The organism is Brachybacterium alimentarium, assembly GCF_002332425.1.
Taxonomy (GTDB): Bacteria; Actinomycetota; Actinomycetes; order Actinomycetales; family Dermabacteraceae; genus Brachybacterium; species Brachybacterium alimentarium.
In genome coordinates this window covers 56434-171776 of the sequence record NZ_NRGS01000014.1, presented here as the reverse complement: position 1 = coordinate 171776, position 115343 = coordinate 56434, and the positions used below count along the sequence as shown (strand labels likewise).

At 70.1% G+C, this 115343-nt stretch carries 98 protein-coding genes and 1 tRNA gene (1 of these 99 running past the window's edge); 44 read left to right on the top strand and 55 right to left on the bottom strand.

Annotated elements, in window-relative coordinates:
• Nucleotides 1-556: 556 nt before the first annotated feature.
• The 6 genes from CIK71_RS09930 to CIK71_RS09905 form a co-directional block, all read right to left on the bottom strand.
• Nucleotides 557-2764, bottom strand: a complete 2208-nt coding sequence (locus CIK71_RS09930; RefSeq protein WP_176485605.1) for an outer membrane protein assembly factor BamB family protein — start codon at nt 2762-2764, stop codon at nt 557-559.
• 188 nt (nt 2765-2952) lie between these two features.
• Nucleotides 2953-3822 (bottom strand): alkaline phosphatase family protein, encoded by an 870-nt coding sequence (locus CIK71_RS09925; RefSeq protein ID WP_176485604.1) that lies wholly within the window; start codon nt 3820-3822, stop codon nt 2953-2955.
• A gap of 2 nt (nt 3823-3824) precedes the next feature.
• The gene (locus CIK71_RS09920; RefSeq protein ID WP_217990163.1) at nt 3825-4649 is read right to left on the bottom strand and encodes a carbohydrate ABC transporter permease; all 825 of its coding nucleotides are present in this window, start codon (nt 4647-4649) and stop codon (nt 3825-3827) included.
• A complete protein-coding gene (locus tag CIK71_RS09915; RefSeq protein WP_217990162.1) occupies nt 4646-5503 on the bottom strand; it encodes a carbohydrate ABC transporter permease in 858 nt (285 codons plus the stop codon). Before CIK71_RS09915 ends, CIK71_RS09920 begins: the two co-directional genes overlap by 4 nt.
• A gap of 37 nt (nt 5504-5540) precedes the next feature.
• On the bottom strand, nt 5541-6863 hold the full coding sequence (locus tag CIK71_RS09910; RefSeq protein ID WP_096165353.1) for an ABC transporter substrate-binding protein: 1323 nt from the start codon (nt 6861-6863) through the stop codon (nt 5541-5543).
• Nucleotides 6864-6904: 41 nt separating this feature from the next.
• Nucleotides 6905-8308, bottom strand: a complete 1404-nt coding sequence (locus CIK71_RS09905; protein WP_096165427.1) for an FAD-dependent oxidoreductase — start codon at nt 8306-8308, stop codon at nt 6905-6907.
• A gap of 319 nt (nt 8309-8627) precedes the next feature.
• On the opposite strand from CIK71_RS09905, the gene CIK71_RS09900 reads away from it, so the two are divergent.
• Entirely contained in the window at nt 8628-9635 is a 1008-nt protein-coding gene (locus CIK71_RS09900) for a sugar-binding transcriptional regulator (RefSeq protein ID WP_176485603.1), read from the top strand.
• A 46-nt stretch (nt 9636-9681) separates the two neighbouring features.
• Here CIK71_RS09900 and CIK71_RS09895 read toward each other — a convergent pair whose 3' ends face one another.
• The 3 genes from CIK71_RS09895 to CIK71_RS09885 form a co-directional block, all read right to left on the bottom strand.
• Nucleotides 9682-10572, bottom strand: a complete 891-nt coding sequence (locus CIK71_RS09895) for a carbohydrate ABC transporter permease (RefSeq protein WP_096165349.1) — start codon at nt 10570-10572, stop codon at nt 9682-9684.
• On the bottom strand, nt 10569-11471 hold the full coding sequence (locus CIK71_RS09890) for a carbohydrate ABC transporter permease (RefSeq protein ID WP_096165348.1): 903 nt from the start codon (nt 11469-11471) through the stop codon (nt 10569-10571). Before CIK71_RS09890 ends, CIK71_RS09895 begins: the two co-directional genes overlap by 4 nt.
• A gap of 91 nt (nt 11472-11562) precedes the next feature.
• Complete coding sequence (locus CIK71_RS09885; protein ID WP_096165346.1) at nt 11563-12849, bottom strand: ABC transporter substrate-binding protein; 1287 nt, start codon at nt 12847-12849, stop codon at nt 11563-11565.
• A 185-nt stretch (nt 12850-13034) separates the two neighbouring features.
• On the opposite strand from CIK71_RS09885, the gene CIK71_RS09880 reads away from it, so the two are divergent.
• Complete coding sequence (locus CIK71_RS09880) at nt 13035-14573, top strand: DUF3375 domain-containing protein (protein WP_096165426.1); 1539 nt, start codon at nt 13035-13037, stop codon at nt 14571-14573.
• A 158-nt stretch (nt 14574-14731) separates the two neighbouring features.
• Here the strand turns inward: CIK71_RS09880 and CIK71_RS09875 are convergent, their stop codons facing one another.
• Complete coding sequence (locus CIK71_RS09875) at nt 14732-15079, bottom strand: MGMT family protein (RefSeq protein ID WP_096165345.1); 348 nt, start codon at nt 15077-15079, stop codon at nt 14732-14734.
• 265 nt (nt 15080-15344) lie between these two features.
• On the opposite strand from CIK71_RS09875, the gene CIK71_RS09870 reads away from it, so the two are divergent.
• Nucleotides 15345-16424 carry a YeeE/YedE family protein gene (locus CIK71_RS09870; RefSeq protein WP_096165343.1) on the top strand — a complete coding sequence of 360 codons (1080 nt, stop codon included), beginning with the start codon at nt 15345-15347 and terminating at the stop codon, nt 16422-16424.
• Between the two features lie 74 nt (nt 16425-16498).
• On the top strand, nt 16499-16729 hold the full coding sequence (locus tag CIK71_RS09865) for a sulfurtransferase TusA family protein (protein WP_096165342.1): 231 nt from the start codon (nt 16499-16501) through the stop codon (nt 16727-16729).
• A 105-nt stretch (nt 16730-16834) separates the two neighbouring features.
• Here CIK71_RS09865 and CIK71_RS17725 read toward each other — a convergent pair whose 3' ends face one another.
• Nucleotides 16835-18508, bottom strand: coding sequence for a hypothetical protein (locus CIK71_RS17725; RefSeq protein WP_096165340.1), 1674 nt, complete (start codon nt 18506-18508; stop codon nt 16835-16837).
• A 179-nt stretch (nt 18509-18687) separates the two neighbouring features.
• On the opposite strand from CIK71_RS17725, the gene CIK71_RS09855 reads away from it, so the two are divergent.
• Nucleotides 18688-19386 (top strand): DUF4194 domain-containing protein, encoded by a 699-nt coding sequence (locus tag CIK71_RS09855; protein WP_096165337.1) that lies wholly within the window; start codon nt 18688-18690, stop codon nt 19384-19386.
• A gap of 211 nt (nt 19387-19597) precedes the next feature.
• Here the strand turns inward: CIK71_RS09855 and CIK71_RS09850 are convergent, their stop codons facing one another.
• Complete coding sequence (locus CIK71_RS09850; RefSeq protein WP_096165334.1) at nt 19598-21475, bottom strand: CDP-glycerol glycerophosphotransferase family protein; 1878 nt, start codon at nt 21473-21475, stop codon at nt 19598-19600.
• 174 nt (nt 21476-21649) lie between these two features.
• Here CIK71_RS09850 and CIK71_RS09845 point away from each other — a divergent pair, with 174 nt between their 5' ends.
• From CIK71_RS09845 to CIK71_RS09830, 4 genes are all read left to right on the top strand, one after another.
• Complete coding sequence (locus CIK71_RS09845; RefSeq protein ID WP_096165332.1) at nt 21650-23647, top strand: glycosyltransferase family 2 protein; 1998 nt, start codon at nt 21650-21652, stop codon at nt 23645-23647.
• 162 nt (nt 23648-23809) lie between these two features.
• On the top strand, nt 23810-24757 hold the full coding sequence (locus CIK71_RS09840) for an ABC transporter permease (protein WP_245857451.1): 948 nt from the start codon (nt 23810-23812) through the stop codon (nt 24755-24757).
• Nucleotides 24750-25619 (top strand): ABC transporter ATP-binding protein, encoded by an 870-nt coding sequence (locus tag CIK71_RS09835; RefSeq protein ID WP_096165330.1) that lies wholly within the window; start codon nt 24750-24752, stop codon nt 25617-25619. The genes CIK71_RS09840 and CIK71_RS09835 overlap by 8 nt, the downstream gene beginning before the upstream one ends.
• A 147-nt stretch (nt 25620-25766) precedes the next feature.
• Entirely contained in the window at nt 25767-26969 is a 1203-nt protein-coding gene (locus CIK71_RS09830) for an acyltransferase family protein (protein ID WP_096165329.1), read from the top strand.
• 130 nt (nt 26970-27099) lie between these two features.
• On the opposite strand, the gene CIK71_RS09825 is transcribed toward CIK71_RS09830, so the two are convergent.
• Together CIK71_RS09825 and CIK71_RS09820 are read right to left on the bottom strand one after the other, a co-directional pair.
• Nucleotides 27100-27807, bottom strand: coding sequence for an SDR family NAD(P)-dependent oxidoreductase (locus CIK71_RS09825; protein ID WP_096165327.1), 708 nt, complete (start codon nt 27805-27807; stop codon nt 27100-27102).
• Entirely contained in the window at nt 27800-28486 is a 687-nt protein-coding gene (locus tag CIK71_RS09820; RefSeq protein WP_096165325.1) for an IspD/TarI family cytidylyltransferase, read from the bottom strand. Before CIK71_RS09820 ends, CIK71_RS09825 begins: the two co-directional genes overlap by 8 nt.
• 623 nt (nt 28487-29109) lie before the next feature.
• On the opposite strand from CIK71_RS09820, the gene CIK71_RS09815 reads away from it, so the two are divergent.
• Entirely contained in the window at nt 29110-30966 is a 1857-nt protein-coding gene (locus CIK71_RS09815) for an SIP domain-containing protein (RefSeq protein ID WP_096165323.1), read from the top strand.
• A 31-nt stretch (nt 30967-30997) separates the two neighbouring features.
• Here CIK71_RS09815 and CIK71_RS09810 read toward each other — a convergent pair whose 3' ends face one another.
• Entirely contained in the window at nt 30998-32257 is a 1260-nt protein-coding gene (locus tag CIK71_RS09810) for a CDP-glycerol glycerophosphotransferase family protein (protein ID WP_096165322.1), read from the bottom strand.
• Nucleotides 32257-34026, bottom strand: a complete 1770-nt coding sequence (locus CIK71_RS09805) for a glycosyltransferase (protein ID WP_176485601.1) — start codon at nt 34024-34026, stop codon at nt 32257-32259. Before CIK71_RS09805 ends, CIK71_RS09810 begins: the two co-directional genes overlap by 1 nt.
• 212 nt (nt 34027-34238) lie before the next feature.
• On the opposite strand from CIK71_RS09805, the gene CIK71_RS09800 reads away from it, so the two are divergent.
• Genes CIK71_RS09800 through CIK71_RS09790 form a run of 3 tightly spaced genes read left to right on the top strand, consistent with a single transcriptional unit; the run spans nt 34239 to nt 41166 of the window.
• The gene (locus CIK71_RS09800) at nt 34239-35792 is read left to right on the top strand and encodes a stealth family protein (protein ID WP_096165320.1); all 1554 of its coding nucleotides are present in this window, start codon (nt 34239-34241) and stop codon (nt 35790-35792) included.
• A gap of 32 nt (nt 35793-35824) precedes the next feature.
• Entirely contained in the window at nt 35825-39175 is a 3351-nt protein-coding gene (locus tag CIK71_RS09795; protein WP_096165420.1) for an ATP-binding protein, read from the top strand.
• 26 nt (nt 39176-39201) lie between these two features.
• Entirely contained in the window at nt 39202-41166 is a 1965-nt protein-coding gene (locus CIK71_RS09790; protein ID WP_245857449.1) for an Ig-like domain-containing protein, read from the top strand.
• Nucleotides 41167-41323: 157 nt separating this feature from the next.
• On the opposite strand, the gene CIK71_RS09785 is transcribed toward CIK71_RS09790, so the two are convergent.
• The 6 genes from CIK71_RS09785 to CIK71_RS09760 all read right to left on the bottom strand — a co-directional run bounded on the left by CIK71_RS09785 (nt 41324) and on the right by CIK71_RS09760 (nt 48678).
• Nucleotides 41324-41944, bottom strand: a complete 621-nt coding sequence (locus CIK71_RS09785) for a LytR C-terminal domain-containing protein (protein ID WP_096165318.1) — start codon at nt 41942-41944, stop codon at nt 41324-41326.
• A 2-nt stretch (nt 41945-41946) separates the two neighbouring features.
• Nucleotides 41947-43356, bottom strand: a complete 1410-nt coding sequence (locus CIK71_RS09780) for a beta-N-acetylhexosaminidase (RefSeq protein WP_096165316.1) — start codon at nt 43354-43356, stop codon at nt 41947-41949.
• 234 nt (nt 43357-43590) lie between these two features.
• Nucleotides 43591-44661, bottom strand: a complete 1071-nt coding sequence (locus CIK71_RS09775; RefSeq protein WP_096165314.1) for a C40 family peptidase — start codon at nt 44659-44661, stop codon at nt 43591-43593.
• 546 nt (nt 44662-45207) lie between these two features.
• A tRNA-Pro gene (locus CIK71_RS09770) sits at nt 45208-45281 on the bottom strand.
• Between the two features lie 57 nt (nt 45282-45338).
• The gene (locus CIK71_RS09765) at nt 45339-46277 is read right to left on the bottom strand and encodes a metallophosphoesterase (RefSeq protein ID WP_096165312.1); all 939 of its coding nucleotides are present in this window, start codon (nt 46275-46277) and stop codon (nt 45339-45341) included.
• Nucleotide 46278: 1 nt separating this feature from the next.
• Nucleotides 46279-48678 (bottom strand): transglycosylase domain-containing protein, encoded by a 2400-nt coding sequence (locus CIK71_RS09760; RefSeq protein ID WP_158542066.1) that lies wholly within the window; start codon nt 48676-48678, stop codon nt 46279-46281.
• 210 nt (nt 48679-48888) lie between these two features.
• Between CIK71_RS09760 and CIK71_RS09755 the strand changes: the two genes are divergently transcribed.
• The 4 genes from CIK71_RS09755 to CIK71_RS09740 are packed head-to-tail and all read left to right on the top strand — an operon-like array spanning nt 48889 to nt 50832.
• On the top strand, nt 48889-49191 hold the full coding sequence (locus CIK71_RS09755; RefSeq protein WP_096165309.1) for a WhiB family transcriptional regulator: 303 nt from the start codon (nt 48889-48891) through the stop codon (nt 49189-49191).
• 52 nt (nt 49192-49243) lie between these two features.
• On the top strand, nt 49244-49414 hold the full coding sequence (locus tag CIK71_RS09750) for a Sp36 family protein (protein WP_096165307.1): 171 nt from the start codon (nt 49244-49246) through the stop codon (nt 49412-49414).
• Between the two features lie 4 nt (nt 49415-49418).
• Nucleotides 49419-50000, top strand: coding sequence for a RidA family protein (locus CIK71_RS09745; RefSeq protein ID WP_096165306.1), 582 nt, complete (start codon nt 49419-49421; stop codon nt 49998-50000).
• A gap of 10 nt (nt 50001-50010) precedes the next feature.
• On the top strand, nt 50011-50832 hold the full coding sequence (locus CIK71_RS09740; protein WP_096165304.1) for an MBL fold metallo-hydrolase: 822 nt from the start codon (nt 50011-50013) through the stop codon (nt 50830-50832).
• 247 nt (nt 50833-51079) lie between these two features.
• On the opposite strand, the gene CIK71_RS09735 is transcribed toward CIK71_RS09740, so the two are convergent.
• Complete coding sequence (locus CIK71_RS09735) at nt 51080-51757, bottom strand: Crp/Fnr family transcriptional regulator (protein WP_076808401.1); 678 nt, start codon at nt 51755-51757, stop codon at nt 51080-51082.
• Nucleotides 51758-51913: 156 nt separating this feature from the next.
• Between CIK71_RS09735 and CIK71_RS09730 the strand changes: the two genes are divergently transcribed.
• From CIK71_RS09730 to CIK71_RS18030, 4 genes are all read left to right on the top strand, one after another.
• A complete protein-coding gene (locus CIK71_RS09730; protein ID WP_096165302.1) occupies nt 51914-52606 on the top strand; it encodes an endonuclease III domain-containing protein in 693 nt (230 codons plus the stop codon).
• Between the two features lie 45 nt (nt 52607-52651).
• Nucleotides 52652-53392 (top strand): NUDIX hydrolase, encoded by a 741-nt coding sequence (locus CIK71_RS09725; RefSeq protein ID WP_241964208.1) that lies wholly within the window; start codon nt 52652-52654, stop codon nt 53390-53392.
• Nucleotides 53393-53612: 220 nt separating this feature from the next.
• Nucleotides 53613-53999 (top strand): cold-shock protein, encoded by a 387-nt coding sequence (locus CIK71_RS09720; RefSeq protein ID WP_096165300.1) that lies wholly within the window; start codon nt 53613-53615, stop codon nt 53997-53999.
• Nucleotides 54000-54003: 4 nt separating this feature from the next.
• Nucleotides 54004-55437 carry a DUF3027 domain-containing protein gene (locus tag CIK71_RS18030; RefSeq protein WP_245857447.1) on the top strand — a complete coding sequence of 478 codons (1434 nt, stop codon included), beginning with the start codon at nt 54004-54006 and terminating at the stop codon, nt 55435-55437.
• Between the two features lie 69 nt (nt 55438-55506).
• Here CIK71_RS18030 and CIK71_RS09710 read toward each other — a convergent pair whose 3' ends face one another.
• From CIK71_RS09710 to CIK71_RS09670, 9 genes are all read right to left on the bottom strand, one after another.
• A complete protein-coding gene (locus CIK71_RS09710; RefSeq protein WP_176485608.1) occupies nt 55507-56670 on the bottom strand; it encodes a DNA polymerase III subunit delta' in 1164 nt (387 codons plus the stop codon).
• Between the two features lie 56 nt (nt 56671-56726).
• A complete protein-coding gene (gene tmk / locus CIK71_RS09705) occupies nt 56727-57458 on the bottom strand; it encodes a dTMP kinase (protein ID WP_096165297.1) in 732 nt (243 codons plus the stop codon).
• Entirely contained in the window at nt 57455-58531 is a 1077-nt protein-coding gene (locus CIK71_RS09700; protein WP_096165295.1) for a Gfo/Idh/MocA family protein, read from the bottom strand. The genes tmk and CIK71_RS09700 overlap by 4 nt, the downstream gene beginning before the upstream one ends.
• Before the next feature lie 105 nt (nt 58532-58636).
• The gene (locus CIK71_RS09695; protein ID WP_096165293.1) at nt 58637-59491 is read right to left on the bottom strand and encodes a carbohydrate ABC transporter permease; all 855 of its coding nucleotides are present in this window, start codon (nt 59489-59491) and stop codon (nt 58637-58639) included.
• Nucleotides 59488-60651, bottom strand: a complete 1164-nt coding sequence (locus CIK71_RS09690) for a carbohydrate ABC transporter permease (RefSeq protein ID WP_338022870.1) — start codon at nt 60649-60651, stop codon at nt 59488-59490. The genes CIK71_RS09695 and CIK71_RS09690 overlap by 4 nt, the downstream gene beginning before the upstream one ends.
• The gene (locus CIK71_RS09685; RefSeq protein WP_096165291.1) at nt 60648-61994 is read right to left on the bottom strand and encodes an ABC transporter substrate-binding protein; all 1347 of its coding nucleotides are present in this window, start codon (nt 61992-61994) and stop codon (nt 60648-60650) included. The genes CIK71_RS09690 and CIK71_RS09685 overlap by 4 nt, the downstream gene beginning before the upstream one ends.
• A 207-nt stretch (nt 61995-62201) precedes the next feature.
• Nucleotides 62202-64940 carry a type I DNA topoisomerase gene (topA, locus tag CIK71_RS09680; RefSeq protein WP_096165289.1) on the bottom strand — a complete coding sequence of 913 codons (2739 nt, stop codon included), beginning with the start codon at nt 64938-64940 and terminating at the stop codon, nt 62202-62204.
• 103 nt (nt 64941-65043) lie between these two features.
• A complete protein-coding gene (locus CIK71_RS09675; RefSeq protein ID WP_245857445.1) occupies nt 65044-66207 on the bottom strand; it encodes a phosphatase PAP2 family protein in 1164 nt (387 codons plus the stop codon).
• Nucleotides 66204-67904 carry a DUF7059 domain-containing protein gene (locus CIK71_RS09670; protein ID WP_096165288.1) on the bottom strand — a complete coding sequence of 567 codons (1701 nt, stop codon included), beginning with the start codon at nt 67902-67904 and terminating at the stop codon, nt 66204-66206. Before CIK71_RS09670 ends, CIK71_RS09675 begins: the two co-directional genes overlap by 4 nt.
• A gap of 76 nt (nt 67905-67980) precedes the next feature.
• On the opposite strand from CIK71_RS09670, the gene CIK71_RS09665 reads away from it, so the two are divergent.
• The gene (locus CIK71_RS09665) at nt 67981-70497 is read left to right on the top strand and encodes a DEAD/DEAH box helicase (RefSeq protein ID WP_096165286.1); all 2517 of its coding nucleotides are present in this window, start codon (nt 67981-67983) and stop codon (nt 70495-70497) included.
• A gap of 2 nt (nt 70498-70499) precedes the next feature.
• On the opposite strand, the gene CIK71_RS09660 is transcribed toward CIK71_RS09665, so the two are convergent.
• The 7 genes from CIK71_RS09660 to CIK71_RS09630 all read right to left on the bottom strand — a co-directional run bounded on the left by CIK71_RS09660 (nt 70500) and on the right by CIK71_RS09630 (nt 76465).
• Entirely contained in the window at nt 70500-70844 is a 345-nt protein-coding gene (locus CIK71_RS09660; RefSeq protein ID WP_096165285.1) for an Rv3654c family TadE-like protein, read from the bottom strand.
• On the bottom strand, nt 70841-71236 hold the full coding sequence (locus CIK71_RS09655; RefSeq protein WP_096165282.1) for a TadE family type IV pilus minor pilin: 396 nt from the start codon (nt 71234-71236) through the stop codon (nt 70841-70843). The genes CIK71_RS09660 and CIK71_RS09655 overlap by 4 nt, the downstream gene beginning before the upstream one ends.
• Nucleotides 71236-71436: a DUF4244 domain-containing protein gene (locus CIK71_RS09650; RefSeq protein ID WP_096165281.1), complete on the bottom strand. Its 201-nt coding sequence runs from the start codon at nt 71434-71436 to the stop codon at nt 71236-71238. The genes CIK71_RS09655 and CIK71_RS09650 overlap by 1 nt, the downstream gene beginning before the upstream one ends.
• 241 nt (nt 71437-71677) lie before the next feature.
• A complete protein-coding gene (locus CIK71_RS09645; RefSeq protein WP_096165279.1) occupies nt 71678-72775 on the bottom strand; it encodes a type II secretion system F family protein in 1098 nt (365 codons plus the stop codon).
• On the bottom strand, nt 72772-74004 hold the full coding sequence (locus tag CIK71_RS09640) for a TadA family conjugal transfer-associated ATPase (RefSeq protein ID WP_096165278.1): 1233 nt from the start codon (nt 74002-74004) through the stop codon (nt 72772-72774). Before CIK71_RS09640 ends, CIK71_RS09645 begins: the two co-directional genes overlap by 4 nt.
• Nucleotides 74001-75158 (bottom strand): septum site-determining protein Ssd, encoded by a 1158-nt coding sequence (gene ssd / locus CIK71_RS09635; protein ID WP_141393711.1) that lies wholly within the window; start codon nt 75156-75158, stop codon nt 74001-74003. The genes CIK71_RS09640 and ssd overlap by 4 nt, the downstream gene beginning before the upstream one ends.
• Before the next feature lie 506 nt (nt 75159-75664).
• Nucleotides 75665-76465 carry an exodeoxyribonuclease III gene (locus tag CIK71_RS09630; RefSeq protein WP_096165275.1) on the bottom strand — a complete coding sequence of 267 codons (801 nt, stop codon included), beginning with the start codon at nt 76463-76465 and terminating at the stop codon, nt 75665-75667.
• Between the two features lie 75 nt (nt 76466-76540).
• Here CIK71_RS09630 and CIK71_RS09625 point away from each other — a divergent pair, with 75 nt between their 5' ends.
• Complete coding sequence (locus CIK71_RS09625) at nt 76541-77386, top strand: SDR family NAD(P)-dependent oxidoreductase (protein WP_096165273.1); 846 nt, start codon at nt 76541-76543, stop codon at nt 77384-77386.
• Nucleotides 77387-77625: 239 nt separating this feature from the next.
• Nucleotides 77626-78225 carry an orotate phosphoribosyltransferase gene (locus CIK71_RS09620; protein ID WP_096165271.1) on the top strand — a complete coding sequence of 200 codons (600 nt, stop codon included), beginning with the start codon at nt 77626-77628 and terminating at the stop codon, nt 78223-78225.
• Between the two features lie 231 nt (nt 78226-78456).
• On the opposite strand, the gene ypfJ is transcribed toward CIK71_RS09620, so the two are convergent.
• The gene (gene ypfJ, locus CIK71_RS09615; protein WP_096165270.1) at nt 78457-79380 is read right to left on the bottom strand and encodes a KPN_02809 family neutral zinc metallopeptidase; all 924 of its coding nucleotides are present in this window, start codon (nt 79378-79380) and stop codon (nt 78457-78459) included.
• A 254-nt stretch (nt 79381-79634) separates the two neighbouring features.
• Here ypfJ and CIK71_RS09610 point away from each other — a divergent pair, with 254 nt between their 5' ends.
• The 3 genes from CIK71_RS09610 to fbaA all read left to right on the top strand — a co-directional run bounded on the left by CIK71_RS09610 (nt 79635) and on the right by fbaA (nt 82331).
• Nucleotides 79635-80414 (top strand): DedA family protein, encoded by a 780-nt coding sequence (locus tag CIK71_RS09610; protein ID WP_096165268.1) that lies wholly within the window; start codon nt 79635-79637, stop codon nt 80412-80414.
• Nucleotides 80411-81157 carry a TrmH family RNA methyltransferase gene (locus tag CIK71_RS09605; protein ID WP_096165266.1) on the top strand — a complete coding sequence of 249 codons (747 nt, stop codon included), beginning with the start codon at nt 80411-80413 and terminating at the stop codon, nt 81155-81157. Before CIK71_RS09610 ends, CIK71_RS09605 begins: the two co-directional genes overlap by 4 nt.
• A gap of 148 nt (nt 81158-81305) precedes the next feature.
• Nucleotides 81306-82331 carry a class II fructose-bisphosphate aldolase gene (gene fbaA, locus CIK71_RS09600; protein ID WP_096165264.1) on the top strand — a complete coding sequence of 342 codons (1026 nt, stop codon included), beginning with the start codon at nt 81306-81308 and terminating at the stop codon, nt 82329-82331.
• 559 nt (nt 82332-82890) lie between these two features.
• On the opposite strand, the gene CIK71_RS09595 is transcribed toward fbaA, so the two are convergent.
• The 7 genes from CIK71_RS09595 to CIK71_RS09560 all read right to left on the bottom strand — a co-directional run bounded on the left by CIK71_RS09595 (nt 82891) and on the right by CIK71_RS09560 (nt 88634).
• On the bottom strand, nt 82891-83262 hold the full coding sequence (locus CIK71_RS09595; RefSeq protein WP_096165263.1) for a VOC family protein: 372 nt from the start codon (nt 83260-83262) through the stop codon (nt 82891-82893).
• Between the two features lie 204 nt (nt 83263-83466).
• Nucleotides 83467-83787: a DUF2516 family protein gene (locus CIK71_RS09590; protein WP_096165261.1), complete on the bottom strand. Its 321-nt coding sequence runs from the start codon at nt 83785-83787 to the stop codon at nt 83467-83469.
• Nucleotides 83788-83830: 43 nt separating this feature from the next.
• Complete coding sequence (locus tag CIK71_RS09585; protein WP_096165257.1) at nt 83831-85123, bottom strand: FUSC family protein; 1293 nt, start codon at nt 85121-85123, stop codon at nt 83831-83833.
• Complete coding sequence (locus tag CIK71_RS09580) at nt 85120-85554, bottom strand: hypothetical protein (protein WP_096165410.1); 435 nt, start codon at nt 85552-85554, stop codon at nt 85120-85122. Before CIK71_RS09580 ends, CIK71_RS09585 begins: the two co-directional genes overlap by 4 nt.
• A 314-nt stretch (nt 85555-85868) precedes the next feature.
• Entirely contained in the window at nt 85869-86990 is a 1122-nt protein-coding gene (gene ygfZ, locus CIK71_RS09575) for a CAF17-like 4Fe-4S cluster assembly/insertion protein YgfZ (RefSeq protein WP_245857443.1), read from the bottom strand.
• Nucleotides 86983-87633 carry a heme-binding beta-barrel domain-containing protein gene (locus CIK71_RS09570; protein WP_096165253.1) on the bottom strand — a complete coding sequence of 217 codons (651 nt, stop codon included), beginning with the start codon at nt 87631-87633 and terminating at the stop codon, nt 86983-86985. Before CIK71_RS09570 ends, ygfZ begins: the two co-directional genes overlap by 8 nt.
• Nucleotides 87634-87884: 251 nt before the next feature.
• Nucleotides 87885-88634 (bottom strand): hypothetical protein, encoded by a 750-nt coding sequence (locus CIK71_RS09560; protein ID WP_096165250.1) that lies wholly within the window; start codon nt 88632-88634, stop codon nt 87885-87887.
• Nucleotides 88635-88772: 138 nt separating this feature from the next.
• On the opposite strand from CIK71_RS09560, the gene mshD reads away from it, so the two are divergent.
• The 10 genes from mshD to CIK71_RS09510 all read left to right on the top strand — a co-directional run bounded on the left by mshD (nt 88773) and on the right by CIK71_RS09510 (nt 99585).
• Entirely contained in the window at nt 88773-89810 is a 1038-nt protein-coding gene (gene mshD / locus CIK71_RS09555) for a mycothiol synthase (protein WP_096165249.1), read from the top strand.
• Nucleotides 89811-89813: 3 nt separating this feature from the next.
• The gene (locus CIK71_RS09550; RefSeq protein ID WP_096165247.1) at nt 89814-90758 is read left to right on the top strand and encodes an NUDIX hydrolase; all 945 of its coding nucleotides are present in this window, start codon (nt 89814-89816) and stop codon (nt 90756-90758) included.
• Between the two features lie 211 nt (nt 90759-90969).
• Nucleotides 90970-91833 (top strand): DUF4190 domain-containing protein, encoded by an 864-nt coding sequence (locus CIK71_RS09545; protein WP_096165246.1) that lies wholly within the window; start codon nt 90970-90972, stop codon nt 91831-91833.
• 370 nt (nt 91834-92203) lie between these two features.
• Nucleotides 92204-93334, top strand: coding sequence for a phosphate ABC transporter substrate-binding protein PstS (gene pstS / locus CIK71_RS09540; protein ID WP_096165244.1), 1131 nt, complete (start codon nt 92204-92206; stop codon nt 93332-93334).
• Between the two features lie 100 nt (nt 93335-93434).
• A complete protein-coding gene (gene pstC, locus CIK71_RS09535; RefSeq protein ID WP_096165242.1) occupies nt 93435-94448 on the top strand; it encodes a phosphate ABC transporter permease subunit PstC in 1014 nt (337 codons plus the stop codon).
• 7 nt (nt 94449-94455) lie between these two features.
• Nucleotides 94456-95619, top strand: coding sequence for a phosphate ABC transporter permease PstA (pstA, locus tag CIK71_RS09530; RefSeq protein ID WP_096165241.1), 1164 nt, complete (start codon nt 94456-94458; stop codon nt 95617-95619).
• A gap of 28 nt (nt 95620-95647) precedes the next feature.
• Nucleotides 95648-96433 (top strand): phosphate ABC transporter ATP-binding protein PstB, encoded by a 786-nt coding sequence (gene pstB, locus CIK71_RS09525; RefSeq protein WP_096165239.1) that lies wholly within the window; start codon nt 95648-95650, stop codon nt 96431-96433.
• Between the two features lie 283 nt (nt 96434-96716).
• A complete protein-coding gene (locus tag CIK71_RS09520; protein WP_420807328.1) occupies nt 96717-97670 on the top strand; it encodes an ABC transporter ATP-binding protein in 954 nt (317 codons plus the stop codon).
• Nucleotides 97667-99016, top strand: a complete 1350-nt coding sequence (locus CIK71_RS09515) for an FtsX-like permease family protein (protein ID WP_096165235.1) — start codon at nt 97667-97669, stop codon at nt 99014-99016. The genes CIK71_RS09520 and CIK71_RS09515 overlap by 4 nt, the downstream gene beginning before the upstream one ends.
• A gap of 242 nt (nt 99017-99258) precedes the next feature.
• Nucleotides 99259-99585, top strand: coding sequence for a rhodanese-like domain-containing protein (locus tag CIK71_RS09510; RefSeq protein WP_096165233.1), 327 nt, complete (start codon nt 99259-99261; stop codon nt 99583-99585).
• A gap of 61 nt (nt 99586-99646) precedes the next feature.
• On the opposite strand, the gene CIK71_RS09505 is transcribed toward CIK71_RS09510, so the two are convergent.
• Nucleotides 99647-100408 (bottom strand): CPBP family intramembrane glutamic endopeptidase, encoded by a 762-nt coding sequence (locus CIK71_RS09505; RefSeq protein ID WP_096165231.1) that lies wholly within the window; start codon nt 100406-100408, stop codon nt 99647-99649.
• 96 nt (nt 100409-100504) lie between these two features.
• Here CIK71_RS09505 and CIK71_RS09500 point away from each other — a divergent pair, with 96 nt between their 5' ends.
• A complete protein-coding gene (locus CIK71_RS09500; protein WP_096165230.1) occupies nt 100505-101230 on the top strand; it encodes an SDR family oxidoreductase in 726 nt (241 codons plus the stop codon).
• Between the two features lie 70 nt (nt 101231-101300).
• Here CIK71_RS09500 and CIK71_RS09495 read toward each other — a convergent pair whose 3' ends face one another.
• The 4 genes from CIK71_RS09495 to CIK71_RS09480 form a co-directional block, all read right to left on the bottom strand.
• A complete protein-coding gene (locus CIK71_RS09495; RefSeq protein WP_096165229.1) occupies nt 101301-101978 on the bottom strand; it encodes a DNA-3-methyladenine glycosylase in 678 nt (225 codons plus the stop codon).
• Nucleotides 101975-102394, bottom strand: a complete 420-nt coding sequence (locus tag CIK71_RS18170) for a metal-sensitive transcriptional regulator (RefSeq protein ID WP_096165227.1) — start codon at nt 102392-102394, stop codon at nt 101975-101977. Before CIK71_RS18170 ends, CIK71_RS09495 begins: the two co-directional genes overlap by 4 nt.
• Complete coding sequence (gene purB / locus CIK71_RS09485) at nt 102394-103833, bottom strand: adenylosuccinate lyase (protein ID WP_096165225.1); 1440 nt, start codon at nt 103831-103833, stop codon at nt 102394-102396. Before purB ends, CIK71_RS18170 begins: the two co-directional genes overlap by 1 nt.
• A 73-nt stretch (nt 103834-103906) precedes the next feature.
• On the bottom strand, nt 103907-104305 hold the full coding sequence (locus CIK71_RS09480; protein WP_096165222.1) for a phage holin family protein: 399 nt from the start codon (nt 104303-104305) through the stop codon (nt 103907-103909).
• A 138-nt stretch (nt 104306-104443) separates the two neighbouring features.
• Here CIK71_RS09480 and CIK71_RS09475 point away from each other — a divergent pair, with 138 nt between their 5' ends.
• A complete protein-coding gene (locus CIK71_RS09475) occupies nt 104444-105568 on the top strand; it encodes a histidinol-phosphate transaminase (protein ID WP_096165220.1) in 1125 nt (374 codons plus the stop codon).
• On the opposite strand, the gene CIK71_RS09470 is transcribed toward CIK71_RS09475, so the two are convergent.
• Together CIK71_RS09470 and trpB are read right to left on the bottom strand one after the other, a co-directional pair.
• Nucleotides 105525-105830, bottom strand: a complete 306-nt coding sequence (locus tag CIK71_RS09470; protein ID WP_096165217.1) for an RDD family protein — start codon at nt 105828-105830, stop codon at nt 105525-105527. The genes CIK71_RS09475 and CIK71_RS09470 overlap by 44 nt on opposite strands.
• A gap of 39 nt (nt 105831-105869) precedes the next feature.
• Nucleotides 105870-107192, bottom strand: a complete 1323-nt coding sequence (trpB, locus tag CIK71_RS09465; protein ID WP_096165215.1) for a tryptophan synthase subunit beta — start codon at nt 107190-107192, stop codon at nt 105870-105872.
• Nucleotides 107193-107511: 319 nt separating this feature from the next.
• On the opposite strand from trpB, the gene CIK71_RS09460 reads away from it, so the two are divergent.
• Nucleotides 107512-108840, top strand: coding sequence for an MFS transporter (locus tag CIK71_RS09460; protein ID WP_096165213.1), 1329 nt, complete (start codon nt 107512-107514; stop codon nt 108838-108840).
• Between the two features lie 68 nt (nt 108841-108908).
• A complete protein-coding gene (locus CIK71_RS09455) occupies nt 108909-110201 on the top strand; it encodes a Gfo/Idh/MocA family protein (protein ID WP_096165211.1) in 1293 nt (430 codons plus the stop codon).
• A 160-nt stretch (nt 110202-110361) separates the two neighbouring features.
• Here the strand turns inward: CIK71_RS09455 and CIK71_RS09450 are convergent, their stop codons facing one another.
• Nucleotides 110362-111570, bottom strand: coding sequence for a CPBP family intramembrane glutamic endopeptidase (locus tag CIK71_RS09450; protein WP_096165208.1), 1209 nt, complete (start codon nt 111568-111570; stop codon nt 110362-110364).
• Nucleotides 111571-111863: 293 nt separating this feature from the next.
• On the opposite strand from CIK71_RS09450, the gene CIK71_RS09440 reads away from it, so the two are divergent.
• The 3 genes from CIK71_RS09440 to CIK71_RS09430 form a co-directional block, all read left to right on the top strand.
• Nucleotides 111864-113402: a glycoside hydrolase family 3 N-terminal domain-containing protein gene (locus CIK71_RS09440; protein ID WP_096165205.1), complete on the top strand. Its 1539-nt coding sequence runs from the start codon at nt 111864-111866 to the stop codon at nt 113400-113402.
• Nucleotides 113403-113413: 11 nt separating this feature from the next.
• Nucleotides 113414-114631, top strand: a complete 1218-nt coding sequence (locus CIK71_RS09435) for an anhydro-N-acetylmuramic acid kinase (RefSeq protein ID WP_245857441.1) — start codon at nt 113414-113416, stop codon at nt 114629-114631.
• A 94-nt stretch (nt 114632-114725) separates the two neighbouring features.
• Nucleotides 114726-115343, top strand: partial view of a thiamine pyrophosphate-dependent dehydrogenase E1 component subunit alpha gene (locus CIK71_RS09430; protein ID WP_096165197.1) — the 5' portion only. The gene runs 522 nt beyond the window's last position; the window shows 618 of its 1140 coding nt (coding positions 1-618); the start codon lies at nt 114726-114728; its stop codon lies beyond the right edge, outside the window.

Genomic DNA, 115343 nt, shown 5'->3' with positions numbered 1-115343 from the left:
TGCGGGCCATTACGCCGTTCGGCCCAGAGGCCTGAGCGGCCGGCGTCCTGGTGCGGAACTCCACGGTCCTCCCGGTCACCTTCCAGATCGTCGCCCAGAAGGCACAAGTCTCACGCTCCTGGCTCTACACGCAGGAGGACATCTGCGCCGAAATCCGACGGCTGCGCGACCTCCGACGAGGCAGATCCGGCGCACAGGTGCCTGCGTCCCAACGTTCGACCGATGCATCCTTGCTACGCCGCCTCGAGGTCGCCACCGCGCGCGTCCGCGACCTTACCGCCGAGAACCAGCGACTCCGGAAGCACCTGGAACACGCCCTCGGTCGGCTACGGGCATCGAACTCGGATCGATGACGGGCCGGCACCGAGCCGCCTGATGGACAGCCCAAGGTAACCATGTCCACCAGGAACACTCCCGATGCCCGGCAGCCTCGTGCTGGGCGTCACGGTCACCCCGCATCGCACCCCAGATGACGATCTTCTCCGGACGCTGAGCTTGCGTCATACTCGACCGGTTCGTTGCCCCTCGGATCGAGATGCAGATGCTCTCCCTGAGGTCACGGCAGCGGATAGCTGCGCAGCTCGCCGCCCATCGTGGCCGCGATGTAGTGACTCTGGTCTGGCGACAGCACTGGTGTGGAGAACACATAGTCGGGAGCCATCTGACCAACAGTCTCACTGGCCCCGTCATTCAGGTCGACCGTGGCCACCAGCCCGCCGACGCTGGTGATGATGACAGTGGTGTCTCGGATCAGGAAGTCGGCATTCTTGATGTATGGGACCGTCTCCACCTCGAGATCCGCGTCGCCAGTAGCGGGGTCGAGCAACAGCACGGTGCCGTTGTTGCTGACGGACAGCACCTGATCGCCCCACATCCGGGCTCCAGGGCAGACGCTGAAAGAACCCTCGCGCTCCCAGAGCAACTCACCGTTACTGCGTTTGACTGCCCGCATCGAATCAAAGCTATAGGCCAGGAGCGCGTCGTCGGGGAGCAGCAGACGACGCGCCTGCCAGGGCCCGTAGAGAATCCTGTGGTATTTGCTGGTCTCGCCGCCGGCCTGCTCGATGCTCCACCCTGGTTCGCCGGTGCGTACGTCGAAGGCCCAGGTATGGCCGTCGGCGAGGCCGAGGTAGATCTGCTCACCGTCGCACGTGGCGGGACCGCGACTGAATCCGGCCAGCTGCTGCTGCCACCGGAGGGAGCCGTCATCGGCGTTCAGGCAGTACAGCGAGTCGATAGCGACCGCCAGAATGATCTGGCCGTCGTCGGTCGAGGCCGTTGCCAGGTCCGACATCACCGGCGCGCCCAGATCGGTCTGCCACAGGCGCTCACCAGTGGTGGAGTCCAGCGCATAGACGTGGTGGTCCGAGGAGGGCAGAAAGATCTGGTGCCGGTCGGCGATGGCGACCGGGTCGTTGTGGACGGGGCCGATGTGGGTCCGCCAGACGGGTCGGACGCGGCGACCTTCGTTGCGCAGCGCCCAGATGTGGCCAGCAGTGGTGGCAGTGATCACCAGCTCCTCGTCTGCGATGAGCGCGGCGGTGGTCGTACCGCGAAGCGTGAACGTCCAGTCCGGGATGAACCCCTCCAGCTCGAAGTGGAGGGTGGTGCGCCACAAGTTCCCGCCTATGGGCCCGGCCCCACCGGGAGCGGAGACCCGGATCAACGCGCGATTCTCCCCTGCCGGAACATCGGTCAGGTCGAGAATGCCTGTCCACGTGTTCCCGTCGGAAGTCAGCGGCTGGTAGTCGTCGATGTTGCCGCTATCCAGTTCCGGCCCCATCACGGCAGCCTCGACCTTCTCAACCTGGGCATCGGGTCCCAGGTCTACCTCGATCTTCAGCCCCTCCGCCGTGACACGAGCCTCGGCCCGCCCGGGCCGGAGCCGATTACGGTCGGTCGGCGCCAGGTCGATTGCAGGAAGTGAATGGCGGCCGGGCTCGGCCTCGGGCTTGGTGGGGTCCGCGATGTCGACGCGTTCCACCTCGAACACGTCGCTCTCCTCGGTGGTGTGCCGAGTCAGCTGGTAGTAGCCAGGGTCGGCGCCATTGGAGACGCCGGTAAGCTCGGTCAGCCCGTTGACCACGTTGGAGCGTTCGCTGTGGATATGTCCGCACAGGTAGGCCCCGGCCCCGGCCTCGGTGAGAACGTCGAGCACCTTGTCGCCATTGCGGATCTGGTTCGGTGTCAGCGCCAGGATGTGGTGGGAGACCACCAGAATGGGCCGTCCGGCTGCCTTGGCCAGGTCACGGCGCAGCCAGGCTACCTTTTGGTCGTCGTAGTCGGCGATACTCTGCCCGGGGATGGAGTCGTCGTTGAGGACAATGTGGATGTCGTCGAGGTCGATCGAGTACTGCCTCGGTCCGATCTCGGACTCGTAGGCCTCGTACGCGTCGTTGGTCCAGGCGGCTTCGTGGTTGCCCGGGACATGGTGGATCCGGTCGCGGAACGACGCCGGGAACATCTCCATCCAGGTACGCAGTGCCAGGGTAGTGCCGTGATCGGTGAGGTCTCCGCCGTGGAGGACCAGATCCGGATCGAGCTCGACCAGAGCATCGGCGCATGCTTGGGCACGCGCGGTCTTCACCTCCTCTTCGGGGTTGAGGTGCACATCGGTGACGAAGGCGATGACCTGCCCTCCACCTGGAGTTGTTTCGGCCGCCTGCGCTGGCAGAGCCGACGGGCCTGGGAGAGCGGCCGCCAGGGGCAGCGGTGTCAGTGCGAGGAGTCGTCGGCGATTGAAAGTGACGGCATTGTCGGCCATTGGAGTGTCCTTGCGATCAGTGTTGGACGGGCTCGGAGCGACAACAACATCGGGCTGGAGCGCTCCACGAGCGATTGTTCGAACAACGGGCCCCGTGCGGGTCCCTCGGCGGCATCGGTGTCGTCCCCGGGGGGTCTTGGTCGCCCGGCGAGTGAGGCGCCACCGGCAGCTCCGCTGGTGCGGGCCGATCAGCTGCACAGTGTGGTGCCGGGATAGCCCCATGCTGGATCGACCGGGACCGCTAGATGGTCCATGAGGGTCGGGGCGAGGTCCACCGGCTCTGCCTCCTCACGCCATTTCGCATCGGTCGTGCCGCTCAGAAGTCCGGCGATGATGAACGATTGGCGTTCCTGCCAGGACCCGCCGCCGTGTCCACCCTCGTCGAGATGCCCGTGATCGGTGCTGAGCATGACCAGCCACTCCTCCCGGTCGTATGTCGGCCGCCTGCGCACGGCCTCGAGAAGCCGCCCCAGATAGTCATCCAGCACGCCGATCACCTCGCGGTACTCATCGCCCACGCCATGCTCATGACCCACCTTGTCGGCCTGTCCGAAGTAGACGAAGGACAGGTCATGCTCCCCGGTGCGAAGCTCCCGGACGGCCTCGTCGAGCACCAGGGGATCGGTGTCCGAGAATCCCTCGCGGTAGTCGCGGCGATCGAAGAACGAGAGCTTGTTGACCCCGGGACCCAGGATCGGGCCGGGCCCGTAGTGGGTGCCGAAGATGAGCGCCGATGCTGCTGCGTAGGTGCGGATCTCGCGGTCTGCGCTGTACGCGCGGGTGAGCACGGACGGATAGCGGTGCAGCAGGTGGAACTCGTCCTCGTTCCCGGAGACCTTGTGCGTCGAAGGCCAGACCCCGGTGAGAAGAGTCGACCAGCCAACCGCGGTGACCGTCGGTGCGACGTCGACGTCTGGCAAGGTCGTCGTCCACCAGCGGCCGTGGGAGGCCAGATCCTGGACCGCAGGCGGGGCGAGCGCTCGCAGGACGTCGTCGCGGACTCCGTCGAAGCCGACGAAGAGTGCTTTGCGCCGCTTGCCATCGTGGGTGTATCTCATGGTCATCCTTTCAATGCTCCTGACATCAGGCCTCGTTGCAGACTTCGAACTCCGACCAGCAGCACCACCACGGTCGGCACGATCGCCATCACCACGGCTGCCATCACCACCGGCCAAGCGGTCATCTCCTCGCCCTGCATCATCTTCAGCCCGATCTGTACGGTGCGCACGCTGTCATCGCTGGTCACCAGCAGCGGCCACAGATACTTGTTCCAGGTGGTCAGGAATCCGTACACGGCTAGCGTGGCGAGCATCGGCCGCGACAGGGGCAGCACCATGGTCACGAAGAAGCGCCGGCGAGGGCAGCCGTCGATCCGTGCCGCGTCGTAAAGATCGTTCGGGAGGGTGAGGAAGGACTGTCGCAGCAGGAAGATGCCGAAGGCGGTGGCGAACGACGGGACGGACAGACCTGCGAAGGTATTGAGCCAATCGAGGTCCCGCACGGTCTGGAAGTTCACGATGATCGTCGCTTCCCAGGGGATCATCATCGTGCTGATGATCACCGCGAAGAAGAAGCTGCGCCCGCGGAACTTTACGAAGGTGAATGCGAAAGCCGCCGTCGAACTGGTGACGAGCAGCGCCATCGTTACCAGCAGCGACATGACCATGGAGTTCAGAAGGTACTTCAGTAGCGGGAAGCTCTCCGTCGCGCGGGCATAGTTCTCGGGCGTGAACTCGGTGGGGAAGAAGGCACCTGCATTGAAGTCCTCCTGCGACATCAGGCTCACCGAGAGGGCGTAGAGCACCGGGAAAGCTGTCATCAGTGCGAGCGCGACGAGCACTGTGTAGGTGATGACCTTGGACCACCGGCCGGTCACGGGCGTCACTGGTAATGCACCTTCTTCTCGGAGAACTTGAACTGGAGAGCCGTCAGCACGAGGACGATCACGAAGAGGACGACGGCCTGGGCACTGGCGAACCCGACCTGGTTCCGGGGGAAGGCGTTCTGGTAGATCTCGTACACGATCAGGTTCGTCGCCCCGGCGGGCCCGCCCTGGGTGAGGATGTCGATCTGCCCGAAGGACTGGAACGAATCGATCACCAGCACGATCCCGACGAACAGCAGCACTGGTGAGAGCAGGGGGATCGTGACGTTCACCAGTCGGCGCCAGCTCCCCGCTCCGTCGATCATGGCGGATTCGTAGAGCTCGTCGGGAATGGACTGCAGACCGCCTAGCAGCACGAGGAAGTTGAACCCCAGGCTCATCCAGATGGTTGTGAGGGCCACGGAGATCAGCGCAACGGCGGGGTCCGTCAGCCAGCCGACACCGGGCAGGCCCACCAGATCGAGAATCTTGTTGAACGCTCCGGAGCTGGGGTGGAACAGGGCGCGGAACATCACCGCGGCCGCCGCCGCGGAAACGGCCATGGTGGAGGCATAGGTCGTGCGGAACACCGTGATGCCGCGCAGCCGTCGGTTGGTCATCACGGCCAGCAGCAACGCGATGACGATGGTGCACGGCACCGTCATGAGGGTGAACAGGAGTGTGACGCGCATCGAGGGCAGGAAGGTCGACGAGGTGAAGACGTTCCAGTAGTTCTCCAGGCCCGCCAGGTTCACTGCATCGCCACGCACGTTCGTGACGAAGGCGCTGAGGTACCCGGTCTTGACCAACGGGTAGAAGAGGAACACCCCCAGGATCAGCAACGCGGGGGAGAGATACCCGATGCCGCTGGCCACCTCCACCCAGGAGCGCCGGCGACGCTTTCTCCCCCGCTCAGTCGTTGGCATCGTTGTAGGACTCAAGAGCGCCCGTGACCTCCTTGGCGGCGGCATCCAGCTCATCCTTCGGATCCGCTCCGTCGTAAATCTGCTCCCAGGCGTCCGCGACGTACTCCGACGGCGTGACACCGGCGATGATCCCCAGCGACGCCGGGGTAGTCTCGGTATCCCCGACCTGTTCATTGGCGACCCGGATCGATTCGATCTCCTCCATCGCGGTCGTCAAAGCGGGTTCGTCGTAGGACGCGGTGGTGATCGGGTAATACCCGGTGCCGGCTGCCCACCGCGCCTGTACGTCAGGGGACAGCAGATGATCGACGAACTCGAATGCCGCTGTCTGCGTCTCCTCCGGGGAGTCGGCGAAGATCCAGAGATCGGCGCCCCCAATCGTCGGCCCCTGCGGGTCGACACCGTCGGGGACCGGGACGTATCCGGCACCGACCTCGAAGTCGGTCTCCCCGTCATGAATGATGGAGGCAGCGCTGGTGTCGAGGATCATCGCCACATCTCCGGTGTACCACGGAGGGCGGAGGTCGTCGTAGGAGCGGCCGAAGTTCGCTAGCAACCGGTCCTCGTGGAGATCCCGGATCCACGTCATCGTTTCGACGCCAGCATGGGAGTTGAAGATAGCCGTGGTGGGCTTCCCGGATCTGCCGTTGTCGTGGTCGTACAGGAGCTCGCCCTGGTTGGCCATCAGGTCGGTGAACGGGCCACCGTCCGTGAGCATCGCGATGCCATGGTCGACGAGTCCGGAGTCGACCAGCGCCTGCGAGGCATCCCGGATCTCGGAGTACGTTTGGGGTGGATCGTCAGGATCCAACCCCCCTTTCTCGAACAGCTCGCGGTTGAAGAACAGCACAGTGGCTGAAGTTGCCTGTGGCATCGAATGGAGCATCTCGTCGACTTGCCGGGACTGCAGGATGCTCGGCTGGATCGTCGAGGTATCGAAACCGGCGGCGTCGACCAGCTCCTGCATCGGTCTCGCGATGCCGCTGTCGATGATCTCCCGCTTCGCCCCAGACCCCAGCTGCATCAGATCGGGGGCGTCTTTCGTGCCGGCGAGTTGCATCAGCTTCGTCTGCGCCTCGTCGTACATGCCCTGGAACGAAGCGTCGATACGGACATCGTCCTGGGAGTCATTGAATTCCTGCACAAACCCCTCGAGCTGTTCGGCGTTGTTCCCCCGCATCGAGTGCCAGAAGGTCACGATGATTTCGTCGTTCGGCCCGCGTTCGGCGCTGCTCGATCCATTGCAGGAGGACAGGGTGAGGCCGGCGGCCGTTGCCGCTGCGGCGAAAGAAAATGTACGGCGTCTCATGGTTGAGTCTCCTTTGACTGACTGTGCGGCTGCGGATGGGCTCAGGAGTTCGACGTGATCATGAGGTCGGGTATGTCCATGCGAGCGCCGAGGTAAGCACCAGAGTTGAGCAGTCGTGTCTGAAGGTCGGCGACGTCGACCTCGCGCGGCTCGAGGTGGGTGAAGACGGCGCGGGCTGCGGCGACCCCGGCAGCTTCGCCGATAGCGAAGGCGGGCGGCATGACACGGATTGCGGCGAGTGCTTCATGGCTGCCGGAGATGCACCGGCCTGCCATGATCAGGCCATCCAGCTGTGCCGGAACAAGTGCGCGGTATGGGATCTCGTACACATTCGCCGTCGGCGGGACACCATCGTCGAAAGGACCGTTGATCGAAGTAGGACTGTGGATGTCGACCGGATACCCCGCCACAGCGATGACATCGTCGAAAGCGCGGCCCGCGACGAGGTCGTCGAGCGTGATCGAGTAGATGCCGACGATGCGGCGGGTCTCTCTCACCCCGATGGTGCTGGCGGTGTCGAGCAGGCGACAGGAGCCCATACCGGGCAACTCGTGATGGAAGAACTCCAGCAGCTGTACTACTTGCTGGCGGGCGGCCACCTCTGCCGTGGTGAGGTCATGGACGTTCGTGCCGTTGACCCCGGTGACCCTGGTGGTGTTGACCCGCCATACCCCGGATTCCAGGGTCTTGAACAGCTGCACCCCGCGACGGGGCAAAGAATACGTCCCCGCCTCGTGTGCTCGCTCCACGATGGACTGGAAGGGGAAACGCTCATCCGGGTGCTCTGCCTGGTAGGCGCTGACCGCCTCGTCATCAACGTCGCGCACCCGGAAGAACAAGGTCATCGGCTGTACGCCGCCGTCGGAGTCGCGGCCATAGTCGAAGGCGGCGCCGCCTCGGGCGGCGACGTCGCCGTCCCCGCTGGCATCAATGGTTACGGTGGCCGGGACGAACGACATGCCTCCCTTGTGCGCGATAACTATTCCGGTGACCGTTCCATCCTCCACCACGGTATCCACGACCATGGAGTGAAGCAGGAGCTCGACGCCGGCCTCGAGAGCCATCTCCATCGATACCCGCTTGGCAACCTCTGGATCGAACGGGGTGACGGCCTCATGACCGAAAGTCATGAATCCGGAATACGGGCTGCCCGACACTGTCTGTGAAGGATGGACGGCCCCGCCCAACGACTCCATCCTCCGCACGAACTCATCGAAGATCCCCCGGATGAGTTGAGTCTTTCCGTCCAGTGAGAACGAGGTCATGCAGGGTCCGACGAGCCCGCCGGTCAGGTTCCCTCCGAGGAATCCGTACCGCTCGACCAGTCGGACCGATGCGCCGCCGCGTGCTGCTGCGATCGCCGCGGCCAGGCCTGCTGGGCCGCTGCCGACGACCACGACATCGGTGGCCTTCTCGATGGTGAGGCTCCTGGTGTATTCCCGCATCGTCACGCGCCCTTCTCGACGGGAGGTTTTGTGTGCTCAGTCAGAGCGTGCAGAGTGACTCCGGGGCGCACAAGGGCGATGAACGGATGTTCGTCGATGGTGATGAGGGTGCGCGGCGTCACGTGCGTGTTTGCGGTGGCGTGAACGGATGCGCACTCCACGATGTCGTCGCTTGGCGACCCTGCCAGGGAATTCTCGGGCGGTGGACCGGCCTCTCCGATCAACCGGCCGGTGGCCGTATCGTGAGCAACGGATGAACGGTGGTGCACCGAAGAGCGGAGCAGCGGCGAACTCGGGCCGGCTCTGGCAGGATCCGGGCATGCACAGCTCTGAGGAACGATCGCCCGTCGAGGGTCCGGAGATCACGTCCGATCAGGACGGACGCGCGGTGCGTGCGGCGGTCGCGTACTACGTGGAGAAGAAGACGATGGATGCGGTGGCGCGGGAGCTGGAGACCTCTCGCGCCACGGTCTCCCGCCTGCTGGCGCGTGCCCGTGAGGAGGGCATCGTGGAGATCAAGGTGTTCCAACCCGGTGCGCTGGCGTCACGACTCGCGGAGCGCCTGGCGAGCAGGTACGGGGTGCGTCCGCTCGTCGTCCCCGTCGCCGAGGAGGCCCCGGCCGAGGAGAAGCACGCGCGGACGGCGGAGGTCGCAGCCCGTCTGCTGCGCGACGTCGTGACCTCTGATGTGGTGCTCGCCGTGGCGTGGGGGACCATGGCCAATGCCGTCAGCATCAGGCTGCGGCCCAAGGCGGTCACGAACTGCCGTGTCGTCCAGGTCAACGGGATGGGGAATGGTACGGCCGTCGGTGTGCACTATGCCCACGCGATGATGGATCGGTATGGGCACGCCTTCGGGGCGAACGTGCTGCAGCGTCCGCTGCCGCTGTTCTTCGATACCCCGGGTCTCGCGGGAGCTCTGGGGCGTGATCGTCTGATCCTGCAGACGACGCAGCTCACCCAGAACGCCGATGTCTTCCTGTTCAACGTGGGCACGGTGTCCGCCGGACTGCCCAGCGCGCCTCACCTGTACGGGAGCTTCCTGGATGACTCGGACTTCCGGCTGCTCGAGGAGGACGGGGCCGTCGGCGACATCGCGACGTCCTTCTTCGATGCCGCCGGGGACAGTGCGCCCGTGCGCCTGAACGCGCGCACCAGCGGGCCGGACCTCGATGCCCTGCGGTCCATACCGCGACGGATCTGCGCGGTCTCGGGGATCCACAAGATCGGCGCTCTCCATGCGGCACTCGTCGGCGGGCACATCTCGGACCTGGTGATCGATGAGCGGACCGCGGATGCCCTGATCGACGCATATCCCACCGCGTGACCGTCAGCGCGTCCGCGTGAGGGTCGGCGCCCCTTCCCGCCCTCGCTCAGCCCTTCACGGAGCCCTGCATCAGCCCGGCCAGGAAGTACTTGCTGAGCAGGATGTACACCACCAGCGTGGGCAGTGAGGCGAGCAGGGCGCCCGCCATCGAGATCCCGTAGTTGGTCAGCAGAGCGCCGTTGGCCAGGTTGTTCAGCGCCAACGTCACCGGGCCGTTGGCTGGGGAGGAGAAGAAGACGGCGAACAGGAAGTCGTTCCACGCGTTGGTGAACTGCCAGATCAGCACCACCACGAAGCCCGGCACCGCGAGCGGCAGCCCGATGTGCCAGAAGGTGCGGAACATGCCCGCGCCGTCGACCTTCGCGGACTCGATGAGCTCGTGCGGGACGGACTCGAAGTAGTTGCGGAAGATCAGCGTGGTGATCGGGATGCCGAACACCACGTGCAGCAGGATCAGCGAGGGCACGCCGTTGGGGACGCCCGCCCACAGCAGCATCTGCATCAGGGGGATCATCACCGCCTGGTACGGCAGGAACATGCCGAACAGGATCAGTGTGAAGACGATGTCCGCTCCGGGGAATCGCCAGCGCGAGAGCACGAAACCGTTCATGCAGCCCAGCACGGCGGAGATGATCGTCGAGGGGATCACCATCTGCAGGCTGCGCAGGATCGACGGCGCGAGGGTGTCCCAGGCCTGCGTCCAGTTCTCGGTGGTCCAGGTGGTCGGCAGCGCCCAGGCCCGGGACGGGGTGGCGTCCCCGATGCCCTTGAAGCTCGTGATGACCAGGATGTAGACGGGGATCAGCACCACGACCACCCCGGCCAGGACCACGAGATAGCGCAGCAGCCGTGCCCAGCGGAATCCGGTGCCGGGGCGCTGGGAGGAGGGTGTCGGCGCGGGGGCGGCGACGGACGTGGTGGAGGCGGAGGTGCTCATCGGGTGCGGCTCCGATGCTGCTGGACGAGATACGGGATGATCAGGAACGCGATGATGATCAGCAGGAAGGCGCCGACCGCCGCGGAATTGGCGTAGTCGAAGCTCGACTTGAACACGAACATGTCCACCGCGGGGACCTTGGTCTGGTATGCCGACGGGGAGGAGATCGACATGATCAGGTCGAAGGACTTCAGCGACATGTGGGCGATGATCACCACCGCGCTCATCAGCACCGGGGTCAGCTGCGGGAAGATCACCAGGCGGTAGACCTGCCATTCGGAGGCGCCGTCCATGCGTGCGGCCTCGCGCAGCTCCTCGGGGACCCCGCGGAAGCCGGCCAGGAACAGGGCCATCACGTAGCCGGAGAGCTGCCAGATCGCGGGCAGCGCGATCGCCGTGATCCCGAAGGTGACGTTGTTCCACCAGGGGTTCTGCAGGGAGTCCAGGCCGATCATCTGGAACAGCCGGTTCAGGCCGCTCGCGCTCTCGCCCTGGTTGGAGTTCAGCAGCCAGCGCCACACCACGCCGGAGGCGACGAAGCTGATGGCCATCGGGAACAGGTAGACGGTCTGGAAGGCGCGGCCGCCCACGATGGGGCGCTCCAGCAGCCAGGCCCAGACGAAGCCGACCACCAGGGCGCCCACCAGGAAGGTGACGGTGAACAGCACCAGGTTCACCAGCGAGTGGCGGAAGTCCTCGGTGGCGAGCAGGTCGAGGTAGTTGGACAGTCCCACGAAGACGACGGGCTTGCGGCCGGAGGCCTGCCCCGCCGTGTGGTTGTCGGTCATCGACGTCCAGAAGTTCGCGCCCAGCAGGCCGTACACGAAGACACCGATGAGGAGGATCGACGGCAGGATCATCAAGAGCGGGGCGCCGTAGCGCCCGAGGAGGCCCTTCACATCCGCTCCTTGCTCCCGGCGCAGCCGGGACTCAGGACGCGAGCGCGCCGTGGCCGGTGCCGGGGCGCGCTCGCGTCGGGATGGTCAGTGATCAGGCCGAGGTGTTCGACTCGGCGATCGTGGCGAGCTCCTCCTGGTAGCCGGCCACATCGCTCGCGCCGGTGGTGAACTTGCTCGTGGCGTCCGAGATCTGGTTGAGCCAGGCGACCGGGGTCGCCGCGCCATGGGCGAGCGAGGAGCAGATTGTGTCCGCCGCATAGGACTCGATGGCCGTCTGCTGGTAGGCGGGGAAGTCGGCGGTGTCGACATCGGTGCGTGCAGGGATCGATCCCTTGGCCAGCGAGAAGGCGAGCTGACCCTCCTGCGAGCTGATCGTGTCCAGCCAGGCCTTGGCGCCGTCGGGATTCGGGGCGCCGACGGGCAGGGTGAACGAGTCCGCCAGGAAGCCGAAGATCTTCTCGTCGCCCCCGGCGAGCGGGTAGTAGCCGAAGTCCTCGCCGTCGGCCCATTCCGCCTGCTGGAAGGAGGCCACCGCCCAGTCGCCCATGACGTTGTAGGCGGCCGTGCCGTCGATCTGCTGCTGGGTGGCATCGGTCCAGTCCAGGCCGTCGCGATCGGAGTTGGTGAGCTCCATCAGCGCCGAGAAGTGCTCGAGCGCCGTGGTGACGTCCTTGCCGGACCAGTCCGTCCCGCCGTCCCACAGGCCGTTGTAGCCGGCGCTGCCGAGGTCGGCCATGAGGATCGCCTCGAGCAGGTTGACCTGCGTCCAGGTGGTGCCGACGGACAGTCCCGTCACACCCGAGGCGGCGGCCTTCTCGACGTCGGCGATGAAGGCGTCCACGTCGGCCGGGACGGCGGACGGGTCGATCCCGGCGGCCTCCAGCAGCGCGGTGTTCGTCCACACCACGTTCGAGCGGTGGATGTTCGAGGGCACCGAGTAGATCTCGTCCTCGACGGTCAGCAGCTGGACCAGATCATCGGGGAAGGCCTCCGTGAGCCCGTACTCCTCGTAGAGGGAGGAGACGTCCTCGAGCTGGCCCGCATCGATGTAGTCGGCGAGCTCGAGGCCCGCGTGCGCCTGGAAGGTGTCCGGCGGATCGCCCGCCTGCAGGCGGGACTGCAGCATGTCCTTGGCAGCGCTGCCGGCGCCGCCGGCGACCGAGCCGTTGACGAAGGTGAGGTCCGGATAGTCCTTCTCGAACTGCTCCATCAGGGCATCCAGGCCGGCCTTCTCGGAACCCTGCGCCCACCAGGTGAAGACCTCGACGTCCGATCCACCGCCGCCGTCGGACCCTGATCCGCCGCTGCTGCCGCAGGCGGCGAGACCGGTCGCGGCGAGGCCGGTGCCGGAGAGGAGGAGGAAGTTTCTGCGACGCATGGGAGTTCTCCTTTGAACATGCCGATGACTGGGAGGATGCCTGCGCGTCAGTGCGACCGGCAGAGCCCCATCACCGTTCGACATTACCGGAGGAAATGTCCGGATCGGGGGTCCTGCAGGGCACAGCTCGGCAACGAACGGTGCCCGGCCACCCCGTCCGGCCTGCGCCGGTAGACTCCCTCCTCGTGACCACGACCGAGCCGAACCGGTGGACCGACCGCCGCAGCGACGCCGTCTCCGCGCGCAAGGAGACGTACGAGCAGCTGCGTCGGGCCAGCACCTGGCGCCTGCTCGCCGCGACCAAGGCGCCCGCCGTCCTCGCGATCCTGCAGTCCGTGTTCCCCGGCGGCGACCGTCGGCTGCCGCGCAGCGAGCTCATCGCACGCGTGGGCGCGCACCTGTCGCTGCTGCACGACGACGAGTCCGTCTCCGAGGCCCGCGAGGCCGACGGCGAGGCGGCACCCGCCGGGGGCCGCACCGCGGCCGAGTACGTCGACGGCTGGGTGCGCGAGGGGTACCTGACCCGGCGCGATGATCCCCAGCGCACCGAGACCACCTTCGAACCGTCCCCGGCCACGATCGACGCGATCCAGTTCATCGCCTCGCTCGAGGAGCACCGGCCCACCACCACCGAATCGCGCCTGACCCTCGTGGTCCAGCAGTTCGAGCGCCTCGCCGAGGAGACGGAAGCGGACCGCGACGTGCGCCTGGCCGATCTCCAGCGGCGCCGTGAACGGATCGAGGCCGAGATCCGGGAGCTGTCCGAGGGCGAGCTGCTGCTGCCCAGCCCCGAGGCCTCCACCGACCGCCTGCGCGACATCCTCCAGATCGCCTCGGAGCTCTCCGGCGACTTCCTCCAGTACCGCGAGGACCTGCGCGCCGTGGATCTGCACCTGCGCGAGCAGATCCTCTCCCCGGAGACCTCGCGCGGCGAGATCCTCGAGCAGCTGCTCGCCGGCGACGACCTGCTGGGGCAGTCCACCGTGGGCCGCACCTTCACCGCGTTCTTCCGGATGCTCAACGACCCGGCGCAGACCCGCGCCACCCAGGAGGTGGTGGACCGACTGCTCGAGCGCGACTTCGCTCGCACCCTGCAGCGCAGCGAGCGGGAGCGCCTGGCCAACGTGTTCAGCGACCTCTACGAGCCTGCGCAGGAGGTGCTGGACGTCAAGACGGAGCTGTACCGCTCGCTCGCCCGTTTCGTGCGCTCCCAGGACTTCCGCCAGCACCGCGTGCTGCTCGAGGCGCTGCAGGAGGCGCAGGGACTGGCCCTGTCCCAGAAGGACGAGGTCACCACGCGCACCCCGTTCCCGATGGAGCTGGACCTTTCGCGCGTGCAGCTGTCGTCGGTGGCGCAGCACCGGTTGAAGGACCCCACCGATCCCGGGGCGCCCGCCGAGGCCGAGGTGCACGACGCCACGGCGCTGAGCATCGAGGTGCTGCAGGATCTGGTGCGCACCAATGACATCGACATCGTGGGTCTCACCGGCCATGTGAACGAGGTGCGCGGCCTCAGCGGCCAGGCCTCGATCGGTGACGTGCTGCGCGCCCGGCCCGCCGAGCAGGGGCTGGCCAGCGTGATCGGGCTGATGTTCCTGGCCACGAACTACGCGCAGGAGCGCGAGGGCTCCACCGAGATCGTCGGCTGGCAGGAGCTGGACGGCAACCAGTACGCCGCGAAGGTGCCCTCGTTCTACTTCCTGGACGACGTCCCGGTGGAGTGACGTCCTGGTGGCGTGACTCTCCCGTGGCGTGACGTTCCGGTGGTGTGACGTCCCCGTGGCGTGGCGTGGCGTGGCGTGGCGTGACGTGCCGTAGGGAGTCAGCGGCGTCAGTCCTGCGCGCGGTGCGACCCCGTGGGATCTGCGCTGAGATCTGCCGGTTATTCCAGATCTGCCAGATCTGCCAGGTCTGCGCAGGCGCGCTCGGCCGCTTCGGCCAGGAGGTCGAGGTCCGCGCCGAACTCCGCCATCCGGCAGCCGCGCCCGTTGGGCTTCACCACGATGCCTTCCGCCTCCCAATGGGGGAGGGCGCGCGCCAGCAGGGGGTGGTCGCCTGCGGCGTTGGTGACGCGCCACCACGGCACCCCCGAGCCCCAGGTGCGCATGATGCGGCCGACGAGCCGCGGGCCGACGCCCACGATCGCTCCCACCTCGCCATAGGCCGCGACCCGGCCAGGCGGGATCGCCTCGACCACGCGCAGCACCCGCTCGACGGTGACGTCGTCCATGCGGGCGCGAGGGCGAGGCTGATGCGGCTGATCCAGCTGATCCGGCTGATCCGGCTGATCCGGCTGATTCGGGGGCATGGGCCAAGTCTGGCACTGGGATGCGAGCGAGTCGCCCCGGTTGCCCGTCCCTACCCCGCCTCCCGTCCGCCGAGCGTGCCGACTCCCGGCTCCTCGCCGTCCCCGCATCGGCTCCGCAGCGCAGCCAGTCGGTCATGAACCGTGACATGGGTTCCGCTTATGTCATCCCTTAGCTACCGTTGGGCGAATGATTCTCACCGGCCTCCTCATCGGCGCTGCGCTCGGCTACGTGCTGCAGCGCTCCCGCTTCTGCGTCACCGGCGCCTTCCGCGACATCTACCTCTCCCGCTCCACCCGCTACTTCACCCCGTTCGTGCTGGCGATCGCCATCCAGGCCGTCGGGGTCGCCGCGCTCACCAGCGCGGGCGTGCTCTCTCCCGAGGCCGCGTCCTTCGCACCGCTGGCCGTGATCGGCGGCGGGCTGATCTTCGGCGTGGGCATCATCCTCGCCGGCGGCTGCGCCACCGGCACGTACTACCGCGCCGGCGAGGGACTGATCGGTTCATGGGTGGCGCTGATCTTCTACGCCCTGTTCGCCGCGGTCATGAAGTTCGGCCCGCTGGGAGGCTTCACGGAGGCCGCCCGCGCACGTACCGTCGGCTCCGCCACGATCCAGGAGACCCTCGGCGTGAGCGTCTGGGTGCCGACGGTCGTCTTCGCCGGGCTCGTCGCCGCGCTCGTGGTGTGGCAGGTGCGCCGCAACGCCGCACGCTCGGCGGGCCGGCCCGCCGTCTCCCTGCCGGCGCGTCGCACCGGGATCGGCCACTACCTCGCCGACATCCCCTGGAGCCCGTGGGTGGGCGGTGTGCTGCTGGGCCTGATCGCGATCCTCGCCTGGGTGGCCTCCACCGCCGCCGGCCGCAACGGCGGCCTCGGCATCACCACGCCGTCGGCCAAGATCGTCACCTTCCTGTCCACCGGCGACGTGACCCTCGTGGACTGGTCCGTGATGCTCGTGCTCGGCATCCTGGTCGGGTCGTTCATCGCCGCGAAGCTCGCCGGTGAGTTCCGCTGGCGCGTGCCGGACGCATCGACCATCCTGCGCAGCGCGGGAGGCGGTGTCGCGATGGGTGTCGGTGCGGCGCTGGCCGGCGGCTGCACCATCGGCAACTCCCTCGTGGAGACGAGCCTGTTCAGCTACCAGGGCTGGGTGTCGCTGATCGCGATCATCCTCGGCACCTGGGGCGCTGCCTGGTTCCTGCTGGTGCGCCCGCAGCGGGCCGCCGCCTCGAACCGTCCCGCCCCCGTGCTCACCCCCGCGGCTTGACCCGCGCCCCGCGTATCGAGCCCGTCGAACTTCCCGATCCCACGACTACTGCCACTGCACTCCAGGAGGACCCCATGGCCGCTTACACCCTCGAGACCAACGGCGCCGTCTGCCCGTTCCCGCTGATCGACGCGAAGAACGCGATGGAGCAGCTGACCACCGGCGATGACCTGATCATCGGATTCGACTGCACGCAGGCGACGGACTCGCTGCCGCAGTGGGCCGCTGAGGCGGGCCACGACGTGGTCGCCTTCGACCGCGCGGGCGAGGCCGGCTGGACGATCACCGTCCGCAAGGGCGCCTGACGCGTCGCGGACTCACGCCTCACACGCGACTCACGCCTCACACGCACTGCGGGCCGGGAACCTCGGAAGGTTCCCGGCCCGCAGTGTGTGGAGCAGTGGAGGAAGTCAGCCGCGGAGGTCCGGGCCGTCCTCGTCCAGACGCTCGCCGTCGTCCAGGCGCTCGCCCTCGATTCCCTGGCCGCCGGCGTGACGGCCCCGCTGCGGATTCTCCTCACGGGGGTCACGGAACTCCGGGGCGCTCGGCGGGACATTCCCGTCGGCGTCCTCGAAGCGCGGCTCCGTCTGGCCGCCGTCGTCCCGGGTGAGGGGCCGGCCCTGGTGCGGCTGTCCGGAATCGTCCGGGTTCACGGTCCGGATGTGCTCGTCGTAGCCGTCCTGCTGGAACTCGGCCGGCTCCGCCCCGTACTGACCCGCCCCGTAGGGCGAGGCCTGTCCGGGCTGCTCGCCGAAGCGTGCGGCCTCGGCGTCCTCCCGCGAGGTGGGCTGCGCCGCGGCGCCGGCACCGGCTCCGGCTGCGCCACCGGCCGCCGCGCCGCCGGCATGGGCACCGGTCGGCGGAGCACCGGCATCGTTCGGCGCAGAGCGCTGCACCGGATGATCGGCCGGCTGTGCGGGGGCACTGCCGCCGCGGCCCTCGACGCTCCCGCGCTCCGCAGTCTCGGCGCGGCCCTGGGCGCTGGCCGCGTCGTCGTCGCGGTGGACGCGATCGCGGAGGGTCTCGTCATCCAGCGGCTCTCCCTGACGGGGTCCGTCGCCGGCAGGAGCCTGCTCGGCGCGGGCGTCCCGGCCGATCGACTCATCGCGCGGGGGCGCACCTGCGGTCCCGGCACCGGCGGCACCGACTCCCGCAGCACCGGCAGCGCCGGCACCGGGATGGCCTGAGCGGTCACGCTCGATCGGCTCGCCGCGGTCCTCGCGGGGAGCGAGCGGTTCCTGTGCACCGCGGCCCTCGCGGGACGCGGCAGCATCGCGGGTCTCGCGGGTCTCACGGGTGTCGTGCGTTCCGCGGCCGTATGCGTCCCGATCCTCCGCACCGGGGGCAGCGGCAGCTCCGGCGCCGGCCGCGCCGGCTCCGCCGACAGCTCCGGCACCGGCGTCGCGGTGATCGGGGGAGCGGAGCGCATCCTCGTCGCGCTCCGGGGCACGCCGCTCAGGGGCCGCCCCTCGCTCGGGAGCGGGCTGATCGGCACGGTGCGCGCCGGGGTCGGCTCCGGCGGGGCCAGCGGCCTCACGCACCGGCTCACCACGACCTGCCTCGTCACGGACGGGGCCGTCGGCCTTGCGGCGACCGCCCTCGTGCGCGGCGGCACCGGCAGCGGTGCCACCGGCCACTGCGCCGCCTGCTGCGGCGCCACCGGCCGCGGCCCGACGGCCATCGGCGGGGGTATCGGGATCGAGCCGATCCGCCTCGGCGAGCTGCTCATCCACGGAGCTGCGCTCCTGCTCGACCGACGCACGCTGCTGATCGGCCTCCTGGCGGCGACGCTCGGCGGCCACCTGCTCCTGCTCGGCCGCCTTCGCCTTCTTCTGCGCGTCCAGACGGGCACGGTCGGCCTCGAGCTCGGACTCCTTCGCCGTCAGGTCGCGCTCCTGGACGGCTCTGTCCTTCGCCTGCGCTTCCTGCCGGAGCTCGTCGGCGCGCCGACGGTCTTCTTCCTGCTGCTGGGCCTTGCGGCGCTTCGAGGACTGCGCGCCCACCACGATCAGAATGACCAGGAGGACGAGCACTACCACGATGATTCCGATGAGGACGGGCAATGAGATGGGGAGGTCGTTCATCGTCGGCTCCTTGCTATCGGCTCCTCCGCTCGATCGAGCGAAGGGAATCCTGCTCTCGACACGATTGCACCAGATCTGCCGCCCGAACGCACGAAGTTCGCCTCCACGGGTCTCGTCATGGCCCCGTTCACGTCCGTGATATCGCCGCCGCCGCGGGGTCGCCGGTAAGGTGAGTCCCTGTGACCAGCTCAGCGTTCCGCACCGCAGCCGACGACGCCCCGGACCCCGGCGAGGAGTCGCCGTCCCTGCCCGGCTCCGCGCTCGTGGACGAGTCCCGACGGGTGCTCGTGCACCTCATGCAGGGCCCGTTCCTCGACGGCCGGCGGGACCCCGCCCGCTACGCGCAGCTCCTGCGCGACCGCGCGGCGATCGAGACCCGTCTGGCCGATATCTTCCTCGAGCTGGTGGTGGACGACGACGCCCAGGTCGCCTTCGTGCGCCAGAGCGAGGCCGACGCCGACGCTCCGAAACTGCTGCGCCGCCTGACCGGCCTGAACCGTCTGGACTCGGTGCTCCTGCTGGTCCTGCGGCAAATGCTGCTCACCCAGTCCTCCCGCGGCCAGCGCACCGTGGTCTCCGAGGCGGAGGTCCAGCAGGCGCTGGCCGCCTATCGCCGCACCACCTCCACCGACGAGGCCGGCTTCGCCAAGGAGGTGCGTGCGTCGATCGCCAAGATCCAGCGTGCGGGCCTGCTGGACGAGCAGGGCGACGACTACGAGGTCTCCCCGGTGCTGCGGCTCATGATCGGCCCGGACACCGCCCGCGAGTTCATCGCGCTGTACCGGGAGGCCGGCGTGGGCGGGCTCGAGGATCCGGCCGACGAGACTCAGGACGACGACGAGTCACCGACTCCCGCTGCGGGTTCCGACGACGTCTGAGCGCGACATGCGGCGAGCGTTCGACCGGATGGTCAGGGCGCGCTGACGCCAAGACGTGACGCCGGACCGGAAGCCGACGCAGCTGACATTCCGGACGAGGACAGCGACACCAGGCATATAGCGCTGAGGCCCGGATCCACATGGATCCGGGCCTCAGTGTCTTGTGTCAGAGCTTCGACGGGGTGACCGCCGAGCGATCAGCTGAACAGGATCAGTTCTCGCTCTCCTGATCCTGTCCGTCGTCCTCACCGACATCCTCCTGGCCGCTGCTGATGGCGTTCGGGGAGTCCTGGCCCTCGGAAGTCTGCTCCTCGGAGCCTCCCTCCTCACGCTCGGTGGGAGCGTTCTGCGCGGCAATCGACTTGCGCTCATGGAGCACGACGTGTCGCGCGGCATCGACGAAGGCATCGGCATAGTTCTCGGACGGGAACGGGCCGAGGTAATGATCGCGGGTGGCCTTGCGCTGATCCGCCTTGGAATCGTGCACCAGCAGCTCGTCGAGAGCGTCGCCGAGGCTCGTCAGCTCGCGATCGATGACATAGGCGGAGCGCGCGAGCGGGAACGCCTGCTCGAACTCCTCGATCGTCGAGGTCATTGTGACCAGTCCGTACGGCTTGCCCGAGTACAGGAAGTCCGGGACCACCGAGGAGACGTCCGAGATCATGGCGTCGGCCGCGTTGAAGCAGCCGAAGGCGTCGAGGTCCTTCTCGGCCGGGCGGCCGAACAAGTGCTCACGGCCCGTTGCCTCCGCGTCCGCGGTCAGAATCTGTCGAATCTCTCGGATGCGCTGTGCAGCCTCGGGATTGCGGTAGCTGAAGGGATGCGGGCGGAAGATGACCGTCCGCTCCCGAGCCACCAGCTCGCGGATGATCTCCGGCCCCACCGGCAGCGAGCCGTAGTTCGTATCTGCGTAGTGCCCCTCCCAGGTGGGGGCGTAGAGCACTGTCTGGACAGGGATGTTCTCGGGCCCCTGCTGCTCTACGGTCTCGACCTGCGGGCGACCCACGATCGTGAACTTCTCCTTCGGGATGTTCACGCCGTTGTCCTCGTAGCGGTCGATCGCGGCCTGGCCGGCTACGAAGACCTTGTCGTAGAGCGCGGTGACGGGGTTGAAGCTCGAAGCCTTGTCACTGTCGCCGTGCAACAGCTGGACATGGATCATGTGCGGGTAGCGGACCAGGTGAACGTTCGGGGCGGAGTTGTTCACGTAGAACGCAGCGGTCATGTTCGGCGTGATCACATCGTCGAGCTGCCAGATGTTCGTACGCACCACCACGGGCGCATCGGTGAGGTTCGCGATCTCGCGGAAGGCGGAGGTTCGGCGAAGCACGACGATGAACTTCTCGCCGATGCGCTCGAGGTACTCGATCCACATCCCGACCTGGTACGACGAGCCCGAGGGGACGCCGTAGTACAGCACGAACCGGGGGTCGTAGGCCTCGACGGCCGCATAGAGGTCGTTGTCCGCGTGCACCGACTCGCGGATGCGCTGGAACGAGTCCAGTGCGGAGAACCCAGCCAGGCCCAGCGCGATGATCGGCAGAGGGAGGAGCGCACCCGCCGGGACGTGGACCAGCAGCAGAATGCTCGCGAGGGCCGTGAGCGACAGGTCCGTGACGAGGATGAGGTTCACGGGCAGGCGCGGAGGCCGCGTGTCGGTGATGCCGGGAAGGTTCTCAACGCGGAGCTTGCGCCCTGGGGCGACCCGGGCGACGACCGGCTCGGCCAGGGGCACCAGTGTGAAGAGGCTGAGTGCCACCCAGCCGACAGGCCCAGCGGCGCCCATGCTCCAGGCGATGCCGAGCGGGAGGAGGGCGAGCGCGAGGCGGATCCCGTGCTCACCCGACAATGCGGTGCGTGACACACGCTTGCGCAGACGGCGGTACCCGCGGCGGATCAGGATGAAGAACGGATAGACAGCTGGGATGGCGGCGATTGCGGGGTGCACCCCGATCGCGAGCAGGACCAGCGGGGCGAGCGCGAACACCGTCTGGGTCAGTCGCCTGCGGAGACCCGCCATGCGGGCCCAGGGGATCCTCATCCGGCGTCCGGGGGCAGCTTCGCTGCCTGGGCTTTCGTTCTGAGTCATCGCCGAGAGGCTCCTTGGTGGGCGGATCGTACGGACGTCGGGACTTCTGCCTCCTATAGTGAGGGCTTGCCTCCGACAATCTGGCACGCCGAGGATACCGGCTTCGACGTGCCCGTTCGGAACTCCAGCCGGACCATCCCGCCACACGAACGCGAACTGAGGGAGCTTCCCCCCATGACGACTGCTGCAGAACCGACGACGCCTCTCGTCTCGATGGTGGTGCCGGTCTACAACTCGATCACCTACCTCGCGGAGACGCTTGACTCCCTGCTGGTTCAGGATGTCTCGGAAGAAGAGCTCGAAGTCGTCATCGTCGACGACGGATCCGATGACGGGTCAGAGAAGATGGTGGACGAGTACGCCGCGCGCCACCCGAACTTCCGAGTGATCCACCAGGAACAGTCCGGAAGCCCCGCTTCTCCGTGCAATGAGGGTGTCTGGGCATCGCGCGGCAAGTACTTCTTCATCCTTGGCTCCGACGACGTCATGGCCCCAGGCGCCCTGCGCGAACTCGTCGACGTCGCCGAACGGGAGCACTCCGACGTGGTCCTGGCGAAGCTCGGGAGCCTCGGTGGCAGGCGCACTCCCGGTAGCGTGTACAAGAAGACCGTGTACGACGCCGACCTGGTGGAGCACAAGATCTTCAACACGCTCGCCGCGGTGAAGCTCTTCCGGCGCGACCTCGTGGACATCACCGGCGCGTTCCATCCGCCGCACCTGCGTGTGGGATCTGATCAGCCGTTCGTCGCCGCGCTCTTCCTCGCCGCGAAAAAATTCAGTATTTGCGCCGACCGCGAGTACGTCCTCATCCGGAGGCGGGACGACGGCTCGAACATCACCCGGACGTTCCGCTCGCCGATCGAGTACGTCGACCTCTCTAGCGCCGTGCTCGGCGCCATCGTCAAGGGGACCGAGCCGGGTCCGCTGCGCGACGGGGTGGTCCGACGGACGTTCCGGCGTGAGATCCCACAGATCGTGGGCCGCTCGTTCCTGGATCTCTCGGAGGGCGAGCAGCGCACCCAGATGGGCCGGGTCCGGGAGATGCTCGCCCCGGTGTACAACGATGCCACCGCCGTGCATTTCGATCCCCGTACTCGCACGAAGATCGACCTCATGATCGACGGCGACCTGGACGCGCTGCGTGAATTCATCACTTGGGAGCATTCGAACACCGATGCCCCAGTGGTGCACGACGGCACAACGTTCCGATACTCGGTCCCCGCAGATCTGGCAGCGCAGATCGGCCCGCACCGGCTGCACGCTCCGACCGTGAAGGCCGAGACCAAGCTGACCGCGGTCTCGGTCACGGGGACGGTTCTCGAGATCAGTGCCTTGGCGATCGCGTTGGAGAGCGGGACCGCTTCTTCCGAGACCTTCTTGCGACTGCGTGACCGCTCGACAGCCGATGAGGTCGACGTCCCGTCCGAGACGGTGACGGAGCTGACCCGGTCCTCGGGCAGCGGCCATGAGATCCGGGCGCGGGTGGACCTAGGCGGATACTCGATAGGAGTCTGGGACGCCTACATCGTCCAGCGCTTCGGCGAGGACGAGATCGTCAGTCGCTTCGGCGCGCAGAAGGCCAAGGACGTCCCCACGAACGCGACCTATCTCTTTTCCAGCGGAGAGGAGCCGCACGCAGTAGGAAAGCTCTACTACACACGCGGTCCCGGGAACCTTTCTGTCGATCTCGGGTTCACCCTCACGAAGAATGAGCTGCCTGAAGTGACCATCCGCGGTGTTGTCCAGCAGCGCGGGGGAGGCGAGCTCGCCGTGGCTCGCGTGCTCAGCGACGGCGCAGTCGAGTTCCTGTCGTCGTCGTCCGACGGCTCGTGGGCCACGGTGCCGTATGCCTCGTTGACGGGTGATCTGTATGTCGTCGAGTTGCCATCCAGTCTGCCGCGAGGCGGAGACAGCCGTCGGCTTCTGGTCCGCAGCGGCGGCGAGGAGCGGAAGGTTCCGCTGGGAGAGTCTTCGCCTCTCAGCGAGGCAGGAACGTGCGACATGGCCGAAGCAGATCCGGTACGACATGAGGGAGAGCACACCGTTGACATCTTCCGTGGCGCGGTCGGGGACCTTCGCATTGTGGGTCGCCGGTCCGCTCGGCGTGCTGGGCGAGAGGTGAAGTCCCTGGTCCGGCGACTGCGCGGGGCCCGTGGACGCGACCACAGGTGAGGACCGCCAGCGGACGGAGAGGACAGCGGCATGGTCGCCGAGTGTCGACGTGAGGTCCGTCGCGTGAACGGGCAGGTAGCGTCGCCCTCGCTATGATGAACGGCAGTCCGATGGCCCCTGCATGCGCAGAGGAACAGCTCTCGGTGAGATTGGAGCAAGGCCTTGACCGTTGGCGAGGAAGTGCGTGGCGAGGCACCGCTGGTGCCGCCGCCGCTGGAACGCACCTTCGACCAGGCAGAGGTGGACTCCGCTGCCCGGGAGAACGGACTGGAGCCGATCGGGGTGCGCCCGCATCTGGGTGCCTACCTGAAGGATCTGTGGTCGCGCCGCTCCTTCATCAAGGTGATGGCCATCTCCAAGGCCTACGCGGAGAACCAGAACACCTACCTCGGGCAGCTGTGGACGCTGTTCTCTCCGATGATGAACGCCGCTGTCTACGTGGTCATCTTCGGGTTCATCCTGCAGGTGGGCCGCGCGGGCATCGAGAACACGATCGCCTTCATCGTGTGCGGCGTGTTCATGTTCCGCTTCTTCGAGCGCTCCGTGATGGCAGGCGCCCACTCGATCAACAAGAACCTCAATCTGGTGCGGTCGGTGAAGTTCCCTCGAGCCGTGCTGCCGATCGCCGGGGTGCTCTCCGAACTCGCCATCCTCGGGCCTGCCGTAGTGGTCATGGCCGTCATTTCGTACGTCTCGGGCTTCCTGCCCTTTGCCGGCAAGGTCACCATCGACTGGTACTGGCTGCTGACGATCCCCGCGATCGGCTTGCTCTGGATCTTCTCCACCGGCTGCGCCTTCCTCATGGCGCGCTGGGTCGCGATCACGCCGGACCTCGACAACCTCATCCCGCACGTGATGCGCGTGATGATGTACGCCTCCGGCGTGATCTTCTCGATCGACCGTTACCTCGGCCAGTTCAGCTGGGGCTGGATCGCCCAGTACCAGCCGGTCGCCGTCTACCTGTACTTGGTGCGCTCCTGCCTGCTGAACGAGCCCGCATACCCGCAGTCGCTGTTCATGTGGCTGCTCGGCATCGGCTGGGCGATCGTCTTCGCGGTCGTAGGCTTCCTCGTGTTCTGGCGGGGAGAGGAGCGGTACGGACGTGACTGAAGCTGAAGAAGTCGATTTCGAGATCGATCCGGAGGACCTCGAGGGCGGGCCGGTCGTTGCCGCCCCGTCCGACCACCTCTCCCTGCTCGTCAACGACCTGCACGTCACCTACCGAGTCTTCGGTGCGAAGAAGGTGGGGCACGGCCCTGGCGACAAGCAGGGGCCCTTGCAGAAGCTGCTGCGGCGCGGTGCCCGCCAGCCTCCCGTGCGCGAGGTCAAGGCGGTCCGTGGCATCACCTTCGCCGCCAAGCATGGTGAGTCCATCGGGATCATCGGGGTGAACGGCTCTGGCAAGTCCACCCTGCTGCGTGCGATCGCCGGACTCATCCCGCCGGCCGCCGGCACCGTGCACGTGGCCAGCAGCCCCTCCTTGCTGGGCGTGAACGCCGTGCTCATGAAGGACCTCACGGGCGAGCGCAACATCATGATCGGCGCGCTCGCGCTCGGCCTGACCACCAAGGAAGTCGAAGAGCGCTATCAGGAGATCGTGGACTTCGCCGACCTCGGTGAATTCGTGAACCTGCCGATGAAGGCCTACTCCTCCGGCATGGGTGCGCGCCTGCGCTTCGCCATCTCCGCCTCTGCTGTTCCGGACATCCTCATGATCGACGAAGCTCTCGCCACGGGCGACGCCGCTTTCCGGGCCAAGAGCAAGGCGAAGATGGACTCGGTGCGTGAATCCGCCGGCACCGTGTTCCTGGTCAGCCACTCGCTCGGCACCATCCAGAACATGTGCAGCCGTGTGCTGTGGGTCCACGAGGGCAAGCTCGTGATGGATGGTGACCCCGAAGAGGTCTGCGGCCGGTACAAGCAGTTCGTGGCCGAGTCGAAAGAGCATGCCAAAGCGAAGGCGAAGGGGTGACCTTTTCGCCGGTAGACATGTAACAGCAGGCCGAACGTTCCCCGCCATGCCTCCTGATGGAGGGCGTCGCATGGGTTATGTTCACCGAGCGTGCGCTGCTCAGGATCATCGCTGACGGGCGACAAGTAGAGTCAGGAAGAAGGCGTCATGGTCGAGAAGTCGGCGCCGTCTCGTCAGCGGGTCGAGATCGTGGACCAACTGCGTCTCCTCGCCGCAGTCTCGGTCGTGGCGTTCCATTACTTGTACAACGGGATCAAGAACGGCAAGGTCGACAGTATCGACCATGAGCCCATCGCGGCGGTGGCTCAGTACGGATACCTCGGCGTGAACTTCTTCTTCATGATAAGCGGGTACGTCATCTTCGCCTCGGCGCGGGGGAAGTCCGCACGCCAGTTCGCCGTTGGTCGTGCCCTGCGGCTCTACCCTGCATTCTGGGTCGCACTGATCGTGACCACAGCCTTCTCACTCTTTCTCGGCGGGGACCAGATGGGCGTGACTTTCCCGCAATTCCTCACGAACCTCACGATCGTCCCGAATCTGCTCGATCAGCCGCTCGTGGACGGGGTGTACTGGACGCTGCTGTACGAGGTGCAGTTTTACTTCTTGGTGTTCCTGCTCATCCTCTTCGGACAGGGGAAGCGGCTCGAAGTCCTCATACCAGCCTGGGCGATTCTCATGTTCTACCTGACTATGGCAGCGCCTGAGATGACGAGCAGCGCTCCCTACCTCGGCGGGTACTTCATCTGGTTCGCAGCCGGTGCGATCATCGCGTCCATCGTTGAATCCGGGTGGTCAACCTACAAGGTAGTCGGGCTCCTCGCGGCTTACCTGCCGATCAGCCATTTCGAGCTGACGCTCTTGACTGGCCTCAAGACTCTGATCTTCGTGGTCCTGCTCGTTACGCTCAGCCCGAGAGTTCGTAGTCTGAGGTTGCCGGGGTCCAAGACCGCCGGAGCCCTGACGTACCCTCTGTACCTCCTTCACGCCCATATCGGCTATATGCTCCTGGACCGGTTCGCGACGGAGGAGAACAAGTGGGTCGCCTATCCGGTGATCCTTGCATTCGTGGTCGCCCTAGCCTTCACTCTCCATCGGCTCGTCGAACAGAACCAGGCCTCCCGGCGCTTCTGGTCCTGGCTGTTCTCCAATGCCCTCGGCAGTGTCGTCGACGTGCTCCAGCGCATTGTCGACCTGATGCTGCCTGCCGGGGCGAAAACGGAATCGGGTGCGATTCCCGGCTCGAGCCTCGCAGACTCCACGACATCGATAATGCCGGCTGAGCCTTCCAACGTCTCTGCCGAAGGGCGTTCCAGCCTGTCGCCTGAGCTCGTGAAGGCCCCAGAGAGCTGAGTGCCGTATCGGCCCACAGTTCGCGCGCACTTCCCGGGTGCACACAGAGGTGTGCCCCCGCTCAGGGAGCGGGGGCACACCTTCCGTCGATCACGGCCCCGTCGGCCGGGAGCGACTCACGCGTAGAGGCTCATTGCCGCACGACGATGTTCTCCGAGTCGATGAACTTGCCGACGGAGGACGACAGCGTGCTGATCACCTGAGCGACGTGCTCGGGCTGCATGATCGTCGTCGGATCCTCGTCAGGTGCGAGGGTCTTGCGCAGAGCAGTCGCGGTGCGGCCGGGGGAGAGGCACACCACGCGGGTGCCGTAGATCGACAGCTCCTCGCGCATCACCTGGCTCATGTTGATCACTGCGGCCTTGGAGGCCGAGTAGGTCAGCCAGCCGGACCGGCCGTTGATGCCGGCGGTCGAAGCGATGTTGACGATGAGATCGAACGTGTTGCCGCGGTTCAGCAGCGCCTTGATGATCGTGAACGGCGCGTAGACGTTCACCTCCATCGTCTTCTCGAAGTCGGCCATCTTGACCTGCTGGAGCGGCACCGGATTGGTGTAGCCGGCGTTGTTGACGAGGATGTCGATGTTGCCGACCTCGTCATAGGCGCGCTTCACGGCCTTCTTCAGTGCGGCGCGGTCACCCACGTCGACCTTGTACGGCACGAGCTTGCGGCCGATCGGCAGCTCCTTCTCGAGCTCCGCGACGTTGGTGTCGAAGTCCTCCGAATCACGGGCGAACATGACCACGGTGGTGATGTCGTCGTGGTTGAGGATGAACCGGCGGGTGGTCTCGAGGCCGATGCCACGCGACGCTCCGGTCACGAGTGCGGTCTTACTCATTGTCGTCCTCCTCCGGGCGCAGGAGGAACCCTGCCATCTTGAGATCCGTGTTCGTGGTGACCTTGAAGTTCTCGTCCGACCCGTCGATGAAGTGGACGGGGAAGCCGCTGTCTGCCACGAGGGTGGCGTCCTCGGTGAACTCGATGTCCTCGCGCACTGCGCGCTCGTGGGACGCCTCGAGATCGGCCTTGGAGAACTTCTGGGGGAGCTGGACGTTGCGCAGCCGCGCGCGGTCCAGCGAACCGGTCACCTCGGAGGTCTCCGGGTCCACCGGAGCCACCGTGAAGGAGATCTCGGACATCAGCGAGACGTTCTTGTGCTTGGACTCGATCAGTCCGCGGAAGTCGCTCTCGCGCACCAGGGGGCGAGCGGACTCGTGGATGATCACGTCGTCGTTGGTGCAGTGCGGCAGCATCGCGGCCACCGAGGCGTGGCGGGAGTGGCCGGCCTCGACCAGTGTGACGGGAGTCGAGATCGCGTAGGCCTGGAGGACCTCTTCGATCTGCTCACGCCACTCGGGCGGGTAGTTCACCACAATCTGGGAGATCTTCTCGACGCGGTCGGCGCTGACGAGCGCGTAGACGAGGATCGGGATTCCGCGGAGCTTCAGGAGCTGCTTGGGCTGACTTGCACCCGTGCGACTGCCTATTCCGCCATTGAGGAGGATGAGTGAGTACATATAGACGTTCCTTCGTGCGGGTCGGCGGCGCTGCCGGGTGACGTGGAGCCACACCTGCAGTGACCGCATCCGTCGAGTTCACCGGGTCGCTACGGGAGAGACCCTCTGCGGTCACCCTACGATGCCACGCCCCGACAAATGTGCGGCGCGCGGAGAGCTGAGCGTGTTGAGCGTGTTGCCTCGTCGAGCCGGCCCCGGAGCCCGCTCGGATCGATCGTGAAAAGATCCGGCCAGCGTTCGAGGAGGGTGTGGCCCGGCGCTGTGCGCTGGGGGACCGGGCTCTGCGCAGAGTCTGTCGGCCAGTGCGCACGCCGTCCGCGCGGTGTGTGTGCCCGCGGACGGCGGAGCATCGGACCGGGCGGGGCGCCCGGGCGACGGAATGATCTGTGTCACCGAGGCGAGGGCTGCGAGCCTGCGGCGTGCAGTGATGCGCGCCCGGTCGGGCCGCGACGGTGGACGGCAATTGCGCGCCGAGCGGCTTGCGGAATAAGGTCAGGCATGCCTAATCGCAGTGCGCAGGGCCGTTCTCGGCCCGGCGCGGCGAGGGCATCTCGTCGGTGGCGCTGCCGGCCTGCTGAGGCCGATGGACCACCCGACCCCTGCGACCGGAAGGTGACCTGCTGATGGCACTGATCGAGGCTCGCAATCTGCACCTGGCCTACGACCGTCACGAGGTCGTCCGCGATCTTGATCTGACGCTCCCCGAGGGGCTCATCACGATCATCGTCGGCGCCAACGGCTGCGGGAAGTCCACGGTGCTGCGTGGCCTCTCGCGCCTGATGACGCCCCGCGGCGGGTCCGTGGTCCTCGACGGCAAGGAGCTGCAGGCTTTCGGCGGCAAGGACCTCGCCCGGCGCCTCGGGCTGCTGCCGCAGTCCCCGCTCGCTCCCGACGGAGTCACCGTGCGCGAACTCATCGCCCGCGGCCGCTTCCCCCACCAGGGACTGTTCCCGCAATGGCGCGACGACGACGAGCGCGCCGTGCAGGAGGCGCTGGAGGCCACCAGCACCGTCCCCCTGCAGGACCGACCGGTGGCCGAGCTCTCCGGCGGCCAGCGCCAACGGGTCTGGATCGCGATGGCCCTCGCCCAGCAGACCGACGTGCTCCTGCTGGACGAGCCCACCACGTTCCTCGACCTCACCCACCAGCTCGACGTGCTCGACGTGGTGCGCGACCTCAACCGCGAGCGCGGCACCACCATCGGCATCGTCCTGCACGACCTCAACCTCGCGGCCCGCTACGCCGATCACCTGATCGCCGTGAAGGACGGCCGCATCCACACCGAGGGACCTCCCCGCGACGTGATCACCGCGCAGATGGTGCACGACGTCTTCGCCCTCGACGCCCGCATCGTTCCCGACTCCCTCACGGGCACCCCCATGGTGCTGCCGCACGGGCGCGGGAACGCACACCACGACGCCTCCGAGGAGGACGCCATGACCACACTGATCACCGACCCGGCAGCATCCGTCTCCGAGCAGCTGCCCGCCCTCGAGAACAGCTCGATGCTCGCCTTCGACCTCACCGTCGCCGCGCGCAAGCCGCTGGGATCCACCCTGGTGCGCTTCACCTTCACCAGCCCTGACCTGGTGCACTTCGGCACCAACTCCCATCCACTGGACATGCGCATCAAGATGGTCATCCCCGGCCCCGAGGCGAGCGCGGACCACTTCGCCGGCGTGCGCCCCGGAGCGATGGCGGATCCCACGTTCTTCGCCGAGTGGTACCGCCAGTGGCTGCAGATCGATCCTCGCGACCGCGGCTGGATGCGCACCTACACGGTGCGGGACTTCCGCGCCGCCGGGCACCCCGGCAACGTCAGCGAGCACCCGGAGATCGACGTCGACTTCGTGCTCCACCTCGAGCCCGAGCAGGCCTTCGGCAGCGGGGTCGCCGCGCACTGGGCCCACGGCGCCGAGGTCGGCGACACGGTCTCCATGCTGGGCCCGAACAAGCACCTCGTCGGCCCGGACTACGGCGGCATCGAGTTCCGTCCCGGCACGGCCCGCACCGTGCTGCTGGTGGGCGACGAGACCGCCCTGCCCGCGATCGGCTCGATCCTGGAGTCGCTGCCCGCCTCGATCACCGGCCATGCGCTGGTGGAGATCCCCGATGCGTCCGACGAGCAGCACATGCTCACGCGTTCCGGTGTGCAGGTGCGCTGGCTGCCTCGCGAGGGCCGCCCGCACGGCGAGCTGCTGAGCGCCGAGGTGAAGCGCCTGATGAGCGAGGACGCCCAGGCGTTCCACGCCGAATGCCCCGACGGCGACGAGAGCCCTGTCGCGGAGCTCGAGGACGTCGACGTGGACTCCTCGATCCTCTGGGAGACCTCCACCGGTCACGGCGCCTTCTACGCGTGGCTGGCCGGCGAGGCCGGCGTGATCAAGTCCCTGCGCCGGCACCTGGTCAGCGAGCTCGGCCTGGACCGCAAGCAGGTCTCGTTCATGGGCTATTGGCGCACGGGTCGGCCCGAGCACTGAGCACGCCGAGCCTGCGACTCGGTGCGGAGGCTCAGTCCACGCGGGGCAGGTGGCCCATGCCGTCGGACCCCTCGATCCGCGACCACAGCGCGTCGCGCTGGGCGCTGAGATCGCGGCAGGCGGCCAGGAACCGCTCGAGCGAGGCACCGGGCGTGGTGTCGCCCAGGTAGTACTCGGTGAGCAGCCGACGCTCCTCGCGGTGAGGATCCACCTCGAGCTGCTCGGCCACCAGCTCCGCAGTCGTCTCGGCGTTCGCCGCGTCCAGGCGCGGCAGCACCTCGAGCATCCGCGTGGCCGCATCCTGCGCCTCGAGCCCCGCCGAGCGCGTCACGATCGCCGGCTTGCCGGTGGCCAACCAGTCGTTCGCGACAGCGGAGACATCGCAGATCAGCAGATCGGACTCGACGAAGTCCAGCTGCAGGGGCCGGTTGTCGGAGATCGTGTGCCAGCCGCCTTCTAGCAGATCCCGCACGGCGCGATCCGCTTCCCCGAACTCCGGCACGCGCACGCCCGTGAGCGGATGGGGGCGATAGATCACCCGATATCCGGCCGCGAGCAGCGAGCGCAGCATCGGATCGGCGTGGGTGCGCAGCGAGCTGTAGGCGACGCTCGCCTGCCCGCCCTCCCAGGTCGGCGCGTACAGCACCACGGGCTGGTCACCGCGCTGTGAGGAGGAGCTGACCTGCGCCCGGTCGGTGTCCAGCGCGGGCCGTCCCACCGCGATGCAGCGCGACGCGGCATCGAACAGCGAGGTGTAACGGGCGAAGCGATCGATCGCCGCCTGCCCGGCCACGAAGGAGTAGTCGTAGGCCTTGACCTGATTGGAGACGGAGACGCCCTTGTCGGAATCGCCGTGCAGCAGCGAGACGTGCAGGGCCGAGCGCGCCCGCAGCGGTGCCATGTTGAGCGGGTTGTAGTTCACGTACAGGATCAGTTTCGTGCCGCTGTTGCTGATGAGCGCATCGAGCGTCGCATCCTGCGCGACCGTCACCACCGGCACGTCGATCTCCCCGCGGATCGTCGCGGCGACGCGGGAGTCCATGCAGATGATGGTGAGGCCCTGGGCGCGGTGCAGCTCGCGCAGCGGCCCGTACCAGCCGCGCAGCTGATAGAGGCTGTCCGCGGTGTCCGGGAAGTACAGGATCACGTCGCCCGAGAGCGTGGTCCCGCGCAGCGACTCGTCGTCCCCGAGGCCGTCCGGCATGCCGCCGGGAAGCATCCCGAAACGGCGCAGGAACTTGCCGCCGGCGCTGCGGATCCGACGGTTCAGCGTGTTCTCCCGCGGCTGCATCACCGGCCCCCTTCCGCTTCGGGCGGCGAACCGGCGCGGTCGAACAGCGCGGACCAGGCCTGCTCCGTCGTGGCGCGCGGCAGGTCGCGCTCGTAGCGGCGGTGCAGCGAGGACCAGCGCAGCGCCATGCGCAGATGACGGCGCAGCGTGCCCAGGAGCAGGCTGCGCGCGGTGGACCCCTGCACGAGATGCGCTGTGCCGTCCGGGACGCCCGCGCCGGTGACCACGAACGCATCGGCGCCCATGGTGGTGTGCCAGTGCAGCTCCTCGGCGGTGACCTCGACGACCACGCGTGGGGCGCGGTCCGGGGTCACCAGGCGGAGCGCGGCGCGCAGCACAGCGGGCACGAAGGGCAGCGGGGCGCGGCGCGCGGGCGGCAGCTCGGAGGCGGCGACGGGATGGTCCTCGTGCCAGCGGGTGACGATCTCCTGGCCCTCGGCCCGGGCCCGCTCGAGGTCATGACCCAGCCAGGCCGACGGGCCTGCGAGGAAGCCCTCGATGCCGTCGTCCCACAGGGCAGCGGTGAGGTGATGGCCGGAGAGGATGTGCTTGCACTGGTGCACCAGCGAGGAGAGGATCACGCCCCGGCGCGGGCTGTAGGCGGCCGCGGTGGCCAGGCGATTGCGGTGCAGGACGCGCGAGGTCCACGACATCTGGGTGCGATAGGCGTCCCACGGCGGATGGTGCACGCTGGTGCCCGGCAGCACCACATGACGGTAGCCGCGCCGGGTGGCACGCAGCCCGTACTCGGCGTCGTCCCACTTCAGGAAGAACGGGGCGGGCAGGCCCAGTTCTGCGACGGTGCCGGGCGGGAACAGGGTCGCCCACCAACCGGTGTAGTTCGCCTCCCCACGGGGACGCAGGAAGTCCCAGTCCTCCGGGGACGTGCCGGTGAGGTCGACCGGGGCGCGCACACCGTCGGCGGCATGCCATTGGAAGTCGTTCGCGCGCACCGCCTCGGACAGGGCGATCAGGCGCAGCGGCTCCTGCGCGGAGAACAGCGGAGTGCCGAGGATCGTGGGCTGCGCGGCGAGGGCCTGATACGTGGCCATGCGCAGCAGCGACTCCTCGCTGATCACGGCGTCGTCGTCGGACAGCAGCACGGAGTCCTCCGGGAACTCCTGGGAGCAGAGCATCCCGCGGGCGTAGCCGCCGGACCCTCCGAGATTGGGCTGGGAGATCAGGCGCACACCGGGGGCGGACTCCTGGAGTGCGAGGAAACCGGGATGCTCGGCGAGGGAACCGCCCTGATCCACCACGATCACCTGGTGCACGCACTCCATCCGCGCGAAGCGTCCCGCCTGCGCGACCGCGTCCTCCTCGCGGCGGAAGGTGGGCATCACGACCGTGACGGGCGCGAGCTCGACGGACCGTTCGACCGTCCAGGCCACGGTGCGCACGTCGCCGTCGATCCACAGCCAGTCGTGCTCTTCACGGGCGAGGCAGATCTCGTGGGAGCCGGCGGTGAGCGGGCGGAGCGCTTCGCGTCGACCATCACGGGATCCCATGAGCACGAGCGCCGCACCATCAGCACTGCCCGTGCTGCCCGTGCTGTCCGTGCTGCCAGCGCTGCCCTCACCGTCAGTGGCGTCAGTGGCGTCAGTGCTGCCCGTGCTGCCGGAGCCGGAGTTCACGTGGACGGTCACCGTGCCCGCACCGAGCACCGTGCGCCAGGCCGCGACCGGGAACGCCTGCTCCCAGAGCGACGCGCGCTCACCGGCGGAGAAGGTCGCCAGGGTGAGCGTGGGGGCATGGGGGCCGGAGCTCATGCGATGACGGCCCTCCCTCGAGTGCTGGAACGGGGCTCGCGCGCGATCCCGAGGAGGATGCAGCGAGCCGGATGCTGGTGCCGCGCACAGGAGATCGCCAGGAGCGAGACCGTCCGGAGCGTGCGGAACTCGGACTATAGCAACGTGAACTGGCCCGGAACACGAGGCACCCTGTGGCGGGCCCGCCTCCCGCGGACCGTAGACTGCGCTGTGTGAGCACGACCCGGCGTATCGCAGCGAAACTGCACAGGGGAGATGCGGCCCGTCGGCTGAGCCTGTCGGGTCGCGCCCTCCTGCCTGCGGCGGACCCCGGAAACGTCTGGACCGGACTGCGACCGCGACTCCAGCAGGCCCGCTCCCTCGAGGCCCCCGATCTGCATGCCGAACGTGAGCAGAGCCTCGAGACGGTGCTCCAGGCGCTCGCCCCGTACCAGCCGATCCTCACCGCGCCCGTCGAACGTCGGCCGTGGCGGCTGGCCGTGCGCGCCGACGAGATCACGGCGGTGCGTCGCCGGCTCGGCGGCCTCCCCGCCCACTGGGAGATCCGCGAGGAGCCCCGCGACCAGCAGATCATCGCCCGCCCGCACCTGGCCGTCGCAGACCGACCCTTCGAGCCCATTGCGGGCCTCGACGTGATGATCGACGTGCTGGAGCGCGAGCAGGGCCGTTACGTCGGCCGTTCCCAGGGCGCGCTGCGCCACGTGCCCGCCGAGGACTGGGCGGCGCTGTCCGAGCAGAGCCTGAGGGGCGACGCCCGTCGGCCCTGCGCCCCGGAGCCGGCCGTGCCGATCGACCTGGTCTACACCTGGGTGGACGGATCCGATCCGGCCTGGCGGGAGCGCCGTGACGCGGCACTGCACGCGCGCGGCGAGGGCCTGCCTGCGCGCCATGACTCCGCCGTCGATGCGAGTCGCTTCCTGAACTCCGACGAGCTGCGGTTCTCGCTGCGGTCGGTGCACCGCTACGTGAACTGGGTGCGACGCATCTACATCGTCACGGACCAGCAGGTGCCGTCGTGGCTGATGCGGGAGGACCCCCGGATCCGGATCGTGGACCACCGCGACCTGCTGGGCGGCAGCCGCTTCAACTCCCATGCGATCGAATCCGCGCTGCACCGCATCCCGGGCCTCGCCGAGCACTACCTCTATCTCAACGACGACGTGCTGTTCGGGCGCATCGCCTACCCGAGCGACTTCTTCGCCGCCGAGGGCATCGCGAAGTTCTTCCCCTCGGACCTGCCGATCGACCCCGGCCCCGTGACCGGCGGGGACCTGCCGATCATGGCGGCGGCCAAGAACGGTCGCGACCTGCTGGCCTCCCGCTTCGGCCTCGCCGTGCGCACGAAGATCCGTCACACCGTGCATCCGCAGCTGCGCACCATCGGCGAGCAGATCGATCGGGAGAACCCCGAGGCGGTGGCCCGCACCCGCAGCGCCCTGTTCCGCTCGCCGACCGACCTCTCCCTCGCCTCGTCGCTGCACCACTGGTACGCCTATGCCCAGGGCCGGGCCGTCCCCGCCCAGCCCAACTACCTGTACGTCGATCTCGCGGCACCCGGACTGGGGCAGCGGCTCGACGCCCTGGACTCGCTGCGCCGCTACGACACCTTCTGCCTGAACCAGGAGGAAGGCGCGGCGACGGACGACGTCCGGCGCGAGCTGAGCGCGTTCCTGAACAGCTACCTGCCGTATCCCGCGCCGTGGGAGCGCTCGGCGCCGGCGTCGGCACCACGCAGGCCCGTGGAACTCGGTACCCTGCAGGAGTGAATTCCGCAGCCGAGACCCTCGATCTCCCGGGCATGCCCGAGACCGACGCGCCCACCGACCAGGTGGGCACCGACCCCGAGCATCCGCATCCGGGTCAGTGGCGCCTGGTCGCTGTGCAGATCTCGAACTGGGGGACCTTCCACGGCACCCATGACCTGACGATCTCGCCCAAGGGCTTCTTCCTCACCGGCGGGCCCGGCACCGGGAAGTCCACGCTGCTGGACGCCATCAGCGCACTGTTGACGCCGCCGCGCACGCTGCAGTTCAATGCCGCCGCCTCCGATGCGGGCCCGGCCCGCTCGAAGTACCGCCGCACCGTGGCCAGCTACGTGCGCGGGGCCTGGGCGATGCACTACGACCAGGCCACCGGCGAGTTCAGCCAGGAGGTGCTGCGCGACAAGACCACGCTGTCGGTGCTCACGCTGCGCTACGGCGACGGGATGGGCGGCACCGTCCAGCTCTCCCGCCTGCTCCTGCTCCATGCGGGCCACAGCGCCGACTCCGACGTGAAGAGCCTGTACGTCATCGCCCGCAAGCCCCTGGACGTCACCGACCTGCGCCAGTTCGTCTCCAGCCAGATCGAGGGCAAGGCGCTCGAGGCCGCCCACCCCGGCACCGAGACCTTCCGCCAGTTCCGCGAGTACCGCGCCGCCTTCAGCCAGCTGCTGGGCATCCCCGACGAGAAGGCCCTGGGGCTGCTGCACAAGATCCAGTCCGCCAAGGAGCTCGGCGACGTCAACGCCCTCCTGCGCGACTACATGCTCGATGCGCCGCGCACCTTCGAGCTCGCCGACCAGGCGCTCGCGAACTTCCAGAACCTCTCCGAGGTGTACGAGGCGCTGGTCACCGCCCGTGAGCAGCGGGACCTGCTGCGCGGCCTGCGGGGCAACCATGAGGACTGGACCGCGATGCGCGAGCGCGGCGGAGAGCTCGTGGACCGTCGGGCGGACATCGACGTGTACGCCGCCCAGCACCTGGTGCGCCTGCTGGGGGAGGAGACCGGCCGCCTCCAGCTCGAGCGCGACCGCCTCGGTGCCCAGCAGCGCCGCCTCACGCAGGACGTCAACGAGGCGCGCGCGGATCTGGGCCAGCTCAAGGAGCAGCGCAAGCGCGCCGGCGGCGGCGAGATCGACGACTGGAAGCAGCAGATCGCCGGCCTCGAGGTGGAGCGGGACCGCCGCCGCGAGCGCGGCACCGAGTTCGCCTCCCAGCTGGCCACCGTCGAACTGCGCACCCCGGCCGGTGAGGACATGTTCCTCGCCCTCCAGCGCGAGGTCGAGGAGCTCCGCGAGACGCTCGAGACCGAGGAGAAGGGCGCCGATTCGGCCCGCTGGGAGGCCGAGGCGACCGTCCGCGAGCTCACCGCGACCCTGGCCCGCACCCGCGAGGAGCTGAAGTCCCTCACCACGCGCGCCTCGAACCTGCACTCCGAGGACATCGCCCTGCGCGATCACATCGCCTCCGAGGTGGGCATCGCCCCCACCGAGCTGCCCTTCGCCGCCGAGCTGCTGCAGGTGCGCGAGGGCCAGGAGGAATGGACCGCGGCCGCTGAGCAGGCGCTGCGGGGCCTGGCCCGCTCGATCCTCGTGCCCGATCGGGTCTACCGCGAGGTGGCCGCGGTGATCGACCGCACCAAGCTGCGTCGGCGCATCTCCTACAACCGCGTCAACACCGATCTGCGCCGCCCCGCGAAGAACATCGACGACCGCTCGCTGGCCGCGAAGCTCGACGTCAAGGACGGCGAGTTCCACGTGTGGCTGAGCCACGAGATCGCCTCGCGCATGGACTACACCTGCGCGGACACCCTCGAGGAGTTCACGCGCCTGAACCGGGCCGTGCTGCGCTCGGGCCAGATCAAGCACTCCGCCACCCGGCACGAGAAGAACGCCGACCGCCAGATCAACGACCGTTCCCAGTGGGTGCTGGGCTTCGACAACCGCGCCAAGCGGTCCGTGTTCGAGGCCGAGCGCACCCGCGCCGAGCAGGAGCTGTTCGAGGCGCAGGCCCGCCGCAAGGACGTCGAGTCCGAGCGCGAGCAGCGCCGCGAGCGCCTCTACGCGCTGCAGTCGATCAGCCAGGTCACCTGGGACGACATCGATGCCGCGTCGGTCGCCCGACGCGTCGCCAACCTGCGGGACATGGTGCGCGCCGCGGAGGACGGCTCCGCCGCGCTCAGCGAGCTGGCCCGCCAGATCGACGACGTCGAGAGCTCCATCGCCGCCTCCGAGGAGGAGCTGCTGGAGGTGGTGCGCTCCGCCGGCAAGCTCGGGGAGCAGACCGAGCGCGCCGAGGAGCGGCTGGTCGAGGCGAAGGAGCGCGTGGCCGAATCGTCCCTGGCCCCCGAGGTCGAGGCCGAGCTCGCCGAACGCTTCACCGCGATCGCCCCCAGCCTCGTGATCGGCAACATCGACCAGGTCACCAAGGACGCCTCGGCGACCCTGGACGCCGAGCTGATGGCGCTGACCCGCCGCACCTCCCGCGCCGAGGAGGACATGCGCACCGCGATGCGCGAGTTCTCCCGCCGCTGGCCCGCCCAGGCGGGGGACACCGCAGCGACGCTCGAAGCGGCCGACGACTACCTCGCGATCCTGCAGCGGATCGAGGAGGAGAAGCTGCCCGAGGTCGAGGACCGCTTCTTCGAGTTCTTCACCGGCAACACCCTGGGCGACGTGCAGGCGCTCGCCACCGCGATCGCCCGCGAGCCCGCCGAGATCCGCAAGCGGCTGCAGCGCATCAACGCGCTGCTGACCCAGGTCGAGTTCCACTCCGGCCGGTTCCTGCAGCTGTCGATGCGCCCGGTGCACCTCACCGCACTGGATGAGTTCAAGCGGGCGCTGGAGGATGCGGTCGCGGACACCGCGCTGAACGACATCAGCCGCGACCGGGACCTCGCCGAGGAGCGCTTCCTCTCGCTGCGCCACCTGATGGACATGATCGGCGCCGCCCGCACCCGGGACGACCAGATCTCCCGCGTGATCCTCGATGTGCGCCGGCACGTGCACTTCCATGCGGAGGAGGTCGACACCGAGGGCACCGTGGTCCATGCCCACGAATCCGGCGGTCCGCTCTCGGGCGGCCAGAACGAGCGCCTGGCCACGTTCTGCCTCGCTGCAGCGCTGCGCTACCAGCTGGCCGGCACCGGCCACGAGGTGCCGCGCTACGCCCCGATCATCATCGACGAGGCCTTCTCCAAGGGCGCCGGCAAGTTCATCACCGCAGCGATGGAGTCCTTCCGCCACTTCGGCTTCCAGGTGATCCTGGCCAACCCGGGCAAGAACCCGCAGGCGCTGGCCCCGTTCATCGGCGGCGTCGGCGTGGTCTCGATCCGGCAGGACCGGTACTCCTCCGTCGCCCCGGTGGAATTCGTCCCGGTCGAGGAGTGACCCCGCCCCCTTGCTACGCTGATCCGGTGCCCGAGACGATGCCGCGTCCCCTGTGGCGCGCGCGCCTGCGCAGGGCCGTCGCGCGCGGTGCCGCACTGTGCGCCGCCACCGCCTTCGCCGCCTCGCTGACGCTCCCGGCCGCCGCGCTCGGGGAGGACGGCCCGTTCGACTTCCCCGCCGAGACCACCACGGTGACGATGATCCCCGGAGCCGTGACGCGGGTGCCGCTGACCGCGCTGCTGGAGGACGACCTCGAGGCGGAGGTCGACCTCGAATCCGCCCAGCTCGCCGTGCCGGAGGACCTCGACGAGGCCGAGCGTCAGCTGATGGAGGTCTCCGACGACTCCCGCAGCATCGGCGTGGCGGGGGAGGGGACCTGGACCCTGATCAGCGACGCCCTCGTCTTCACCCCGCTGCCCGGTGCAGAGGGACCGGCCACCCCGATCGCGCTCACCGTCGAGGGCGATTCCGGCACCCGCTCGCAGCCGGCGACCTTCACCCCGGAGGTCGTCGAGCTCGAGGAGATCTCGCTGCGCGGATCGGCCGGAGACGTCGAGAAGATCCCGCTGGACGACTCCCTTCCCACCGACGGCTCCGTGCGGCTCGAGCTCGCCGGGCTCCCCGCCGGCTCCACCGTGACCGAGGACGGCAGCCGGGCGACGGTCCCGGAGCAGGGCGTCTGGCAGCTCTCGGCCGACGGCACCACCCTCACCCACACCCCCGCCGGCACCGCGCTGGGGCGGCAGCTGGACCCGGTGCGCCTGGTCGCGGAGGATGCCGAGGGCGGGGTGGTCAGCGCCGCCGAGGTGGTGCTGACCGTCCCGATCATCTCCGACCTCGACCGCTCCGCGCCGTTCGGCGAGGACATCGTCTTCGCCGTGGGCGAGGGGCAGCAGCACGTGGACCCCGCCACCCTGCGCCTGACCCCACCGGCGGGGGACACCGGCGTGACGACGTCCGACGACGGCACCCAGGTGGTGGTCCCGCAGCAGGGGACCTGGAGCCTGGACCGCGAGAGCGCCAGCGTGCGGTTCAGCCCCGAGAGCGAGGACGTGCATGTGACCGCGCCGATGGGCATCGTGGGCGGCGACGGCAAGGGCGCTGAGTCGGCGACTGCTCTGCTGAGCACCGCCTACCCGATCCTCGCGGACCGGAGTGCGGCGTCGGCCCCCGGGACCGCACTGCAGTTCGATCTGACGCTCGGCAACCGCGACGTGCGCTCGGACTCCCTGCGCTTCGACCAGGACGCGCTCCCCGAGGGGGCCGAGCTCTCCCACGACGCCACCCAGGTGCGCGTGGACGGCGAGGGCACCTGGAGCATCGACATCGAGGACCGCACGGTGACGATGACCCCCGAGGAGGAGTTCACCGGCACCGCCTCACCGGTGGGAGTCACCGCCCGGGGCGTCTTCGCCGACAACCCCGTCTCGGCGACCTTCGAGGCCGTCTTCTCACCGGTGATCGCCACGATGCGCGACGACGAGCAGCGCACCGCCCCGCAGACCTCGCTCACGATCGACGTGCTGGCCAACGACACCGCGGGCAGCGGCTCCCGCCCCCTCACCCCGAGCACGCTCGAGATCGGCTCGCTCGAGGCCACCAACCTCACCGAGCTGGAGGACGGGCGCGGCAAGCGCCTCGTGGTGCCCGAGGAGGGCACCTACACGGTCAGCGCGAACGGTTCGGTGACCTTCACCCCGGAGGACGGCTTCGTGGGCCGCACCACTCCGATCACCTACGACGTGCTGGACAGTGCCGGCACCCCCACCTCCGCCAAGCTCGCCGTCGAGGTGGATCCGAGCCTCACCGGCGCTGCGGAGACGGGCAACCAGTCCGCCGGCATCAACACCCTGCTGACGGGCCTGATGCCGTCGGCGCCGGCGACGTTCCTGGTCTTCGGGACCATCGTGCTGCTGCTGCTCTTCGGCGGCGGCCTCGCCCTGTGGATCGGCGTGCAGATGGAAGCCGACAAGCGCGACTGGGAGAACTGAGCGGGAGGCCTCGTGCGGCCCCGCCCGCAGGCTTGCGCTTCGATCACTCCGAGGGCCCCGTCCGCAGGCTCGCGCCCCGATCACTCCGTGGGGCCCCATGCGCCGGCTCGTGCGCCGTTCACTCCGTGCGGCCCGCGCCTGCAGGCCCGCGCCCCGATCACTCGGTGGGGCAGCCCTCGGGCATCTCGACGGCGTCCTCGAGCGCGGCGGCCGCGTCGTCCTCCGGCGCGAGCTCGGAGAAGCCGTTGCCGAGCAGGAGATCCACCTCGGCGCCCTCGCGGTCGTCCAGCCGCAGCGCGGCGTCGGGCACCTGTGTGCGCACGGACTGCGCGGCGAGATACCCGTCGGGCCCGTACACGATGGTGACCGCGGAATCAGCCTTCTTCGTATTGCCCGCGTCGCCCATCGTGAAACCTCTCGAGCCGAGCTGCTCGGTGACCTCCCCGGCGAGGCCCCCGCGGCTGGTGCCGTTGAGCACGGTGACGGTGACGTCCCCGGGCGGCAGCGGGACGGCGCCGGGATCCGGGCAGGTGACCTCGGCTTCCTCCTCGCCGAACGACTTCTGGGCGATCACGCCCTGCTCGGCGCTGGGCCTGCGGAACTCGCCCACCGCGTAGACGCCCACCCCGATCAGCACGATCACGAGCAGCGAGAAGATCGCCAGCTGCACCGCGCGCAGCCGACGGGTGCGCCGCACCCGCAGCTCGCGGCGGCGCACATCGTCGGACGATCGCCCGTAGGGATGGGCGTCGCGATGGGACGAGGGCGGGACCGTCATGGTCAGTCCAGCGGGCGGTACCGGATGCCGAAGGCATCCAGGCGCGGCAGATGGGCCCGCAGCCGCTCCTCGAACTCCTCCCAGCTCTGCTCGGGCGAGCCCCAGGCGCGCTCTGCCAGGGCGCACATGCGCGGGAACGCCATGTACTGCAGCTGAGCCGCATCGGGCAGGTATTCGGACCACAGCTGGCCCTGCAGGCCGATCAGCAGCCGCTCCTGCTCCTCGCCGAGCTTCTTGGGGGTGAAGTCCGCCGTGTAGACGTCCTTGACGGTGGTCAGGCCGCCGATCGCGAGCGGCTCGCCCTTCGGATCGGCCTGGTAGAAGTCGAAGTAGGTGTGCTCGCTGCTGGCGATGATGGTCTGGAAGCCGCGCTCCGTGGAGGTCTTCAGACCGTCGGCGCCGCGCCAGTTCATGACCACGGTGTCATCGGGCAGATGGCTCTCGAGCACCTCGTCCCAGGCGACGATCCGCTTGCCGGACTCGGCCAGCACGTCGGCCGCGAACTGGGTGAAGCGGCCCTGGATCTCGGAGACCCGGGTCAGCCCCCACTCGTTCATGCGGGCGCGCGCCGCGGAGGAGCGCTCCCATTCCACGCGCGGGCACTCGTCCCCGCCGATGTGGACGTACGGCGCGGGGAAGATGTCGGCGATCTGGGTGAGCACGTCGCGGAGGAAGTCGAAGGCCGCGTCGTCCACGCCGAGCACGTGATCCGAGATGCCCCAGACCTCGCGCACCCCGACCTGCTGCTCGGGGAAGTTCCCGAGATTGGGGTAGGCGGCGATCGCGGCCTGCATGTGGCCGGGCAGATCCACCTCGGGCACGATCATGATGCCGCGACGGCGCGCGTACTCCACGAGCCCGCGCAGCTCCTCCTGGGTGTAGAAGCCGCCGTGCGGGGTGCCGTCGAACTCCCAGGCGTCCTCGTCGCCGCTCATGTGGCCCACGAGGGTCTGATCGCGCCAGGCGCCCACCTCGGTGAGCTTCGGGTAGCCCTTGATCTCCACGCGCCAGCCCTGATCATCGGTGAGGTGCAGGTGGAGGATGTTCAGGCGGTGCAGCGCCATCGCGTCGATCAAGGTCTCGATCTCGGCCACGGCGAGGAAGTGGCGGGAGACGTCCACGTGCATGCCGCGCCAGGCGTTCTTCGGGAAGTCGCTGATGGTCACGCAGGGGATCGAGTCCCCGGCGCCGGTGACGATCTGCGCGAAGGTGTTGCGGCCGTCCGCGAGGGCGGCTTCGCTGCCGGCAGTGAGGTTCGCGCCTTCGGGAGAGATCGACAGGGCGTACTCGGTGCGGCCCAGATCCTCGGTGAGACCGACGGAGAGCTCGTCCCACGGTGCGGTGGTCTGCCATGTCCCCTCGGACCAGATCACGGACTGCGGGTACGGGACGAGCGCGATCGGATCGGGCATCAGCTTCTCCTAGGACCTGGACGTCGATGTGCAGATCCCAGTTTGCCACGCGGCGTGCGTCGCCGAGACCCGGTCGCGCGGGCTGGCGGGCTCGTAGTGGCCCGGACGCACGGGAGCCCGGTCGGCAGTGCCGACCGGGCTCCCTCACTCCGCCCTGCTCCTTCCCGTTGACGCTGATGCGTCGAGCAGGCCGTCGTGGCTGGTGGGCGTCTTCCTCAGACGCTGATCAGCAGATCAGCGGTAGGTGACGAAGACGTGCGGCGAGTTCCAGATGGAACGCTCGACGACCTGCTGGCGCGAACCGGAGGCATCGATGATCCGGCCGTTGCCGACGTAGATCCCGATGTGCCCGTAGTTGTTCGCGGTGAACGCCACGAGATCGCCGGGCTGCGCCTGCGACTGGGAGATGATCTTCCCGCCGAAGGTGTATCCCTTGGCCGTCTTGCGCGGCAGGTTCATGCCCGCCTGGCCGTACGCGTAGTGCACGAGGCCGGAGCAGTCGAACCCGGTGGAGGGCGAGCTGCCGCCCCACGTGTACCGGACGCCTGTCTGGCTGCGTGCCGCGTTGATGATCGCCTGGCCGTTCACGGAGGTCCCGGAGGACGCTCCGCCGGAGCTGCCACCGATGGTGGCGTTTCCGTACAGCGCGTTCCAGGTCTTCGGGCCGACGACACCATCCACGCCGATGCCCGCAGCGCGCTGGAGCGCACGGACGGCGGAGTTGGTGGCGGGGCCGAAGGAGCCGTCGACCGCGATGGAGGCACCGCGGGCGTTGAGCTGGGACTGCAGGGTGCGCACGGCCGTGCCGCGCGATCCCTGCCGCAGCTTGGGCTGCGAGGACGACGAGCCGCCCGAGGACGAGCTGCCGCTGAGGGCGTTCCAGGTCTTCGGACCGACGACGCCGTCCACGCCGATGCGCGCTGACGACTGCCGGTTCTTGACCGCTCGCAGGGTGGCGGAGCCGAAGACCCCGTCGACCTTGAGCGAGGCGCCGTGGGCGTTCAGCCGACCCTGGAGGTAGGACACGGCACTGCCGCGTGCTCCGAGGCGCAGCTTCACGCTGGTGTACTGGGAGGAGGCTGCCGGGGCGACGGCCGGGGCGGCGCCGCGCACGGTGCCGACGGCGGAGGCCGACGGACCCTTCGCGGTGGCGGTGGCTGTGCCCGTGAGAGCGGCGGTGGCCGAGACGGCGCCGATGACGGCGACGCCCCCCACGCCTCGACCGACCGGAGCGGCGAGGCCCCGGTAGTCGATCACGGCACGGCCGGCTGCCCGGTGTGTGCCTCGGGGAGTGGTGCGGAACATCAGCGGTATTCACTTTCTCCGTCGCCTCGCAGAAGACCGGACGCGTCGCGCGCGAAGGGTCTGCGCCCGTCACCCAGGGAAGCGGAGGAAGGGTCCATGCCGGTGACGGGGAGGCGGCGACATGGACGGCACCCCAGGTCAAGGCGGCACCATTGGCCACTGTATGTCCAGGTGGAATCCAGCCCACAGGGGGGTTTACCCAGGGAGACCGACACCTTTGCCAAGAATTTACCTAAAATCGCTGATTTTCACCGTGTTGCCCGTGAAATCGGACAATTCATATGGTAGTTACACGATTGTTATTCACGACGGTGTGAACGGTGTGCGGCGGGGCAGAGGGGCGCGAGGCGAGGCGCGGCCCGTGAGTGACGGCGGCGAGGCTCGGGAGCGACGCTTGAGATCGACGCCTGGGAACGACGTTTGAGAGTGACGCTAGAGAGCGACGCCCGGGAACGACGTTTGAGAGTGACGCTTGAGAACGACGCCCGGGAACGACTCAGGGCCACGATCGCGTCTCTCGACGTTCTCGCGGCCCTGAGCAACCGGTCGGGGTGACAGGATTTGAACCTGCGACCTCCTCGTCCCGAACGAGGCGCGCTACCAAGCTGCGCCACACCCCGGTGGTGCGCCACCGAAGCGGTGCACCGGAGAGCAACTTTAGCAGGCGTCGGAGGGGGTCAGCGCCCCGTATCGGGCCGCGAGGCACGCAACGTGAGCAAGGTCGCCTCCGGAGGGGTGAGGAAGCGGTAGTTCGAGTAGGGGCTCGCGCCCATCCCCGCACTCACATGCAGCGGCACTCCCTGCCAGCTGGACAGTCCTCGCGCCTGCTGGCGCGGCAGATCGCAGTTGGTCACGAGGGCCCCGACGCCGGGCAGCCGCAGCTGGCCGCCATGGGTGTGACCGGCCAGGATGAGATCAGCGCCGTCGGCCGCGAAGGCATCCAGCACCCGGCGGTACGGGGCGTGCGCGACCCCCAGGCGGAGCACATTGCCGTGATCGGGGGCAGAGGGTTCAGGGGCCGGCCGGGCGGGCATCTCGTCGCGCTCGAGGTGGGGGTCGTCGACGCCGGCCAGGCGCACTTCGAGGCCGCCCAGCTCGATGCACGCCCGGGTGTTGGTGAGGTCCTTCCAGCCATGTGCCGAGAGCCGTCGGGCCAGCTCCTGCGTGGGCAGGTCCGGGTCGCGGGGCTCGGTCATCCCCTCGGGGCGCGGATCCGGCAGCAGGTACCGTGCCGGGTTCTTCGGCCCCGGGGCGAACATGTCGTTGGATCCCATCACGTACGCCCCGGGTCTCTGCAGGAGCGGGTCGAGGGCGTCGGCGAGCACCGGCACGGACGCCGCCGAGGCGATGTTGTCGCCGGTGTCGATCACCAGGTGCGGCCGCAGCGAGGCGAGGTGCCGCAGGAACGCGAGCTTGCGGTGCTGATCGGGCATCAGGTGGATGTCGCTGATGTGCAGCAGGCGGATCGTGCGTGCCCCCGGCGGCAGGATGCGCAGTTCGTGCTCGCGCAGCGTGTACCGGTGGATCTCGACCTGGTGGGACCAGACGTGCGCTGCCGCAGCGGCGCCGAGGCCGGCCAGGCCCACGGCTCCCGCGGCGGCGGCCAATGGCCGCATCTCAGCCCTTCCCGGTGGACTGGCGGATGACGACCGTCTGGCCCTCGGGCAGATCCGCCCCGGGCTCGGGATCCGTGCCGATCGCGTAGCCCTCGCCGACCGAGTCGGAGCTCTCCTCGCGCACCTCGGTCTTGTACCCGGCGGCCTCGACCGATGCCGTGGCCTCGGACATGACCTTGCCGTTCACGTCGGGGACCTTGCCCTTCTCCACTGCGTCGTTCGCCTCCGTCTTGGTCTCCGGCGGAGCGTCCGGGAAGGACTCGCTGGGCAGATCCTTGTGCACCTCGGTCATGTACTCCTGCCACGTGGGCAGGGAGATCGTGTTGCCCCAGACGTGGCCGGTGCGGAGCATCGTCCCGTCGACGTCGAAGCCGCCCGGGCGCTTGTCGCCCTGGGGGTGGCCGAACCACACGGCGGTGGACACCTGCCGGGTGAAGCCGACATACCAGGTGTGGTACTGCTTGTTCGAAGTGCCGGTCTTGCCGCCTGCAGGGTGGCCGGGGATGATCTTCCCCTTGCCGGTGGCCTTCGGGTCCTCGAGGTCCTGCTCGAGCGTCCAGGCCATCGTGTCGGCGACCTTCTTCTCGACGGCCTGATGGCAGTCGGCGCCCGAGATCCCCATCGCGTCGCCGTTGCGGTCGGTGACCTCGGTGATCGCCTGCGGCTTGCAGTACGTGCCGCCGGCGGCCCAGGTCGCGTACGCGCCGGCCATGTCGAGCGCGGAGACCTGCAGCTGCCCCAGCACCACGGCCGACGGGGCCAGCGTGGTGCCGTACATGTCGGCGATGTCCATGTCGTAGGTGGCCGGGTCGAAGGGGTTGTACTTGCCGGGCACCACGCCGATGTCGCGGGCGCCGTCGGCGATGTCGCACAGGTCGATCTGGCGCGCCATGTTCGCGTAGGCGGTGTTGATGGAGAACTTGGTGCCGTTCAGGACGGACTCCATCGGAGCGATGTCCACGGAGACGGCGTTGTCCGGGTTGTACCCGGGGCTCTCCCGCCAGGCGCCACGAGACAGGCAGCGCGCGGGGAAGTTCGACATCGCCTCGCGCTTGGTGCTGACGCGGTCATCGATGCTGTGGCCGCTCTTGAGCCATTCCTGGAGCACGAAGGGCTTGAACGTCGAGCCGACGGGGAAGCCGTTGGATCCGCCGAGGGCCTGCGGCACGTTGTAGTTGATCGCGGTCTCGCCCGCGCCGACCTCCTCATAGGGGTTGAACACGCGGTTCTCGGCCATCGTGAGGATGTTGCCGGTGCCCGGCTCGACGCTCACGATCGAGTGGCCGAAGCCGTTCGAGGAGTCGCCGGGGACCTTGCGCTGCAGAATGTCGGTCGCCGTCTTCTGCATCTCCGGGTCCAGGGTGGTCTTGATCGTGAGACCGCCGCCGTACAGGAGCTTGCGCCGCTCCTCGTAGGAGGGGGCGAACTCGGGGTCGTTCAGCAGCGACCGGGTGACGTAGTCGCAGAAGAAGCCGCTGTCGCCCGCGTCGGCGCAGCCGGCCCGCGTGTTCGTGATCGAGAGCATGTCCTCGACGGGCTGGTCGGTGTACTCGTCGTACTCCTCCTGCGAGATGTGGCCCTCGCGCTTCATGTCGGCGAGCACCTCGTTGCGGCGCTTCTGACCGGCTTCGGGGTGGGAGACGGGGTCGTACTGGTTGGGCCCGTTGGTGACGCCCGCCAGGAGCGCCGCCTCGCCGGGGTTGAGGTCCTTCGCGCTCTTCGAGAAGTAGTGGCGCGCTCCGGTCTCGACGCCGTACTGCGAGGGCCCGAACTGCGCGACGTTGAGGTACGCGTTGAGGATCTCGTCCTTGCTCCACTGCTTCTCGAGCGAGATCGCCAGCTTCGCCTCGCGCGCCTTGCGGCTGTACGTCTGCGCGGTGGCCTCGTCGATCGCTTCCTTGTCGCCACGCTGCACGGCGTCCATCAGCAGGGCGTTCTTCACGTACTGCTGCGTGAGGGTGGAGCCGCCCTGGGTGGCGCTGCCGCCCGCGTTGGAGGCGAAGGCACGGATCATGCCCTTGGCGTCGACGCCGCCGTGCTCGTAGAAGCGGCGGTCCTCGACCGAGATCACGGCCTGCTGCATGTACGGGGAGATCTCTTCCAGCGGCACCATGATGCGGTTCTCGGTGTAGAACGTCGCCAGCAGCGAGCCATCGGCCGCCTCGATGCGGCTGGCCTCGTTGAGGGGCTCGACCTCGAGCTCCGTCGGATAGGACTCGAACAGGGCGACGCCGTCCTCGGCGACCTTCGAGGAGGCGGAGACCGCCGGCAGGAAGAACGCGGCCAGGAGCACCCCGGCCAGGACGGAGACAGCGAGCATTCCCAGCAGCAGGTACAGGGTCTGCGCCAGGGCGACGGGGAGGGAGCGTCCGGAAGCGGAGCTGGACGGAGTGCGGGCCATGCTCCAACAGTACGGGGGCGACGGACGGCGAGCCATGAACCGAGGCCCGCGTCGAGGAATCTTCACGATTCCGCCCCAGCGGTGGGGCGCGAAGGCCCTTATCACGTCACGGGCAGGTCACGGAGTGGAGTCGGATTTTGCGCTGTGGCATGCGTCTCCTTACAGTGGTCGAAGAAATCGGGTCAACGAAGATTCGGAAAGAGGATGCACATGACCATCGGGGCGATTCCGACCACCGAGGATTCGAGCTGGGCGACACGAGGCGCATGCGTGGGCATGGACCCGGACGGGTTCTTCGTCCAGGGGGCTGAGCAGCACACCGTGAAGGTGGCCTGCGGTGCGTGCCCGGTGAGGACCGAGTGCCTCGCCGACGCGCTGGACAACAAGGTCGACTTCGGGGTGTGGGGCGGCATGACAGAGCGGGAACGTCGGCGCCTGCTGCGGCGCAACCCCGACGTGAGCGACTGGTCCGCGGTGCTGCGCCGCGCCTCGCAGGAGGCCGTGGGCAGCTGAGCCGGACGGTCGGCCAGCCCCGGTGGCGGGTCCGGCCGGTAGGCTTCGGGGCATGAGCACTATCACCCGCTGGGAGTACCTGACCGTTCCGCTGCTGATCCACGCGACCAAGCAGATCCTCGACAACTACGGCGAGGAGGGCTGGGAGCTGGTTCAGGTCGTCCCCGGACCGAATCCGGAGAACCTGGTCGCCTACCTCAAGCGGCCCCTGACCGAGGGCTGAGCTCGTGACCACGTCGCCTTCCGAGACTCCCGGCTCCGCTGAGCGCGCCGGGGCCGCAGCCCCTGCGGGCACCGGATCCCGCATCCGGGCACGTCTGGATGAGCTGGGCCTGACCCTGCCCGTCGTCGCCGCACCGGTCGCCGCCTATGTCCCGGCCGTCGCGGTCGGCTCGGCCGTCCACACCTCCGGCCAGCTGCCCTTCGTCGAGGGGTCCCTGCCCGCGACGGGCAAGGTGGGCGCCGAGGTCACTCCGGAGAGGGCTGCCGAGCTCGCTGCGATCTGCTGCCTCAACGCCCTCGCCGCCATCGAGGCCCTGGTCGGCGATCTCGACCAGGTGGTGCGCGTCGTCAAGGTCACCGGCTACGTCGCCTCCGACCCGCAGTTCACGGCGCAGCCCGCCGTGATCAACGGGGCCAGCGAACTGCTGGGCTCGATCTTCGGCGATGTCGGCCAGCACGCCCGCAGCGCCGTCGGCGTCGCCGTGCTCCCGCTGGATTCCCCGGTCGAGCTGGACCTGCACGTGGAGCTCGCATCGGCCGCCCAGGCCGCTGCGGCGACCGCACCGGCCGCCGCGCCGACAGCCTGAACGAGACACCATGACCGAGGACGATGCCCTGCGGGACCCGGAGGCGGGCGCGGTCGAGCTGCTCACCGTCCCCGCGAACAACCCCGGGCCCATGACCCTCACCGGGACCGTCAGCTACGTGCTGCGCGACGAGGACCAGATCTGGGTGATCGACCCCGGCCCCAGGGACCCCGAGCATCTCGCCGAGCTGCTCGTGACCTGTGGAGAGGGAGTGCGCCCGATGGGCGTGCTGGTCACCCATCGGCACCTCGACCACACCGCCGGCGCGGCGACCCTGGCTCGCCAGCTCGCCGCCCGCAGCGGCCTCGAGGTGCCGCTCTGGGCCGCCGACCAGGCCGCCGTGCCGGGGTCGCGCCCGCTCCCGTCGACGCTCGAGGGGGACCACGGCGTGGTGGGCCACGTCATCCACCTGCCGGGCCACACCTCCGACTCCGTCGGGGTGCTCGTGGACGGCGGGCGCCTGCTCAGCGGGGACACGCTCCTGGGCGGCTCCTCGACCGTCATCGTGCCCGACGACGGCGGCGACCTCGCCGAGCACCTGCAGTCCCTCGCGATCCTGCGGGCGATGGCCGAGGACGGCCGGATCGGGTCGATCCATCCTGGCCACGGACCGGCCTACGAGGATCCGCTCTCCGCGCTCGAAGCGCTCGAGGGCGCTCTCGCGCATCGCCACGAGAGGATCGAGCAGGTGCGTCGTGCCCGCACCGCCGGCGTGCTCACCCTTGAGCGGCTGGTGCGCTCGGTGTACGGCGCCGACCTCTCCGAGGAGCTCGAGCAGGCCGCCCGCTGGAACCTGCGCGCCACGCTCGACTACCTCGCCCAGGAGCACTGAGCCGGGCTCCCTCGCTCGGCGCACGCCCTCTCCCTCCGCGCACGCCCCCCTTGCTCCGTGCACACCCTCTCGCCCCGCGCACGCTCTCTCTCCGCGCACGCCCCGTGTGCGGGCCCCGTGCGGCCACTGCGCGAGGGGTCGGCTCCCGGCCGTGACGGACCAGCATGACGAAAACCCCCGACCTGGCACCTGAGGTGCAGGCCGGGGGCTTTCGCGAAGCGTGTCGGGGTGACCCCGCACGAACCTGTCAGCGGGCGCGGCGGCGCAGACGCTCGACGTCCGAGATGAGGACGGCGCGTGCCTCGAGCCGGATCCACCCGCGGGAGGCGAAGTCCGCCAGCGCCTTGTTCACGGTCTCGCGGGAGGCGCCGACCAGCTGGGCGAGCTCCTCCTGGGTGAGGCCGTGGGCGACCATCACACCGTCATCGGTCTGGCGACCGAAGCGCTGCGCGAGATCGAGGACGTTCTTGGCCACGCGGCCGGGAACGTCGGCGAAGACGAGATCGGCGAGCGACTCGTTGGTCTTGCGCAGGCGACGCGCGAGCGAGGCGAGCAGGTGACGGCCGACCTCGGGACGCTGCGCGAGGACCCGGTACAGGTCCTGCTGGGACAGCGAATAGAGCGTCGACTCGGCGACCACGGTCGCCGTCGCGTTGCGCGGCGCCGGATCGAACAGGGACAGCTCGCCGAGCGTCTCGCCCGGGCCGAGCACGGCCAGCAGGTTCTCGCGGCCGTCGCCCGAGGCGTGACCGACCTTGACCTTGCCCGAGCCGATGATGAAGAGACGATCGCCCGGATCGCCCTCGCGGAAGATGATCGCGCTGCGGTGATAGTCCTCCTGCTTCATCGACGCCAGCACGGCCTGCTTGCCGTCCTCGTCGAGCGCAGCGAACAGCGGCGATGACCGTACGATGTTCTCGTCCACGGAACCTCCTGATGGTGGGGCCCCGAGTGCCGGGACCAAGCTGTGCGTGTCTGTGACGGATGCCACCAACATCGGTGGTGGCTGTCACATGATGAGGAAACACTATCGCGCCCCGGCCATTGTTATGTGTCACACGCAGGATGAGGAGTGTTTCTGATGATGTCCGTGAGCCCTCGCCGTGCTGCCGCGAACGACTCCGCAGGCCCTGCGGATGCCGCCGTCGTGGCGTCCCGGCTGCGCGATCTCCACATCGATGCCCGCACCGAGCTCGACCACTCCGATGCCTTCGAACTGCTGGTCGCGACGGTTCTCTCTGCGCAGACCACCGACGTCCGGGTCAACCAGGTGACCCCTGCACTGTTCGCCTCCTGGCCGGACCCCGCCGCCCTCGCCGGAGCCGACGAGGGCACTGTGACGGAGATCGTACGTCCGTTGGGCATGGGAGCCACCCGGGCGCGTCGGATCATCGGACTGGCCCGCGGACTCGTCACCGACCACGGCGGCGAGGTGCCCGATGACCAGAAAGCCCTCGAGAAGCTCCCCGGCGTGGGCCGGAAGACCGCCCACGTGGTGCGCGGTGCGTGGTTCGGGCATTCGCTCCTGGCCGTCGACACCCATGTGGGCCGGCTCGCCCGCCGACTGGGATGGACCGAGCGGACCGATCCCCGCGGGGTGGAGGACGACGTGGTCGCCCGGGTCGAGGCCGACGGCAGCGGGAGCGCCGATGAGGACCTCACGATCCTGGGATTGCGCCTGATCCTGCACGGACGGCGCGTCTGCACGGCGAGGTCGCCGCACTGCGGGGACTGCGTGCTGGTCGACGTCTGCCCCAGCGCCGGGATCGCGTGAGGACGGTCCGCGCGCCGGCGGCGCGGGTGGGGTAAGCATGAGGGCATGAGGGATGGACGTGACGACGAGACCGAGGGAGGCGGCATGCGCGACGAGGCATCCCTGGCCACGCCCGATCCGCGGCCTGCGCTGCCCGGTTTCCTGACGCGGCTCGCCGATCGCGCCCGGCACGGCGATGTGCTGGTGCACCGCAACGCCGATCCGCGGACCCCGCCGACCCCTGAGCGAGTGCGGCGCAGCGCAGTGCTCATCCTGATCACCGGGACCGGGCTCGACGATGCGCAGGTGGTGCTCGAGGAGCGGGGCCACGCGCTGCGCTCCCAGCCCGGCCAGTTCTCCCTGCCTGGCGGCGGCTCGGACCCGGGGGACCGGGACGACGTGCACACCGCGCTGCGCGAGGCGCAGGAGGAGACCGGCCTGGACCCTCGAGGCGTGCAGGTGCTCGGAGCCTTCGAGCCGATCCCCATGCCCTGGCGGGCGCAGCAGGTGACCCCGGTGCTCGGCTGGTCGCCGACGACGCCTCCGCTCGGCGTGCAGGACCCGATCGAGGTCGAGCGCGTGGTGTGGGCGGCGCTTACCGGGGGCGGCTCGCTCGCCGATCCGACGCATCGGCGGCGCGGACTGCTGGGCGGTCAGGCCGTCGGCCCCGTGTTCGAACTCCCCGAGGACGCCTTCGTCTGGGGTTTTACCGCGATGATCCTCGAACAGGTGCTGGTCGGGGTCGGGTTGGACCCCGTTCCGCCGGACTCCCCGGCCCTCGAGATCCCGGCTTCGCGCCGACGCTGATCGCGGGCAGTGGACACAGGCGGCCGGGCAGACGGTGGCCACGGTCACGGCCGCGAAATCGGCTCGCCACGAGCGCAGGCCAGCGCGCTAGACTGGACCGTTGCCGGAGTGTCTCCGGCGCCCCGGAGCTGCAGGAAGCGCATGGCCCCGCCATGGGTCCGTGAGAGTCCGGGGCCCCGACTCATGGGACCACCATCAGCAGAGAAGGAATGGGATCCACGTGCCACGCGGCAAGGTGAAGTTCTACGACGCCGAGAAGGGCTTCGGCTTCATCCTCGACGACGAGGATGGTCAGAGTGTGTACGTGCACGCCTCCAACCTGCCCGAGGGCGTCACCGCGCTCCGGCCCGGCGCCCGGGTCGACTTCGACATGGTCGATGGCCGTCGGGGTCCCCAGGTGCTCGCACTGCAGCTGATGGAGCCCGCTCCGTCGATCAGCCGCGCGCGTCGTCCCAAGCCCGACGAGATGGCGGGCATGGTCGAGGACCTGATCCGTCTGCTGGACGACGCCTCCAACGGCCTGCGCCAGGGCCGCTATCCCGATCGCGGGCACGCGCAGAAGATCTCCACCGTGCTCCGTGCCGTCGCCGACAATTTCGAGGCCTGAACAGATGACTCAGCCGACCACCGCCACCCGTCGCCCCCGCGCCGCCCGGCCCCGCCTGGACGCGATCGCCGCCGATGCCGTCGAGCTCGCCCGCGAGGCGCTGCTCGAGGTCACCGAACCCGGCCAGGTCGGCGAGCACCTGCGCGCCGAGGCCACCGGTGATCGGCTCGTCACCCATGTCTTCGACTGCACCATGCCCGGGTATCGCGGCTGGTCCTGGGTGGTGGTGGTCTCCCGCGCCTCCCGCGCGAAGGCCGCCACGGTCGCCGAGACCGCGCTGCTCCCGGGCGACGACGCGATCCTCGCCCCTGAGTGGGAGCCGTGGTCCGAGCGCCTCAAGCCCGAGGACGTCGGCGCCGATGACCTGCTGCCCTTCCGGGAGCAGGACGAGCGCCTCGAGGAGGGCTACGAGGCCACCGGCGACGAGGACGCCGACCGCGTCGCGCAGTGGGAGCTCGGCCTCGGCCGCGCCCGCGTGCTGTCCCCGCAGGGCCGCGCAGAGGCCGCGGAGCGGTGGATCGACGGCGAGTTCGGCCCCCGCCAGACCTCCGGTCGCGGCCGCCGCGGCACGGTCTCGGCGACCTGCATGAGCTGCGGCTTCCTCTCTCAGCTGTCGGGCTCGCTGCGTGGCGAGTTCGGCGTGTGCACCAACGAGTGGTCCCCGGCCGACGGTCGCGTGGTCCATCTCGGCTTCGGCTGCGGTGCGCACTCCGAGACCGGCCAGGAGGAGAGCGATCGCGAGATCCCGCGCTCCGGCGGCGTCGTGATCGACGAACTCGAGGTCGACTTCCAGAAGCGCTCCGAGGGCGAGAGCTCTGCGGACAGGGCGAACGATCCGGCTGCGCAGTCCCCGGAGACGTCCGAGAAGCCGGCAGAGGCAGCGGCCTCCGAGGCCGTCGGGACCACGGACGTCGCCAAGGCTGCCGAGTCTGACAAGGCCGCTGGGCCCGGCCAGGCTGCCGAGTCTGACAAGGCCGCTGAGCCCGGCCAGGCTGCCGAGTCCAGCACGGCTGGTGAGCCCGGCAAGACTGCCGAGCCCGACAACGCGGCAGAGTCCGCCGGTTCCGCCGAGGCGGCCGGGTCCGAGGACACCGCTCCCGCCATCGAACCCGTGGACGTGGTGGACGTCGTCAAGCCGGCCGACGCCGAGGAGTCGACGGACGACACGGTGACTGCTTCCGCCGAGGCCCCCGATGCCACCGAGCCCACGGGTGCCGCTGAGCCTGCAGATGCTGCTGAGCCGGCGGACGCCGCTGAGCTGGCGATTGCGGCTGAGCCCGCGGACCTCGAGGAGCTCGCCGTGGCGGTCGACGTCGTCGAGCCGGCCGCGGATGAGGTGCCCGAGGCCGATTCCGAGGACGACGACGCCCTGGCCGCGCCGGAAGCCCCGGCTGCCGATGATCGTCAGGACCAGCCGAACACTCTCTTCGACTCCTGAGCCGACTGCCCGTCGGCAGGTGGGCAGCCCTCCTCGTCGGAGGGCTGCCACCGCCCCGGCGGGGAAACCCTAAGAGACCGCGATGCGGGCCAGCAGCGCCTCGATCGCCAGCAGCGGCGGGACATTGCCGCTGATCCGCTGACGCGCCACCTGGATGGCCTCGAGGAGCTCCAGCGTGGCCTTCCCGGTGCCGCCGGATGCGGCCTGGTCGATCTCCGCGGCCACCTCGACGTTCACGAGCTCGCTGTCCGTGCCGAGCTGACGGCTCAGCACGTCGCGGAGCACCGAGTGGGCATCGAGCAGGTAGCGATCCAGCACGTCGCGCACCAGACGCGTCTGCCGACGCTTCGCATCCTCCTCCAGCTGGCGCACCTGGGAGCGGAGCGACGGCGGCACCTTCCCGTCGTCGATCCCGGCCGAACGCAGGAAGTGCTCCTTCTCCTCCGTGGCGACGGCGTCGGCGTGCGCCTTCGCCTCCGCCGTGGCTCGATCCACCAGGCCCTGGGCCGCGAGCACCGCATCGCCCGTGGTGCGCAGGTCCAGCAGGGTGCGCGCCGAGTCCTCTCGGGCTGCGAGTGCGCCCTCCTGCGTGGCGTAGCGCAGGGCAAGGCCGATGTGGCCCTGAGCTGCCCGCGCCGCGCGCACTGCGAGGTTCCCGTCGATCCCGTCGCGGCGCCGCAGCAGCTCGGCGACCACGTCCGAGGATGGCACCGAGAGCGACACCAGGCGGCAGCGTGACTTGATGGTGGGGGCGAGGTCCTCAGCGGACGGAGCGCACAGCATCCACACGGTGGAGGGCGGGGGCTCCTCGATGGACTTCAGCAGCACGTTGAACGACCCGGCGCTCATGCGGTCCGCGTCCTCGACGATGAGCACCCGGTGGCGCCCGGTGGCCGGGGCTCGCTGCGCGGTCATCACCAGGCCGCGCACCTCCTCCTTCGCGATCGACACCTTGTCGGTCGCGACCACGGTGACATCGGGGTGGGTGTTCGCGAGGACCGTGCGGCAGGGATGGCAGTGCCCGCAGCCGGTGCCCGTCTCGCACTGGAGGGTCGCGGCGAAGGCGCGGGCCGCCGTCGAGCGTCCCGATCCGGGCGGTCCGGTGATCAGCCAGGCCTGCGCGAGAGAACCCTCGGGGGAGGCGGCACGGCGGAACTGGCGCACGGCGGCGTCCTGGCCGACCACGTCGGCCCACACCCCGTGGGCGGGGCTCGCGGGATCCGCGGTGCTCATGGGGTTCCCGATGTCGGCCGCGGTCGGTGCGCTCGAGGAGGTGGCGTCGCTCGCCGTCACATCTCGTCCCGGTGCTTGGTGGGCGGCGCGGGCTCGAACGTCGGATCGAAGATGCTCAGCACCTCGGCGACCGCCTCGAGCACCTGAGCATGGACCTCCTCGCGGGGGAGCGTCCCGTCGATGACGGAGAAGCGTTCCGGATCCGCAGCGGCGAGGTCGAGGAACTCCTGGCGCACCGTGGCGTGGAAATCGCCTCCGGCCTGCTCGAGACGGTCGTGGGTCTCGTCCGCACGGCGCTGGCCCAGGGCCTCGGGCGGTACATCGAGCAGGATGGTGCGATGGGGCATCAGACCGTTGGTCGCCCACAGCGACAGCGACTCGATCTCCGAGGCCTCGAGCTCCCGCCCGGCGCCCTGGTAGGCGATCGAGGAGTCGAAGTAGCGGTCGCCGAGCACGAGACCTCCGCGTGCCAGGTGGGGGCGCACGAGCGTCTCGATGTGATGGGCGCGGTCCGCGGCGTAGAGCAGCGCCTCGGCGCGGGGATCGACGTGCTCGCCGTGCAGGAGGAGCCCACGGATGCTCCGTCCGAGCGGGGTGCCGCCCGGTTCGCGCGTGGTGAGGATGAGGTCCTCGGCGACGGAGCGCTCGGTGACCAGATGATCGCGCAGCATCTGCATCTGCGTGGTCTTGCCGGCGGCCTCGCCTCCCTCGAAGGAGATGAAGACTCCCCGCTTGGGTCGGCGCGGCAGCGGGATGCGCAGGCCGCGGGTCACGTCCAGGATGCTCATGCCCCCTCCTCCCCGGGGTAGATCACGCCGAGCTCGGACCGCACGGCATCCATCGTCCCCATCACACTGAGCGTATCCTCCCAGCTCATCAGCGGTGATTCGAGCTCTCCGGCCCTGATCCGGCGGGCCGCCTCGGCGATCTCGTAGGCCATGCCGTCCCCCGGGGCGCCGGGATGCTCGACGCTCGCCGTGCGGCCGTCGAGCAGCGTGACGGTCAGGGTGCTGGGCGCGAAGAACGCGCCGGACAGCCGCGCCGAGCCCTCGGTGCCGCTGACCACGGCCTCGGTGGGGGTGCGGGCCAGCAGCGTCGAGGACAGCCGTGCCCGGCCGCCGTCGGCCCCTGTGGCGAGCAGACCGAAGTACGCATCGACCCCCGTGTCCGTCAGCGAGCCGCGCACGGCCAGGTGGGAGAGGTCACCGAGCACCATCTGGGCGAAGGAGATCGGGTAGACGCCGAGGTCGAGCAGGGCGCCGCCGCCGAGCTCGGGGGCGTACATGCGATGGGTCGGGTCCGCGGGGAAGGACTGGCCGTGGTCCGCGGCCACCTCGATGATGTCGCCGAGCATGCCGGAGTCGAGCACCTGGCGCAGCACGTCGTACTGCGGCAGGAAACGGGCCCACATCGCCTCCATGGCGAACACGCCGCGCTCACGGGCGAGGTCCAGCAGATCACGGGCCTGCGGGGTGTTGAGGGTGAAGGCCTTCTCGACCAGCACGGGCACGCCGGCCTCGAGCACGGGGCGCGCCAGCTGGTGGTGCTGGGCGTGCGGCGAGGCGATGTAGACGGCGTCCAGCCCGCCCGCGGCGAGCATCGCGCCCACGGAGTCGAAGGCCTGCTCGATGCCGTGCGTCGCGGCGAACTCCTCGGCGCGCTGCTGGGACCGGGAGACCACGGAGACCACCCGCGAGGACGTCGCTCGATGCGCGGTCGCCGTGAACTGGTCGCCGATATGCCCCGGAGAGACCACGCCCCAGCGCAGGCCCGGTGCTGCCGCCGGGTCGGGGACGGTGGTGGTCGGCAGTGCCAGGGGGGACTGCGCGGCGTCGGCCCGGGACTCCTCGATCGTGTTCATGGGTCCAATCTACCGAGCGGCCCCGACACCGCGGTGGTGTCGGGGCCGGTGTGGAGGAGGGTCCGCCCTCGGCTGAATCCGTGGGGAGCCGTCCGGGCCATGTCCTCAGCCCTTGACGGAGCCCGCGGTCATGCCGCGCACCAGGAACCTCTGGAGGCCGAAGAACACGAGCATCGGGATCACCATCGAGATGAAGGCGCCCGCGGTCAGGAGCTCGGCGCCCTGCCCCTGGGTGCCCAGCATCTGCTGCAGGCTCACGATGATCGTCTTGTTGCCCCCGCCGCCCAGGAACAGCTTGGCGATGAGCAGGTCGTTCCACACCCATAGGAACTGCAGGGTGGCGAACGCCGCGATCGCCGGTGAGGCCATCGGCGCCACCAGACGCCAGAACGTCTGGAAGTGCGAGGCGCCGTCGATCTTCGCGCTCTCCACGACGGAGCTCGGGAGCGTCGCCATGTAGTTGCGCAGCGTGTAGACCGCCAGCGGCATGCCGAAACCGGTGTGCAGCATCCAGACCGCGACGAACTGGCCGTTGATGCCGAGACCGCGCGGGCCGAGCAGGTCCAGCATCGGCTGGAAGGACACCTGGATCGGGACCACCATCACCGCGACGATCGCGATGAACAGCACGTCCTTGCCCCGGAACTCGATGAACGTGAACGCGTAGGCGGCGAACGCCGCGAACATGATCGGCAGCACCGTCGCCGGCACCGCCACCACGATCGAGTTGACCAGCGAGCCGGAGATCGACGGATCGCCGAGCACCGTGGCGTAGTTGTCGAGCGTCCAGCCGCCCTCCCAGAGGCTCGTCCACCACCCGGTGGAGGCCGCGGCCTCCCGCGAGCGGAAGCTCGTCACCAGCAGTCCGATCGTGGGGACCGTCCACAGCAGAGCCAGGAGAGGCATCGTGATGGTCGCGAGCAGCGAGCGCCTGCGCCCGTCCTTCATGGTCCCGTTCATCGGTTCGCCTCCTGGTCCCTGAAGCTCTTGACCTGGTAGATGAGGATCGGCACCACCAGCAGGAGGAGCACGACGACGACCGCCGAGGCCTGCCCCGCCTGCTGGTCCGTGAACAGCTTCCGGAAGAAGAGGTTCGCGATGACATCGGAGTCGTAGCGACCGTTGGTCGTCACGTAGATGATGTCGAAGACCTTCAGGACCAGGATCAGCACCGTGATCAGCACGGCGATGAGCGTGACCTTCACCTGCGGGAAGATGATCTGCCAGAAGATGCGCATCTCGCTGGCGCCGTCCACGCGGCCCGCCTCGACGGTGTCCTCGGGGACGCTCTTGATGGCGGAGCTCAGCAGCACCATCGCGAAGCCCGTCTGCAGCCAGATGAGGATCACCATCAGCAGGATCGAGTTCAACCGTGCCGTGTCGATCTGGTACCAGGGCTGCGGGTCGCCGCCCAGGCCCGTGACGATCGCGTTGAGCAGTCCCGTCTGCGCCTCGCCCGGCGAGTTGTAGGCGTACACCAGGCCCCAGATGGTCGCCGCGCCGACGAAGCTGATCGCCATCGGCAGGAAGATGAACGACTTCGCCGTCTTCTCCCCGGTGGGGGAGAGCTTGTCGGCGAGCACCGCGACGGCGAGGCCGAACGCGACGGAGATGACCGGGACGATGAGGATCCACAGGAAGTTGTTCAACAGCGACGACCAGAAGACACCGCTGCCGAAGATCGCCCGATAGTTGTCCAGCCCGACCCAGTCCGTCGAATCGTCGTTCGCGAAGGAGTACACGATCGTCTGCACGGTGGGATAGAGCAGGAAGATGCCGATCAGGCTGAACCCCGGCAGCAGGAACGCATAGGGGATGAGCCCTTCGGCGAACCGGCTGGGGAAGCCCTCGATGCACAGGTTCAGGAAGTAGAAGAACAGCAGCGAGCCGCCGATGCCGATGACCAGGCCCAGCACGCCGATGAGGACTCCGGATCCCAGGAACCACTGCGGGTAGTACGCGAAGGCGAGGAACGCGTTGCACACGAACCAGGCCGTCAGCGCCATGCCGATCGCACCGATGAGCACCCGCACCGGTCGGGCCGGAGCTCCCTTGTGCTCGTTCCGCTCCAGGGGCGCCGAACCGTTCGACCCCTGCAGGGTGGAGGTCGCGGTGCTCACTTCGGCCACCCGGCCTCGATGTCGTCGCAGACCTCCTGCGCCGTCTTCGTGCCCTGCAACCACTGGACCATCCCGGTCCAGAAGGATCCGCCGCCGACTGCCGTCGGCATCAGGTCCGAGCCGTCGTACCGGAACACCTGGGCGTTCGAGGCGATCTCGGCGACCTGCCGGGTGATCGAATCGGAGTACTGCGACAGGTCGAAGGTGCGGTGGGGGCTCAGCCAGCCGCCCGCCTCCGCCCACTCCCCGCCGAAGGCGTCCGAGGTCAGGAACTCCATGACCTTCACGGTGTCGTCGTTCAGCGTGAACAGAGCGGCGAGATCGCCGCCGCCGAGGATCGGCTGGCCGTCGAAGCCGCCCTCCCAGGTCGGCATCGCGTAGACGCCGACCTCCTCGTCCATGTTGGCCTGGACATCCTCGGGGAAGAAGCCCGTGACGAAGTTGCCCTGGCGCACCAGCATCGCCTTGGGCGGATCCTCGAACAGCGCCAGAGGAGCCTCGGAGAACGGGGTGTTGAGGATCGAGTCGGTCCCTCCCAGCACGTTGCCCTCGCCCTTGAGCAGATCGCCGGCGATGTCGAAGACCTCCACGACCTCCTTCGCGTTGAAGGGGATGCGGTGCTTGGTCCAGTCGTCGTAGACGACCGGACCGTGGACCCGCAGCATGAGCTCCTCGATCCAGTCGGTGCCCACCCAGCCGGTCGCCTGGCCGTCGTCCCAGCCATCGCTCCACGGGGTGATCCCGTCGGCCTTGATCTGGTCGGCGATCTCGGTGAGCTCCTGCATCGTGGCGGGCTCGGTCGAGTAACCGCCCTTCTCGTACGCCTTCTTCGGATACCAGATGAGGGATTTGCAGGCCATGCGCATCGGGGCGCCGTACACGCGCCCCTCGTACCGTGCCGAGTCCAGGAAGCCGGGGATCAGCGTCGACGCCAGCTCGTCGTAGTCCAGATACACGTCGATCGGGGTGATCAGCCCCTTCGCGGCGAGGTCGAACATCCCGCCGGGCTGGGGGAACAGTGCGATGTCCGGCGGATCGCCGGCGCCCGCTCGCTGCTGGATGGTGTTGGCGAAGTCCTTGTCCGGGGTGTAGTTGATGGTGATCCCGGAATCGGCTTCGAAACCCTCGAGGGAGGCCATGAAGGCCTCCTGCTCCTGGCCGCCGTAGGCACCCAGGATGCTCACCGACCCGTCGCCGGGGGAGTCCCCGGCGGAATACTTCTGGCCCCCGCCGCCACCCCCGCCGCCACCGGGGTCGGGATTCTGCAGGCATCCTGTCATCCCGATCGCGGCAGTGGCCGCAGCACCGGACATGACCGCACGCCGAGTGAGACGTCGATCCATGATCACTCCTTCGTGAGTCAACAACGAGCTCTGGATCACACTGTAAGCCGGAACTGCTGGTGGCTGCGCCACGGGAGGCTGTCTCGACGGGGCCGACGTCGCCCCCGCGGCGTGCGCCGGCGCCGTCGCCACGACGCACGAGGGGCACGGACCTCATGGTCCGTGCCCCTTTTCGCGGCGGCTCCCCCTGTCAGGGTCCGACCGTCGTCACTTCTTCGCGGTGGTGCTCTTCGCCGTCGTGCTCTTCTTGGCCGTGGTGCTCTTCTTGGCGGGAGCGCGCTTGGCGGCCGGCTTCTTCTTCGCCGGACCCTTCGCACGCTTCTCCGCGAGCCTCTCGATCGCGATCTGCTCGCTGATCTCCTCGACCTTCTCGGTCGAGCGCAGCGAGACGTTGGTGGCGCCGTCGGTGATGTACGGGCCGAAGCGGCCGTCCTTGATCACGATCGGCTTCTCGCTGGTGGGGTCCGTGCCGAGCTCCTTCAGCGGGGGCTTGGCGGCGGCGCGACCACGGGTCTTGGGCTGGGCGTAGATCTTCTCCGCCTCCTCGAGGGTGATCGAGAAGATCTGCTCCTCGGTCTCCAGGGAGCGGGAGTCGGTGCCCTTCTTCATGTACGGGCCGTAGCGACCGTTCTGGGCCGTGATCTCGGTGCCGTCCTCGGTGGTGCCGACCACGCGCGGCAGGCTCAGCAGCTTCAGCGCGTCCTCAAGGGTGACGGTCGCGAGGTCCATCGACTTCAGCAGCGAGCCGGTGCGGGGCTTGGGCTGCTTGGACTTCGGGACCTTCTTGCCGCCGCTGGTCTCCTCCGGAGCCGGCAGCACCTCGGTGACGTACGGCCCGTAGCGGCCGTCCTTGGCGACGATCTCGTGACCGGACTCCGGGTCCGTGCCCAGCACTCGGCCGTCGTCCTTGGCCCGCTCGAGCATCTCCTCGGCCTTCTCTACCGTGAGCTCATCGGGCGCGATGTCGTCGGAGACCGGGGCGCGCCGCGGATCGGCGCCCTCGATGAGCTCGCCGTCCTCGTCCCGCGCCGCACGCTCGACGTAGGCGCCGTAGCGGCCCACGCGCAGCGTGATCCCGTCGCCGATGGCGATGCTGTTGATCGCCCGGGCATCGATGTCGCCCAGGTGATCGACCATCTGCTTCAGCCCGATCGGACCGTCGGTCCCGTCGGAGAGGTAGAAGTTCTTCAGGTACTCCGAACGCCCCAGCTCGCCCTGGGCCATCCGGTCCAGCTGCTGCTCCATCTGGGCGGTGAAGTCGTAGTCGATGAACGGTCCGAAGTGCTCCTCGAGCAGGCGCACCACGGCGAACGCGGTCCAGCTGGGCACCAGTGCGGTGCCGCGGCGCAGCACGTAGCCGCGGTCCTGCACGGTCGCGACGGTCGACGCGTAGGTCGAGGGACGGCCGATGCCGCGATCCTCGAGCGCCCGCACCAGGGACGCCTCGGTGTAGCGCGGGGGAGGCGTCGTGGAGTGACCGTCGGGCGTGAGCTCGCGGGTGTCGAGCGTCTGGCCCTCCTCCATCTGCGGCAGTCGCTTGTCGCCGCTGCCGGCGGCCTCGTCGCTGCCGTACCGGCTGGCGTCGCGGCCCTCCTCGTAGGCGGCGAGGAAGCCGCGGAAGGTGATCACGGTGCCGGCGGCGCGGAAGGTCGCGGTGCGGCCGGACTGCTCCAGGGCGAGCTCCACCGTGGAGGTGGTGCCCTTCGCGTCGGCCATCTGCGAGGCGACGGTGCGCTTCCAGATCAGCTCGTACAGGCGGAACTCGTCGCCCGAGAGGGAACCGGCCACGTCCGCCGGAGTGCGGAAGCGGTCGCCGGCGGGACGGATCGCCTCGTGCGCCTCCTGCGCGGCCTGGGACTTGTTCTGGTAATAGCGCGGCTTGTCCGGCACGTACTGGGCGCCGTAGAGCTCGGCCGCCTGTCCGCGCGACGCCTTGATCGCCTCACCGGAGAGCGTGACCGAATCGGTACGCATGTAGGTGATGTAGCCGTTCTCGTACAGCGACTGGGCCACCCGCATGGACTGGCGTGCGCCGAGACGCAGCTTGCGCGAGGCCTCCTGCTGCAGGGAGGAGGTGGTGAAGGGGGCCGCCGGCCGACGGGTGTACGGCTTGGATTCGAGGTTCGCGACCGTCGCCGGGGCATCGGTGAGCGCCTCGACCAGTGCCGTCGTGGTCTCCGCGGTGAGGACCGTCGCGGAGGACGCCTTGGGCTTCAGGGTGCCGTCGTCGGCGAAGTCGCTGCCGGTGGCGACCCGTGAGCCGTCGACCGTGGCGATCTTCGCGGTGAACTGCTCGGTCTCCGCGCCGAAGGTGCCGGTCACGTCCCAGTAGTCGGCGGCGACGAACGCCATGCGCTCCCGCTCGCGCTCGACCACCAGGCGGGTGGCGACGGACTGCACACGGCCGGCCGACAGGGACGGCTTGATCTTGCGCCACAGCACGGGGGACAGCTCGAAGCCGACCAGACGATCCAGGATGCGGCGGGTCTCCTGCGCATCGACCAGATCGGTGTCGATCTCGCGAGTGTTCTCCAGGGCGCCGAGGATCGCGTCCTTGGTGATCTCGTGGAACACCATGCGCTTGACAGGGAGGGATTTCTTGGGCTTGAGGGTCTCCAGGAGGTGCCAGGCGATCGCCTCGCCCTCCCGGTCCTCATCCGTGGCGAGGTAGAGGGTGTCGGCGTCCTTGAGGGCCTTCTTGAGGTCCGCGACCGTCTTCTTCTTGTCCGGGCTGACGATGTAGTAGGGGTCGAAGTCGCCCTCGACGTCCACCCCGAACTTGCCGTAGGGGCCCTTCTTCATCTCCGTGGGCAGGTCGCGCGGCACCGGGATGTCACGGATGTGTCCCACCGATGCTTGGACGATGTACTCGTCCCCCAGGTATCGGCCGATGGTCCGGGCTTTCGCCGGGGACTCGACGATGACCAGATGGCGTCCGCCAGTCACGTTGATATGTCCTTCCTCGCCGCGAGTCGTCGCGGGACGTCCGCCGTGGCCGTGTGCCGTGGTCCGGGTTCCGCCGGACGCTGCGTGAGCGCTCGACGATTGCTCACGGTACACGTTCAGCCGCACGGCTCCTGTGTGATGTCGGCGTGCGCAGGATCAGCACCAGCGCCATCCAGGAGGCCGTGCCTCCGGCGATCAGCGCGGCCGTGGCGAGGAACGACGTGCTCTGCTGTGCCGGGTCCTGGAGGTCCAGCGGCAGCTGCAGGCCGACGATCCCGGCGGCGCCCAGCGCGAGCGCCCCGAGGCCCACCACACCGAGCAGCACGGCGACGGCCGTGGTCGCCGCCCCGGTGCGCGGAGGCGTGAGGACAGCGGGTGCGTCGGACGCCGGAGCGCCCAGGCGCCGACGGCCGCGGCCGGTGCCGGCCAGGGCCTGTGCCCGGGCGAACCGACGGCGGCTGCCCAGCGCATCCAGGGCGAGGACCAGGAAGGTCCAGGCGGCGACGATCACGATCGCGCCGATCGCATCGCTGGGTCGGTGCCAGCCCACCACGAGGGTGCCGATCCCGGCCGCCGCGGCCCACAGCGCACCGATCGGCGCGAGCAGCACCTTGGCGCGTCCGGAGGCGAGCACGACGGCGACCATGGAGGCGGCGGCGAGGGTGGTGTGCCCCGAGGGGAAGGAGTTCGGGGTGATGTCGATCCCCGGCCCCAGCACGTCGCGCACCACCACCAGGTGCTTGAGCACCTGGGTGGTGAGGTTCGCGCCGGCTACCAGGAGAGCGAGCGGAAGCAGCAGGGAGAACTCCCGACGCACGAGCACCAGCACGAGGGCGATGCCGAGCAGCACGGCCATGACCGGGACGCTCACCGTCCCCACCGCGACCTCGGCGTACCGGGTCAGGGCGCCGTCATCGGCCTGCGCGCCGGAGAAGATCAGCTGGTCCAGTCGCTGCCCCTTCGCGGTGTTCACGGAGGCCTGGGCCAGCAGCGCCGTGATCGCCGCGCAGACGGCCGCGGCGAGCAGGGCGAGGAGGGCCCGGGCGAGGCTGCGACCGCGACGGGCGGCGGTCTGGTCGTGCCGGAGGCGGGCGGCGTTCTGCTCCCACGGAGCGTCCTCCGCGGGGCCGCCCGTCTGCGGGCCGCCCGCAGGCGGGGAGCCCGCAGGCGGGCCGGCCGGGTGCGGTGCAGCCGGGGGCGGAGCTGCCGGGGGTGGGGCGGCGGAGCCGTTCGCGGTGGCGTCGCGGGGGTCCAGGGGCGAGCTCACAGGGTCACCATCCCCGTCACGAGCAGATCCCGCACGAGCGGGAGCATGCGTTCTCGGGATTCGTCGACGTCGGCGTCGGTCAGAGCGCAGACGGCACCGATGACCTGGTCCAGGGTGAGGGTGCCGTCCAGGGCGCCGACGGTCGCGGCGAGCAGCTGGTCCGCGCGCACCACTGTGCCCAACCCGGCTCCCTGCGCGAGCTCGATGAGCATCGGGTCCCATTCCCCGGGGGTGAGGTGTCGGCGCTCGACGACATCCGCCGCCCGGACCGGTCGGGTCGCGGCGAGTGCGTCGTCGTCGAGATGGGACAGGGTGTCCAGGGCGTGCAGGCCCTGGGCGAGGTGAGCGGCGAGGGACCCGGTGCCGGTGCCCGCGGCCTGCTCGGTGCGCAGCACGCCGGGGCGCGAGGGGCTGCCCGCCTCGGGGCGTCGCAGCAGCAGGTAGCCGAATCCGATGCTCTCCACGTCGCGGGTCGCGAAATCGTCGAGCCAGGCGTTCTGCAACTCCGGCCAGCGCGCATCGCGGCTGGTCACGCCGCCGTCGCGAGCCCAGGTCTCCGCGTACTGGGCAGGATCCTCGTGCTCGCGCTGGATCACCCAGGCGTCCACGCCGTCCTCGGTCGCGGCGCCGAGCCAGGCGCGGGGATGGACGTCCCAGGCGTGCTGTGCGCCGATCTCCCAGTTGCCGAGCATCACGGCGCTGCCGCCCGGCGCGAGATGCGCGGGCAGCGCCGTCAGCAGGTCGGCGAGCAGGCTGTCGCCTGCGCGGCCGCCGTCGCGGTAGGTCCAGATCTCGTCGGTGCCCGCTCCCGCGTCCTCGCGCGCGACCTCTCCCGCTTCCACTCGCGCTTCCGCATCGGCCGTGACCGGGGCTGCTTGCCTGCCCTGGCGCGGGGTGATCACGAACGGCGGGTTGGAGACGATCAGATCGAAGGTCTCGGTCTCGACCGGGTCCAGGAGCGAGCCCTGGCGCAGCTCGAGCTCGGTCTCGTTCAGCGCCGCGTTGAAGGCGGCGAAGGCGAGCGCCCGGTCCGAGAGGTCGGTGGCCACCACGTGATCGGCGTGACGAGCGGCATGCAGTGCTTGGATGCCGCCGCCGCAGCCGAGATCCAGCACCCGCCCGACCTTCGCGCGCGGTGTGATCCGCGCCAGCGTGAGGGAGGCGCCGCCCACACCCAGCACGTGCTCGGAGTCGAGCGCTCGGCCGGTGACGAGCTCGGAGAGATCCGAGGCGATCCACCAGGTGATCTCGCCGATGTCGTCGCGCGCGGAATAGGGCGACAGCTCGACCCGGGCTGCATGCAGCGGGTCGGGGTCGTCGGCCGCGTGGTCGTCCGCCCCGATCAGCGGGCGCAGAGGCGCGGGCCCGAGCAGTCCCAGCATCGTCGCGCCCTGCGCACCGAGCGTGGGCAGCGCCGCGTCCACGAGGGACCGGGGGACGGGCGTGCCCAGCGCGAACAGGCGGAACAGCACGGCGGCCGGTTCCGTGAGCGGGTCGAGCGCGCGCCGGGCTGGGATCGGGTTCTCGCGGCGCAGCGCTTCGAGGGCGACCTGCCCCATCAGGGCCTCGGTGGTCTCGACCGTGTACCGGGCGGCCACGAGATCGGTGCGCAGAGCGGTGATCTGCTCCGGCAGGGCCGTCGGAGGTGAGTAGGGCGCAGAAGGGGCGGAGGGCGCCGTAGATGCGTCGGTGGGCATGGCTACGATTGTGCAACAGCCACCTGGCCTGCGACCGACGTCCAGGTGTGGGAAATGCACAGGGAATGAGGAGTCGATGCGAGCAGGCAGAGCAGCAGATCTGCTGGCCGACCTCTCGCAGCCGCTCACCCGTCGCAGCTGCCTCACTCACGTCGAGCAGCGTCCTGCCCGTGACGGACGCCGCGGCCGCTTCCCCGACTGGGTCGATCCGCGCCTGCTCGAGCATCTCGAGGAGCAGGGGATCGCCGCGCCCTGGATCCACCAGGAGGAGGCCGCGCAGCTCGCCCACGACGGCCGCGATGTCGTCCTCTCCACCGCCACGGCCTCCGGGAAATCCCTCGCCTACCTGCTGCCCGTCCTCACCGCAGTCGGCGCACGGGAGCTCGATCCCGACGCGCGCCGCGCCACGACCCTGTACCTCTCGCCCACGAAGGCGCTCGCCGCGGACCAGCTGACGAACATCACCGCGATGGCCGACGGGGCGGGGATCCGTGACGCCCGGGTGGCGGTCTACGACGGCGACACCCCCACGGAGCAGCGCCGATGGGTGCGCCGCCACGGCACCGTGGTGCTCACCAACCCCGACATGCTGCACTTCGGGATGCTGCCCGGTCACGAGCAGTGGGCGAGCTTCTTCCGAGCACTGCGCTACGTGGTGATCGACGAGTGCCATAGCTATCGCGGCGTGTTCGGCAGCCACGTGTCGATGGTGCTGCGGCGCCTGCGACGGATCGCCGCCCACTACCGGGCCGATCCCACCTTCATCCTCGCCTCGGCCACCACTGCGAACCCCGAGCTCTCCGCCAGCCGCCTGGTGGGCCGGGACGTCACCGCGGTCACCGAGGACGGCTCGCCGCGCGCCGGGCTCACGATCGGCCTGTGGGAACCCGGGACCATCGCCCGCGTGGACGGTCGGGGCCCGATGACGACTGATCGATACGGTGCCGGTGCCGGTGCCGGTGCCGGTGCCGAGGACGGTGTCGGGAGCGGCGTCGGTGCCAACTCCCACGCCGACCCCGACGGGGACTGGCCGGACGGCGACGAGCCCGCGGCCGAGGACGGATCGACGAAGACGGCCGACGAACCGCTGCGTCGCTCTGCCACCAGCGAAGCCGGCGCGCTCCTCGCCGACCTCGTCGAACGGGACGTCCAGACGCTCGTGTTCGCGCGCTCCCGGCGCGGCGCCGAGCTGGTCTCCAGCGGCGCCCGCCGCATGCTCGAACAGAAGTCCGAGCACACGGGCGACCCCCACCTCGCGGACAGCGCCCGGCGCGTGGCCGCCTACCGCGGCGGCTACCTCGCCCGCGAGCGCCGAGGCCTCGAGGACGCCCTGCGCTCCGGCGAGCTGAAGGCGCTCGCCTCCACGAACGCGCTGGAGCTGGGCATCGACATCGCCGGCCTGGACGCCGTGGTGATCGCCGGTTGGCCGGGGACCCGGGCCTCCCTGTGGCAGCAGTTCGGGCGGGCAGGCCGACGGCAGGATCGTGACGGCGGAGCGCTGGCCCTGTTCGTGGCCCGGGAGGATCCGTTGGACACCTACGTCGTCCACCACCCCGAGACGGTGTTCGGCGCAGAGGTCGAAGCGGCCGTCTTCGACCCCGCCAACCCCTATGTGATGACTCCGCATCTGTGCGCGGCGGCCTCCGAGCTGGCGATCCGCGACGGCGAGGAGGGCATCTTCGGGCCCACCGCCCGCGAGCTGCTCACCACGCTGGCCGCCCGCGGCGTGCTGCGGGCGCGGCCCACCGGCTGGTTCTGGACCATGACCGAGTCCGCCCACGAGCTGACCGACCTGCGAGGCAGCGGCGGGGAACCGGTGCGCATCGTCGAGGAGGCCAGCGGCACGCTGCTGGGCACGGTCGATGCCGCGAGCGCGCACACCCAGGTCCACGACGGGGCCGTGTACCTCCACCAGCGCACCAGCTACGTCGTGAACCACCTCGACGTCGAGCAGGCGGTGGCCTTCGTGCACCGGGAGGATCCGCTCCACTCCACGCATCCGCAGACCACCTCCACGATCCGGATCCGGCAGACCGACCGCGAGGTCGCCTGGGCCGGCGGCGTGCAGCTGTGCTTCGGCACCGTGGACGTCACCGACCAGGTCACCGGCTACCAGGTGCGTGACGTGTTCACCCAGGCGGTCCTCGCCCAGCATCCGCTCGATCTGCCGCCGCGCACACTGACGACGAAGGCGGTGTGGTGGGTGATCCCGCAGGCCACCACCGACGGCGCCGAGATCCCCGGTGAGGAGCTGCCTGGCGCCCTGCATGCGGCCGAGCACGCCGCGATCTCGATGCTGCCGCTGCTGGCCACCTGCGATCGCTGGGACATCGGCGGGGTCTCCGCCGCGCAGCACGAGGACACGGGCGAGCCGACGATCTTCGTCTATGACGGGGCACCGGGCGGCGCCGGGTTCGCCGAGCGCGGGGCGGACGACGCCGATGCCTGGCTGCGGGCCACGGCGGACATGATCGCCGAGTGCGGCTGCGAGGCGGGCTGCCCGGCCTGCGTGGTCTCGCCCAAGTGCGGCAACGGCAACGAGCCGCTGTCGAAGTCCGAGGCCGCACGCCTGCTCGCGCTGATGCATCCCTGACGTCACGGCAGGTCACCGGGGCCCTGGGAGGGGCCGGGACCGGCGCGGGCCCTGGCGGTCATCGCAGGCAGCGGGTCCGCCTCGACCTGGACCTGCACCAGGACGTCCCATTCGCGCTGCTCGCAGCTGGTCAGTCGGGCCCCGTTCCTCTCGGCGGCCTCGGCGGCGATCACGCAGGGCTGCCCGTTCGCCGCCGCGAGAGCATCGGCCCCGGCGAGCGAGGAGAGATCTGCGGCCGTGCCGGCGCGCGACTGTGCGAGCACTCCTGTCCCCAGCAGCGCGAGGCCCGCGACCACTGCGGTCGCGGCTCCGGTCCAGGCCAGCACGCTCGCCGCTCCCGTGCTCACGGGGCACCGCTGTCGACCAGGTGCGGTTCACGCCGGGCCTCGGCATCGGCGCTCAGCTCCCAGCGAGCGCCGGCGAGCCATCCGCTCGGGGCCTCCAGGGCGCGGCTGACCTCGACCCGCACCCAGATTCCGCTGCCGGAGACCTCGACCCGGGCGCCGTCCCCGGCGATCCGCTGCGCCGTCTCCGTCGCGGCTCCGGACTCCTCGCCCCGAGCCAGTTCGCGGGCCGCTCCGCGGGCAGCGGATTCCAGTCGCAGCTGGGCGCCGAGCCCGGCTCCGGTGAGGAGGATGACGACCACCATCAGCACCACCACGGGCAGCACGATCGCCGTCTCCGCCGTGGCGGACCCCCGGTCGTCCCGCAGGCGGGACGACCGGGCGGACCGCGGCATCACGACCCCATCGACAGGGCTGAGGTGATGATGCCCATCAGCAGCGAGCGCACCTCCCCGGACGCCAGCAGGGCGACCAGGACGGCGGCGAAACCGCAGGCGGCGAGCACGGTGATGGCGTACTCGGCGGTGGATGCCCCGGTCTCGTCGCGCAGCACGCGATCGAGGGCGCGGTGCATCCGGCTCTTCGTGGCGGACATGGTTCTCTCCTTCTCGTCGGGGCGGCCGAGGCCGCCCTGGGTGAGCGGTGGGAGCCGCTCGGGAGGGACGACGGCTGTCGCCCCGGGTGGCAGCCGCAGCCGCCTGGCGTCGGCCCGGGAAGGGGCCTGCGCCCCGGGCTCGAGCCCGGAGATCGGTGGGAAGTGGAGGGAAGTTCGTGCGAGTTCTGGCGATCGCTGAGGAGCTCTGGCGGGGCGCGGGGACGCTGCACACGGGAGGCGCTCACAGCGCTGCTCCTGACGCGGTCAGGGCGAAGGTGCCGCCGAGCAGGGAGATCACGGTGGGGATGATCCCGAGCACCACGAAAGCGGGCAGCAGCGCGACGCCGGTGGGCAGCACCAGCCGTACGGCCAGCTGCGCGGCGCGCACCTCCGCGTCGCGGGCCCGGCCCCGGCGAGCATCCCGCGCGGCGGACCGCAGCACCCGGGCGAGGTCCGCCCCCGCGGATTCCGCGAGCACCGCAGACTGCCCCAGCGCGGTGAACTCGCTGGGCAGTTCCGCGGTGGCGAGCACGGCGGGGAGCCCGGCGTCGAGCGCTCCCGCGAGCCGACCGAGGGTCTCCTCGTCCGGACCCGAGGGCAGCGCGAGCGCGACGGAGCCGACCGACCGGGCCAGCGGCAGCCCGGAGTCGAGAGCCCCTGCGATCAGCTCGAGCACCACCGATGGATCCACCCGTCCTGTCTCCGGCGGATCGGCCCGATGGATCAGGCGCTGCATCCACCACCAGCCCAGACCGGTCAGAGCGATCCCGAGGGCGCCGAGCAGGTGGCCCGACGGCGAGCTGACCAGCAGCCGCAGCGGGTCTCCGCCCAGGAGGACCCCGAGCCCCAACCCGGCGAGCGGGAGCACCAGGAGGATCTTGGCGGTCGATCGGGGGCCGGTGAAGGCGCTGCGTCGTGCCTGTGCGGCGTCGTGGAGATCCCGCAGGGCATCGGCGAGGCTCTGCAGCATCCCGGCGGTCGGAGCGCCGGTGCGCTCGCAGACGCTGAGCGCTGCGCCCAGCGAGCCGATCGTCTCGCTGCGGGCGAGCGAGCCGGAGGCGGCGCGACGCGGATCCGCGCCGGCCGCGGCGGCGCGGGCCATCTCGGCCAGCTCGCCCTCGGGCATCGAATGGGCCACAGCGGCCCAGGCCTGCCGCACCCCGGCGCCGGAGCTGATCACGGTGGCCAGCTGCTCGACCATCCGCGCGACCTCGAGCCGTCCGGCGCTGGCACGGCGTGCCGCCCTGGCGGCCGGGCCGGGCCTGCTCGTCAGGAGCGGCGGCGCACAGACCCAGAAGACCGCCATCAGCGCGGCCAGCAGGATCGCGACGGAGATCATGCCGCTCTCCGACCGGGGGCGACGGGGGCCTGTGAGCTCTCACCCAGGCGGGCGGCGAGCTGTGCGGCGGCGGGCCCCTCCTGGAGCCCCTCGGCTGTCGCGCGCAGCGCGGTCGAGGCCCGCAGCATGCCCTCGCGGTCCCGGTGCAGCAGGGCGATCTCCTCGACGGTGCGCCGTCCCTCCCGTCGTCCGAGGTGGACCACCACCTCCAGGGCGCTGCTCACCTGGGCCGCCAGTGCGCCGCGGTCGAGCCCGCCGAGCGCCCCGAGAGCCTCGAGCCGCGCCGGGACGTCGCCTGCGGTATTCGCATGGACGGTGCCGCAGCCACCTTCGTGTCCGGTGTTCAGGGCCTGGAGCAGCTCCCGGATCTCACCGCCGCGGCACTCGCCGAGCACGATTCGGTCCGGGCGCATGCGCAGGCTCTGGCGCACCAGAGCGGTGAGGTCCACGGCACCTGCGCCCTCGCTGTTGGCATGCCGGGACTGCAGATGCACCGTGTGCGGATGGTCCACGGCGAGCTCGAGGACGTCCTCGACCACGACGATCCGCTCATGGTGGGGGACCTCCCGGAGCATCGCGGCCAGCAGGGTGGACTTCCCGGTCCCCGTGCCACCGGTGACCAGGAACGGCAGCCGGGAGCCGATGATCGCGTGCAGCACCGTCCGGGTGGCCGCCGTGAAGGCGCCGAGAGACTGGAGGGCGTCGAGATCCAGGCGCACCCCACCGGGCAGGCGCAGGGAGAGGATCGCGCCTCCGGGGGAGAGCGGCGGGAGGACGGCATGGAAGCGCAGACCCGAGGGAAGGTGGGCGTCGGCCCAGGGCACCGCGTCATCCAACCGCCGGCCACCGGAGGTCGCCAGCCGCACGGCCAGGTCGCGGGCCTGGCTGGGGGAGAGGTGCACGGGCGTCGGGTGCAACCCGTCGGCGTCGTCGACCCAGACGCTCCCGTCGTCGTTGACCAGCAGGTCCGTCACGCCGGGGGCCATCAGGTCCTGGAGGGGCCCGAGCCCCTCGACGTGGTCGCGAATGCGCGCGGTCAGCTCGAGGGTCGCAGCGGCGCCGAGCACCCTGCCCTGCCGGCGCAGCGCGCGAGTGATGCGGGGGACGTCGATGGTGCCCGGGGAGCGCACGAGGTCCTCGCGCACCAGCTCCACGAGGGAGGCCAGGTTCTCGTCGAGGGTCCCGGCAGCGATCCCCTGGGCCGGGGTGCGGGCGCAGTCGTCGCTCATGCCGCCTGCTCCTGGTGCAGGTGCGCCATCAGCCGCCGTGCCGAACGATCCGCGCCACGGCGCCTCACGTCCAACAGGGGGACCGCCGCGGCGGGGCCGTCCCGGAAGGAGGCCGCGAGGGGGAGGCCGAGGTCCTGGGACACCTCGGCGGGAGTGAGCGGACCGCGCCGTCGCACGACCACCTGAGCGATGGCGTCGGGCAGCTGCCAGCTGCGCAGGCGGCGTGCCGTCGCCCGGACCGCATGATCGGAGGCGGGAACCACCAGGAGCAGCTGGTCGAGATGCTCGGCGCAGTCGGGAACGAGCCCGTCGGCCAGATCCACCACGACGGTGCTGCCGAGCGGACGCAGCGCCGTCAGCACTCTGGCCAGGGGCTCCGGGGCCGGGCCCACGTGATTCGTCGCCGCCAGCAGGCGCACGTCGTCCACCGCCGGAAGGCCGTCGTGCAGGGCCTCTCCATCATCGGGACCGAGGCCCGAGACATCCGCCCAACCGATCCCGGCGGCTTCGGGCGCCTCGATCAGGAGGTCCAGGCCGCCGCCCAACGGATCGGCATCGATCAGCACCGTCGACCCGTGAGTGAGCGCCGCGGCGGCCAGGCGTGCCGCGAAGCTCGAGGTGCCCGCGCCGCCGCAGCCGCCGACCACCCCGAGGATCCGGGAGGCGGCGCGCGGACGGGAGAACTCGGCCAGGTGCGAGAGGAAGCCGTCCGATCCCGCGGGCAGCGGAACAACGGCCTGGGCGCCGACGGCGAGGGCCCTCTCCCAGACCTCCTGCGGAACCTCTGGCGAGGCGGTGACCACGAGTAGCGGGAGACGCCCGGTGCGCACTGCGCGCTCCTGATGCTCGAGCGCGGCAGCGTCCACCACGAGGCAGACGGTCGTCCCCTCGGAAGGGCTCTCGGACAGCTCCATCCCCAGCGCGCCGGCGTGGTCGCGGACCAGCTCGCGCAGCCCCTCATCCGCACCCGCCCAGCGCACCAGGAGAGGCCCGTCGGCCGTTGTCGGAGGCGCGGCGGAAGGGCCGGGGAACCGCGCGGGGCGGCGCCGCGGACCGGCCGACGACAGGAGGGCGGGCGCGGCCGCGAGGGCGTCCCCCGGGGAGCTCGAGCCGTGCGGTGCGCTGCCGCGTGGACGCATGGTTGTGCTGGTCATGCGGCCATCGTTGCCGTGCCGGACGGTTGCTCACCGGGCGGGAGGCGCGGCGGTGGACAACCGCCCTCTGGGGAGGAGAGGTGCCGCGCGCAGAGGGCTTGCTAACCGCTCCGGTCCGGCGTAATGTGACGTGGACAACGACGAATACCGGCACCGGAACCCACGTGCGACTGGTCCCCGCAACGGACCGGCTGTGAGGCGTCGAAAGCGCCACCGCAGCCACTCACCGTGCACGCCTGATACCGATGCCAAGGCTCGTCCGGAGCGGCGCCGCAGTCACTGCGACGCCGCTCCATTCTGTGCGGGCCGATGTTCGCGCCATGCGTCGACCGGGCCGATTCGCTCACGGGCCGGTTTGTCGACCGAGCCGGTTTGTCGACCGGGCACATTCGCCCACCGGGCCGGCTTGTCGGCCGCGCCTCGTGCGCCGGGCCGCAGGGCCGCAGGACCCAGGCTCTCCGGACCTGCCGCCCCGTCGGCCTCGGAACCCCGGGTCGGCGTCGGCCTCAGAACTCCAGGTCGACCACCACGGGCGCGTGATCCGAGGCGCCCTTACCCTTGCGCTCCTCGCGATCGATGAACGATCCGCTGACGGCGCTCTGCACGGCGGGGGAGCCGAGCACGAAGTCGATGCGCATGCCTTCCTTCTTCGGGAAGCGCAGCGCCTGGTAGTCCCAGTAGGTGTACACGCCCGGACCCTCGTGATCGGGGCGCACCACGTCGGCGTAGCCGGCATCGACCACGGCCCGGAACGCGGCGCGCTCGGGCTCGGTGACGTGGGTCTTGCCCTCGAAGAAGCTCATGTCCCAGACGTCCTCGTCCAGCGGGGCGACGTTGAAGTCGCCCACGAGCACGGCGCGCGCGGCCGGATCCTCGGAGAGCGTGCGGGAGGCCTCGGCCCGCAGGGCCTCCAGCCAGCGCAGCTTGTAGGCGTAGTGAGGGTGCTCGAGCTCGCGGCCGTTGGGCACGTACAGCGACCAGATCCGCAGACCGTCGCCGACGACACCGCTGAGGGCACGGGCCTCGACCACGCCCGTTTCGTCCTCGGGCCAGCTGGGCACGTCGGGCAGCTCGGTGCGCACGTCGCTCAGGCCCACGCGCGAGATCAGCGCGACGCCGTTCCACTGATTCAGCCCGTGCGCGCTGACCTCGTATCCGGCCTCCTGCAGAGCGGTGAGGTCCAGCTGCTCGGGTTTGGCCTTGGTCTCCTGCAGAGCCAGCACGTCGACGTCGTGACGCTCCAGGAAGGCGAGCACGCGATCCATTCGTGCTCGCAGAGAATTGATGTTCCAGGTGGCGATGCGCATGCCGACGATCCTACGGGGGAGCGCCGACCTTCGTAGATGGTCATGAGTGGCCACGAAGAGTCGTAAACTCAGCTCATGGCGCGCGCACTCGTCACCGGATCGACCTCAGGGTTGGGCCTGGAGTTCGCCTGGCAGTTGGCAGGCACCGGGCATGATCTCGTGCTGGTCTCACGGGATGAGGACAGGCTGCGCGCCGTCTCCGAGCAGATCCGGGACGTCCACGACGTCGACGTCGAGGTGCTCGCGGTGGACCTCTCGGACCGTGAGCTGCTGGAGAAGGTCGCCGTCCGGCTCACCGACCCGGTGGATCGCGTGGACCTGCTGGTCAACAACGCGGGCTACGGACTGCGCGGCGGCTTCCTCGAGGTGGGCATCGAGGACCACGAGATGCAGATGGACACCCTCATGAAGGCTGTCCTGGTGCTGTCCCATGCGGCGGCGCGCACCATGGTGCAGCGTCGGCGCGGGGCCATCCTCAACGTGAGCTCCCTGGCCGGCTATACCACGGCGGGACCCTATGCGGCCTCCAAGAGCTGGGTCACGGTGTTCACGGAGGCGCTGGCCATGGAGCTCAAGGGCACCGGCGTCACGGCCACCGCTCTGCTCCCGGGCTTCGTGCAGACCGAGTTCCATGAGCGGGCGGCCATGACGATGGACGGTCTGCCGCGGATCACCTGGCTGAAGGCGCCGTTCGTCGTGGAGCAGGCGCTCAAGGACACCGCCAAGGGGAACGTGCTGTCGATCCCCTCGGTGAAGTATCGGACCGCAGGCGAGTTCTCCCGGATCGCGCCGCGGTCGATGGTGCGGGCGCTGACCTCGCCGAACTGGTACCACCGCATGCAGCAGCGCGCCGTGCTGCGCTCCCGACGCCGGGCCTCGAGGCGCAACCTCCGCGCTCCCTGGCAGCGCGAGGGCGAGTAGTTCCGGCAGCTGCGTGGCGACCCGGAGCGTCAGCCCGGCTGCTTCCCGACTGCTCGGAGCGGCGACCTGTCTGCTACCGCTGCTCGGGGCGGCGACCTGTCTGCTACCGCTGCTCGGGGCGGCGACCCGCCTGCCACCGCTGCTCGGAGCGCCAGCCGGGCTTCTCCTCGTCAGCCCCCGGCGGCTCCACGGTCCGGCGCGGACGACGCCGGGGCGGCGAGGTCCATTACCCTGGCGGCATGCCCGAGACCAGCACCGGCCCCGCCCTGCCCGCCCCGATCGACGCCGCCCGTGAGCGCTTGCGTGAGCTGATCCGTGACCTCGCCGTCGTGCGCGGCCACGTCGTGCTCTCCTCGGGCGCCGAGGCCGATCATTACGTCGACCTGCGCCGCATCACCCTCCACCACGAGGCCGCACCGCTCGTCGGCCGCGTGATGCTCGACCTGCTGCAGCGCGAGGGCCTCGTGCCCGGCGTCGAAGCCGTCGGCGGGCTCACCCTCGGCGCCGACCCGGTCGCCACCTCGATCCTGCACGCCTCCGCGGCCGACGAGGCGATCGACCCGCTCGACGCCTTCGTGGTGCGCAAGGCCAACAAGGCGCATGGCCTGCAGCGGCGGATCGAGGGGCCGGACGTCACCGGTCGTCGCGTGATCGCCGTCGAGGACACCTCGACCACGGGCGGCAGCGTGCTGACCGCCTGCGAAGCCCTCACCGAGGCCGGTGCCGAGATCGCAGCGGTCGCCGTGATCGTGCACCGTTCGGACGCCTCCCGCGAGGCCGTCGAGGCCGCCGGTTACCGCTACCTCTCCGCCTACGACCTCTCCGAGCTCGAGATCTGAGACGACGCGCGGCCGACGGGTGTGTCGGGGTCCGTTCGGCCCCCGCAGACTCGGCGCGGAATCGCTCGGCGCCCGCTGTCCCGACGAGAGCCGTTCGGCGCCCGCCCTCTCGACGAGAGCCGTTCGGTGCGCGCTGACGCGACGAGAGTCGTTCGGCGCCGGATGACGCGACGAGAGTCGTTCGGCGCGCGCTGATTCGACGCGGGCCCGCGCGACCTCCGACGGGCCGGGTCAGACCCGTTCGACGGAGAAGGTGTCGCAGGACTCCACGGTCCCCCGCTCGTAGCCGGTCGTGAACCAGGCGCGACGCTGCTCGGAGGAGCCGTGCGTCCAGGTCTCCGGCCGCACCTCACCACCGGCGACCGCGCCCTGGATGTGGTCATCACCCACCGCGCTCGCCGCGGACAGCGCCGAGTCGATGTCCTGCTCGGACAGCGGCGACAGCATCGTCTGCCCCTGATCGTCCGTGGTGGACGACGCATGGCTGGCCCACACCCCCGCGTAGCAGTCGGCCTGCAGCTCGATGCGCACCCCGTCGGACTGCGGGCCGGTCTGGGAGCGGTCCGCGCTCTGCATCGTGCCGGACAGGTATTGGATGTGGTGGCCGTACTCATGAGCCACCACATACATCTTGGCGAGCTGGCCGCCGTCGGCCCCGTACTGCGTGGACAGCGAATCGAAGAACGACACGTCGACGTAGAGGGTCGCGTCGGCCGGGCAGTAGAACGGGCCGATGTCGGCCGTGGCCCCACCGCAGCCGGTCTGCACCGAGTCGTCGAACACCCGCCCCTGGGGCTCGACGAAGTCGATGCCCGACTCGGGGCCGAGCCGTGCCCACAGCGAGTCCGCGGATTCGACCGTCGCCTGGACCAGGCACTCATCGCGCTCGTCGGCGTCCGCCCCCGTCTGGCACTCCTCGAGCGCACCGCCCTCGGCGGCCGGGCCGTTCTCATCGGTCCCGCCCAGGAAGGTCGCCGGATCGATCACCCCGGTGAACGTGAGGATCAGCAGGACCACCAGCAGGAGGCATCCGCCGCCGCCCCCGAGCTTCAGCCCACCACCGGGCCGGAATCCGCCCGGACCTCGACCTCCGCCGGCACCGCCCGCGCGGGCGACGTTGCCGGAGCGGATCTCCGCACTCGGGGTGAAGGTCATAGCGACAGAGTAGACCGAGAGATCCACGTGAGCAGGCTGAATGGCGTTCGTGAAGGTCCTGCGCACTCGCTGGCGCAGGAGCGGCAGGATGCCGCCGCCCCTCTACGATATGAGCAGGGCAGGCCGCTGCCTCGGACCAGGACGGGACGGCACCGGCCATCGACGGATCGACCGGTGCGGAGCCCTCCCCGCAGGACCGGCCCACCATCACATCCCAGCCGCCGGCGGCCGGACCGAGCACTGAGGAGACCTGCATGAACATCGTCGACTGGGCGGTCAGCGCGATGGACGCCATGGGCGCCCTCGGCCTCGCCCTGCTGATCTTCCTCGAGAACGTGTTCCCGCCGATCCCCTCCGAGGTGGTCCTGCCGCTCGCGGGAGTGGCGGCGGCGGGCCCGCAGCACAGCTATGCGGCGATGCTCCTGGCGTCGGTCGCAGGCTCCCTGCTCGGGGCCTGGCTGCTGTACGGACTGGGGCGCCTGCTGGGCCCGGTGCGGCTGCGGACCATCTTCCTCACGCTGCCGCTGCTGCACGTGACGGACTACGACAAGACCGTCGCGTTCATGGACAAGCACGGGAACAAGGCGATCTTCTTCGGGCGCATGGTGCCCGGCGTGCGATCCCTGATCTCCATCCCGGCGGGTCTGTACGCGATGCCGCTGTGGAGCTTCAGCCTGCTCACCGCCGCCGGCAGCGCGATCTGGAACGCGATCTTCCTGACCATCGGCTACTCCCTGGGGAGCAACTGGACCGTCATCGAGCCGTACACCGGTCTCTTCTCGAACGTCGTCTACGCGATCATCGCGCTCGTGGCGCTGGTCTTCCTGGTCCAGCTGATCCGCCGCGAGGTCGCCCGGCGCCGACTCGGCCTGCCGGACCCCGATGAGGTGCTGCTCGAGCAAGAGCAAGAGCAAGAGCAAGAGCAGGAGCAGGAATGGGCGCAGGAACAGGAGCAGGCGCAGGAGCAGGAGCGGACGCAGGAACAGGGCGATCTGGCGGACGGCACCGGCCACGGAACCGAGCTCTCCCGATGACCCCGTCGGCCGCCGACCCCTCGCGCACGAACGAGATCCCAGATACGTCGGAGACCTCCAAGACCTCCAAGACCTCCAAGATCCCTGAGACCTCCGAGAAACTCGTGACGTCCGAGGCCCCCGAGCGCGCTGTCGGCGTCGGCCCGCATCCTCTGCCCTGGCCGGAGGGAGAGCACTGGGATCCGGAGCTGCTGCAGCACGGGGACCGCCGCAACGTCGAGGACCGTTTCCGCTACTGGCGGCGCGAAGCGATCGTCACCGAGCTCGATGCGCACCGCCATGATCTGCACGTCGCCATCGAGAACCTCGAGCACGACGCGAACATCGGCTCGGTGGTGCGCACGGCGAACGCCTTCGGGGTGGGCGCCTTCCACATCGTCGGCCGGCGCCGCTGGAACCGTCGCGGGGCGATGGTCACCGACCGCTACCAGCACGAGATCCACCACCCCGACGCCGCAGACCTCATCGCCTGGGCCCGCGAGCAGTCCCGCCCGATCGTCGCGATCGACCTCGTCCCCGGTGCGATGCCGCTCGAGCACACGACCCTGCCGCGCAATGCACTGCTGGTCGTGGGGCAGGAAGGGCCGGGTGTGAGCGCCGAGATCCTCGCGGCGGCGGACCTCGTCGTGGGCATCACGCAGTTCGGATCCACCCGCTCGATCAACGTGGCCGCAGCCGCCGCGATCGCCATGCACAGCTGGATCCTGCAGCACGCCGAGATCCCCGACGGCCCCCTGCGCTGAGCGCCGCCCAGGGCGGGTTGTCCGCGTAGGACCTTCGACCCGGGGCAGTCAGGCGCACTGTGGAACAATGAGAGGGATCGAACGACCCTGCGCCGTGTTTCCGCACTGCCGGTCGTCTCAGACTCTCTTCAGCGAAGGAGAATGCCTCATGGCAGTCGCAACCCCGGATCAGTACGCAGAGATGATCGACCGCGCGAAGGCGGGCAAGTTCGCCTACCCGGCGGTCAACGTCTCGAGCTCCCAGACCGCCATCGCCGCCCTGCAGGGCTTCAGCGATGCGAACACCGACGGCATCATCCAGGTGTCCTTCGGCGGTGCCGAGTACCTCTCCGGCTCCACGGTCAAGGACCGTGTCGCCGGTTCGCTCGCGCTCGCCGAGTTCGTGCACGCGGTGGCCAAGAACTACCCGATCAACGTCGCGCTCCACACCGACCACTGCGCCAAGGAGGTTCTGCCCACCTGGGTCGAGCCCCTCATCGAGTGGGACCTCGAGAACCGCGTGAAGAAGGGCCTGAACCCGCTCTTCCAGTCGCACATGTGGGACGGCTCCGCCGTGCCGGTCGACGAGAACCTCGAGATCGCCGAGCGTCTGCTGGAGAAGTCCGTCGAGGCCAAGAAGATCCTCGAGATCGAGGTCGGCGTCGTCGGTGGCGAAGAGGACGGCGTGCAGGCCGACGTCTCCAACGACAAGCTCTTCTCGACCCCCGAGGACGGCCTGAAGACGGCCGCCAAGCTCGGCCTGGGCGAGCGCGGCCGTTACCTGACCGCTCTGACCTTCGGCAACGTGCACGGCGTGTACAAGCCGGGCAACGTCAAGCTGACCCCGTCGATCCTGCTGGACATCCAGAAGGCCGTCGGCGCGGAATACGGCAAGGACATGCCGTTCGACCTCGTCATGCACGGCGGCTCCGGTTCTTCCATCGAGGAGATCCAGACTGCGGTCGACAACGGTGTCATCAAGATGAACATCGACACCGACACCCAGTACGCCTTCACCCGCCCGGTCGTCTCGCACATGTTCGAAAACTACGACGGCGTCATGAAGATCGACGGCGAGGTCGGCAACAAGAAGGCCTACGACCCCCGCGCCTGGGGCAAGAAGGCCGAGGCCGGACTGGCCGCACGCCTGGTCGAGGCAGCGGAGAACCTCCGCTCGGCCGGCACCCACGTGTGAGCAGTCGCGAGCTGATCTGCCGTTAGGCAGGCCCATTACGACACGGAACCCCGGAGCTTCGGCTCCGGGGTTCCGTCGTTCCTGGTCCGCCGTTTTCGGGCCCGTCGTTTTCGGGGGCGTCGGTCCTGGCCCGTGGTCCCTGGCCTGTCGTTCCCGGGCCCGTCGTTCCTGGCCCGTCGTCGCTGGGCCCGTCGTCCCTGGGTCGGGTCCGGCGTTGGTGTCGGCGTGGGCGTGGGCCGGGTGGGCATTCGGGGTGGTGGTCGCGTCGCCGATGGGCCGCTGGTGATGTGCACGGGTTATATCGCCAGTGCACCTCACCATTGGCCCGCCGGTGACACGGGAGCTTGCCGGAGACGCGAAAGCTTGCCGGTGACACGGGAGCTCGCTGGCGCCGTGGGAGCCCGCCGGAGACTTGGCGGTCCGCGGGAGACGCGGCGCCCTGCTGGGGGCGTGGGAACGTGTCGGCGACACAGCCCCGATCGTCTCGACCCGCTCATCGGAGCCGTGGGGCACGGAACCTGTCAGTGTTGCGGGTACCCGTCAGCTCTGGGGGAACCCGTCAGTTCTGCGGCCGCTCATTGAACTGGAGCTTGTGCCCATCGGGGGCATCGACCGTCGCGTACGTCCCCCAGGGCTCGCGCGTCACCTCGGACGTCCTCGCACCTCGCGCGCGCAGTTGCTCGACAGTCGCTGCGACGTCATCGGCGGCGAAGGTGAGGTACGCGCCCTCACCGGGCTGCTTCCCGAACGCTGCGGCGGCAGCCAGGACGAGGGATGTCCGAGCGCCGGACGGCCTGACCTCCAGCCATCGCGAATCCTCCTCCATCTCGGCGTCCATCACGACGTCGAAGCCCAGGACGTCGCGGTAGAACTCCAGAGCTGAGTCCTGGTCGCTGACATAGAGGATCGCGGAGGCCACCGAGGTGATCATTTCTGGATGCTATGCCGGTCGATGCGGAGCCGCAATGGCTGAGCCGCAATGCAGGAGGTCGAACCGCCGCGCGTGACCGCCGACCGCCGCGCGAGACCGCCGACCACCGCGCGTGACCGCCGACCGCCACGAGTGGCCGCCGACTATCGCGAGTGGCCGTCGAACCGCCGCGAGTAACCGCCGACCATCACGAGTGACGACGAGTCACCAGCGGTTGCCCGCGGCGCGGCCCATGACGCGCTTGAGCGCGGGGAGCACGTCGGCGAGGAAGATGCCCGAGATGATCACGCCCGCGAGCATGAACAGCATCGAGGAGCCGCCCCGGCCGATGGGGTAGGGCAGCGAGAGGAAGCCGAGCAGCATCGCCACACCGGTCAGCACGCACCAGAACACCTTCGTGCGCTTGCTGGCCGCGACATAGGCGTCCGCGCGGAAGCGCAGTGCGTTCACGAAGGCCCAGATCTCGACGGCGAGCAGGGCCAGCGAGAGCACGAGGAAGATCCACATCTGGATGGCAGCGATCATCGGGACAGGATACGGGGAGCGCCTGGACGGCTCCCGGGCGCGGTCAGCGTCGGCGGGTCGGATCGGAGCGATCGGTGATCAATAGCTCGATCGCCTCCGTGGTCGCGGGCGGTTCGAGGGCACGCATCTCCTGGGTCATGGGGCGCGGGCCGATCGCATCGCCGTCGGCGACGACCACCAGGCTGGGCAGGAACTGCTTGGCCTCCACGGAGGTGAGTCCTGTGGCCTGCAGCAGGTCGATCGCGAGGGAGCGCAGCTGGATGGCGAGCGTGACGCCCTCGAAATGACCGGCTCGGCCGGGTCGGACGCCCTCGTCGTTGCGCAGCAGCATCTCCGGGGTCAGATAGGACGAGTACAGCCGAAGCTTCCGTCGCGCCTCGGTGAAGTCGACGGCATCGTGGGTGACGGCGGCGCTCAGCTCGGTGACGGCATCGCGGGCGGCGAGCAGGGCGTCGGCGAGGGTGGAGTGGGCGTCGCCGTGCACGGCGTCGAGGAACTCCGTCTCGCGCCGCGCGATCACGCGCATGTTGCGCATCGCCCGGTCCGAGCCGATCAGCAGGTGCTCGAGCCGGCCCACGTCGCCCGCGTGGCGCAGACCGGATGGAGCGAAGGTCGCCATCTCGTTGGCGACATCGTTGGCGAGCTTCCACTCGTCGGTGTACTTCTGGGACGTGTCCCGGACGGACACGAGCGCCGCCTGGGCCACGTCGCGATCGCCGCTGCGGGCGGCCAGGGCGAGCGAGACCAGGGTGTTCTCCAGCTCCCGGTAGAAGGAGATCGCGGCCTCGCTCTGCAGGCGCCGCGGATCCCCGGACAGCAGCAGGTGGACGATGATCGCGACCACCACACCGGTGACCGCATCGAGCACGCGCCCGCCGGGAGTCATCCCGGGGGTCATCGGCATGATCATGACCAGCAGGGACTGGATCGTGGTCTGGAATCCGAACAGGTTCGACTTGTCGATGAAGCGGGCGAGCATCCCCGCGCAGAACACGACCACGAGGATCTGCCAGGTGCCCGAGCCGAGCAGCTGTCTGGCGATCTCGCCCAGCAGCACCCCGAACATGACGCCCGACGCCATCTCGACGATCTTGCGCATCTTCTTCTCGATGCCGAATCCGATGATCACGAACGCGACGATCGAGGAGAAGAACGGGAACTCATGGCCCCACAGCAGGCTGCTGAGCATGTAGGCGCAGCCGGCGGCGACCGCGGCGCGGCTCACCGTGAGCACGTCGTGGCGCCCGCGGGACAGCCCGGTGGTGAACCAGTCCGCGACGGCCGCGCGGGCGTTCTCCAGCTTCCTGCGGCGAGGCGAGGGGGCGGCGGGACTCATGGGCGCACCGGATCCTCGAGCCGCATCTGCAGCAGCTCGGGCAGGTCGAAGGAGTCTCCGTCGCGGGCGCCGCGACCCACCACCAGCGGTGCGGGTCTCGGCTCCGGAGTGGCTCCCTGGAGGCGTGAGCGCAGGCCGCCGTCGACCCGCATCACGTAGTAGCGACCCTCGGTGTCCACCGCGAGGGTGCGGTCCTTCTTCAGGTACCAGCCCTCCAGCGCAGTGCGTATCGTGCCGGGGCCGGCGTACGGCTTCGCCCGGAGGGGGACCGGCGCGATCCCGGCCTCACGGAAGCGCGTGATCGCCTCCCGGATCATCGTGGTCGCCTTCTCGTGCTCCGCCTGGCGCGCGGCGTGCAGCGCCTGCTCCTTGGCCTCGAACACCTCCTGGCGGTGTCGGGTCCAGTCCTCCTGGTCGCCCTGTGCACTCATGATCGCCATTCTTCCAGGTCCGTGTCACCGATGCGGGTGGGAGCCGTGGGGACGGCGTGCACATGATGTGGCGGATCCTTGACCCCGGAGGCGTCGGCCACACCGGCGTGCCCGCCGACGACGCCGGCTGCGCCGGACAGCGGCACCGTCCGCCCCGGACGCCCGACGTCGTCCGCCCTGAGAGCGGTACCGGCGCGCCCGCCGTGCGGGCGGCGCCGGCGTCCCCGCCGACGACACTTGCCCGACGCCGGACGCCGGACGCCCGACGCCCGACGCCCGACGTGCGGGGGAGGAAGTGGCGGGGTCCGGTGCGCTCAGAGCCTCGCGGTGGCGGGGCGTGCGCCGTGCTCGCGCGGGAGCACGATCGGCTCCTGGCTCGCATCGATCCACGAGGCCGTGGTCTCGCCGTCGGACGAGCTCATGAGCACCTGGACCGACAGGCCGGCGTCCAGCGGGACCGCGCGCCGCACCACGGCGAGGGCGATCGGGCCCAGGTCGGCGTGCAGCGCCGCGGAGGTGACGGTGCCGACGACCTTGCCGTCGCTGTTCTCCAGTCGCACTTCCCCGCCGGGGGCGACGGGGATGTCCTGGGAGCCGTCCAGGTGGAGCATGACCAGGCGGCGCGGCGGCTGGCCGAGGTTCAGCACCTTCGCAACGGTCTCCTGGCCGCGATAGCAGCCCTTGGTGGTGTGCACGGTGGTGCGCAGCAGGTCGAGCTCGTGGGGGATCGAACGCTCGTCGACCTCGCGTCGCGCGCGGGCGCGGTGGTCGGCGATGCGCAGCGCTTCCCAGGACGTCATCCCGGCCAGGTGCTCTGGCTTCCACGGCAGGTCGGCGAGCGCGGCGGCGTCCAGCACGGTGAGCACCGCACCCACCGGATCCTCCGGGTCGGGACCGTAGGCGATGCCGCCCGGTGCGACCTGCGGCCAGGGCTCGGACCAGACGGCCGCCGGCTCCGGCAGCCCCAGCTCGGGGAGCACCTCGGAGGCAGGGGCGAGCGCGCCGACCACTCGCAGGTCGTCGCGGTCGGTCAGCTCGACGCGCGCCGCGAAGCGCATCATCTCGAGGTACTTCCGCAGGCCGGCGCGGCAGTCGGCGTCCAGCACCAGCAGCACGGCGTCCTCGGCGCTGATCACCGCGGAGGCCAGGTGCTCGACGCGGCCCGTCGGGGAGAGCACGGCGAGGCTGGAGGAGGAGCCGACCGGGGTGCCGGCCAGCACCTGGGAGGTGGTGGTGGTCAGCCAGGTGCGGGCGTCGGCGCCGCTCACCTCGAGCACCTCGAACTGGCCGAGGTCCACGACCGCGCGATGGTTCAGCAGTCGGCGCTGCTCGCGCAGCGGGGCGCCGTAGTGGGCGGGCACGGCGGCGTCGGGGCCGTCCCCGAGCACGGCGCCTGTGCGCAGCAGCGGATGGATGTCCCGCGAGGGGTCAAGCACGGTTGAGCTCCAGAGAAAGGTAGGGAGCCATGGTCGGAGCATCCGATGCGGTGCTCTCGGCTCCCTCGGTGGTGGGCAGACGCTGCTCCCACAGCCACATGAGGCGGCCGCTGATGTACCCGAACATGCGGGTTGCAGTCACCTCACGTCGGCCGGGAGCGGAGTGGGCGAGCTGGACGCGAGGCCCGCGGACCTCACCGGCCCAGGTCTCCTCGCTGCCGTCCTGGCGGGTGAACTGCGCCTGCAGGGAGTGCGACAGGAAGGCGGCGGGGTCGCCGGGCTTCGCGGCGCGGGCCGCGGCGATGTCCTGGCCCGGCAGCGGATCGCCGACGGTCCAGATGCCGTCCTCACGCATCAGCAGGGTGCGCTCGCCGGTTCCCGCAGGAGCGGGCGTCGAGTCGTCATCCCGCGCGAAGACGCTGGTGGGAGGCAGGGGAGCGGCTTCGTCGACCTCGTGGATCGTGGAGCGCCAGGCGAGGGTGCCATCGTCCTGTGCGGTGCAGACCAGCTGCTGTTCGATCCGTCGATCAGGGGCCTCGTCGTCCCCGGGCCGTTGGACGGCGCCTTCGCCGGACCAGGTGCCGATCAGCCAGGCCAGCGGGTACAGCGACTCGGGCAGTGAGGTGTCCAGCGAGATGGGCATGGGAGTCCCGGGGCCGATCAGCTGGAGAACAGGCGCGTGAGCACGAGGAGGGCGAAGGCCAGGGTGCCGAGGCCCACGAGGACCACGAGGGCGATGAAGACGAGGGAGAGCGCAGACATGTCCCCGAGTCTATCGCGCCGCCGCGCTGTGCGAGGAAGGCGCGGGACCGGCGGATCACAGGCACGGAGGAGTGCTGGAGCAGGCGCACGGAGCTGGCGACCAGGGCGCCAGCGGTTCAGGGGAACAGCGGTTCAGGGGATCAGGAGCGCGGCGAGGTGGGCGACCACGCCCACGGTGGCCACGGGCACCGCGCCCACTGCGAGGGAGGGCAGCGGCTCCTTGGCGACCAGTGAGGAGCCCACCAGCAGCTGCGCGCAGGTGGACCCGACCGCGACGAGCACGCCCACGGCGATCGCGAAGGGCAGGGCGACCCCGGCCAGCGCGATCGCGAGCACCGCCGTCACCGCGGTACCGGCGGCGAAGGACAGCGCCAGGCGCACCCAGAAGGGGAGGGGGGTGGCGTTGAGCAGCAGGGTCGTCGCCAGTCCCAGGGCGAGCGCGGCGATCACAGCGGATCGTCCTGTGGCGACGGCCTCCGTCTGGGCGAGGGCCCAGCAGGCGGCGGTGCCCGAGACGAACACTCCGGCGACGGTCCCGGTCAGGGACGCGGTGAGGTCGCGGCGCTCCGGCCGCAGCATCTGCTGCACGAAGGAGGCGAACACTCCGACGGCGCACACCATCACCACCCCGGACATCGGGGTGAACCGTTCGGGGGTGAGGACCGCGAGCGCGGCTCCCACGATCCCGACCGCGCTGATCACGATGGCGGTGCCCCGGGGGGAGGGCAGCTCGAGCAGGGACGGCCAGGCGATGCCGACCAGCAGGGCGAGCACGCCCACGCAGATCGCCATGAGGACGGGGGAGAGGCTTCCGGTGAGAGAGACCAGGGCCAGCAGGAGCGCCAGGGCAGCGCCCAGCGGGGCGCGCTCGGGAGCGGTCATCGTGCCTCCCTAGCACTCGGTTCCGGTCTCTTGATCGCCGCCGACGGACGTGGTCGGTCGGGCGCTACAGTGGCAGTCTACGAGCGCCCGCCGGTCGGGGGCACACTCAGCGACTCCCTTGAGCCCCGGAAGGACCCCATGATCACGACGGACGCTCTCTCGCCCGCCCACCATGACGCCGTCCGTGACCTGCTCGATGCGGTCACCGCCCACGACGGGATCAGCCCTCTGGACGAAGCGGCACGTCTCGCGCTGGTGGGAGGCACCGCACAGCATCTGCTGTCTCCCGTCGACTTCGGTAACGGCACCGATCACGCCGGTCGGGCGGCGGCCGAGGCGGCCGACGAGGGCGCGCTGGCCGGTTACGTCAGCGTGCTGGAGGACGGGACCGTGCAGGGCATGGTGCACCCGGAGCACCGTCGGCGCGGGCACGGCACGGCTCTGCTGCGCGCCGCCCTCGCGCTGCGGCCCGACGCCGGGGTCTGGGCGCACGGCGCGCTCGAGGCCTCCATGGCATTCCTCTCCGCGGCGGGCCTGCACGAGACCCGTCGGCTCCTGACCCTGCATCGCCCGCTGGATGCGGCCCATCCGGTGCCTACCGTGCCCGCGCCGACGCTCGAGGGGCTGCGGTTGGACACCTTCGACGTCGAGCGCGATGCGGACCGCTGGCTCGAGGTCAACGCTCACGCCTTCGCCGATCACCCGGAGCAGGGAGCTCTCACCCGCTCCGACCTCGATCAGCGCATGGCCGAGCCGTGGTTCGACCCCGAGGATCTGCTCGTCGCCCGGGTGGACGACGAGCTCGTCGGCTTCGTCTGGGTGAAGCAGGAGGCCCCGGTCGGGACCGCCGATGCCGACGACAGCAGCGACAACGGGGCCGGCCGCGACAGCCGCGACAACGGGGCTGGCCGCGAGAACCCGGCCGGCCGCGACAGCCAGAACGTGGTTCCGCAGGACGCCGAGATCTATGTGGTCGCCACGGCGCCCTCGGTGCAGGGTCGCGGCGTCGCCGGATACCTGCTGGCCACTGCGCTGGAGCGACTGCACGAGGCCGGAGTTCCCGGTGTGGAGCTGTACGTCGAGGCAGACAACACGCCCGCGCTGCGCCTGTACGAGACCTGGGGATTCACCGTCTCGGGTCGTGACGTCCAGCTGCGCGCCGCGGGAGAGGGCTGAATCGTGCAGGTCGCCCCGGGGAAGTCGCCGCCCGTGCTCGCGGCGGGAGCGCTCGCCTGGCGCGAGGGCAAGAAGGGCACCGAGGTGCTGCTGGTGCACCGTCCCCGCTACGACGACTGGTCGATCCCCAAGGGGAAGCTCGACAAGGGGGAGACGTTCCCCCAGGCCGCGGTGCGCGAGGTCGCCGAGGAGACCGGCTATCGGGTGCGGCTGCACCGTCCGCTGCCCGCCTCGGTCTATCGACTGCCCGATGGGCGCAGCAAGATCGTCCACTACTGGTGCGGCACCGTACGGGCGAAGCTGGCGCCGGGACCGGAGGACGCCTCGGAGATCGACGAGGTGCGCTGGGTGCGTCTGGACACCGCCGAGAAGCTCCTGACGAGGCAGGGCGACCTGGTCTGCCTGACCGCGCTGCGCCGTTTCCAGGACGATGACGAGCTGCGCACCGTGCCGATCATCGTGCAGCGGCACGGGGCGGCGAAGTCCCGGGCGAAATGGCGCAAGGGCGAGAAGAGCCGGCCGCTGAACTCGAAGGGCCGCAAGCAGGCCCTGGCTCTGCCCCCGCTGCTGGATGCCTTCGACCCGAGCAGGGTCGTCAGCAGTCCGTGGAAGCGGTGTGTGAGCACGATCGAACCGCTCGCCCGGGAGGGCGGTCTCGCGCTCCGCACGAAGGATGAGCTCACCGAGGCCGGGCACGAGGACCATCCCTCCCGCACCCGCGCAGTGATCGAGCGGGTGCTGCACGAGGGCCAGGCGGCCGTGGTGTGCACCCACCGACCGGTGCTGCCCACGGTGATCGAGGCGGTGCGTGAGGCGTCCCAGCAGGGCGCTGCGCTCGAGCTGCCGCGCGAGAACCCGTTCCTGGCCGCGGGGGAGGCGCTCATTCTGCACACGACCTCGAGAGGTCAGGTGGCAGCCGTCGAACGACATCTGCCGAACATCGACTGAGCATCCAGGCGGCTGAGCGCCCGTCGCGGTCGAGCCCTGCGGGAATCGACGACGGGAATGGCCTGACGGACTGGCTGGACGGGGAGACCGGAGCTGCGGGACCGCGGGTTCTGCGCCGCCACGGGACACATCACGGGACACCATCGGAATCTTCCACGAAGCGCGGCTGAGCGCTTCGACCAGTACACGCGAGAGAACGTAGGGGACGAGCATGAGCACGAATGATGGATACGGCCCGTTCGGAGCCCCTGACGACTCGGGCCCCGACAGCTCCGGTGCCTACGGGTCGGGCGGCGGCGACGCGGGGTCGTACGCATCGGACTCCTACGGGGCAGGGGCAGGGTCCTACGGATCCGGCACGTACGACGGAGGCGCCTACGGGTCCGGCACTTACGGCGGTGGCACCTATGGATCGGGCACGTACGACGGGGGCTCCTACGGGTCGGGCACGTATGGCGGTGGCACCTATGGGTCGGGCACCTACGACGGAGGCTCCTATGGGTCGGGCACGTACGACGGAGGCTCCTACGGGTCCGGCACCTACGACACGGGCCCCTACGGATCGGGGCCCTACGGATCAGGCCCGCACGGCTCCGCTCCCTCCGCCTCCGATCCGTATGCGGCCGCGAGCAGCAGCGAGGACCCGTACGCAGCCGACGCTGTGTCGGCCGACGACTTCGGGCCGGAGTTCTCGAGCTCCTTCAGCAGCGGGAGCACCGGTCCGACGGCGGCGGTCCCGATGCCGACCGGCGGACCGGTGCCCGTGTACAGCCAGGGGTCGTACTACGGGGGCCAGTACCTGCCGCCGGCACCGACGTCGGGACTGGCGCTCGCCGGATTCATCGTGAGCATCGCCTCGCTGATCGTGTGCACCGGGCTGCTGTCCCCGGTGGGCCTGGTGCTGTCCATCCTCGGGATGCGCGATACCTCGCCGACCTCCGGGACGGGCAAGGGCGGCCGCGGTTTCGCGATCGCCGGACTCGTCATCTCGATCCTCGGGACCCTCCTGGTGGTGGCGTACATCGGCTTCTTCGTGCTGATGGCCGTGCTCGGATCGGCCTCCTCGACGTACTGAGACGGTCGCGGCATCGCCGCTGATCCACCCGGCACGACCGTCGGGCCGTCAGGAACGGTCCGACGGTCCGTCATGCCGTCATGCCGTCGTGCCGTCGTGCCGTCGTGCCGTCGTGCCGTCGTGCCGTCGTGCCACCGCCCCGGCGCCGTGCCTCCGCCCCGCCGCCCGCCCGCCGGTCGCCGCGACCATAATGTGACCTGATCGTACTTACGTTCTGACCTGCAGGTTCATGGGCCCTGACCGGCTGTTCACCTGGAGTTCATGCAAGAACGGGTGCGGCGTCATCTGTGCTCCTTAGCGTCTGCGACGTCAGGATCCCGCACGATCTCGCACCTCATCTTCCTGGGCTCAGGCCCCGAAAGGACTTGCAGTGAACGTTCGCAAGAACCCGCTCGTCTCCCTCGCCGCGCTCGGCCTGGTCGGCGGGCTCGCCCTGACCGCCTGCAGCGGCAGCTCGGACGCCTCCGGGGAAACGTCCGACGGCGGTGCCTCCTCGGGTGGCTACGCCGAGCTGAGCGGCAACCTCGCCGGCTCCGGCGCCTCCTCCACGCAGAACGCGCAGACCGCATGGACCGAGTCCTTCATGGGCCTCGTCCAGTCCGAGGGCGGCGACCTGCAGGCCACCTACGACCCCACGGGCTCCGGCACCGGCCGCGAGCAGTTCCTCAGCGGCCAGGTCCAGTTCGCCGGCTCCGACGCCGCCCTGACCGAGGAGGGGCTCGCCTCCTCCACCGAGCAGTGCAATGGCGAGCAGGCCATCGACGTCCCCGTGTACGTCTCCCCGATCGCGGTGGTCTTCAACCTCGAGGGAGTCGACGACCTGAACCTGTCGCCCGAGGTCATCGGCGGGATCTTCGCCGGCGACATCACGAACTGGAACGACCCCAAGATCGCTGCGGACAACCCCGATGCCGATCTGCCCGACCTCGCGATCGTCCCGGTGCACCGCTCCGACGACTCGGGCACCACCGAGAACTTCACCGAGTACCTCTCCGAGACGGCGCCCGACGCCTGGACCGAGGGACCGGTCGAGACCTGGCCGATCGAGGGCGGGCAGTCCGGTGACGGCACCTCCGGCATGATCTCCACCGTCGAGGGCGGCAACGGCACGATCGGCTACGCCGACGCCTCCCAGGCAGGCAACCTCGGCATCGCCGCGGTGAAGGTCGGCGACTCCTTCGTCGAGTACAGCGCCGACGCCGCCGCCAAGGCCGTGGACGTCTCCCCGCGCGCCGAGGGCCGCGAGGACGACGACATCGTCTTCGACCTGGATCGCACCACCACCGAAGAGGGCGTGTACCCGATCGTCCTCGTCTCCTACCTGGTCCTGTGCGGCTCCTATGCCGACGCCGCCCAGGGCGACGCGGTGAAGGCCTACGCCTCCTACATCACCTCCCAGGAGGGCCAGCAGGTCGCTGCGGACAACGCCGGCTCCGCCCCGCTGACCGAGGAGCTCTCGGACGAGGCGCAGAAGGCCATCGACGGCATCACCGTCGGCTGACCTGCGCTTCAGCACACGGGCGTGCTGTCGGGACGCATACGTCCCGGCGGCACGCCCGTCTCCGCCCCACCCCATCGATCCGTCCTGAGGAAGGTTGCCCGTGAGCACGACTGAGGTCACGCCGGACACCCACGAAGGGTCCTCCGTCTCGCTGCAGAGCTCCCGCCGCCGCCTCGGCGACTCGGTGTTCTCGGCCCTGAGCGTCGGGTCGGGACTGCTCATCTTCGTCACCCTCGCCCTGGTGGCGATCTTCCTGACCACCGAGTCGATGCCCGCGGTGATGGAGAGCAGGGAGGCGACCGGCTCCGCATCGGGCTTCTCCCTGCTGGAGACCACGCTGCCGCTCGTGTTCGGCACCGTCCTGGCCGCGGCGATCGCCCTGGCCATCGCGATCCCGGTCTCGATCGGCATCGCCCTGTTCATCTCGCACTACGCACCCCGACGCCTGGCCTCAACGCTCGGCTACCTGATCGACCTGCTCGCGGCCGTGCCCTCCGTGGTCTACGGCCTGTGGGGCGGGCTGTGGCTGGTGCCCCGCCTGGAGCCGCTGTACCTGTTCCTGAACCAGACCCTGGGCGCCTGGCCCACCTGGCCCGGATTCGTGCCCTGGGTGGGCGGCGACCCGGTCATCGCCCTGTTCGCGGGCGAGCCCCATGCGCCGATGCGCAACCTCGCCTCCGCGGCGATCGTGCTGGCGGTGATGGTCCTGCCGATCATCACGGCCGTGGCCCGCGAGGTGTTCCTGCAGACCCCGCGCCTGCAGGAGGAAGCCGCGCTCGCCCTGGGCGCGACCCGCTGGGAGACCATCCGCACCGTCGTGCTGCCCTTCGGGCGCAGCGGCGTGGTCGCCGCCTCGATGCTCGGTCTGGGCCGTGCGCTCGGCGAGACCATGGCCGTGCTGATGATCCTCGCCCCCGGGGCGACCTTCTCCTTCAGGATTCTCGAGGTCGGCATGCACCAGTCCATCGCGGCGAACATCGCCTCGAAGCAGGCGGAGGCATCCGGCACCGAGATGTCCCTGCTGATCTTCACCGGTCTGGTGCTGTTCGTGCTGACCTTCCTGATCAACGCCGTCGCCCGTTGGATCGTCGCGCGCAGCGGCGTCAAGAGCTGAGGCCACCATGAGTTCCCCCTCCACCTTCGAGAACGTCTCCCTGCTGCGACCGGGCGAGGAGCGCCGGCTGCCCTGGTACCACCTGGTGGTCACCGGTCTGGCGGGCCTGCTGGTCGCCATCGCCCTGCTGGCGATCTTCGACGTGCTCACGGTGCCCAGCGCGATCCTGCTGGGCTTCGTGCTCCACCTGCTGTTCGGCTACACCTACTCGCGGATCCGGGAGGGACGCCGCTGGGCGATGGACCGCCTGATGACCCTGGTGGTCATCGGCGCCTTCGCGATCGCGATGTTCCCGCTGTTCTCGCTGCTGTGGGCGGTGGTCGGCAAGGGCCTGGTGCGCGTGATCGCCGCAGCCCCCACCCCGTTCGCGTTCTGGACCGCGGACATGTCCGGTGTGATCGGCGGAGCCGACGCCGGCGGCGTGTTCCACGCGACCGTGGGCACGCTGCTGATCACCCTGTGGGCCTCGATCATCTCGATCCCCGTCGGCCTGTTCACCGCGATCTTCCTCGTCGAATACGCGCACCACGGCTGGCGGCGCCGGCTCGGCCAGGGCGTCACCTTCCTGGTCGACGTCATGACCGGCATCCCCTCGATCGTCGCTGGCCTGTTCGGCCTCGCCGTGTTCATCGCGTTCATGCCCGACCAGAGCGTGCGCATGGGCATCATGGGCGCCGTCGCGCTCTCGCTGCTGATGATCCCGACGGTGGTGCGCTCGAGCGAGGAGATGCTGCGTCTGGTCCCGATGGACCTGCGGGAGGCGGCCTACGCACTGGGCGTGCCCAAGTGGCTGACCATCGTCAAGGTCGTGCTGCGCACCGCGATCGCGGGCCTGAGCACCGGCATCACCCTGGCGATCGCCCGGGTGATCGGCGAGACCGCCCCGCTGCTGCTCACGGTCGGCATGGTGACCTCGGTGAACTGGAACATGTTCGACGGCCGCATGGCCACGCTGCCCACGTTCATCAATCAGCAGTACCGCGCCGGCAGCGCGAACTGCATGAGCGACACCGTGACCAACCCCGTGAACCAGGAGGTGTACGCCTGCTCGATCACGACGAACATCGATCGTGCCTGGGCGGCCGCCCTCACCCTGATCGTGATCGTGATGATCCTGAACATCATCGCGCGCCTGATCAGCCACTACTTCTCCCCGAAGCTCAGCCGCTGAGCGGCAGCCCCCTGCGAAAGGACATCTGATGGCAGCGCCCCAGCCCATCAACGTCGAGGACCTCAACATCTACTACGGCGACTTCCTCGCCGTGGAGGGCGTCGACGTCCAGATCCGGCCCCGCTCCGTGACGGCGCTGATCGGCCCCTCCGGCTGCGGGAAGTCGACCTTCCTGCGCACCCTGAACCGGATGCACGAGGTGATCCCCGGCGCGTACGCCGAGGGCACGGTCGAGATCAACGGCCAGAACATCTACGACTCCCGCGTCGACCCGGTCAACGTGCGCCGCCGCGTGGGAATGGTCTTCCAGAAGGCGAACCCCTTCCCGACCATGTCGATCCGCGACAACGTGCTGGCCGGCGTGAAGCTCAACAACCGCCGGATCTCCAAAGCCGCGGCCGACGAGCTGGTGGAGCGGTCGCTGACCGGCGCGAACCTCTGGAACGAGGTCAAGGACCGCCTGGACAAGCCCGGCATGGGGCTCTCCGGTGGTCAGCAGCAGCGCCTGTGCATCGCCCGGACCATCGCCGTGGAGCCCGAGGTGGTCCTCATGGACGAGCCCTGCTCGGCGCTTGACCCCATCTCCACCCTCGCGATCGAGGACCTCGTCCACGAGCTGAAGGAGGAGTACACGATCGTGATCGTCACGCACAACATGCAGCAGGCCTCCCGGGTCTCCGACCGCACCGGCTTCTTCAACATCGCGGGGACCGGCAAGCCCGGCCACCTCATCGAGATCGACGACACCGACACGATCTTCACCAACCCGACCAACAAGCAGACCGAGGACTACATCTCCGGCCGCTTCGGCTGATCGGCCCCTCCCGCGCGGGGCCTGAGGCCGGTGACTCGGGACGCCGGCGCTCCAGTCACCGGTGATTCGAAACGCCGGCGGCTCCGGACGCCTGTCGCTCCGGGCAGGATCCTCCGGGAAGAGCTCGAGGGACCGGGCTACCCGGGGCAGGTTCCTGGGGCAGGTTCCCGGGGGAGGACCCCGGGGAGGACCGCGGACGTCAGACCGTGGGATGACGTCGGGACCGGGATATCGATCCCGGGGCCGACGCGCGAGGCGGGGCCCGCGGACGAGTCTTGGACACATGAACAACGCGCCCCACACCCGCCCCGCCCCTCCGGCCGCCACCCCCTCTCCCGAGCCGACCCGCTACGCGTCGGCCCAGACCGTGCCTGCCGCGGACCCGTCGAACCCTCGCGCACAGCCAGTACAGCCCACGCAGCCCGCACCCGCACAGCCGGCACAGTCCACGCAGCCTGCACAGCCCACACAGCCCACACAGCCTGCGCCGACGGGCCCGGCCGCCATGCATCCGGCCCCGGTCCTCTCGGCCCGGCGTCTGGTCATGACCTACGGCACGCAGGGCACCGCGACCCACGCGCTGGACGGCGTCGACCTCGACATCGCCCGTGCCGATTCGCTGGCCGTGATGGGACCCTCCGGCTGCGGCAAGACCACGCTGCTGCACATCCTCGCCGGGATCCTGCGTCCCACCTCCGGCACCGTCCGGCACGACGGCACGGACCTCTCCTCGCTCGGCGACCGCGCCCGCACCCGCATGCGCCGCCAGGACTTCGGCTTCGTCTTCCAGGACGGCCAGCTGCTGCCCGAGCTCACGGCGCTGGAGAACGTGATCCTGCCGCGCATGCTCGCCGGCATCTCCCGTCGGACCGCCGCTGCGGACGCACGCAGCTGGCTGGACCGCCTGGGGCTGCAGGGGATGCACGACCGTCGGCCCACCCAGCTCTCCGGTGGCCAGGCCCAGCGCGTGGCGATCGCCCGGGCGCTGGCCGGACGGCCCTCGGTGGTCTTCGCCGATGAACCCACCGGCGCCCTGGACCAGACCACCGGCCAGTCCGTGCTGCAGATCCTCGTGGACACCTGCCGCGAATCCGGCGCGAGCCTCGTGATGGTCACCCATGACGCGAAGGTGGCGGCCGTGTGCCGCCGCACCGTCGCCATGCGCGACGGCCGTATCGCGCAGGAGTTCGTGCGCCCGGCCGACGCCGCCACCGAGACTCAGGCGGTGGCCCGATGAGCGCCCTGCTCCAGTCCGCCCCGCTCCTGCTGCGTCGCCGCGGCGCGCTCGCCGACATCCTGCCCGTCATCGCCTTCACCGCGGCGACCGCGATCACCGCGACGGTCGTCGGCGGCGCCGCGGCCTTCGTCGGCCGCCTCCCGGAGGGGAGCACCCCGATGACGGGGGAGGCCTCGATCATGGGCTTCCTCGTGCTGTGCGCGATCACGGCCTCGGTGCTGCTGGTGCCCAGCGCCGTCGGCCTCGGCGGCTCCGCCGCGCGGCTGTCCCTCGCCCGCCGCGAGAAGGACCTGGCCACGATGCGTCTGGTCGGCGGGACCAGCGGCCAGGTCGGATCCCTCGCGGTCCTCGACGTGGTCGGCCAGTCGCTGCTCGGCGCCGTGCTCGGCCTCGGTGCGCACGTCGCCGTGACCCCCGCCCTCACCGGTCTCGATTTCGGGATCACCCCGTTCACCGTCGCCGATCTGCTGATGCCGTGGTGGGCCTACCTGGTCCTGGTGGTCGCCCTGGTGCTGATCGCCGCGGGCTCCGCGGCGGTCGCGCTGACCGGCGTGGTGCTCAGCCCGCTGGGCGTGGCCCGCGACTCCCGCGTGGTGCGGATGTCCGTGATCCGCGTGGTCCTCTGGGTGGTCCTGATCATCGGCTTCGTCGGCTTCATGCAGGTGGGCACCACCCTCATGGGGCAGAGCGGTGGCGGAGGCGCGGCCATCGCCGTGATGGTGCTGTTCATCGCCGCGATCGTCGCCGGACTCAACGTGGTGGGCCCCTTCATCGTGTGGGTCACCGCGCTGCTGCTGGCGAGGACCGCGCCGTTCCCGTCGCTCATGGTGGGCGCCCGGCGGCTCGCCGGGGACCCGCGAGCGGGCTGGCGAGCCGTCTCGGGCATCACGTTCGCTCTGGTGATCGCCGGGTTCCTCACGATGATCGCGGCCTTGGGCACGGGCGAGAACCCGGACGAGATCATGATGAACACCGCGATGTCCACCGGCGGGCTGCTCACCCTCGGCATCGCCGCGGTGCTCGCGGCCGTGAGCACCGGGGTCACCCAGACCGCCCGCGTCATCGACCAGGCCCCGCGCCTGCGCGCCCAGCACATCGCCGGCGCCGAGGTGGGGCAGCTGCACCGGGCGCGGCTGGCCGAGATCGCCGTGCCCGTGGGGCTCAGCTCGATCCTCGCCACCGGCACCGCCCTGCTGGTGATCTCCACGGTCATCGGCGGCGCCCCGAAGGACGCGACGATGCTGGTCCAGTACCTGGTCAGCGTGGTCGCCGCCTATGCGGTCGTGATCGCTGCCGTGCTCGTGGGAACGCCTCTGGTCAAGCGGTACGCGAGGCGCGCCGCCTGAGCCGCGACCGCGCGCATGCGCCGGAGCACTCCGTCGCGCGACGACCGCGTGCGGGCCACGAGGTCGGCGGCGGGCGGCCGGTCCCTTCCCGGGCCGGCCGCCCGCCGTCGTGCACGACGTGATCCGCCGATCCCGCGGGGGACGGCACTCTCCAGAGGGGCCGGCGGGGGCCGACGAGATCCGCCGGAGAGCGCGCGAGCTGTCCGTCCCATGCTCGGACCAGGGGGATTAGGCTGGAGAGCATGGAACTCGAGAACGTCACCCCGTCCGAAGTGCCCGAGGGCGCGCACCTCATCGACGTGCGTGAGCAGAACGAGTGGGACGCAGGGCATGCGCCCACCGCTCAGCACATCCCGGCCAGCTCCCTGATGGAGAACCTGGACAAGCTCCCCGAGGATGACGAGGCGCTCTACATCGTCTGTCGTGGGGGAGGCCGCAGCTTCCAGGTCGCCCAGTGGCTGAACGTCAACGGCTTCGAAGCGATCAATGTCGCCGGCGGCATGGACATCTGGTTCGAGTCCGGCCTGCCGATCGAGTCCGACGGCGAGGACGACGCCTACATCCTCTGAGGCGTGGTGCTCCGCGGCTCGCCCGACGGTCCCTGATACTCCTGCCGGAGCCGGTGCCGGCTCAGGTGGCGATGAGGCTCTTCAGCAGGGCATACCCCACGAAGGCGAAGACGTCGATCAGGGTGTGCGCGACGATGAGCGGCATCGTGCGGCGGGAGCGCCGGTAGAACTCCCCGAACACGAGTCCCATCGCGAGGTTCGCGAGACCCGGGCCCACCCCCTGGTACGTGTGATACGCCCCGCGCAGCAGGGCCGAGGCGATGATGATCCGCCGGCCCGACCAGCCCAGCCGTTCGAGCCGCTGGTAGAGGTAGCCGACCACGATGACCTCCTCCAGCACGGCGTTCTTCACCGCATGCAGCACGAGCACCGGCACCGTCCACCAGTGGGTGTCCAGCGCCGCCGGGATCACCTCGACCGTCGCGCCGAGCGCGCGGCCCGCGTAGTAGACGGCGAGTCCCGGCAGGCCGATGCCTGCGGTGAGCGCGAGGCCCCAGGCGAGGTCCTTCCCGGGGCGGCCGAGGTCCACGCCCAGATCCCGCAGCGCCTGGGCGAACGTGCCCGCGCTGAGGGCGAGCAGCAGCACCACGAGCGCCACAGGGGTCAGGGTGAAGACGATCGAGAGCAGCTGCTGGAGGAGGTCCAGCCAGGGGTTCTCCTGGAGCGAGGAGTTCAGCGAGGTGCTCTGCCCGGACAGCGGCCCGGCCGCGAGCGCCTGCACCAGCGCGATCAGCGAGTACACGGCGCTGCGCCCCAGCGAGAGCGCGAGGACGACGATCACCTCGACCCGCAGCCAGGTCCTGTTCTCCGTGAGGGTCTGCACGACGACATGGTCTCACTGCGGCGGATCCACGGGCCGACGAGCGCCCCGGGCGCAGCGGGCTGAGGAGTTCCTCGACGGGCATGACAGACTCGTCGTATGAACGACTCGTCGCAGAACCCTGCCCCCACCAGCACGTCCCGTCCCGCCGTCCTCATCACGGGAGCCAACCGCGGGATCGGCCGCGCGGTCGCCGAGGACCTCGCCCGTGATCACCACCTGATCCTGGGCGGCCGTGACGAACAGGCGCTCACGCAGCTCGCGGCGCAGTTCCCCTCCGCCGAGGTGTTCGTCGCCGAGCTCACCGACTACGCCGCCGTCGCCGCCGCGGTGGATGCCCTGCATCTCTCCGCCGGGCTGGCGGGCGTCGTGCACTCCGCCGGGATCCTCGCCAACGGCACCGTCGAGGAGTCCGCGCCCGAGCAGTGGACGGAATCCTTCGAGATCAACGTGGTGGCCGTCGCCGAGCTGACGAGGGTGCTGCTGCCGGCCCTGCGTCGTGCCCGCGGCACCGTGGTGATGATCAACTCCGGCTCCGGGATCAACGCCGTGCGCACCCGTGGCGCCTACAGCGCCTCGAAGTTCGCGATGCGTGGCCTCGCCGACTCCCTGCGCGCCGAGGAGCGCGACAACGGGGTGCGCGTCAGCTCCATCCACCCCGGGCGCGTGGCGACGGACATGCAGCGCCAGCTGCGCTCCTTCGAGGGCGGCGAGTACCAGGAGGAGAACTATCTGCAGCCGACGTCGGTCGCCGCGGCGGTGGGGCTCGCGCTGCGTCTGCCCGAGGACGCCTCGCTCGAGTCGGTCTCGATCCGTCCTCGCTGACCCGACCCTGCTCCGGCAGCCTGGTCCCGGCCAGTGCACCATCGACCTGGCACGCCGTGCGCGGGGCCGGTCAGCGGTTCATCAGACCGGGCCCGGAGACGGTCGGGTCGCCGACGATCCGGTAGCGCCAGGGGAACAGCTCGGGGTGCGAGGCCTCCTCGCGCAGGCCGATCCGCGGGCCGACGGCCAGCTGCGGATGGGGCAGGAGGGGCTCCTCGCCCGGCTGCTCCCCGTCGGGCCGATCCTGCGGATCCAGCCGGCCGGTGAGGTGCATCCCGGAGCCCGGGTCGCACAGGTCCAGGCCGTCGTCCGCGAAGGTGATCCCGCTGGCCACGGTGGCGCGACCAGGGCCTCGCGCGAGGTCCCGCTCGGTGCGGCACACCCCGGCGGCCTGGCGTCGGGCGAGCGCGGTCTCGACGCCTCCGACGACCTCGCCGGCCCGGATCAGGCACCCGGTGCCGGTCCCGGCGGCGTCCGCCACGATGTTCATGCACGAATGCAGGCCCATGTGGCGGTACACGTACAGGTGCCCCGGCTCGCCGAACATGGTGGCGTTGCGCGCGGTGAGCCCGCGATAGGCGTGGGAGCCGGGATCCTCGGCACCGACGTACGCCTCGACCTCGGTGATCCGCAGGGCGACGCCGCGCCCCACCAGGACGCAGCCCAGCAGCAGCGGTGCCAGCTCGAGCACGGGGCGATCGAAGAACTCGCGCGGCAGGGCAGGCGGGGGCACGTCGGACGGAGTCACTTCATGAGCCGTCGGACGGCACCCATGATCTCGTCCATCTTGCGGTCCAGCTCCTCGCTGTCCCCGGACGCCGCGGCGTCGTGCACGCAGTGATGGATGTGGTCGTCGACCAGACCCAGGGCCACCGATTCGAGCGCCTTGGTGACCGCGGAGATCTGGGTGAGCACGTCGATGCAGTAGGTGTCGTCCTCCACCATCCGGTGCAGGCCTCTCACCTGGCCCTCGATGAGCTTCAGCCGCCGCAGGTAGGGCGACTTCCTGCCCTGGTAGCCGGGATCCCCGTGGGTGCCGTGGTCCCCGGGCTTCGTGGGGACGGGCGTCTCCGGCGCCGCGGCGGCCGACGCGGCGGCGCCCGCATCCGCGGATCCGTCCGCCTCGCGGCCGACGGGCACCGCAGGCTCCTCGGCGGTGCTCATCAGGACCGTCCGCCCTCGTCGCCCTGGTCGCCCTTCGTGTCGAGGTGCTCGACGAGCGAGGCGGCATAGCCGACGTAGGTCTGAGGGGTGAGGGCCAGCAGACGCTCCTGCTCCGCCGCGGGCAGGCCCAGGGTGCCGATGAACTCGCGCATGCCCTCGCCGGTGACCCGGTGCCCGCGGGTGAGGTCCTTCAGCCGCTCGTACGGGTTGTCCATCCCGGTGGTGCCCTGCACGCCGAGGGTGCGCATGACGGACTGCACGGCCTCGCCGAGCACCTCCCAGTTGCCCTCGAGGTCCGCGGCCATGGCCTCGGCGTCGACGTCCAGGCCCGAAAGTCCTCGGCGCAGGTTCGAGATCGCCAGCAGCGAGTGCCCGAGCGCCGGCCCGATGTTGCGCTGGGTGGTGGAGTCGGTGAGATCGCGCTGCAGACGCGAGGTGACCAGGGTCTGGGAGAGCGAGTCCAGCAGCGCCCCGGAGATCTCGAGGTTCGCCTCGGCGTTCTCGAAGCGGATCGGGTTCACCTTGTGGGGCATCGTCGAGGAGCCGGTGCCGCCCTGCGCGGAGAGCCGCTGACGGAAGTAGCCCATCGAGATGTAGGTCCAGATGTCGGTGGCCAGGTTGTGCAGGATGCGGCCGGCGCGCGCGATGTCCGCGTAGACCTCGGCCTGCCAATCATGGGACTCGATCTGCGTGGTCAGCGGGTTCCAGGTGAGCCCCAGGTGCTCGACGAAGCTGCGGGAGACCTGCTCCCAGTCGGCCGACGGCACGGCGACGGCGTGCGCGGCGTAGGTACCGGTGGCGCCGTTGATCTTGCCGAGCATCTCGTCGGCGCGGAGGCGTCGCGCCTGACGGCCCAGACGGTGGGCGAACACCGCCATCTCCTTGCCCAGAGTGGTGGGGGTCGCCGGCTGGCCGTGGGTGCGCGACAGCATCGGCACGTCGGCGGTCTCCCGGGCCAGGACCTGGAGGTCGCCGATGAGCTGCTCGAACGCCGGCAGCCACACGTCGTGGACCGCCCCGCGGATCATCAGGGCGTAGGAGAGGTTGTTGACGTCCTCGCTGGTGCAGTAGATGTGCACCACCTCGGCCAGCGGCTCGAGGCTGGTGCCGGCCAGGCGGCGCTTGATGTAGTACTCGATCGCCTTGACGTCGTGCACGGTCTCGCGCTCGATCTCGGCATGCTCGGCGATGCCCTCGGCACCGAAGTCCTCGGGGATTGCCCGCAGCAGGGCGCGCTCGTCATCGCTGAGGCGACGCAGACCGGGGATGACCTCCCCGTCGAGCAGATGGATCATCCACTCGGTCTCCACCACCAGGCGAGAACGGTTCAGCGCGGCCTCGGAGAGGTGATCCACCAGCGGCGCGGCCTGCGCGCGGTAGCGGCCATCGAGAGGGGTCAGGGCGATCGGCGGCGTGATGTCCGCGAAGGAATGAGCCATGGGGGCATTCTCCCAGAATCTCGGCCCGGGATGGGCGCCGGTCCGTGCCGGGCCGGAACCGCCTCGGACCGGGTCAGTCGCGCACCTCGCGCTCGTCACCGATCCCGGTCACGGCCTCGACGATCGCGGAGAGGATCCCGATGATCACGCCCGCCAGCAGTGCCCACCAGAAGGTGTCGAACTCCAGGGTCAGGCCGAGCAGACCCGAGACCCAGCTCGTCAGCAGCAGCATCAGGGTGTTGATGACCAGCTGGAACAGGCCGAGGGTGAGGCAGGTGATCGGGAAGGTGAGGAACGACAGGATCGGCTTCACGATCGTGTTGATCAGAGCGAGGATCACGGCGATCACGGCGATGGTGATGACCTGGGTGAGCATGGCCGCGCTGTTGTCGCCCAGGTGCATGCCGGGCAGGATCAGGGCGGTGACCCACAGCGCGAGGCCGGTGACGATGATGTGTCCGAGGAATCGCATGGCCCCATTGTTCCAGCCCGGTCCCGCAGAGGCACGGGGGAAAACCTCATCGTCGGGCGTCGGGCGTCCGTCGCGCGCTGTCCGTCGTCCGTCGCGGACAGCGCGCGGGGCCCACCGAGATCCGCCTACGCTGGAGGCATGTCGACCACGCCCGATCCTGACGTCGTGCCCGCACCGTCCGAGACCATTCGTGTCCGCTCCGTGCTCGAGGAGCTGCCCGCCTATGTCGCCGGCAAGCCCGCCGCGGAGGACGGGAGCCGACGCTTCAAGGCCTCCTCGAACGAATCGCCGTTCCCCCCGGTGGCGGCCGTCCGGGACGCCGCCGCCGCAGGCCTCGAGGTGACGAACCGCTACCCGGATGCGGCAGCCCACGAGCTGCGCGAGGCGCTCGGGACGAAGCACGGCGTGGATCCCTCGCAGATCGCGCTGTCCACCGGATCGGTCGCGGTCACCGGTGATCTGGTGCGAGCCCTCGTCGACCAGGGCGACGAGGTCGTCTACCCCTGGCGCTCCTTCGAGGCCTACCCGATCCTCGTCGGCTCCCACGGCGGTGTCTCGGTGCAGGTGCCCCTCACCGCCGAGCTCGAGTACGACCTCGACGCGATGGCCGCAGCGGTCACCGACCGCACCCGTCTGATCATCCTGTGCACCCCGAACAATCCCACCGGGGCCTCGCTGTCCACCGCGCAGATCGAAGCGTTCCTCGGCGCGGTCCCCGAGGACGCCGTGGTCGCGATCGACGAGGCCTACCGCGAATTCCACGACCCGGCCACCGTGGCGGGCACCGCCGGGATCTTCCGCCGCCACGGCAACGTGGTGCTGCTGCGCACCTTCTCCAAACTGCAGGGCCTGGCCGGCCTGCGGATCGGCTATGCCGTCGCCCACCCCCGGCTGGCACGTGCGCTCAGCCAGGTCACCGTGCCGTTCGGGGCGAGCATCCCCGCCCAGACCGCAGCCCTGATGAGCCTGCGAGGAGACGTGCAGCAGGAACTGGACCGACGGGCCGTCTGGATCCGCGAGGAGCGGTCGCGGGTGCTGTCCGCGCTCGCCGAGCAGGGCTGGCAGATGCCGTCCGCACAGGGGAACTTCGTCTACTTCCCCCTGGGGGAGAAGACGACGGAGTTCGCGGAGTTCGCGGACCGGCGCGGGCTCGTGCTGCGCGCCTACGGGACCGACGGAGTGCGCGCCACCATCGCCGAGCAGGAGGCGAACGACCTGCTCATCGAGGTGGCGAGGGCGTGGCGGGAGCGCCGACCGGCCTGACCACGCTGCCGGCCAAGAGGTCATGGGGCCCACGGCCGCTGCCGCGCAGGCACATCACCGCGTAGGCCGTGATCAGGACGTAGACGACGATCGAGGACGTGTAGGCGACCGGATCGCCGTCCTCGAACCCGCCCCACATCGCCGCGATCGCCGTCACATGCCCCGCCTGCCAGGGCAGCAGGATCTTGAGCGTGTTCCGGGCCAGCGCCGCACCGACGGTGAGCGAGCCGCCGTCGGCCACGGCGACCACCTCCAGCCCCACCCGGCGCCGTGCCCAGCGGGCCGGCGGAGGGCGGTCGGCTCAGCCGACGATCTCGTCGGCCTCCCCGGTCATCCCGATCCTCTCGGCGACGTAGTCGATGTCCTTGTCACCGCGGCCGGAGAGATTGACCAGCAGGTTCGTCTCGGGCGGGAGCGTCGGGGCGAGACGGATCGCGTGGGCGAGAGCATGCGCGGACTCGAGCGCCGGGATGATTCCCTCGGTGCGGCTGAGCTGCTGGAAGGCCTCGAGCACGGCCTCGTCGCCCACCTTCTCGTACTCGACGCGGCCCAGATCGCGCAGATGGACGTGCTGCGGCCCCACCCCGGGGTAGTCGAGCCCCGAGGCGATCGAGTGCACCGCGGCCGGTTCGTCGTCCGCATCCTGCAGCACCAGGGTCTCCATGCCGTGCAGCATGCCGGGGCGCCCGAAGGTCATCGTCGCCGCGTGCTGCCCGGTCTCCTCGCCGTGCCCGCCGGGCTCCACGCCGATCAGGCGCACGTCGGCATCCTCGAGGTAGGCGGTGAACGCACCGATCGCGTTGGAGCCGCCGCCCACGCAGGCGATCACCGCGTCGGGCAGGCGTCCGTGCGCTGCGAGGAACTGGGCGCGGGACTCGCGGCCCACGACCGACTGGAAATCGCGGACCAGGTCCGGGAACGGCGCGGGGCCGACGACGGACCCGATCGCGAAGAGGTAGCGCTCGGGATCGGCGGCATAGACGCCGAACGCCGAGTCCACAGCCTCCTTGAGGGTCTTCTGGCCCACCTCGACCGAGACCACCTTCGCACCCAGCAGGCGCATGCGCACCACGTTCGGACGCTGCTTGGCCACGTCCACCGCGCCCATGTGGATCTCGCACTCCAGGCCTACCAGTGCAGCGGCCGTCGCGAGCGCGACCCCGTGCTGACCGGCGCCGGTCTCGGCGATCAGGGTGCGCTTGCCCATCCGCCGGGCCAGCAGCGCCTCGCCGATCGTGTGGTTGATCTTGTGCGCGCCGGTGTGGTTGAGATCCTCACGCTTGAGGTGGATGCGTGCGCCGCCGAGCGCGTCGGAGAGCCTGTCGGCCGGGGAGATCGCCGACGGACGGCCGACGTAGTCGCGCAGCAGGCGGACGTACTCGGCGTAGAAGCCCTCGTCGTGCCGGGCCTCCTCGTAGGCGTCGGCGACCTCCTGCATCGGGCCCACCAGCGGCGGAGGCAGGACGGCCCCGCCGTAGGAGCCGAAGCGCCCGCCGGTGTTCCCGGTGAGCTCAGGGGCGCGGGTGAGGTCGGCGGCCTGCGCGAGGGTGCGCGGTGCGGCATCCCGCGTCGCGCCGGGGGAGGCAGAGGTGTGTGCGCGGAGGGGGTCAGCGGTGGTGCTCATCGGGTCGTGGTCCTTCGTCTCGGGCCCGATGCGGGAGCGTCCGCCGATGACAGGAGCCGCCCCACAGCGGGCGGCTTCGGTGTCAGCGCATGCGACAGGGGACCGCCCTCAGGCGGTCCACCAGGTCATCGTCGTCGTGATGCGCATGCCCCGGACTATAGGCCCCGAGCGAGGAGCATGGGGGCGCCGTGTCCACAGGATGAGCGGGCCGACGCGCCTCGCTGAGGGCAAGGGGTGGTCAGGAACGCGGCGATGACCTCGACGGGTATAGCCTCGACGCGGTCGAGAAACACCTCACGAGCTGGAGAGCAGGATCATCATGGGCGCCCGCGCGGTCGACGCCAAGCACCTCGGAGGCACGCGCGCCTACGTCGTCTGGATCGCGGCGGTGCTCGCGTATTCCGTCGCCGTCCTGCAGCGCACCACGATGGGGGTCTCCGGCCTGGAGGCCACCGAGCGCTTCGGCACCTCGGCGACCATCGTCTCCACCTTCGTCGTCCTCCAGCTGCTGGTGTACGCCCTGGCCCAGGTGCCCGCGGGCCTGCTCCTGGATCGTTACGGCTCCCGCGTCACCCTCACCGGCGGCGCCGTGCTCATGACCGTCGGGCAGCTCCTCATCTCCCAGACCGACCTGGTCTGGGTCGCGATCGTGGCCCGCGTGGTCGTCGGCGCCGGAGACGCCCTGACCTTCTCGAGCGCCGTGCGCCTGGTCCCCGCCTGGTTCCCGGCCGCCCGGGTGCCGGTGCTCACCCAGCTGACCGGCATCCTCGGACAGGTGGGACAGATCGCCTCCGCCGTGCCGTTCGTCGCGATCCTCTCGGTCTCCGGATGGAGCACCGCCTTCGCGACCACGGCCGGGGTCAGCGCCTGCGCCGGGCTGCTCGCGCTGCTGGTGGTGCGCGCCAGCCCTCCGGGGATCCCCAGGCCCCGCTCCCAGCAGAACCTCGCGCGGATCCCCCTGGTCCTCGGCCGGATCATCCGGCACCCGGCCACCCAGCTGGGCTTCTTCACCCACTTCACCGCCGGCTTCACGGGCATCTCCTTCTCGATGATGTGGGGCTATCCGTATCTCACGGCGGGGGAGGGGCTCAGTCGTCCCGCCGCCTCCGCGATCATGACGTTCCTGGTCGTGGTCGGGATCGTCGGCGGTCCCGCGATCGGAGCCCTGACCACCCGTCATCCGCTGCGCCGCTCCACGCTGGTGCTGCTCATCCTCGCCACCATCGCCGCTCCGCTGATCGCGATCGTGCTGTGGCCCGGCCCGGCGCCGATCTGGCTGCTGCTGTTCCTGGTGGCGGGCTTCTCGATCGGCGGTCCGGCCTCCTCCGTCGGCTTCGACTTCCCCCGCACGGACCTCGCGAAGCACCGACTCGGCACCGCCACCGGCATGGTCATCATGGGCGGCTTCCTCGGCGGCCTCATCTCGATCCTGCTGATCGGCATGGTGCTGGACCTGCTGCGGCCCGACGGGAACTACGACCTGGTGGCCTTCCGTGCCGCCTTCGCCGTCCAGATCCCGCTGCTGGCGATCGGCACCGTCGGCATGCTCGTCACCCGGCGCAGGCTCCGTCGGCGGATGGCGGCCACGGGGCAGCACGTGCCGCCGTGGCGGGACGTGTGGCGCAACGGCCGCTGGCGCCGGATCTGACCGGCGGTTGCCGCAACGGTTCGCGGTGACGTAGCGTTCCTCCTGACACTTAATTTCAAGGAGGAAGTATGTCGTTCACCCTGGGTATCGTCGGGATCGGCCAGTTCGGGTCGCACTTCGCCGAGCTGTTCGCCGCCCATCCCGAGATCGATGCGCTGTATGCGGTCGACTCCGTCCCCGAGCGGATCGATGCGGTGGAGGCGCGCGGGGTGGCCTTCGACCGGCGCTACGACACCCTCGAGGACCTGCTCGCCTCCGACGTCGACGCCGTCGCGATCTTCACCCAGCGCTGGACCCATGGACAGCACGCCCTGGCCGCGCTGCGCGCCGGCAAGCACGTCTACTCCGCGGTGCCGATGGCGATCGAGGAGGACGAGATCCGGCAGATCACCGAGGAGGTGCAGCGCACGGGCCTGGTCTACATGATGGGCGAGACCAGCCAGTACAACGCCGCCGTGGTGCTGGCACGCCGCATCCACCGCACCGGGGCCTTCGGCGAGGTGTTCTACGCCGAGGGCGATTACGTCCACGACATGGATCTCGGCTTCTACGACGCGTACAAGTACTCCGGCGGCGAGAGCTGGAAGTCCACGGCGTCCTATCCGCCGCTGCTGTACCCGACGCACTCGATCGGCGGCATCCTCGGGGTGCTGGGGGAGCGGCACGCCGTCTCCGTCTCGGCGCTGGGCCGGCCCGACACTCGCGGGGACGGGGTGTTCGACAAGGACGTCTCGATGTTCGGCAACGACGTCTCCAACGCCTTCGCCCTGTTCGGGATGGACAACGGCGGAGCCTTCCGCACGAACGAGCTGCGCCGCGTGGGCTACCCCAGCCACAAGCGGGAATCCCGGTTCCGCTTCTTCGGCGAGGAGTCCTCCTTCGAGGAGACCATCGACGTCACCTACTGGCACGACAAGAAGCGTGTCCTCGAGGTGACGGATCTGATCCGCACCGATCGGACCATGAGCCTGGACGATCCTCGCCTCGCGGACGTCTCGCCGACGCTGCGTGACGCCTTCGTGGCGGGCGCCGCCCGCTCCCACCACCAGGCGCGCCTGCCCCAGGAGTTCCTGGGCATGCCCAACGGTCACGAGGGCGCCCACCACTTCCTGGTCGACGACTTCGCGCGTGCCGTGGTCGACGGCAAGCAGCCCATGGTCAACGCCTGGCAGGCCGCCCGCTACACCCTGCCCGGCGTCATCGCCCACCAGTCGATGAACCAGGGCGGCGAGCGCCTGGAGATCCGCGACCTCGGAGACTGCCCGCTGCCGGTCCAGGACCTCGACGCCGATCAGGAGCCGCTGGACCTCGACGCGCTCTACTCCGAGCAGGAGGCCCGCACGGAGGTCGCCGTCGAGTGACGCGCGGCGCCGCACCGGTCGGCGCGATGATCCGGCGGCGCGGCCCGATGCAGAGGGAGGCCCGGCGGCAGATGCTGCCGCCGGGCCGAGCCCTGCACCGGACGGAGAGCCTGCACCGGACGGAGAGCCTGTGCCGGTCGGAGACCGGGCGCTGAGCGGTTCAGCCGCCCGCCGTCGGAGCAGCCGGTGCGTGCTCGCCGTCGCCGTGCCCGGCAGCGGCGCCCGGAAGACCGGTGTCGGGGCGGGCGTGCCGCGGCGTGATCGCGCCGGCGACGGCGGCGGTCAGCACGATCCCGATGAGGCCCAGCGGGGTGTCGACGAACCAGTTCAGCGAGGCGACGGTGTCGCTCGTGGCGACCACGCTGAGCGTGAGGCCCAGGGTCGAGTTCAGCACCGAATGGGCGAAGGCCGACGGGATCGGGTTGCCACCCGCACGCTCGGTGATCGCGACGAAGAGGTAGTTCAGGGCGATGCACGCCGGGATGAACATGGCGACCGCCGCCCAGCGGGGCTCGCCGGTGTAGTTGTGGCCGATGAGCGTGATCGGGAGATGCCACAGCGACCAGATCGCTCCACCGAGCACGATCGCGGGCAAGGCGCCCAGGGGCTTCAGCTCGCGCCACAGCCAGCCGCGCCAGCCGATCTCCTCCCCGAGCGCGGGCACCACCGTCAGCAGCATGCCGAGGAAGGTGACGGCCAGGATGAGGGCCACCGCGGCCGCCGTGGGCATCTCGGCGCCGTTCTCGGCCATCGCGCGCGAGACCTCGGCGGCCCAGGTGCTGCCGGTGAGATCGCCGGGCACTCCGCGCAGCACCATGATCACGGCGGTGGCGAGATTGATCGCGAACATGATCAGCGCCGCGAGCGGAGCCCACAGCAGGATCCGCTTCCACTTCCCGCGGAAGCGCAGGCCCACGGCATCGCGCCACGAGGTGCGGTCCACGAGTTTCGCGACCACGACCGAGGCGATCGTCGGAGCGAACATCCCCGCGCCGATCACGAGCGTGTACAGCGGATGGGCGATGCCGCCCTCGAGCACCCAGAACGGTGCCGCGCAGAGCGCCAGCAGGCCGTAGGCCACCGCGCCGAAGATGACGACGCTGCGCCAGGAGACGCGACGGAGCGCCGCGCTCGCGGAAGCAGAGGAGGTCGGGGAAGCCGGGGAAGTCAGGGACGCCGCGGGAGGGAGCGACGTCCCGCCCTGCGCATCCGCGGCGCCGTGCGGTGCGTCTGGGGCGGCGCTGCCGGCAGGTCGCGCGCCTGCCTCCTCCTGGTCCCGGCGAGGGGGCGGCGGGGCCGCTCCGGGAGCGGTCCACGGGTGCGGCGGAGTCTCGGGACGAGAGCTGGACGGCTGTGATGAGGAGGGCATGACTCCACCGTCGTCCTCCGAGAACCCCTGGTCAACGACATGGGCCGGGCTGTAGACGATGGTCGCCCGTCGATGGGCGTTGGTCGTGGTGCGACGCCGACCTCGGGTGGGGAGTCCGGGGGACGGACGTACACTGGAGGGGTCGGGCTGCGCACCGTCGTCACGCTGAACATCGCGGACCGGGGACCGGTGAGGGCAGCCTCGGCGCTGATCACGCTCCCGATGGTGATCTTCTTCGTGCTGGTCCGGCGCACCCTCGCCTCGGGCCTGACAGCAGGGGCGGTGAAGGACTGATGACGAGCATTCCGGCGGATGCCGGCACGACCCCGTGGGACGCGGACGTCCTCGGGGTGCTCATGGCGCCGTTCACCGGCACCGACCTCCCCGGCTGGATGGGCGACGTGCTCGAGGCGGGCCTGGCCTCCGTGATCCTCTTCGGCCACAACACGCCCGATCCCGAGACCACCCGGGCTCTCGCCCGAGCCGTCCATGCCCGCTCCGAGGACTGCGTGGTCGCCATCGACGAGGAGGGCGGGGACGTCACCCGCATCCAGGCGGCCACCGGCTCCCCGCTGCCCACCGCCTGGGCGCTGGGGGAGGCCGACGACATCGAGCTGACCCGGCACGCCGGCCACGCGCTCGGGGACGTGCTCGCGGCCTGCGACGTGGACCTCGATCTCGCCCCGGTGCTGGACGTCTCCACGGACCCGGCGAACCCCGTGATCGGCACCCGTGCCTACAGCGACGACCCCGATCGGGTCGCCGCCCATGCGCGCGCCTTCGCCACCGGTCTCATGGAGGCGGGGCTCGGCACCTGTGCCAAGCATTTCCCGGGCCATGGAGCCACCTCGACCGATTCGCACACCGCGCTGCCGCTGATCGCGCTGGACCGCGCCGAGTTCGAGCGTGAGCACCTCGCGCCCTGGCGGATCGTGCCCTGGCTCGACGCCGTGATGACCGCCCACGTGCTCGTCCCCGCCTTCGGCGACGGACCGGCCTCGATCTCGCCGTGGGCGCGCCCGCTGCTGGATCGCACCGCCGGCGGCACCTTCCGTGGCCTGCTCATCACCGATGCCCTCGACATGGCCGCCGTGGCTGCGGATCCCGGCTTCGGGGAGGCTGCGGTGCGTGCCCTCGAATCCGGCGCCGACCTGCTGTGTCTGGGCACCTCGATCCGTCGCGACGACGAGCAGATGGTCCGCGAGGCGCACGACGCGGTGGTGGCGGCGGTGGAGAGCGGTCGTCTTCGCCGCGAGACGCTGCGTGAACGTGCCGCCGGCACCCGCGCGCACTGCCGCAGCCTGCGCACCCGTCGCAGCTTCGTGCCTCCTCCCGATCTCCAGGATGCGCTGCGGCACGCCGAGGAGCTGGGAGCCGACGCCGCCTCGCGGGCCGTCCGCGGGCGCGGAGCACGCCTCGACCTGAGCCCGGTGGCGGTGCTCGATCTGCGAGCCGCCGCGCACCACGCCTCCGGAGCGCGCTCCCAGCAGCTGGTGCAGGCCCTGCGCGATCAGGGGGTGCAGGCCGACGTGCCCGACTATCCCGGCCAGCCCGGCCAGCCCGACCGGCCCGGCCAGCCCGGCCAGCCCGGCTCTCCCGGCCCGGTGGCGGATCGGCCGCAGGTCCTCGCCCTCACCCGCCTGCCGCGCAGCGATCCCGACGAAGGGCGGCGGCTGGCCGCGCTGCTCGCCCGTCGGCCCGACACAATCGTGGTGCACGTCGGCGTGCCGGACGCCGCCCCCGACCATCGTCGCCTGGTCCTCGCCCACGGCGCGGGCCGCACGATGATGCGGGCCGCCGTGGACCTGCTGCTGCACGGGGACCGGCGATGAGGGTGCTCGGGATGATGTCCGGGACCAGCCTGGACGCGATCGACGTGGCTCTGGTCGAGTTCACGCGGGACCCCGCCGATCCGTCCCTCCTCACCGCCCGTCCGCTGCACCTCGGGGAACAGCCCTGGCCGGCCGCCACCAGCGCGTCGCTGCGCGCCGTGCTGCCGCCCGCCCCCGCGGACGTCGCGACCTGGAGCCGCCTGCACGCCGCAGTGGGGGACGCCTTCGCCGCCGCTGCCACCGCGGTGCTCGCCGAGCACGGGGACGCCGACCTGGTCGCCACGCACGGGCAGACCGTGTACCACGACGTCCAGGACGGTCGCACGCTCAGCACCCTGCAGATCGGGGACCCCTCCCGCCTCGTCGAGGCCACCGGCCTCCCTGTGATCCACGACCTGCGCAGCGCGGACGTCGCCGCCGGAGGTCAGGGCGCGCCCCTGGCACCGCTGCTGGACCAGCTGCTGCTCGGCGGCGACCCCGAGGAGCGCACCGCCGTGCTGAACATCGGCGGGATCTCCAACGTGAGCCTGGTGGGCGGTGGGAACGGGCCGGGAGAGGTGATCGCCGGGGACATCGGGCCGGGGAACGCTCTGCTGGACGCCGCCGTCCACGCCGCGACCGGCCGCGCTGCGGACCACGACGCCCTGATCGCGCGCACCGGCACCGTCGACCGCCCCGCCCTGCAGGCCCTGCTCGCTGATCCCTTCTCCGCGCAGCCGCTGCCGCGCTCCACCGGGCGTGAGCACTACGACGGCCAGTACGTGCGCCGACTGCTCGGGCGGGACGCGGCGGACGCGCTCGCCCTGCCCGACCTGCTCGCGACCCTCACCGAGCTCACCGCCGTGACCATCTCGCAGGCGATCCGCGAGCTCGGCGCGAGCCGGGTGGTGGCCTCCGGCGGCGGGATCCGCAATCCGCTCCTGCGCGAGCGTCTCGCCCACCACCTGGGCCCGGTGCTGCTGCTGGACGCCGATGAGCTGGGGATCCCGGCCGACGGCAAGGAGGCTCTGCTGATCGCCCTGCTCGGCTACCTCGGCGCCCACGGTCTGCCCGGCACCCTGGCCGGCCCCGACGGTCCCGCCCACACCGGTGCGCGCGGCCCGCGCGTGCTCGGATCCCTCACCCCGCCGCGCGGCCTGAGCGCGCTGCCGCACGGCCCTGCCGACGAGGTCCCCGTCGGCCGCTTCGAGATCGTCCCGGACCGATCGACGCGCACGACGCACCGCTGAGCAGGGCCTCTTTCCTCCTTACGGCACCGTAGGTTACGCTCCCGCCGTGAGTGTTTTCCGATCCACGATCCCCGATGTCGCGGCCCAGGAGCCGATGGTCCAGCTCCTCGCAGCCGATGGCACCCGCACCCCGCACGCAGACCTCGACGCCGCATTGGCCGGCTCCGGCGGCGAGGACGACCTCGCCTCCCCGGAGCGCCTGCGCGGCTACTACCGCGACATGGTGATGATCCGTGGGGCGGACCTCGAGGCGACGAACCTGCAGCGTCAGGGCCAGCTCGGCCTGTGGGCGAGCGCGCTGGGGCAGGAGGCCGCGCAGATCGGCGCCGGCCATGCCTCCCGCGAGCAGGACTACCTCGTGCCCACCTATCGCGAGCACGGGATCGCCTGGGCCCGTGGCATCGAGCCGTGGCGCCTGCTGGAGTCGTACCGCGGGGTAAGCCACGGCGGCTGGGACCCGAACGCGCTGCGCACCCACCCCTACATGATCGTGCTCGGCTCCCAGGCGCCCCACGCCGTCGGCTACGCCATGGGGCTGCAGCGCGACGGCGTCGTCGGCACCGGCGACCCCGAGACCGACACCGCCGTGCTCGCGCTGTTCGGCGACGGCGCCTCGAGCGAGGGAGAGGTCTCGGAGTCCTTCACCTTCGCCGCGTCCTTCCAGGCCCCGGTCGTCTTCTTCACCCAGAACAACCAGTGGGCGATCTCCGTG

Excerpts from the sequence above, each read along its gene's own strand:
- CIK71_RS09905 (WP_096165427.1), bottom strand. The coding sequence starts at position 8,308 with ATGCGGGAATACACCAGGAGCCTCACCATCGAGAAGGCCACCGATGTC.
- CIK71_RS09785 (WP_096165318.1), bottom strand. The coding sequence starts at position 41,944 with ATGACGGTCCCGCCCTCGTCCCATCGCGACGCCCATCCCTACGGGCGA.
- trpB (WP_096165215.1), bottom strand. The coding sequence starts at position 107,192 with ATGAGCACCACCGCTGACCCCCTCCGCGCACACACCTCTGCCTCCCCC.
- CIK71_RS09510 (WP_096165233.1), top strand. The coding sequence starts at position 99,259 with ATGGAACTCGAGAACGTCACCCCGTCCGAAGTGCCCGAGGGCGCGCAC.
- CIK71_RS09585 (WP_096165257.1), bottom strand. The coding sequence starts at position 85,123 with ATGAGTCCCGCCGCCCCCTCGCCTCGCCGCAGGAAGCTGGAGAACGCC.
- CIK71_RS09760 (WP_158542066.1), bottom strand. The coding sequence starts at position 48,678 with ATGGCCCGCACTCCGTCCAGCTCCGCTTCCGGACGCTCCCTCCCCGTC.
- CIK71_RS09710 (WP_176485608.1), bottom strand. The coding sequence starts at position 56,670 with ATGAGCACCGCGGATCCCGCGAGCCCCGCCCACGGGGTGTGGGCCGAC.
- CIK71_RS09670 (WP_096165288.1), bottom strand. The coding sequence starts at position 67,904 with ATGCCCACCGACGCATCTACGGCGCCCTCCGCCCCTTCTGCGCCCTAC.
- CIK71_RS09925 (WP_176485604.1), bottom strand. The coding sequence starts at position 3,822 with ATGAGATACACCCACGATGGCAAGCGGCGCAAAGCACTCTTCGTCGGC.
- CIK71_RS09500 (WP_096165230.1), top strand. The coding sequence starts at position 100,505 with ATGAACGACTCGTCGCAGAACCCTGCCCCCACCAGCACGTCCCGTCCC.
- CIK71_RS09685 (WP_096165291.1), bottom strand. The coding sequence starts at position 61,994 with ATGGATCGACGTCTCACTCGGCGTGCGGTCATGTCCGGTGCTGCGGCC.
- CIK71_RS09450 (WP_096165208.1), bottom strand. The coding sequence starts at position 111,570 with ATGCCCTCCTCATCACAGCCGTCCAGCTCTCGTCCCGAGACTCCGCCG.
- CIK71_RS09650 (WP_096165281.1), bottom strand. The coding sequence starts at position 71,436 with ATGTCCGCCACGAAGAGCCGGATGCACCGCGCCCTCGATCGCGTGCTG.
- CIK71_RS09580 (WP_096165410.1), bottom strand. The coding sequence starts at position 85,554 with ATGAGTGCACAGGGCGACCAGGAGGACTGGACCCGACACCGCCAGGAG.
- CIK71_RS09930 (WP_176485605.1), bottom strand. The coding sequence starts at position 2,764 with ATGGCCGACAATGCCGTCACTTTCAATCGCCGACGACTCCTCGCACTG.
- CIK71_RS09740 (WP_096165304.1), top strand. The coding sequence starts at position 50,011 with ATGACCGAGGACGATGCCCTGCGGGACCCGGAGGCGGGCGCGGTCGAG.
- CIK71_RS09820 (WP_096165325.1), bottom strand. The coding sequence starts at position 28,486 with ATGTACTCACTCATCCTCCTCAATGGCGGAATAGGCAGTCGCACGGGT.
- CIK71_RS09435 (WP_245857441.1), top strand. The coding sequence starts at position 113,414 with ATGATGTCCGGGACCAGCCTGGACGCGATCGACGTGGCTCTGGTCGAG.
- CIK71_RS18170 (WP_096165227.1), bottom strand. The coding sequence starts at position 102,394 with ATGAGCACCGCCGAGGAGCCTGCGGTGCCCGTCGGCCGCGAGGCGGAC.
- fbaA (WP_096165264.1), top strand. The coding sequence starts at position 81,306 with ATGGCAGTCGCAACCCCGGATCAGTACGCAGAGATGATCGACCGCGCG.
- CIK71_RS09610 (WP_096165268.1), top strand. The coding sequence starts at position 79,635 with ATGAACATCGTCGACTGGGCGGTCAGCGCGATGGACGCCATGGGCGCC.
- CIK71_RS09885 (WP_096165346.1), bottom strand. The coding sequence starts at position 12,849 with ATGCGTCGCAGAAACTTCCTCCTCCTCTCCGGCACCGGCCTCGCCGCG.
- CIK71_RS09805 (WP_176485601.1), bottom strand. The coding sequence starts at position 34,026 with ATGAGCTCCGGCCCCCATGCCCCCACGCTCACCCTGGCGACCTTCTCC.
- CIK71_RS09775 (WP_096165314.1), bottom strand. The coding sequence starts at position 44,661 with ATGTTCCGCACCACTCCCCGAGGCACACACCGGGCAGCCGGCCGTGCC.
- CIK71_RS09810 (WP_096165322.1), bottom strand. The coding sequence starts at position 32,257 with ATGCAGCCGCGGGAGAACACGCTGAACCGTCGGATCCGCAGCGCCGGC.
- CIK71_RS18030 (WP_245857447.1), top strand. The coding sequence starts at position 54,004 with ATGACTCAGCCGACCACCGCCACCCGTCGCCCCCGCGCCGCCCGGCCC.
- CIK71_RS09865 (WP_096165342.1), top strand. The coding sequence starts at position 16,499 with ATGGCCGCTTACACCCTCGAGACCAACGGCGCCGTCTGCCCGTTCCCG.
- CIK71_RS09655 (WP_096165282.1), bottom strand. The coding sequence starts at position 71,236 with ATGCCGCGGTCCGCCCGGTCGTCCCGCCTGCGGGACGACCGGGGGTCC.
- CIK71_RS09455 (WP_096165211.1), top strand. The coding sequence starts at position 108,909 with ATGTCGTTCACCCTGGGTATCGTCGGGATCGGCCAGTTCGGGTCGCAC.
- CIK71_RS09570 (WP_096165253.1), bottom strand. The coding sequence starts at position 87,633 with ATGCCCATCTCGCTGGACACCTCACTGCCCGAGTCGCTGTACCCGCTG.
- CIK71_RS09480 (WP_096165222.1), bottom strand. The coding sequence starts at position 104,305 with ATGCGATTCCTCGGACACATCATCGTCACCGGCCTCGCGCTGTGGGTC.
- CIK71_RS09515 (WP_096165235.1), top strand. The coding sequence starts at position 97,667 with ATGAGCGCCCTGCTCCAGTCCGCCCCGCTCCTGCTGCGTCGCCGCGGC.
- CIK71_RS09475 (WP_096165220.1), top strand. The coding sequence starts at position 104,444 with ATGTCGACCACGCCCGATCCTGACGTCGTGCCCGCACCGTCCGAGACC.
- CIK71_RS09640 (WP_096165278.1), bottom strand. The coding sequence starts at position 74,004 with ATGAGCGACGACTGCGCCCGCACCCCGGCCCAGGGGATCGCTGCCGGG.
- CIK71_RS09725 (WP_241964208.1), top strand. The coding sequence starts at position 52,652 with ATGAGGGATGGACGTGACGACGAGACCGAGGGAGGCGGCATGCGCGAC.
- CIK71_RS09520 (WP_420807328.1), top strand. The coding sequence starts at position 96,717 with ATGAACAACGCGCCCCACACCCGCCCCGCCCCTCCGGCCGCCACCCCC.
- CIK71_RS09830 (WP_096165329.1), top strand. The coding sequence starts at position 25,767 with ATGGTCGAGAAGTCGGCGCCGTCTCGTCAGCGGGTCGAGATCGTGGAC.
- tmk (WP_096165297.1), bottom strand. The coding sequence starts at position 57,458 with ATGAGCATCCTGGACGTGACCCGCGGCCTGCGCATCCCGCTGCCGCGC.
- CIK71_RS09605 (WP_096165266.1), top strand. The coding sequence starts at position 80,411 with ATGACCCCGTCGGCCGCCGACCCCTCGCGCACGAACGAGATCCCAGAT.
- CIK71_RS09695 (WP_096165293.1), bottom strand. The coding sequence starts at position 59,491 with ATGAACGGGACCATGAAGGACGGGCGCAGGCGCTCGCTGCTCGCGACC.
- CIK71_RS09700 (WP_096165295.1), bottom strand. The coding sequence starts at position 58,531 with ATGAACACGATCGAGGAGTCCCGGGCCGACGCCGCGCAGTCCCCCCTG.
- CIK71_RS09750 (WP_096165307.1), top strand. The coding sequence starts at position 49,244 with ATGAGCACTATCACCCGCTGGGAGTACCTGACCGTTCCGCTGCTGATC.
- CIK71_RS09825 (WP_096165327.1), bottom strand. The coding sequence starts at position 27,807 with ATGAGTAAGACCGCACTCGTGACCGGAGCGTCGCGTGGCATCGGCCTC.
- ypfJ (WP_096165270.1), bottom strand. The coding sequence starts at position 79,380 with ATGACCTTCACCCCGAGTGCGGAGATCCGCTCCGGCAACGTCGCCCGC.
- CIK71_RS09780 (WP_096165316.1), bottom strand. The coding sequence starts at position 43,356 with ATGCCCGATCCGATCGCGCTCGTCCCGTACCCGCAGTCCGTGATCTGG.
- CIK71_RS09460 (WP_096165213.1), top strand. The coding sequence starts at position 107,512 with ATGGGCGCCCGCGCGGTCGACGCCAAGCACCTCGGAGGCACGCGCGCC.
- CIK71_RS09545 (WP_096165246.1), top strand. The coding sequence starts at position 90,970 with ATGAGCACGAATGATGGATACGGCCCGTTCGGAGCCCCTGACGACTCG.
- CIK71_RS09440 (WP_096165205.1), top strand. The coding sequence starts at position 111,864 with ATGACGAGCATTCCGGCGGATGCCGGCACGACCCCGTGGGACGCGGAC.
- CIK71_RS09665 (WP_096165286.1), top strand. The coding sequence starts at position 67,981 with ATGCGAGCAGGCAGAGCAGCAGATCTGCTGGCCGACCTCTCGCAGCCG.
- CIK71_RS17725 (WP_096165340.1), bottom strand. The coding sequence starts at position 18,508 with ATGAACGACCTCCCCATCTCATTGCCCGTCCTCATCGGAATCATCGTG.
- CIK71_RS09870 (WP_096165343.1), top strand. The coding sequence starts at position 15,345 with ATGATTCTCACCGGCCTCCTCATCGGCGCTGCGCTCGGCTACGTGCTG.
- CIK71_RS09765 (WP_096165312.1), bottom strand. The coding sequence starts at position 46,277 with ATGCGGCCATTGGCCGCCGCCGCGGGAGCCGTGGGCCTGGCCGGCCTC.
- CIK71_RS09900 (WP_176485603.1), top strand. The coding sequence starts at position 8,628 with ATGCACAGCTCTGAGGAACGATCGCCCGTCGAGGGTCCGGAGATCACG.
- CIK71_RS09895 (WP_096165349.1), bottom strand. The coding sequence starts at position 10,572 with ATGAGCACCTCCGCCTCCACCACGTCCGTCGCCGCCCCCGCGCCGACA.
- pstB (WP_096165239.1), top strand. The coding sequence starts at position 95,648 with ATGGCAGCGCCCCAGCCCATCAACGTCGAGGACCTCAACATCTACTAC.
- pstA (WP_096165241.1), top strand. The coding sequence starts at position 94,456 with ATGAGTTCCCCCTCCACCTTCGAGAACGTCTCCCTGCTGCGACCGGGC.
- CIK71_RS09730 (WP_096165302.1), top strand. The coding sequence starts at position 51,914 with ATGATGTCCGTGAGCCCTCGCCGTGCTGCCGCGAACGACTCCGCAGGC.
- CIK71_RS09620 (WP_096165271.1), top strand. The coding sequence starts at position 77,626 with ATGCCCGAGACCAGCACCGGCCCCGCCCTGCCCGCCCCGATCGACGCC.
- CIK71_RS09755 (WP_096165309.1), top strand. The coding sequence starts at position 48,889 with ATGACCATCGGGGCGATTCCGACCACCGAGGATTCGAGCTGGGCGACA.
- purB (WP_096165225.1), bottom strand. The coding sequence starts at position 103,833 with ATGGCTCATTCCTTCGCGGACATCACGCCGCCGATCGCCCTGACCCCT.
- CIK71_RS09875 (WP_096165345.1), bottom strand. The coding sequence starts at position 15,079 with ATGGACGACGTCACCGTCGAGCGGGTGCTGCGCGTGGTCGAGGCGATC.
- mshD (WP_096165249.1), top strand. The coding sequence starts at position 88,773 with ATGATCACGACGGACGCTCTCTCGCCCGCCCACCATGACGCCGTCCGT.
- CIK71_RS09815 (WP_096165323.1), top strand. The coding sequence starts at position 29,110 with ATGGCACTGATCGAGGCTCGCAATCTGCACCTGGCCTACGACCGTCAC.
- CIK71_RS09795 (WP_096165420.1), top strand. The coding sequence starts at position 35,825 with ATGCCCGAGACCGACGCGCCCACCGACCAGGTGGGCACCGACCCCGAG.
- CIK71_RS09910 (WP_096165353.1), bottom strand. The coding sequence starts at position 6,863 with ATGAGACGCCGTACATTTTCTTTCGCCGCAGCGGCAACGGCCGCCGGC.
- CIK71_RS09845 (WP_096165332.1), top strand. The coding sequence starts at position 21,650 with ATGACGACTGCTGCAGAACCGACGACGCCTCTCGTCTCGATGGTGGTG.
- CIK71_RS09630 (WP_096165275.1), bottom strand. The coding sequence starts at position 76,465 with ATGCGCATCGCCACCTGGAACATCAATTCTCTGCGAGCACGAATGGAT.
- CIK71_RS09625 (WP_096165273.1), top strand. The coding sequence starts at position 76,541 with ATGGCGCGCGCACTCGTCACCGGATCGACCTCAGGGTTGGGCCTGGAG.
- CIK71_RS09595 (WP_096165263.1), bottom strand. The coding sequence starts at position 83,262 with ATGATCACCTCGGTGGCCTCCGCGATCCTCTATGTCAGCGACCAGGAC.
- CIK71_RS09645 (WP_096165279.1), bottom strand. The coding sequence starts at position 72,775 with ATGATCTCCGTCGCGATCCTGCTGGCCGCGCTGATGGCGGTCTTCTGG.
- ssd (WP_141393711.1), bottom strand. The coding sequence starts at position 75,158 with ATGACCAGCACAACCATGCGTCCACGCGGCAGCGCACCGCACGGCTCG.
- CIK71_RS09850 (WP_096165334.1), bottom strand. The coding sequence starts at position 21,475 with ATGACTCAGAACGAAAGCCCAGGCAGCGAAGCTGCCCCCGGACGCCGG.
- CIK71_RS09560 (WP_096165250.1), bottom strand. The coding sequence starts at position 88,634 with ATGACCGCTCCCGAGCGCGCCCCGCTGGGCGCTGCCCTGGCGCTCCTG.
- CIK71_RS09590 (WP_096165261.1), bottom strand. The coding sequence starts at position 83,787 with ATGATCGCTGCCATCCAGATGTGGATCTTCCTCGTGCTCTCGCTGGCC.